General features: G+C 42.0%; 105 protein-coding genes, 2 pseudogenes and 3 riboswitches (1 of these 110 cut by a window edge). Of the genes and pseudogenes, 80 read left to right on the top strand and 27 right to left on the bottom strand.

All coding sequences use genetic code 11. The features are described from left to right. From ribE to B5X77_RS09410, 7 genes are all read left to right on the top strand, one after another. Positions 1-340, top strand: the 3' portion of a protein-coding gene (ribE, locus tag B5X77_RS09380; protein ID WP_079507376.1) for a riboflavin synthase. It extends 317 nt beyond the left edge of the window; the window shows 340 of its 657 coding nt (coding positions 318-657); its start codon lies beyond the left edge, outside the window; its stop codon occupies positions 338-340. A gap of 11 nt (positions 341-351) precedes the next feature. Next, positions 352-1,545 (top strand): bifunctional 3,4-dihydroxy-2-butanone-4-phosphate synthase/GTP cyclohydrolase II, encoded by a 1,194-nt coding sequence (locus B5X77_RS09385; RefSeq protein ID WP_079507378.1) that lies wholly within the window; start codon positions 352-354, stop codon positions 1,543-1,545. A gap of 42 nt (positions 1,546-1,587) precedes the next feature. Then, a complete protein-coding gene (ribH, locus tag B5X77_RS09390; RefSeq protein ID WP_079507380.1) occupies positions 1,588-2,058 on the top strand; it encodes a 6,7-dimethyl-8-ribityllumazine synthase in 471 nt (156 codons plus the stop codon). 159 nt (positions 2,059-2,217) lie between these two features. Further along, complete coding sequence (locus B5X77_RS09395) at positions 2,218-3,420, top strand: S1C family serine protease (RefSeq protein WP_079507382.1); 1,203 nt, start codon at positions 2,218-2,220, stop codon at positions 3,418-3,420. Between the two features lie 9 nt (positions 3,421-3,429). Further along, positions 3,430-4,311, top strand: a complete 882-nt coding sequence (locus B5X77_RS09400) for a peptidylprolyl isomerase (protein WP_257391762.1) — start codon at positions 3,430-3,432, stop codon at positions 4,309-4,311. Positions 4,312-4,639: 328 nt separating this feature from the next. Beyond that, on the top strand, positions 4,640-5,449 hold the full coding sequence (zupT, locus tag B5X77_RS09405; RefSeq protein ID WP_079507384.1) for a zinc transporter ZupT: 810 nt from the start codon (positions 4,640-4,642) through the stop codon (positions 5,447-5,449). Positions 5,450-5,709: 260 nt separating this feature from the next. Continuing rightward, positions 5,710-6,951 carry a S8 family peptidase gene (locus B5X77_RS09410; protein ID WP_079507386.1) on the top strand — a complete coding sequence of 414 codons (1,242 nt, stop codon included), beginning with the start codon at positions 5,710-5,712 and terminating at the stop codon, positions 6,949-6,951. 439 nt (positions 6,952-7,390) lie between these two features. Here the strand turns inward: B5X77_RS09410 and B5X77_RS09415 are convergent, their stop codons facing one another. Continuing rightward, the gene (locus B5X77_RS09415) at positions 7,391-8,515 is read right to left on the bottom strand and encodes a CAP domain-containing protein (RefSeq protein ID WP_257391763.1); all 1,125 of its coding nucleotides are present in this window, start codon (positions 8,513-8,515) and stop codon (positions 7,391-7,393) included. Positions 8,516-8,742: 227 nt separating this feature from the next. Here B5X77_RS09415 and B5X77_RS09420 point away from each other — a divergent pair, with 227 nt between their 5' ends. Next, positions 8,743-9,738: a hypothetical protein gene (locus B5X77_RS09420; protein WP_079507388.1), complete on the top strand. Its 996-nt coding sequence runs from the start codon at positions 8,743-8,745 to the stop codon at positions 9,736-9,738. Positions 9,739-9,846: 108 nt separating this feature from the next. Here B5X77_RS09420 and B5X77_RS09425 read toward each other — a convergent pair whose 3' ends face one another. The 4 genes from B5X77_RS09425 to B5X77_RS09440 all read right to left on the bottom strand — a co-directional run bounded on the left by B5X77_RS09425 (position 9,847) and on the right by B5X77_RS09440 (position 11,435). Next, entirely contained in the window at positions 9,847-10,116 is a 270-nt protein-coding gene (locus B5X77_RS09425) for a hypothetical protein (RefSeq protein ID WP_079507390.1), read from the bottom strand. 33 nt (positions 10,117-10,149) lie between these two features. After that, the gene (locus tag B5X77_RS09430) at positions 10,150-10,587 is read right to left on the bottom strand and encodes a spore coat protein (protein WP_079507392.1); all 438 of its coding nucleotides are present in this window, start codon (positions 10,585-10,587) and stop codon (positions 10,150-10,152) included. Positions 10,588-10,614: 27 nt separating this feature from the next. Further along, positions 10,615-11,085, bottom strand: coding sequence for a spore coat protein (locus B5X77_RS09435; RefSeq protein ID WP_079507394.1), 471 nt, complete (start codon positions 11,083-11,085; stop codon positions 10,615-10,617). A 128-nt stretch (positions 11,086-11,213) separates the two neighbouring features. After that, the gene (locus tag B5X77_RS09440) at positions 11,214-11,435 is read right to left on the bottom strand and encodes a spore coat protein (protein WP_079507396.1); all 222 of its coding nucleotides are present in this window, start codon (positions 11,433-11,435) and stop codon (positions 11,214-11,216) included. 244 nt (positions 11,436-11,679) lie between these two features. Between B5X77_RS09440 and kynU the strand changes: the two genes are divergently transcribed. From kynU to B5X77_RS09485, 9 genes are all read left to right on the top strand, one after another. Then, on the top strand, positions 11,680-12,966 hold the full coding sequence (gene kynU / locus B5X77_RS09445) for a kynureninase (protein ID WP_079507398.1): 1,287 nt from the start codon (positions 11,680-11,682) through the stop codon (positions 12,964-12,966). A gap of 14 nt (positions 12,967-12,980) precedes the next feature. Further along, positions 12,981-13,814, top strand: coding sequence for a tryptophan 2,3-dioxygenase (kynA, locus tag B5X77_RS09450; protein WP_079507400.1), 834 nt, complete (start codon positions 12,981-12,983; stop codon positions 13,812-13,814). Positions 13,815-13,930: 116 nt separating this feature from the next. Beyond that, positions 13,931-14,557, top strand: coding sequence for an arylformamidase (kynB, locus tag B5X77_RS09455; RefSeq protein ID WP_079507402.1), 627 nt, complete (start codon positions 13,931-13,933; stop codon positions 14,555-14,557). 128 nt (positions 14,558-14,685) lie between these two features. Further along, positions 14,686-15,321: a TetR/AcrR family transcriptional regulator gene (locus tag B5X77_RS09460; RefSeq protein ID WP_079507404.1), complete on the top strand. Its 636-nt coding sequence runs from the start codon at positions 14,686-14,688 to the stop codon at positions 15,319-15,321. A gap of 184 nt (positions 15,322-15,505) precedes the next feature. Then, positions 15,506-16,414 (top strand): ABC transporter ATP-binding protein, encoded by a 909-nt coding sequence (locus tag B5X77_RS09465; protein WP_079507406.1) that lies wholly within the window; start codon positions 15,506-15,508, stop codon positions 16,412-16,414. Beyond that, positions 16,395-17,192, top strand: a complete 798-nt coding sequence (locus tag B5X77_RS09470; RefSeq protein ID WP_079507408.1) for an ABC transporter permease subunit — start codon at positions 16,395-16,397, stop codon at positions 17,190-17,192. Before B5X77_RS09465 ends, B5X77_RS09470 begins: the two co-directional genes overlap by 20 nt. 15 nt (positions 17,193-17,207) lie before the next feature. Further along, positions 17,208-18,005 (top strand): ABC transporter permease subunit, encoded by a 798-nt coding sequence (locus B5X77_RS09475; protein ID WP_079507410.1) that lies wholly within the window; start codon positions 17,208-17,210, stop codon positions 18,003-18,005. A gap of 453 nt (positions 18,006-18,458) precedes the next feature. Then, the gene (hemY, locus tag B5X77_RS09480; protein ID WP_079507412.1) at positions 18,459-19,868 is read left to right on the top strand and encodes a protoporphyrinogen oxidase; all 1,410 of its coding nucleotides are present in this window, start codon (positions 18,459-18,461) and stop codon (positions 19,866-19,868) included. A gap of 117 nt (positions 19,869-19,985) precedes the next feature. Continuing rightward, positions 19,986-21,467 (top strand): PAS domain-containing sensor histidine kinase, encoded by a 1,482-nt coding sequence (locus B5X77_RS09485; RefSeq protein ID WP_079507414.1) that lies wholly within the window; start codon positions 19,986-19,988, stop codon positions 21,465-21,467. Between the two features lie 32 nt (positions 21,468-21,499). Here the strand turns inward: B5X77_RS09485 and B5X77_RS09490 are convergent, their stop codons facing one another. Both B5X77_RS09490 and B5X77_RS09495 read right to left on the bottom strand, forming a co-directional pair. Continuing rightward, positions 21,500-21,880, bottom strand: coding sequence for an SET domain-containing protein (locus B5X77_RS09490; protein ID WP_079507416.1), 381 nt, complete (start codon positions 21,878-21,880; stop codon positions 21,500-21,502). A gap of 185 nt (positions 21,881-22,065) precedes the next feature. Further along, the gene (locus tag B5X77_RS09495; protein ID WP_257391764.1) at positions 22,066-22,881 is read right to left on the bottom strand and encodes a hypothetical protein; all 816 of its coding nucleotides are present in this window, start codon (positions 22,879-22,881) and stop codon (positions 22,066-22,068) included. 316 nt (positions 22,882-23,197) lie between these two features. On the opposite strand from B5X77_RS09495, the gene galU reads away from it, so the two are divergent. The 7 genes from galU (at position 23,198) to cydS (ending at position 29,912) form a co-directional block, all read left to right on the top strand. Beyond that, positions 23,198-24,094 carry a UTP--glucose-1-phosphate uridylyltransferase GalU gene (galU, locus tag B5X77_RS09500; RefSeq protein WP_079507418.1) on the top strand — a complete coding sequence of 299 codons (897 nt, stop codon included), beginning with the start codon at positions 23,198-23,200 and terminating at the stop codon, positions 24,092-24,094. 1 nt (position 24,095) lies between these two features. Next, on the top strand, positions 24,096-25,418 hold the full coding sequence (locus B5X77_RS09505; protein ID WP_079507420.1) for a UDP-glucose dehydrogenase family protein: 1,323 nt from the start codon (positions 24,096-24,098) through the stop codon (positions 25,416-25,418). 173 nt (positions 25,419-25,591) lie between these two features. Then, positions 25,592-26,230, top strand: coding sequence for a phosphatase PAP2 family protein (locus B5X77_RS09510; RefSeq protein WP_257391765.1), 639 nt, complete (start codon positions 25,592-25,594; stop codon positions 26,228-26,230). Positions 26,231-26,397: 167 nt separating this feature from the next. After that, positions 26,398-26,748, top strand: coding sequence for a hypothetical protein (locus tag B5X77_RS09515; protein ID WP_139378328.1), 351 nt, complete (start codon positions 26,398-26,400; stop codon positions 26,746-26,748). A gap of 682 nt (positions 26,749-27,430) precedes the next feature. After that, positions 27,431-28,777 carry a cytochrome ubiquinol oxidase subunit I gene (locus B5X77_RS09525; protein WP_079507426.1) on the top strand — a complete coding sequence of 449 codons (1,347 nt, stop codon included), beginning with the start codon at positions 27,431-27,433 and terminating at the stop codon, positions 28,775-28,777. Further along, positions 28,774-29,799, top strand: coding sequence for a cytochrome d ubiquinol oxidase subunit II (locus B5X77_RS09530; protein ID WP_079507428.1), 1,026 nt, complete (start codon positions 28,774-28,776; stop codon positions 29,797-29,799). The genes B5X77_RS09525 and B5X77_RS09530 overlap by 4 nt, the downstream gene beginning before the upstream one ends. Positions 29,800-29,813: 14 nt before the next feature. Beyond that, the gene (gene cydS / locus B5X77_RS23995) at positions 29,814-29,912 is read left to right on the top strand and encodes a cytochrome bd oxidase small subunit CydS family protein (protein WP_373887804.1); all 99 of its coding nucleotides are present in this window, start codon (positions 29,814-29,816) and stop codon (positions 29,910-29,912) included. Between the two features lie 428 nt (positions 29,913-30,340). Here the strand turns inward: cydS and B5X77_RS09535 are convergent, their stop codons facing one another. Continuing rightward, positions 30,341-30,664, bottom strand: coding sequence for a BC1872 family protein (locus tag B5X77_RS09535; RefSeq protein WP_079507430.1), 324 nt, complete (start codon positions 30,662-30,664; stop codon positions 30,341-30,343). Positions 30,665-30,812: 148 nt separating this feature from the next. Here B5X77_RS09535 and B5X77_RS23685 point away from each other — a divergent pair, with 148 nt between their 5' ends. Both B5X77_RS23685 and B5X77_RS23690 read left to right on the top strand, forming a co-directional pair. Then, positions 30,813-30,941 carry a hypothetical protein gene (locus B5X77_RS23685; protein WP_257391766.1) on the top strand — a complete coding sequence of 43 codons (129 nt, stop codon included), beginning with the start codon at positions 30,813-30,815 and terminating at the stop codon, positions 30,939-30,941. A 15-nt stretch (positions 30,942-30,956) separates the two neighbouring features. Continuing rightward, positions 30,957-31,079 carry a hypothetical protein gene (locus B5X77_RS23690; RefSeq protein WP_257391767.1) on the top strand — a complete coding sequence of 41 codons (123 nt, stop codon included), beginning with the start codon at positions 30,957-30,959 and terminating at the stop codon, positions 31,077-31,079. 34 nt (positions 31,080-31,113) lie between these two features. On the opposite strand, the gene B5X77_RS09540 is transcribed toward B5X77_RS23690, so the two are convergent. Beyond that, entirely contained in the window at positions 31,114-32,109 is a 996-nt protein-coding gene (locus B5X77_RS09540) for an LLM class flavin-dependent oxidoreductase (RefSeq protein ID WP_257391768.1), read from the bottom strand. 219 nt (positions 32,110-32,328) lie between these two features. Continuing rightward, complete coding sequence (locus B5X77_RS23280) at positions 32,329-32,499, bottom strand: hypothetical protein (RefSeq protein ID WP_176167278.1); 171 nt, start codon at positions 32,497-32,499, stop codon at positions 32,329-32,331. A 226-nt stretch (positions 32,500-32,725) separates the two neighbouring features. Here B5X77_RS23280 and B5X77_RS09545 point away from each other — a divergent pair, with 226 nt between their 5' ends. The 3 genes and pseudogenes from B5X77_RS09545 to ltrA form a co-directional block, all read left to right on the top strand. Then, positions 32,726-33,526, top strand: a complete 801-nt coding sequence (locus B5X77_RS09545) for a DUF2935 domain-containing protein (RefSeq protein ID WP_079507432.1) — start codon at positions 32,726-32,728, stop codon at positions 33,524-33,526. 34 nt (positions 33,527-33,560) lie between these two features. Beyond that, positions 33,561-33,899 (top strand): YmaF family protein, encoded by a 339-nt coding sequence (locus B5X77_RS09550; RefSeq protein WP_079507434.1) that lies wholly within the window; start codon positions 33,561-33,563, stop codon positions 33,897-33,899. A 576-nt stretch (positions 33,900-34,475) separates the two neighbouring features. Further along, positions 34,476-35,666 (top strand): annotated as a pseudogene (gene ltrA / locus B5X77_RS09555) (group II intron reverse transcriptase/maturase); the annotation flags it as partial. A gap of 291 nt (positions 35,667-35,957) precedes the next feature. Here the strand turns inward: ltrA and B5X77_RS09560 are convergent. After that, positions 35,958-36,509, bottom strand: a complete 552-nt coding sequence (locus tag B5X77_RS09560) for a DUF1259 domain-containing protein (RefSeq protein ID WP_373887805.1) — start codon at positions 36,507-36,509, stop codon at positions 35,958-35,960. Between the two features lie 210 nt (positions 36,510-36,719). Here B5X77_RS09560 and B5X77_RS23695 point away from each other — a divergent pair, with 210 nt between their 5' ends. Next, the gene (locus tag B5X77_RS23695) at positions 36,720-36,842 is read left to right on the top strand and encodes a hypothetical protein (RefSeq protein ID WP_257391769.1); all 123 of its coding nucleotides are present in this window, start codon (positions 36,720-36,722) and stop codon (positions 36,840-36,842) included. 44 nt (positions 36,843-36,886) lie between these two features. Here the strand turns inward: B5X77_RS23695 and brnQ are convergent, their stop codons facing one another. The 6 genes from brnQ to B5X77_RS09590 all read right to left on the bottom strand — a co-directional run bounded on the left by brnQ (position 36,887) and on the right by B5X77_RS09590 (position 43,949). Continuing rightward, positions 36,887-38,251 carry a branched-chain amino acid transport system II carrier protein gene (gene brnQ, locus B5X77_RS09565; RefSeq protein WP_079507436.1) on the bottom strand — a complete coding sequence of 455 codons (1,365 nt, stop codon included), beginning with the start codon at positions 38,249-38,251 and terminating at the stop codon, positions 36,887-36,889. A 378-nt stretch (positions 38,252-38,629) separates the two neighbouring features. Further along, positions 38,630-39,960 (bottom strand): IS3 family transposase gene (locus tag B5X77_RS09570; protein ID WP_257391716.1). Its coding sequence is split into 2 segments (ribosomal slippage): positions 38,630-39,579 and positions 39,579-39,960, totalling 1,332 coding nucleotides; the frame shifts between segments, so codons are not numbered across the junction. Between the two features lie 153 nt (positions 39,961-40,113). Continuing rightward, on the bottom strand, positions 40,114-41,328 hold the full coding sequence (locus B5X77_RS09575; RefSeq protein WP_079507438.1) for a M20 family metallopeptidase: 1,215 nt from the start codon (positions 41,326-41,328) through the stop codon (positions 40,114-40,116). 96 nt (positions 41,329-41,424) lie between these two features. Continuing rightward, on the bottom strand, positions 41,425-42,261 hold the full coding sequence (locus tag B5X77_RS09580; protein ID WP_079507688.1) for a MetQ/NlpA family ABC transporter substrate-binding protein: 837 nt from the start codon (positions 42,259-42,261) through the stop codon (positions 41,425-41,427). Positions 42,262-42,277: 16 nt separating this feature from the next. After that, positions 42,278-42,928 carry a methionine ABC transporter permease gene (locus B5X77_RS09585; protein ID WP_079507440.1) on the bottom strand — a complete coding sequence of 217 codons (651 nt, stop codon included), beginning with the start codon at positions 42,926-42,928 and terminating at the stop codon, positions 42,278-42,280. Next, a complete protein-coding gene (locus B5X77_RS09590; RefSeq protein ID WP_079507442.1) occupies positions 42,918-43,949 on the bottom strand; it encodes a methionine ABC transporter ATP-binding protein in 1,032 nt (343 codons plus the stop codon). The genes B5X77_RS09585 and B5X77_RS09590 overlap by 11 nt, the downstream gene beginning before the upstream one ends. An 88-nt stretch (positions 43,950-44,037) precedes the next feature. Further along, a riboswitch (SAM riboswitch) is annotated at positions 44,038-44,141 on the bottom strand. Between the two features lie 92 nt (positions 44,142-44,233). Further along, positions 44,234-44,337: riboswitch (SAM riboswitch) on the bottom strand. 844 nt (positions 44,338-45,181) lie between these two features. Between B5X77_RS09590 and B5X77_RS23700 the strand changes: the two genes are divergently transcribed. The 9 genes from B5X77_RS23700 to cysI all read left to right on the top strand — a co-directional run bounded on the left by B5X77_RS23700 (position 45,182) and on the right by cysI (position 54,204). Then, the gene (locus tag B5X77_RS23700) at positions 45,182-45,292 is read left to right on the top strand and encodes a YezD family protein (RefSeq protein ID WP_257391780.1); all 111 of its coding nucleotides are present in this window, start codon (positions 45,182-45,184) and stop codon (positions 45,290-45,292) included. 77 nt (positions 45,293-45,369) lie between these two features. Continuing rightward, on the top strand, positions 45,370-46,086 hold the full coding sequence (locus B5X77_RS09600) for a phosphoadenylyl-sulfate reductase (RefSeq protein ID WP_079507446.1): 717 nt from the start codon (positions 45,370-45,372) through the stop codon (positions 46,084-46,086). A 15-nt stretch (positions 46,087-46,101) separates the two neighbouring features. Continuing rightward, positions 46,102-47,172 carry an inorganic phosphate transporter gene (locus tag B5X77_RS09605; protein WP_079507448.1) on the top strand — a complete coding sequence of 357 codons (1,071 nt, stop codon included), beginning with the start codon at positions 46,102-46,104 and terminating at the stop codon, positions 47,170-47,172. 16 nt (positions 47,173-47,188) lie between these two features. Beyond that, positions 47,189-48,337 carry a sulfate adenylyltransferase gene (gene sat / locus B5X77_RS09610; protein ID WP_079507450.1) on the top strand — a complete coding sequence of 383 codons (1,149 nt, stop codon included), beginning with the start codon at positions 47,189-47,191 and terminating at the stop codon, positions 48,335-48,337. A 12-nt stretch (positions 48,338-48,349) separates the two neighbouring features. Next, complete coding sequence (cysC, locus tag B5X77_RS09615) at positions 48,350-48,961, top strand: adenylyl-sulfate kinase (protein WP_079507452.1); 612 nt, start codon at positions 48,350-48,352, stop codon at positions 48,959-48,961. 15 nt (positions 48,962-48,976) lie between these two features. Next, positions 48,977-49,753 (top strand): uroporphyrinogen-III C-methyltransferase, encoded by a 777-nt coding sequence (gene cobA / locus B5X77_RS09620; RefSeq protein ID WP_079507454.1) that lies wholly within the window; start codon positions 48,977-48,979, stop codon positions 49,751-49,753. A 22-nt stretch (positions 49,754-49,775) separates the two neighbouring features. Then, positions 49,776-50,498, top strand: a complete 723-nt coding sequence (locus tag B5X77_RS09625; RefSeq protein WP_079507456.1) for a sirohydrochlorin chelatase — start codon at positions 49,776-49,778, stop codon at positions 50,496-50,498. A 148-nt stretch (positions 50,499-50,646) separates the two neighbouring features. Then, entirely contained in the window at positions 50,647-52,458 is a 1,812-nt protein-coding gene (locus B5X77_RS09630; protein ID WP_079507458.1) for an assimilatory sulfite reductase (NADPH) flavoprotein subunit, read from the top strand. 27 nt (positions 52,459-52,485) lie between these two features. Further along, complete coding sequence (cysI, locus tag B5X77_RS09635; protein WP_079507460.1) at positions 52,486-54,204, top strand: assimilatory sulfite reductase (NADPH) hemoprotein subunit; 1,719 nt, start codon at positions 52,486-52,488, stop codon at positions 54,202-54,204. A 113-nt stretch (positions 54,205-54,317) separates the two neighbouring features. On the opposite strand, the gene map is transcribed toward cysI, so the two are convergent. Continuing rightward, positions 54,318-55,061, bottom strand: coding sequence for a type I methionyl aminopeptidase (gene map, locus B5X77_RS09640; protein WP_079507690.1), 744 nt, complete (start codon positions 55,059-55,061; stop codon positions 54,318-54,320). Between the two features lie 284 nt (positions 55,062-55,345). On the opposite strand from map, the gene B5X77_RS09645 reads away from it, so the two are divergent. From B5X77_RS09645 to B5X77_RS09725, 17 genes and pseudogenes are all read left to right on the top strand, one after another. Beyond that, positions 55,346-56,332, top strand: a complete 987-nt coding sequence (locus B5X77_RS09645) for an ABC transporter permease (RefSeq protein WP_079507462.1) — start codon at positions 55,346-55,348, stop codon at positions 56,330-56,332. Between the two features lie 84 nt (positions 56,333-56,416). Next, complete coding sequence (locus tag B5X77_RS09650; protein WP_079507692.1) at positions 56,417-57,244, top strand: carbohydrate ABC transporter permease; 828 nt, start codon at positions 56,417-56,419, stop codon at positions 57,242-57,244. A 208-nt stretch (positions 57,245-57,452) separates the two neighbouring features. Beyond that, complete coding sequence (locus B5X77_RS09655) at positions 57,453-59,108, top strand: type 2 periplasmic-binding domain-containing protein (protein WP_079507464.1); 1,656 nt, start codon at positions 57,453-57,455, stop codon at positions 59,106-59,108. A gap of 172 nt (positions 59,109-59,280) precedes the next feature. Beyond that, positions 59,281-61,143 carry a sensor histidine kinase gene (locus B5X77_RS09660; RefSeq protein WP_079507466.1) on the top strand — a complete coding sequence of 621 codons (1,863 nt, stop codon included), beginning with the start codon at positions 59,281-59,283 and terminating at the stop codon, positions 61,141-61,143. Next, positions 61,136-62,644 carry a response regulator gene (locus B5X77_RS09665; RefSeq protein WP_079507468.1) on the top strand — a complete coding sequence of 503 codons (1,509 nt, stop codon included), beginning with the start codon at positions 61,136-61,138 and terminating at the stop codon, positions 62,642-62,644. The genes B5X77_RS09660 and B5X77_RS09665 overlap by 8 nt, the downstream gene beginning before the upstream one ends. A 486-nt stretch (positions 62,645-63,130) precedes the next feature. Continuing rightward, the gene (locus B5X77_RS09670; protein ID WP_257391770.1) at positions 63,131-63,934 is read left to right on the top strand and encodes a glycoside hydrolase family 16 protein; all 804 of its coding nucleotides are present in this window, start codon (positions 63,131-63,133) and stop codon (positions 63,932-63,934) included. Between the two features lie 17 nt (positions 63,935-63,951). Then, positions 63,952-65,286 carry a GH1 family beta-glucosidase gene (locus B5X77_RS09675; protein WP_079507470.1) on the top strand — a complete coding sequence of 445 codons (1,335 nt, stop codon included), beginning with the start codon at positions 63,952-63,954 and terminating at the stop codon, positions 65,284-65,286. 26 nt (positions 65,287-65,312) lie between these two features. Next, positions 65,313-68,492, top strand: coding sequence for a cellobiose phosphorylase (locus B5X77_RS09680; protein WP_079507472.1), 3,180 nt, complete (start codon positions 65,313-65,315; stop codon positions 68,490-68,492). A gap of 18 nt (positions 68,493-68,510) precedes the next feature. Next, on the top strand, positions 68,511-69,845 hold the full coding sequence (locus B5X77_RS09685) for a glycoside hydrolase family 30 protein (protein WP_079507474.1): 1,335 nt from the start codon (positions 68,511-68,513) through the stop codon (positions 69,843-69,845). A 118-nt stretch (positions 69,846-69,963) separates the two neighbouring features. Further along, positions 69,964-72,882 (top strand): carbohydrate binding domain-containing protein, encoded by a 2,919-nt coding sequence (locus tag B5X77_RS09690; protein WP_176167279.1) that lies wholly within the window; start codon positions 69,964-69,966, stop codon positions 72,880-72,882. Between the two features lie 149 nt (positions 72,883-73,031). Next, positions 73,032-74,402, top strand: coding sequence for an MATE family efflux transporter (locus B5X77_RS09695; protein WP_079507476.1), 1,371 nt, complete (start codon positions 73,032-73,034; stop codon positions 74,400-74,402). Positions 74,403-74,427: 25 nt separating this feature from the next. Then, the gene (locus tag B5X77_RS09700; RefSeq protein WP_079507478.1) at positions 74,428-75,363 is read left to right on the top strand and encodes an aldo/keto reductase; all 936 of its coding nucleotides are present in this window, start codon (positions 74,428-74,430) and stop codon (positions 75,361-75,363) included. Positions 75,364-75,398: 35 nt separating this feature from the next. Then, positions 75,399-76,388, top strand: a complete 990-nt coding sequence (gene mgrA / locus B5X77_RS09705) for an L-glyceraldehyde 3-phosphate reductase (RefSeq protein WP_079507480.1) — start codon at positions 75,399-75,401, stop codon at positions 76,386-76,388. A gap of 240 nt (positions 76,389-76,628) precedes the next feature. Then, the gene (locus B5X77_RS09710; protein ID WP_079507482.1) at positions 76,629-77,576 is read left to right on the top strand and encodes an ABC transporter ATP-binding protein; all 948 of its coding nucleotides are present in this window, start codon (positions 76,629-76,631) and stop codon (positions 77,574-77,576) included. Further along, the gene (gene opuFB, locus B5X77_RS09715; RefSeq protein WP_079507484.1) at positions 77,573-79,090 is read left to right on the top strand and encodes an osmoprotectant update ABC transporter permease/substrate-binding subunit OpuFB; all 1,518 of its coding nucleotides are present in this window, start codon (positions 77,573-77,575) and stop codon (positions 79,088-79,090) included. Before B5X77_RS09710 ends, opuFB begins: the two co-directional genes overlap by 4 nt. Positions 79,091-79,359: 269 nt before the next feature. Then, positions 79,360-79,767 (top strand): MarR family winged helix-turn-helix transcriptional regulator, encoded by a 408-nt coding sequence (locus tag B5X77_RS09720; protein ID WP_079507486.1) that lies wholly within the window; start codon positions 79,360-79,362, stop codon positions 79,765-79,767. A 56-nt stretch (positions 79,768-79,823) separates the two neighbouring features. Next, positions 79,824-80,523, top strand: a pseudogene (locus tag B5X77_RS09725) (polysaccharide deacetylase family protein). Positions 80,524-80,603: 80 nt separating this feature from the next. Here the strand turns inward: B5X77_RS09725 and B5X77_RS09730 are convergent. Continuing rightward, positions 80,604-81,317 (bottom strand): response regulator, encoded by a 714-nt coding sequence (locus tag B5X77_RS09730; RefSeq protein ID WP_079507488.1) that lies wholly within the window; start codon positions 81,315-81,317, stop codon positions 80,604-80,606. Further along, positions 81,314-82,843, bottom strand: coding sequence for a DcuS/MalK family sensor histidine kinase (gene dcuS / locus B5X77_RS09735; RefSeq protein WP_257391781.1), 1,530 nt, complete (start codon positions 82,841-82,843; stop codon positions 81,314-81,316). The genes B5X77_RS09730 and dcuS overlap by 4 nt, the downstream gene beginning before the upstream one ends. Before the next feature lie 301 nt (positions 82,844-83,144). Between dcuS and B5X77_RS09740 the strand changes: the two genes are divergently transcribed. From B5X77_RS09740 to B5X77_RS09770, 7 genes are all read left to right on the top strand, one after another. Beyond that, positions 83,145-84,395 carry a dicarboxylate/amino acid:cation symporter gene (locus B5X77_RS09740; protein WP_079507493.1) on the top strand — a complete coding sequence of 417 codons (1,251 nt, stop codon included), beginning with the start codon at positions 83,145-83,147 and terminating at the stop codon, positions 84,393-84,395. Positions 84,396-84,508: 113 nt separating this feature from the next. After that, positions 84,509-86,206, top strand: a complete 1,698-nt coding sequence (locus B5X77_RS09745) for an NAD-dependent malic enzyme (RefSeq protein ID WP_079507495.1) — start codon at positions 84,509-84,511, stop codon at positions 86,204-86,206. 124 nt (positions 86,207-86,330) lie between these two features. After that, entirely contained in the window at positions 86,331-87,404 is a 1,074-nt protein-coding gene (locus tag B5X77_RS09750; protein WP_079507497.1) for an NAD(P)H-dependent flavin oxidoreductase, read from the top strand. 181 nt (positions 87,405-87,585) lie between these two features. Beyond that, positions 87,586-87,897 (top strand): hypothetical protein, encoded by a 312-nt coding sequence (locus tag B5X77_RS23285; protein WP_176167280.1) that lies wholly within the window; start codon positions 87,586-87,588, stop codon positions 87,895-87,897. Between the two features lie 440 nt (positions 87,898-88,337). After that, positions 88,338-89,759 carry an MFS transporter gene (locus tag B5X77_RS09760; RefSeq protein ID WP_079507499.1) on the top strand — a complete coding sequence of 474 codons (1,422 nt, stop codon included), beginning with the start codon at positions 88,338-88,340 and terminating at the stop codon, positions 89,757-89,759. Between the two features lie 247 nt (positions 89,760-90,006). Beyond that, positions 90,007-91,194, top strand: coding sequence for an amidohydrolase (locus B5X77_RS09765; RefSeq protein WP_079507501.1), 1,188 nt, complete (start codon positions 90,007-90,009; stop codon positions 91,192-91,194). A 63-nt stretch (positions 91,195-91,257) separates the two neighbouring features. Beyond that, on the top strand, positions 91,258-91,881 hold the full coding sequence (locus B5X77_RS09770; protein WP_079507503.1) for a trimeric intracellular cation channel family protein: 624 nt from the start codon (positions 91,258-91,260) through the stop codon (positions 91,879-91,881). 196 nt (positions 91,882-92,077) lie between these two features. Here the strand turns inward: B5X77_RS09770 and B5X77_RS09775 are convergent, their stop codons facing one another. Beyond that, complete coding sequence (locus tag B5X77_RS09775) at positions 92,078-93,172, bottom strand: carbohydrate kinase (protein WP_079507505.1); 1,095 nt, start codon at positions 93,170-93,172, stop codon at positions 92,078-92,080. 347 nt (positions 93,173-93,519) lie between these two features. On the opposite strand from B5X77_RS09775, the gene B5X77_RS09780 reads away from it, so the two are divergent. The 5 genes from B5X77_RS09780 (at position 93,520) to B5X77_RS09800 (ending at position 97,358) form a co-directional block, all read left to right on the top strand. Continuing rightward, positions 93,520-94,497 (top strand): carbohydrate kinase family protein, encoded by a 978-nt coding sequence (locus tag B5X77_RS09780; RefSeq protein ID WP_139378329.1) that lies wholly within the window; start codon positions 93,520-93,522, stop codon positions 94,495-94,497. Beyond that, entirely contained in the window at positions 94,481-95,398 is a 918-nt protein-coding gene (locus tag B5X77_RS09785) for a pseudouridine-5'-phosphate glycosidase (RefSeq protein WP_079507507.1), read from the top strand. The genes B5X77_RS09780 and B5X77_RS09785 overlap by 17 nt, the downstream gene beginning before the upstream one ends. Before the next feature lie 287 nt (positions 95,399-95,685). Continuing rightward, a complete protein-coding gene (locus B5X77_RS09790; protein ID WP_079507509.1) occupies positions 95,686-96,216 on the top strand; it encodes a hypothetical protein in 531 nt (176 codons plus the stop codon). Beyond that, entirely contained in the window at positions 96,149-96,589 is a 441-nt protein-coding gene (locus B5X77_RS09795) for a GH32 C-terminal domain-containing protein (RefSeq protein WP_257391771.1), read from the top strand. Before B5X77_RS09790 ends, B5X77_RS09795 begins: the two co-directional genes overlap by 68 nt. A 325-nt stretch (positions 96,590-96,914) precedes the next feature. Further along, on the top strand, positions 96,915-97,358 hold the full coding sequence (locus B5X77_RS09800; RefSeq protein ID WP_079507513.1) for a GreA/GreB family elongation factor: 444 nt from the start codon (positions 96,915-96,917) through the stop codon (positions 97,356-97,358). 203 nt (positions 97,359-97,561) lie between these two features. Here B5X77_RS09800 and B5X77_RS09805 read toward each other — a convergent pair whose 3' ends face one another. The 4 genes from B5X77_RS09805 to B5X77_RS09820 form a co-directional block, all read right to left on the bottom strand. Further along, on the bottom strand, positions 97,562-98,452 hold the full coding sequence (locus B5X77_RS09805; RefSeq protein WP_079507515.1) for an EamA family transporter: 891 nt from the start codon (positions 98,450-98,452) through the stop codon (positions 97,562-97,564). 90 nt (positions 98,453-98,542) lie between these two features. After that, entirely contained in the window at positions 98,543-99,598 is a 1,056-nt protein-coding gene (eutH, locus tag B5X77_RS09810; protein WP_079507517.1) for an ethanolamine utilization protein EutH, read from the bottom strand. Positions 99,599-99,666: 68 nt separating this feature from the next. Continuing rightward, positions 99,667-100,770, bottom strand: a complete 1,104-nt coding sequence (locus B5X77_RS09815; protein ID WP_079507519.1) for a M24 family metallopeptidase — start codon at positions 100,768-100,770, stop codon at positions 99,667-99,669. Between the two features lie 202 nt (positions 100,771-100,972). Beyond that, the gene (locus B5X77_RS09820; protein WP_079507521.1) at positions 100,973-102,655 is read right to left on the bottom strand and encodes a sigma-54 interaction domain-containing protein; all 1,683 of its coding nucleotides are present in this window, start codon (positions 102,653-102,655) and stop codon (positions 100,973-100,975) included. Positions 102,656-103,276: 621 nt separating this feature from the next. On the opposite strand from B5X77_RS09820, the gene B5X77_RS09825 reads away from it, so the two are divergent. The 6 genes from B5X77_RS09825 (at position 103,277) to B5X77_RS09850 (ending at position 108,753) form a co-directional block, all read left to right on the top strand. Next, on the top strand, positions 103,277-104,035 hold the full coding sequence (locus tag B5X77_RS09825; protein ID WP_079507523.1) for a transporter substrate-binding domain-containing protein: 759 nt from the start codon (positions 103,277-103,279) through the stop codon (positions 104,033-104,035). A 61-nt stretch (positions 104,036-104,096) separates the two neighbouring features. Then, positions 104,097-104,741 carry an amino acid ABC transporter permease gene (locus tag B5X77_RS09830; protein ID WP_079507525.1) on the top strand — a complete coding sequence of 215 codons (645 nt, stop codon included), beginning with the start codon at positions 104,097-104,099 and terminating at the stop codon, positions 104,739-104,741. Further along, positions 104,738-105,466 (top strand): amino acid ABC transporter ATP-binding protein, encoded by a 729-nt coding sequence (locus B5X77_RS09835; RefSeq protein ID WP_079507527.1) that lies wholly within the window; start codon positions 104,738-104,740, stop codon positions 105,464-105,466. Before B5X77_RS09830 ends, B5X77_RS09835 begins: the two co-directional genes overlap by 4 nt. 368 nt (positions 105,467-105,834) lie before the next feature. Further along, positions 105,835-106,016: riboswitch (Lysine riboswitch) on the top strand. Positions 106,017-106,127: 111 nt separating this feature from the next. Further along, positions 106,128-106,964: a transporter substrate-binding domain-containing protein gene (locus tag B5X77_RS09840; protein ID WP_079507698.1), complete on the top strand. Its 837-nt coding sequence runs from the start codon at positions 106,128-106,130 to the stop codon at positions 106,962-106,964. Positions 106,965-107,027: 63 nt separating this feature from the next. Continuing rightward, the gene (locus B5X77_RS09845; RefSeq protein ID WP_079507529.1) at positions 107,028-107,765 is read left to right on the top strand and encodes an amino acid ABC transporter permease; all 738 of its coding nucleotides are present in this window, start codon (positions 107,028-107,030) and stop codon (positions 107,763-107,765) included. A gap of 244 nt (positions 107,766-108,009) precedes the next feature. Next, positions 108,010-108,753: an amino acid ABC transporter ATP-binding protein gene (locus B5X77_RS09850; protein ID WP_079507531.1), complete on the top strand. Its 744-nt coding sequence runs from the start codon at positions 108,010-108,012 to the stop codon at positions 108,751-108,753. A 204-nt stretch (positions 108,754-108,957) separates the two neighbouring features. Here the strand turns inward: B5X77_RS09850 and B5X77_RS09855 are convergent, their stop codons facing one another. Continuing rightward, positions 108,958-109,443 (bottom strand): DinB family protein, encoded by a 486-nt coding sequence (locus tag B5X77_RS09855; protein ID WP_079507533.1) that lies wholly within the window; start codon positions 109,441-109,443, stop codon positions 108,958-108,960. Positions 109,444-109,937: 494 nt separating this feature from the next. On the opposite strand from B5X77_RS09855, the gene B5X77_RS09860 reads away from it, so the two are divergent. Next, positions 109,938-110,906, top strand: coding sequence for an NAD(P)-dependent alcohol dehydrogenase (locus B5X77_RS09860; protein ID WP_079507535.1), 969 nt, complete (start codon positions 109,938-109,940; stop codon positions 110,904-110,906). A gap of 409 nt (positions 110,907-111,315) precedes the next feature. On the opposite strand, the gene B5X77_RS09865 is transcribed toward B5X77_RS09860, so the two are convergent. Next, positions 111,316-111,855 (bottom strand): helix-turn-helix domain-containing protein, encoded by a 540-nt coding sequence (locus B5X77_RS09865; RefSeq protein WP_079507537.1) that lies wholly within the window; start codon positions 111,853-111,855, stop codon positions 111,316-111,318. Between the two features lie 224 nt (positions 111,856-112,079). Here B5X77_RS09865 and B5X77_RS09870 point away from each other — a divergent pair, with 224 nt between their 5' ends. The 5 genes from B5X77_RS09870 (at position 112,080) to B5X77_RS09890 (ending at position 115,204) form a co-directional block, all read left to right on the top strand. Further along, positions 112,080-112,721, top strand: a complete 642-nt coding sequence (locus B5X77_RS09870; protein WP_079507539.1) for an alpha/beta hydrolase — start codon at positions 112,080-112,082, stop codon at positions 112,719-112,721. Positions 112,722-112,747: 26 nt separating this feature from the next. Further along, complete coding sequence (locus tag B5X77_RS09875) at positions 112,748-113,539, top strand: dioxygenase family protein (RefSeq protein WP_079507541.1); 792 nt, start codon at positions 112,748-112,750, stop codon at positions 113,537-113,539. A 39-nt stretch (positions 113,540-113,578) separates the two neighbouring features. After that, a complete protein-coding gene (locus B5X77_RS09880) occupies positions 113,579-114,007 on the top strand; it encodes a DoxX family protein (RefSeq protein ID WP_079507543.1) in 429 nt (142 codons plus the stop codon). Positions 114,008-114,222: 215 nt separating this feature from the next. Next, positions 114,223-114,414, top strand: a complete 192-nt coding sequence (locus tag B5X77_RS09885; protein ID WP_079507545.1) for a tautomerase family protein — start codon at positions 114,223-114,225, stop codon at positions 114,412-114,414. A 10-nt stretch (positions 114,415-114,424) separates the two neighbouring features. Further along, on the top strand, positions 114,425-115,204 hold the full coding sequence (locus B5X77_RS09890) for a 2-keto-4-pentenoate hydratase (RefSeq protein ID WP_079507547.1): 780 nt from the start codon (positions 114,425-114,427) through the stop codon (positions 115,202-115,204). The last annotated feature ends 139 nt before the right edge of the window (positions 115,205-115,343 follow it).

The following is a 115,343-nucleotide window of genomic DNA, read 5'->3' on the forward strand; positions in this document are numbered from 1 at the left end:
TGTCATTAAAGGAAAAAAGCAGATTGAAAACGCGGTATATTATGAAATTCAAGTAGAACCTGAATTGCTGAAATATGTCATCATGAAGGGCTCTGTCGCCATTGATGGTACAAGCCTGACGGTATTCGGAATATCGGAAGACAGTTTGACCCTGTCACTGATTCCGCTTACCCTTTCGGATACGGTACTTGGTTTCAAGGGTACAGGAGATCTCGTTAACATTGAATGTGACATGATCGGAAAATATGTGGGACATTTTTTGAGTAACCAGGTCCCTTCAGCTCCAAAACGAGGGAACGATATTACAGCCCAATTCCTGCAGGATAACGGGTTTATGTGAGGGTGATGAAGATGTTTGATCCTATTGAAGAAGCGATTTATGAACTTATGCAAGGAAATGTCGTCATAGTTTGTGATGATGAAGACAGGGAGAATGAAGGGGATTTCATCGCGCTTGCTGAGAGGGCAACGCCTGATGTCATCAATTTCATGGCAACACACGGCCGGGGGCTGATCTGTGTTCCAATCGAAACAGAACTGGCACAAAGACTCGACCTCATGCCGATGGTTTCACGCAACACTGATCCCCATGGAACTGCATTTACGGTTAGTATCGACCATAAGTATTCCACAACCGGAATCTCTGCATTCGAGCGCTCGGCCACCGTTCTGAGCATGCTTGATCCGGAATCCAAGGCTGCTGATTTTAAAAGGCCCGGACACATCTTCCCGCTCGTTGCCAAGAAAGGCGGAGTATTAAGAAGGGCCGGCCATACAGAAGCAGCGGTGGACCTGGCTAAAATGTGCGGCGCCCAGCCTGCTGGAGTCATTTGCGAAATCATGAATGAAGACGGCACAATGGCACGTGTACCTCAGCTCCGGAAGATTGCTGATCAGTTCGACCTTAAGATGATCACAATCAAGGACCTTATTCAATATCGGAACCGGAAGGACAAGCTCATTAACAGGGAAGTGGAAATCAACCTTCCCACTGAATTCGGGATGTTCAAAGCCGTTGGATACACGAATCTCGTAGATGACAAAGAGCATATCGCACTCGTTAAAGGAGAAATCAATCCTGATGAACCGGTTCTTGTCAGAGTCCATTCTGAATGCCTGACAGGTGATGTATTCGGTTCCTACCGTTGTGATTGCGGGCCTCAGCTTCATGCTGCTTTAAGCCAGATCAATAAGGAAGGGCGCGGCGTTCTTCTTTATTTGCGCCAGGAAGGAAGAGGCATCGGGCTCATGAACAAGCTGCGTGCCTATAAGCTTCAGGAAGAGGGCTATGACACGGTCGAAGCCAATGAAAAGCTCGGATTTGGTGCCGATTTGCGTGAGTATGGGATCGGTGCTCAAATTTTAAAAGACCTTGGCATCAAGCAAATGAGATTGCTGACCAACAATCCAAGGAAAATCAAAGGGCTGAAAGGATACGATCTTGAGGTAGTAGACCGCGTGCCAATCCAGATGCCAACTAAAGAAGAAAATGAAAATTACTTAAAAACCAAGCACAGCAAATTAGGACATTTACTTAAATTTTAAATCGGAAAAAAGATAAATAATAGCTAAAATGGAGGAATAGTCATGAACAGAACATTTGAAGGTAATTTAGTAGGAACAGGTCTTAAAATCGGGATCGTTGTAGGCCGATTCAATGAGTTCATTACAAGCAAGCTTTTAGGCGGAGCGCAGGATGCACTGAAAAGACATGGTGTGGACGAAAGCAATGTCGATGTTGCCTGGGTCCCAGGTGCATTTGAAATCCCGCTAGTCGCACAGAAAATGGCGAAAAGCAATAAATATGATGCTGTCATCACATTAGGTACAGTGATCCGCGGCTCTACTCCTCACTTTGACTATGTTTGCAATGAAGCTGCCAAAGGTGTATCAGCAGCCGCTATGAACTCAGGCATCCCGGTCATCTTCGGTGTACTGACTACTGATACAATCGAGCAGGCAATCGAACGTGCCGGCACTAAAGCTGGCAACAAAGGCTGGGACGCTGCCGCTTCAGCAATCGAAATGGCGAACTTAATGAAGAGTATTGAAATGTAATCTAATTTTGAAAGCTGCAGGCAACCATGTCTGCAGCTTTTTTATTTTAAGACCGCAAAATTCTTCCCAATCTTTTAAACTCTTCGCCTCAGTTTGTTAATAATTTGTTCATATTTTCTGGTTAAGATGAAGACAAGTTAGAAGCGAGGAGGAAAAATCATGAGTGAATATAACTCGAATTCCCGGTACCAGGAAGTGGAGCCGGTCAAAAAGTCTAATAGATTAAAAAGCATCATGTCTACTGTTTTGGCAGGAGTAGTAGGTTCGGCTATTACGCTTGCTGCAGTGAATTTTACAGAGGAGGATGCTGGGAAACAGGTACAGCCCCAAACTCAAACAGCCACAGAAAGCAAGTCAAATATAGTCACTACACCGACTTCCGCCAAAAATTCCGGGTCGATAGCCGATATCATTGAAACATCTTCTAAATCCATTGTCGGCATCACCAATATCCAGCAGCAAAGCAATCCGTTTTCCCAAAGCCAGGGGAATGTCGAAAGCGGTTCTGGCTCTGGTGTGATTTTTAAAAAGCAAGGAAACAGTGCCTTTATCGTCACGAATAACCATGTAATTGAGGGAGCATCAAAGGTCGAGGTTTCCCTTTACAATGGAGAGAAGGTTCCAGCAGAGGTGGTTGGTGCAGACGCATTAACTGACCTGGCCGTTGTGAAAATCGATGCATCCAAGGCAGCGGATGTCATTGAATTTGGTGATTCTTCAGTGTTGCGGCCAGGCGACCAGGTGCTGGCGATTGGAAACCCGCTTGGCCTTGACTTATCAAGGACTGTGACCCAGGGAATCGTAAGTGCAGTTGACCGTTCTATCTCAGTGCCAACCTCTGCCGGGGAATGGGAAATGAATGTCATCCAGACAGACGCGGCAATCAACCCGGGAAACAGCGGCGGCGCTTTGATAAATACAGATGGAAAAGTGATTGGAATCAACAGCTTGAAGATTTCGCAAAATGGCGTGGAAGGCCTGGGTTTTGCGATTCCCAGCAATGAAGCCATGCCAATTGTTAATCAGCTGATCGAAAAAGGAAAAGTGGAACGTCCATATTTAGGTGTTAGCCTTGCGGACCTGACACAAATCCCTGATATGTATCTCGAGAAATTGCCGGACAATGTGGAATCGGGAACGATGATTACCTATGTCGACCCAAATTCCGCAGCTGCCAAAGCGGGTCTTAAGGAGCAGGATATCATCGTCGGCATCAATGATGAAAAAGTAGAGAATGCCAGTGACTTAAGAAGATACATGTATACTAAAATCAAAAACGGAGACAGTGCCGAGTTAAAAATATTCCGTGACGGCAAGCAGCAAACATTAAAGGTAACTTTGACTGTTTCAAGCGTTGAATAATGGAGGGAAATGATGATTGCTTTTATGAAAAATAACAAATTAATGCTGATATTTGCTGTGATTTCCCTGGGGCTCCTTTTGATCTTTGCGACAGCTTTTACAAAAACAGAGACGGCAGCGAGCATCAATGGCGAAAAAATCACCAAGGAGGAATTGAACACAAAAATGACCGAAATGTACGGCAATGATATGTTGGATTCACTAATCACAACTAAAGTGATCGAAATGGAAGCCGCGAAGAAAAAAGTAAATGTCACAGGCAATGAAATAGATGAAGAGTTAACAAAGCTTCAGGAATCGTATGGCGGTGAAGAAGCCTTTGCAGCTGCATTGGAGCAGAACAAAGTGTCAATGGACAGAATCAGGGAGGACATCGAGATTTATCTGCTCGCGGAAAAAATGATCAAACCATCAATCAAAGTGACCGAAAAAGAAATGAAAACATACTTTGAAGAGAATAAGGATTCGTTAGGGCAAAAGGAACAGGTAAAAGCCCAACATATTTTAGTCGAAGATGAGGCAACAGCCAAGAAAGTAAAGGAAAAGCTGGACAGTGGCAAAGACTTTGCTGAACTGGCGAAGGAATATTCCACGGATTCCAGCAATGCCGATAAGGGAGGAGACCTCGGCTATTTTGGAAAAGGAGAAATGGCAGAGGAATTCGAAAAGGCAGCATTCGCATTGGATGTTGATGGAATAAGTGAGCCGGTAAAAACCGAGTTTGGTTACCATATCATCAAGGTCACCGATAAAAAGGCAGCAAAACCGGCAGTCTACGAAGATAATAAAAAAAAGATCGAAGAAATGCTATATGACCAAAAAATCCAGTCAGAATATGCTGGCTGGCTGGAAGAGAAAAAAGCAGATTACGAAATTAAAAGGTATCTATAGTTGAAATGACACTCCTGCAGTAGCTGCAGGAGTTTTTTGTTGGCTTTTTAAAATTTTTAGAATAATTTAGTTGCAGGTCAAGTTTCCTATGCGATAAAATGTTGACCAAAGGAAACTTTTTAACATACCTGCATATATTGTTTCTAAGCAAAGGGAATCCTGCACCCTAAAAGTTTACCTAAGGAAACAATTTAGAGTAAGTCCATCATTGATAGGTTATAATTTGTACGTGAAACATTTTATATTTATCGCATAAACTAAGGATTATTGTTTTCCTTATTAACAATCTAGGGTCAGGTTAAATATTGATACTCAAAGGAGAATATATATGACTGAGGAAATTTTATTTGCTTTCGGATTGACTCTATTTGCAGGCCTAGCTACCGGAATCGGAAGTGTTCTTGCCTTTTTCACATCGCGGACGAATACAAAATTCCTTTCGCTCGCGCTTGGTTTTTCGGCCGGGGTCATGATCTATGTGTCGATGATTGAGATTTTTGTAAAAGCAAAGGATGCACTAGTCTCAGCGATGGGTGTACAATTAGGGAACTGGGCGACTGTAGGCGGTTTTTTCGCCGGAATCGTATTGATTGCACTAATCGATAAGTTCATACCAAAGCAGAGTAATCCTCATGAGCTGAAAAAAGTCGAAGACATGAGCTCCCCTTCACAAGCTGTCAACGATGCTGCTCTGCTGAAAATGGGCACATTTACAGCGCTGGCGATTGGTATTCACAATTTTCCAGAGGGAATCGCAACCTTTACTTCTGCCATTCAGGATCCCGGCCTGGGTGTGGCCATTGCGATTGCGATCGCCATCCATAACATTCCGGAGGGCATTGCCGTTTCCGTACCAGTGTATTTCGCAACAGGGGATAAGAAGAAAGCTTTCAATCTATCATTCTTGTCAGGGTTGTCTGAGCCGATTGGCGCACTGGCAGCTTATCTTTTCCTGATGCCATTCCTGAATGATATCATGTTTGGAGTCATTTTTGCGGCAGTAGCCGGAATCATGGTATTCATATCACTTGATGAACTGCTGCCCGCTGCGAAGAAATATGATGAATCACATCTTGCCATCTACGGTTTGGTAGCTGGAATGGCCGTTATGGCGGTTAGCTTGCTATTGTTCATATAAATTTGCAAGTGCGAAATTAACTATTATTTTCCAGATAAAAGAGTGACCTGTAACAAAAGGGTCACTCTTTTTGGTTCTTTTGATATTGGGAAAAATTTAAAACAGTCCGATATACATGTGACTTTTATGTAAACGTGTATAATTACCTGATTCGAAAGACTTAAAAATGAACAGATTAGCATATTGATATTATCAGAAAATTTTAAATATAATAGATTTTGTAAAACCAGCAACACCATAAAATGCAGAGGAGTGGTAAGATGAAAAAAAGGAAGGCACTAGGAGCCGCACTACTAAGCATGACAATGGGCTTATCTTTATTCATGGCCGGGGCATTTGGCCAGGCGCCAGAGGCACAGGATTCATACCGGGTATTGGTTCAGGGTCCTGCAGCTGAAAAGGCGAAGGCAAAAGATCTATACGGTAAAAGATGGGATTTTGGAGCAAAAGGTTTTACAACAACGGTTAATGCAAAGCAATACCAGGCACTATTAAAAAATAAGAACCTAAAAGTAGAGACAGTACAACAGGTACAGGTGGAAGCGAAACCAGGTGCCAGTGCCCAGGCGGCGCCATCTGATCGTACGCCTTGGGGAATGGAAGCAATCTATAATGATAGTAATCTTCAGGCTACATCTGGCGGAGGCGGCATCAAGGTAGCAGTTCTTGATACCGGGGTCAATGTTGCCCATGCAGACTTGGCCGGCAGCGATGAACAGTGTAAAGATTTCACTAACCGCAGAACGCCATTAGTTAATGGTTCTTGTTCAGATAAGAATGGTCACGGAACTCATGTTGCAGGTACTGTACTGGCACATGGAGGATCAGGCCAGGGAATTTACGGGGTAGCACCTGAAGCTGACCTGTGGGCTTACAAGGTATTGAATGACCAGGGCTCAGGCTATTCTGACGATATCGCGGGCGCAATCCAGCATGCAGCAGACGAAGCAGTCCGAACAGGTTCAAAGGTCGTCATTTCGATGTCACTTGGATCAAGCAGCAAAAGCACGCTGATTGCTGATGCGGTGGATTATGCATATGGAAAAGGTGTCCTTGTAGTTGCAGCAGCTGGAAACAGCGGACCGAATGCAAATACAATCGGCTATCCAGGTGCACTTGTGAATGCAGTCGCAGTCGCCGCACTTGAAAATGTCCAGGAAAACGGTACATACCGTGTCGCTGACTTCTCATCCCGCGGAAACCCTGCTACAGATGGTGACTATGTCATCCAGGAACTCGATGTAGAAGTTTCTGCTCCAGGAAGAGCAATCGAATCAACATGGTTCGATGGAACATATAACACAATCAGCGGAACATCAATGGCCACACCGCACGTTTCCGGATTGGCTGCGAAAATCTGGGCTGCAAACCCAAGCATGAGCCATACACAGCTTCGTGCCGAACTGCAGAACCGTGCAAAAGCGAATGATATCCTAGGCGGATCAGGTGCCGCATCAGGTGATGACTATGCATCAGGATTTGGATTCCCGCGTGTGAAATAAATATAATGTGAAAAACCGCTTAATCAGTGATGATTGAGCGGTTTTTTGCGCGAACTGGAAGAAAACAATCGAAATTTCCAGTTCACCAATAAAATTCGAATTTCGCCAATAAGTAGGTGGTTTTCGCCAATATTTTTCACGAATAAAATTTTGAAAATCGCCAATAAAGTTGTGAAAATCGCCAATAAAGTTGTGAAAATCGCCAATAAAAGTGATTCCATCACAAAAAAATGGGTGGAAGTTATATTGAAAAGTAGTCTTGATCACGGCTGTTCACAATATTATAGCGAAAATTTTAATTTTATAGCGAATTTCTCATTTTTATAGCGATTTTTTCATTTTTATAGCGAAAAATTCGTTTTTATAGCGAAAAATTGGTTTTTATAGCGACTTGGAAATTACGCGTGATTTTTTCCAGCTATGTTATTGAAAAGTTGTGTTAAAACTTCCTCTTCGTATAAAAATTTTCGGTAAAATAGGGCTCATGCTTTGGTCCGAACGCAACGCCTACACCGAGAAGCTCAAAGTCAGGCTTTAAGATATTTTCGCGGTGTCCCAGTGAATTCATCAAGCCTTCATGGGCAAAGATGCTGCTGAATTGGCCATACGCGAGATTTTCCCCAGCAACAGAAAACGCAATATCATCCTCCGCCATCCTGTCAAAAGGTGACTGTCCTTCTGGATTCGTGTGGCTGAAATACGAGTTTTCCGCCATATCGGCACTGTGCTTGCGGGCAGTTACCCTGACCTGGTCGTCCCAAGTCAGTATCCCTAAACCATGTACAACCCTGGAAGCATTGGTGACGTCAAACAGCTGGTATTCAAATCCTTCCTTCAACGCATCGTTTGCTTCTGTATAAAACCCGGCTTTGCTTTGCTCCAATTTTTCGCTGACAATCTGGATTGCTGTTACTGTATTATTTCTGTGTTTATCATAGAATACCGTGACATAACTGTCGTCCAGATTATAAACGTCATAGTCCTGATCCTCCTGGAACTGGTAATACACTAGCCCTTTCCTGATCTCGCCCAATGGTTCCCCGAGTGTCTGACGAACGGTATCTTTTGGCATTCCGTATTTAATGCCGTTTTTGGCAGCAATTAAATCCTGATTTGTATACAAAGCGCTCACTGCGCCATCTTTGCCGTATGAGACCATTATGAAGTTCTGGAAATTCTGATGATAGGCATGCCACTCCGTACCGTATTCATTTACAGAAACACGCTTCGGGGCGCCGAGCTGTTTTTCTACTTCACCCTTTACATCACCAATCCCGATATTATGGAGCGTGAACGTTTTCTCAGAAGGTGTTTCCAGGTCTGGTTTAGCTACCTTTGGCAAGAGTTTTTCCTCCTGCGTCAATTCCTCTTTCTTCTCATTGACCTGCCAGATCAGCTGATTGATTCCTTCGTTTAACTTCTCTATTGCAGAAGCGAGCTCGGGGTTTTCTTTTAGCTGCTCTAGTTCAGTTTTTATATTTTGAATGTCTTTATTTTCGCTAAGATATGGCCACGAAAAATAAGCCATGGCACCTATGATCAAAAATAAGAATAATTGTCTCAAAGCTGGTCGTCACCTTCCTTTTTTCCATATCCCCAATATACCCATTAATACAGAAATAAAAAGCATAGTGGCTAAGGGATATGTGAAGTCTAATAAAAGAAACTACGTAAGCTAAAATTTGTGAAATGTTTCACATAACGTTCATAACTCGACTGAAAAAAATTTATGATTGAGTTGTATTATTACTATATCGATAGTGTTTATATTGTCGCCGGGAGGTTTTACTAATGAAAAAATTATTACAGATCATCATCGGGTTAGGATTCATTCTAACACCTTTTTATACAAATGCTCACGTAAAATGGTTCACCGAGGTAGCCCCGAAGAAAGAAAGTATTGAAAATATCTTGTCGCCCTTATTCATGGGGCTGGCTTTATTGGCAGCAGTTGTTCTTGCATCATTAACACTCATAATTCCAAAAATGGCACAAAGGCCGCTAATTAAAAAGTGGGATGATTTCCTTTCAGGTTTCAGGAAATATTCAAGGTATTTATTAAAATATGGTACGGCATTAGCATTGATCATTCAGGTCACGAATGGCACCCTATTTGCACCGGAATTTCATGTGGAAAGCACCATGATGACAGTCTTAGCATGGGTGGCGATTGGCCTGCTGCTCGTACCTCACCATATCGCAACGAAGCTAGGAGCAATCATTTTACTCATTCTATTCATCATGGTGACTGTTAAACACGGCATATTTTACATGCTCGATTACGGCTTTTATGTAGCAATCATCGGAGTGCTGCTTGTGGGCAGCACCAGGCTTGAAAATGTCGGGTTCCCGTTTCTGTATCTGGGTACCGGACTTTCCTTATGCTGGGTCGCGGTGGAAAAATGGGTTTACCCAACGATGTCCCTGGATATTGTCGCAAATCATCAGGTGCCTACTTTCGGATTCGAACCAGCAGCCTTCATTGTCATGGCCGCATTTGTGGAATTCGTAGTCGGATATTTGCTGGTGGTCGGCATCTTGAATCGAGTGTTAGGTTTTGTCGTCACCACCATCTTTATCTTAACAACCATGTTATTCGGCTTCACAGAAATCATTGGCCACTTCATGATCCATATCGTTTTGATTATTTTCATCATCGAAGGCGTATCTTTTTACAATCCGCCAATCAAGCTGCATAAGACTAAAGTGGATCAATTTGTTTTTATTTTCTTGAACTTCATTTTCGTTCTATCGACGTTTGTTTTGATTTATTATCGATTTGCTTAAGTTTGAAGCACCCATTCATCGTTTCGAAAAAATCATAAAGGATTCGACCCAGCTTCAATGAAAAAAATAAGGCCTGTAAACTTATAAGTCTACAGGCCTTATTTTAAGTTACTTCATCAATTTACCAAGCATGTCGGATAGAGAAGGGTTTGGCTGGCTGCCTTTTCCAAGCATGTCGGAAAGAGGAGTGTTTGGCTGGTTATTATCCATAGCAAACTGTTTCTTTAACCTTTCCCTCATTTCACTCTGGCTGTTTGATAAATTGTCCTGGAGTTTTTTGTAGTTACGTTTTTGCTGCCGCTGCCTCATCAGGTTGTCCATGAGCTGCTCATTCAATTGGCGCATTTGTTCGACCATTTCTTTATTCTTGTTATCCATCCTGTAGCCTCCTTCTGGTTATTTTCCAATTATTTATAGGACATCCAGTTTAACGACTACAGCAATGAGAATTTGAAGAAGGGCTTGAATGTTTACAGCAATATCAGTATCAGTTGTAGTGACTTTTACACACTTAGAATGTTCAATGATTGTTTTTTGTGAATTTCTTTGCTTATTCTTCATAACCTGCTTGATGTCTTGAACAACTGAATTTCCACGGTCAGTATCCCCGATGGTGATGCTGATGACCGCCGCAATTGCTGCCTGAAGACCTAATTGCAACGAAACTGCTGCTTGAGTATCAGTTGTTTGTACATCGACGCCTTCAGAATCAGTTATGATAATCCATTCATATGAATGTTGTTCGGTTTTCATGAATTGGTCGCCGTCTTGTAAAACTGTATCACCGTCATCTTTACATTTGTCTTTACCTTTATCGCAGTGGTCCAATGCTCTCCACTTTTCACTCATCTTATTTCACCTCTTTTTATTTTTAGATTACAGTACGTCTAACTTCACTACTACAGCCACAAGAACTTGCAGCAAAGCCTGGATATTAACTGCCAAGTCAGTGTCAGTTGTTGTAACATTGACATCCTTGGAGTTGTAAATGATAATCTTCTGCTTGTTTGTTTGCTCGGAATCAAGCTTCTGGAAAATCTCCTGAGCCATTGCACGGCCGCGGTCAGTGTCTCCTACAGTAATGCTTACCACTAACGCAATTGCTAATTGCAAACCTACTTGCAGTGAAACAGCTGCTTGAGTATCAGTTGTCTGGACACAAATATTGCAGGATTTTTTGATCCAAATTAGTTCTTCAGAGTCCTGCTCGATTTCAGAGAACTGAAATCCATCCTGTTCAACGACAGCGCCATCTTCCTTCTTTGAATGGTTACCATGGTCTTTTTTATCACCGTGGTACCCGTATTCTTGAGGTCTGCCATATTCGTTATAATTCTTACTTGCCATTAATCTCACTCCTTTATCTTGGTATGGAATATCATATTAGCGGAGCAGCCGGAAAGATTGTGTATATTCACTAGAAGGCTATTAATTTTTTTTAAAAAAAAACGCCCTTTTTAAGAGCGCCTAGTAATCTACTTATCGTTCCCGGAATTCTTCTTAGTGTTACTTGAATTCAAGAAAGAGTCTACCTGCTGACTTAAATCTTCTACTAAATCCTTTATTGCTTGCTTTTGGTCATTGGATATTTTCCCTTTAACATCTTCAGTATTGATACCATTTTTCTTAAAAATATCACTCACAAGCAAATCAATAATACTATTAGGCACTCCGTTCGGTTTTTTAGGATCAGCCATATCAATCTCTCCTTTACAACATGTATCGTCGTATTAGACTATGCGAACCGGCCTTGGTAAGACACAAAGATTTTTAGGCAGGAATCTAAAATACGAGCCTTTTTTGTGGATCCAAGAATCTGTCAGAAGAGTCGTGCGCTTTACACGAGGTATTCCTTTCTTAGAATTATCAGACCATTTGTTGACGCTTCCTTCTGTTCTTTGTTACGATTTCTCTAGTTGAAATGGGATGGGAGAGATGAAAATGAAGCCTTATTCTTTTGAAACTTCTGCGGACTTTGCTGAGAAGCTTGATCGCGAAGATATACTTGCAGGTTTTCGGGAAGAGTTTTACTTAAAGCCTGATTCAATCTATCTAGACGGGAACTCGCTTGGACTTCTATCCAAGCGGGCTGAGCAGACACTGCTTGAATCTTTGGCTGACTGGCGCGAGCTTGGTATCGATGGCTGGATGGATGGCAAGCATCCCTGGTTCTATTTGTCTGAAAAACTAGGTGAATTGACAGCACCGCTTGTTGGCGCATTACCAGAAGAAGTAATTGTAAGCGGATCCACTACGGTCAATCTGCACCAGCTGGTGGCTACTTTTTATAAGCCAGAGGGGAAGCGGACGAAAATCCTTGCCGATGAATTGAACTTTCCTTCTGATATTTATGCGCTGCAAAGCCAGCTGCGCATCCATGGCTATGACCCCGACTCCCACCTGGTCAGGGTGAAAAGCAAGGACGGAAGGTTTCTGGATGAGGATGACATTATCGAGGCAATGACAGAAGAAATTGCTCTTGTCGTGCTGCCGACTGTTTTATACCGCAGCGGTCAAATCCTTGATATGGAGAGGCTTACTAGAGCGGCTCACGAACGGGGGATCCTGATTGGTTTCGATGGCTGCCATTCCATCGGCGCGATCCCGCATTCCTTCTCAGCTTGGGGAGTCGACTTTGCTTACTGGTGCAATTATAAGCACTTGAATGGCGGTCCAGGTGCTGTAGCAGGACTTTATGTGAATTCGAAGCATTTTGGTGAAAAGCCGGGATTGGCCGGCTGGTTCGGTTCCAGAAAAGACAAGCAATTTGATATGGAGCATATCCTGATGCCTGCTGAGAATGCAGGGGCGTACCAGATTGGGACACCGCATGTGCTTAGTCTGGCGCCTTTACTCGGTTCACTGGAGATGTTCGTTGAGGCTGGTATTCAGAATATCCGTGAAAAATCATTGAGGATTAACCGTTACTTAATGGATTTGATTCTGCATGAGCTTGGCGATGCCGGCTTTAAAATCGGCAGTCCAGTGGAGGATTTCAGGCGAGGCGGACACATTAGTCTGGAGCATGAAGAAGCAGCCAGAATCTGCAAGGCTTTAAAGGAAAAAGGAATCATTCCAGATTTCCGGGCTCCCAACATTGTCCGCCTTGCTCCTGTCGCTCTTTATACTTCGTATACGGATGTGTGGAATGCGGTCCAGATTTTAAAAGAAATCATGAATAATAAATCATACGAGAAGTTTAGCAATGAGCGCGGAGTTGTAGCGTAGGGGGGAGCCAGGCAATGAAGGAAGAACAGATAACTTCACACGAAATCCATACCGATTTTTCAAAAGAACTGTCCTATGGAAGCTACCTGCAATTGGATAAAATCCTGTCCAGTCAGCAACGGCTTTCTGATCATCACGATGAAATGCTGTTCATCATCATTCATCAGGCAAGCGAGTTGTGGATGAAACTGATTTTACATGAAGTGAATGCGGCGATTGACTGTATCCGGAAAAATGATCTGGAACCGTCTTTCAAGATGCTGTCCAGGGTGTCAAGAATCCAGGAGCAGCTGATCCAGTCATGGAGCGTGCTGTCGACATTGACTCCAGCGGAATACATGGAGTTCCGTGACAAGCTTGGCCATTCATCCGGGTTCCAGTCCTATCAGAACCGCTTGATTGAATTTGCTTTAGGGCAAAAACAGGCACATGTTTTATCTGTTTACAAACACGATGCTGAACTATTTAAAACAATGGAAGACGCACTCCAGGAACGCTCGATCTATGACGCTGCCATTCAAGCGCTGTCAATGCGCGGACTTCCCATCGATGATGCAGCCTTGAACCGTGACTGGTCGGAATCGTACGAACCAAACGCTAGTGTCGAGGAAGCGTGGCTGACTGTCTATCGCAACGTTGATCAGTACTGGGATCTTTACGAACTCGCGGAAAAGCTTGTCGATATCGGCAGCAAGCAGCAGCTCTGGCGCTTTAACCATATGAGCACCGTAGAACGGATCATCGGGCATAAGACCGGTACAGGCGGCTCTGCCGGGGTATCTTATTTGAAAAAGGTGGTCGACCACCGATTTTTCCCTGAGCTGTGGAGCTTGAGGACTAAGCTATAATAAGGCAAGGAAAACCCCAGAGCTTTGAGATTGAGAAAGAAGCCATAATAAGAGAAGGAAAATCCCTGAACTATGGATCTTAAGGACGAAGCTATTATAAGAAAGAAGGGAAATGCATGGGAGACTGGATTGATATTTCGCAGGTTTTAAAGAATGACATTCCCGTTTGGCCAGGAGACACACCGTTTCAATATAAAGTGAGCTGGGGAATGGAAGAAAGCGGCTCGGTTAATGTCGGGCAGGTAACGATGAGCACACATACGGGCACACATATTGATGCGCCATTTCATTTTGAAAGCGGTGGCAAAAGGGTTATTGATCTCGATTTTAACCTTTATATCGGTTCTGCGCTCGTCATTCATGTGAAGAGGCCTGCCAGTATAGGAGTGAAAGAGCTGGAGGGCATTGATTTGCAGGGTGTCAAGCGCCTGCTGATCAGAACCGATGCTTGGCAGGATAAAAGCTTGTTCCCGGAATCCATTCCGCCTGTCGAACCGGAATTGGCGGCTTATCTTGCCGGAAAGGGAGTACAGCTCCTGGGGCTGGATTTGCCATCGGTTGATCCTTTGGAAAGCAAGGAACTGAACGCGCACCATGAATTGAACAACCAGGAAATTCATATTCTTGAAGGCCTGGTACTGGATAAAATCGAACCCGGGGAATATGAGCTCGCAGCACTTCCGCTGCCGCTGGAACAAGGCGACGGAAGTCCTGTCAGGGCCATAATCCGCAAAAGAGAATAAGACTGAGGCTGCCATAATTGGCGGCTTTTTTTGTCGAAAAATATACTATGAACTTTGTTGACCCATATGGTCAATGAGGAGTAAGATGGTGTTGACCGAAGTGGTCAATAGGAGCTAAGGAGGGTGTAATGACTTCAAAATTTTTAAGCTTGAACCCTGAAAAACAAGACCGGATTTTAAACGCAGCTTTGAAGGAATTTGCTCAAAAAGGATACGAAAATGCTTCCACGAATGAAATCGTTAAATCAGCAGGAATTTCAAAGGGCCTGCTTTTTCACTATTTTAAAAACAAGAAAGAGCTTTATCTGTACCTTTATCATCATTTTACCGATGTGATGGCAAAAGAATTCTTCAATGAACTGGATTTCAATGAACGTGATATTTTTGAGCGGATGAAAATGCTGATGATCTTAAAAAACAAACTGATGGCAAGACATCCGGAAGTATTCGACTTTATGGTGGCAGCCGCGATGGAAGACGCGGAAGAAGTTAAGGAAATATTGAATAACAAAAATACAGAGCTCATCCAGTCAAGCTACAGCCGATTATTCGAGGATATTGACACGTCCAAATTCAGGGAGGGAGTCGACATTCAGCGGGCCATTAACATCATCATGTGGACACTTGAGGGCTTTAGCAACCAGGAACTAGAAAAAGCAAAGGTAATGAACAAAGGGCTTCACGACTTCGAGGAATCTTTCACAGAAGCGGAAGTATATGTCGATATGCTTAAGAATGCCTTTTATAAAATACCCAGTTACTAAAAGTGATTATAGCTTAAGAAATAACGTCGCTCCAACCGGAAATTAAGCAATGCAACGTAAATCAAGATGATATGACCGTTTAAAAAATGGTTCCATCCGTTCGATTGATTTAATTAATAATTTTTTCAGAATCACCTTTAATCAAGTTGAAGATATATAGAAAAAGTATCCGGGAGGGTCTGGCATGAACGTAATTGAGATTAAGAATCTGACGAAAATGTACGGCAAGGCCAGAGGGATTGAGAATGTTAGTTTTAATGTAAAAGAAGGGGAAATTTTCGGGTTTATCGGGCCGAATGGTGCAGGAAAATCGACGACGATCCGGACACTGCTGTCACTGATTTATCCGACGAGCGGCAGTGCAACCATTTTCGGGAAGGACATTATTACGGCGGCACCGGAAATCAAAAAGGATATCGGCTATTTGCCTTCGGAAGTATTTTATTATGACAATATGAAGGTCGTGGACCTGCTCAAGTACTCGGCAAGCTTTTACAAAAAGGATTGTACCAACCGAATCAAGGAGCTTGCTGGCATTATGGAGCTGGACCTTACGAAGAAAATCGATGATCTTTCGCTAGGAAATAAAAAGAAGGTTGGCATTGTCCAGGGGCTGCTGCACGAACCAAAGCTGATCATTCTCGATGAGCCGACGAGTGGCCTTGATCCGCTCATGCAGCAGAAGTTTTTTGACCTTCTTGAAAAAGAGAATAAGAAAGGCGCCACAATCCTGTTTTCATCCCATATTCTAAGTGAGGTACAGAGGCTGTGTGACAAGGTGGCCATCATAAAGGACGGCCGGATCGTGACTGTAGAAAAAATCAGCACGCTAAAGGAAAATACGTACAAGAAATTCAAAATAGAAACGAACTCAGCTATTAAAAAAGACCTTTTCCGTATCGAAGGTGTGAACCAGCTTGAGCAGGATGGCAGAATAATCAGCTTTCTATTCAGGGGAAACATCAACACCATCATGAAAAAGATCGCGGAAATCGAGATTGCGAACCTCTGGGTTGCGGAGCCTGACCTGGAAGAGATTTTCATGCATTATTATGAAAGGGGAGGAATAGGGCATGAATATGTTCCTTCATGAACTTAAGGCTTATCGCAAGTCGACATTTGTTTGGACCTTGTCCCTGGTGGTCCTGGTTGTTTTGTTCTTATCCATGTTCCCTTCTTTTTCAAAGGATGCAGAAGAGTTCAAGCGGCTGCTTGAAGGCTTCCCAATCGAGTTGAGAAAGGCAATTGGCCTGTCTGTGGACAGCATAGCGACATTGATTGGCTTTTTCTCATACTCGTTCCTGTATCTGAAGCTTGCGGGTGCCATCCAGGCAATGAATCTTGGAACCTCCATTTTATCGAAGGAAACGCGTGAAAAAACCGCAGACTTCCTGCTGACAAAGCCTGTGACCAGGACGCAAGTGGTCACTTCGAAGCTGCTGGCGGCCCTCCTTTCCCTCGTCATCACCAATATCGTTTTTATTGCAGCAACATTTTTGATGGCATCCGTTGTAGCTGGGGACAATTTTAACAAAGAAGCCTTATTCCTGATTTCATTTTCCCTCTTCTTCATCCAGCTAATGTTTTTGGCATTGGGCTTCGTCATTTCCGTTATTTTTCCTAGAATTAAATCGGTCATTTCGGTTTCACTTGGTACCGTTTTTGGATTTTTTATGCTCGGAATGATCAGTTCGACAGCCGATGATGAAGCATTGCGGTATTTAACACCTTTCAATTATTTTGACTCCGCGTATATCATGGAACATGCAAGCTATGAAACTGTTTTTATCATAACCGGGTCACTCTTTTGCATAGCTGCGGTGATTGTCAGCTATTATATTTACACAAAAAAGGATGTTCATTCCGTTTAGGGAGGAGGGAAGGTCATGAATCTTTTTAAAAGGGAATTGAAGGCAAATGGTAAATCGCTGATGATTTGGTGCGTCGGCGTAATCTTCATGGTTGCATCCGGCATGGGGAAGTACTCAAGCCTCGAGGGGACCGGGCAATCGATGAATACGCTCATGGCCGATATGCCTAAATCGATTCAGGCAATCATGGGAACGGGGTCTCTTGATTTGTCGACACCAATCGGGTATTTTGGTGTCTTGTTCTTATACCTGGCAATGATGGCCGCTATCCATGCAGTGATTCTCGGCTCGAACATCATCGCCAAGGAAGAAAGGGACAAAACGGTTGAATTCCTGCTGGTCAAACCGATCTCCAGAACGAGGATGATTACGGAAAAGTTATCTGCCGCACTGGTGAATATCCTTGCTATCAATCTTGTTACTTTTGCTTCATCGGTCGGCATGGTACTGAAATATGCTGAAGGCCAGGATATCGTTGGGGATATTACGATGCTGATGATCGGAATGTTCATCCTGCAATTGATCTTCCTCGCCATTGGGACCGCAACTGCGGCTGCTTTTAAAAATGCCAAAAAAGCTACATCCCTCGCAACGGGAATTTTGCTTCTCCTTTTCATTTCGTCAATTGCAATTGATTTGAATGAAAAGCTGGATAAATTGAAGTTTCTCACTCCATTCAAATATTTTGACGCACGGCTAGTGCTGGAGGAAGGCGGTTTCGAGCCGGTGTACCTAGTATTGTCATTCTCTATGCTGGTTGGATTCACAATCTTTACCTTTGTATTTTACCGAAAAAGAGATATGGATATATAATCCCGGGAAACCGGGATTTTTTGTGAGTTGGTCGATATAATTGCAAACGTAGTTGATATAATTCCAAATGTGGTCGATAAAAACGAAAATCCGCTGATATAATTCCAAAAGTGGTTGATATATTTGAAATTCCGCTATTAAATTCGTAATCAACGAATTTATTTGCTGAAATCATGAGCTCCCAGTTCGTTTAAAGTGAGCAACTCAAAGGAAAATAAATCTCTGCACCATCTTGGGAAAAAAAACAGGTATTCCCCTGACAGGTTTGTTTTCAAAATTGGCAATTATAATGATATTTCCAGGACATCTCGTTCACATTTTAGTAAAAAAACGCTTATGTTCTTCCATAAAACTGGTGCTATACTTTTTGTGTGTTAATTATTTCACATACTTAAGAAGAGAAAATCTATAAGATTATTACAACAAGACATTATTAGAGAATAGGTGAGCGGAATGAATGAAAAGAAAATCATCGTTGTGGGCGGCGGAATTACTGGGCTGGCGACTGCGTATTATCTGCAAAAGGAAGCGAGGGAGAAACAGCTGCCGATCAATGTGAAATTGATTGAAGCGAGTGATCGTCTTGGTGGTGTCATCAGTACCGAGAAGCGTGACGGTTTCATTATCGAAAGAGGGCCGGATTCAATCATAGCCAGAAAAAAGAGTGCTTTGAGATTGATAGAGGAAGTGGGTCTCCAGGATAAGATCATCTCGAACACTGCCGGAAAATCCTATATTTACGCACGGGGCAGGCTTCACACCATGCCGGAGGGGTCTTTCATGGGTATTCCCACCAAAGTAACACCTTTTGCGCTGTCGGGATTATTTTCACCCCTTGGGAAAATCCGGGCAGCGGGAGATTTTATTTTACCAAAAGATGAACCGAAAGCCGATCAGTCGCTTGGAGCTTTTTTCCGCCGCAGGCTTGGGGATGAAGTGGTCGAAAACCTGATAGACCCCTTATTATCAGGGATTTACGCGGGGGATATTGATGAGCTCAGTCTGATGGCTTTGTTCCCCAATTTTTATGAAATCGAACAGAAGCATCGCAGTCTGGTAATCGGGTTGAATAAGTCGATGCCTAAGCTTCCGAAAACTGCAGCCAGGAAGACGGGATCTAAAAAAGGGATGTTCATCTCATTGTCCACGGGGTTGGAGGAATTGGTCCACAGGGTAGAAAGTCGCCTGGATGAAGGGACGGTTATGAAGAGGATGGCTGTAAAAAAGGTAGAGAAGACAGGAGCATCCTATAAAGTTCATCTCGAATCTGGAGAGGTGGAAGCAGCAGACAGTGTTGTCATCACTACAGATCACTTCCATGCTCAGCGAATGCTGTCAGATTATTCATTTATGGAACCGTTTAAGCACATGCCTGCCAATTCTGTTGCAAATGTAGCGATGGCTTTTCCAAAATCGGTTATAGAGAAAGACATCGACGGAACAGGTTTCCTCGTTTCAAGAAACAGTGATTTCCGGATAACTGCCTGTACCTGGACGCACAAAAAGTGGCCCGGAACATCACCAGAGGATATGGCTTTGCTTCGCTGCTATGTTGGCAAACCAGATGACCAGGAGGCCGTCGAGTTATCGGATCACCAAATCGTTGAGCTGGTTTTAAGAGATTTGAATAAGACGATGAACATTACCGCTAAACCGGAATTCACCATTGTCACGAGATGGAGAAACGCGATGCCTCAATATACGGTTGGCCATCTTGAGAGAATCGCAATGGTAAAAACAAAACTTGAACAGGAGCTTCCAGGAATCTGGCTCGCCGGAGGTTCATTTGAAGGCGTTGGGATACCTGGCTGCATAGACCAGGCAGAGGCAGCTGTTAAAAAAGTAATCGACTATCTTGCATAATTGAAATTTAGCCGTTGTCTTTGTGACAGCGGCTCTTTTCGTAAAAATATTTCTTTTGAAAAGTCAAAACCTTCTGTAAAATGAAAGTACAAGGATAAAAAGTTGGGAGAGATCTCTATGCGTAGCAGTTTCCCGATATTTAGGGCAGAGGAAGAAACAGTCTATAATCCTAATGAATTGCTCAGTTTATTTTTGGATTGCACGGCTGATGGGTTTGCTATTGTCGATATGGAGGATCGCTTTGTAAGAATTAATCATATGTATACTGAAATATTCGGGTTTACAGAGGAAGATTTATTAGGAAAAACTTTTCATGACTTTGCAAATCCAGATTTCGTACCGGATATCATTAACCAGGTAAAAGCGGGGCAAGCTTTCACAAATATGATCACCCAGCGATTCCACAAAAATGGCTCAATGCTGGATATTGCCGTCTCCTACTCTCCCTTCCGGAATAAACAGGGTGAAATTATCGCCATCATTGCCATTTACCGTGATATCACCAAATTAGTAAGTATGGAGCAGGAGCTTCACCGGACACGTGAACTGTATGAGCTGATCACCGAGAACACGTCAGACATGATCAAGGTGATAGATAAAAATAAAAGGATTCTATACGCTTCTCCCTCACATGGAAAAGTGATTGGTTTGCAGCCGGACCAAGTGGTTGGCAAAAACCTGAGTGAATTTTTGACAAAAGAAGAAGATGCCATCCTTGATATAAAGCTGGTAGAGATTCTTGAAACGGGTGAACCACAGATTTTACGCAAAAGGTTTACGACTTGTGATCAGCAGTCTGTCTACACCGAATACAATTTCTCGCCAATCTACAACGAGAAAAATGAGATAGAGTCATTTGTGAGTGTTGGCAGGAATATTACAGACCGGGTCAAGCATGAAGCGACCATTCGAAATCTGGACAGGCTTTCTGTCACTGGGCAGCTGGCCGCGGGGGTGGCCCATGAAATCCGCAATCCGCTGACCGCATTGAAGGGTTTTTCTAAATTATTGCAGACATGCCTAGATAAAGAGAAGCAGGAGGATTATCTGGCAATCATTATGAACGAACTCGACAGAATCGATATGATTGTCAATGAGTTCATGTCATTAGCCAAACCGCAGGCAATCGAGTATGTAAATGAAGATTTGAAGAAGATCATGGACAGCACCATTCATATCATCCAGCCGCAAGCCATACTGCATAATGTTCAAATTATCCCATCCTATCCAGACGGGAAGATTAGGCTTTCCTGCAATCCCCATCAGCTTAAACAAGTGTTTTTAAATTTCATGAAAAATGCCATAGAATCTATGTCCGCTGGAGGAAATGTCGTGATCGGCATGCAATTGAAAGAGAAAGGAAAAGTGCTAGTAAGCATCTCTGACGAGGGTACAGGAATTGAATCAGAACGATTGCGCTACCTTGGAACTCCATTTTACACAACGAAAGAAAAAGGCATCGGCCTGGGGCTGACAGTGAGCAATAAAATCATCCAGGAACATAAAGGTTCGATGAAAATTGTCAGTGAAGTAGATAAGGGCACGACTGTCTTTGTAGAACTGGACTGTTTCGAAGGTGACGGCAGCTCTGCAGAATAAAAGATGCGGCTTCCCAATGGGAGCCGCATTTCTTATTTTCCTTCGTTGAACCAGAGAGGGTCAGTATTATCGACCTCGCCATTATAGTTAATGACAATTTCTTCCCCGGCGCGGATGTCGCGATAGGCATAGAAATCAAAAGTATGTTCGTCAAAATTGATTTCATATATTGCGTTAGGCTCATAGGAGTGGTTGAATAGCATTCCATAGCCCAGCAAAATTGCTGAGTGGTTGATCCCGTATTCGAAGGCATAATCCGCCAGTGCTGTTTTCTCGATGTGAACGTGCTGTTCGTTCGGATAAGAAAGAACCGGTGCCTTATGGATCAGCTCACCTTTTTTTATATCAATGGTGGCGAAAACTCCTCTGTTGAATTCACCATCGCTTATTTCTGAGGTCTTAATTTCAATCATTTTTATCACCTGCTCGTTTCATGACGATTTTTATAATTTGTCCTATCAAGCATGACGCTAATCAACCAGAAAAGCAAACTATTTGGAGCTTGTACTAAAAAGTATTAATAATCATCTGTTCCGGCATTAACAATCTAAAAGAGTATGATGAAGGACTGCCCTTAACAAGGCCAGTCCTTGATTCTCTACTTTTTAACAATTTTAGAAGGATTATTGATTTTGTAAGCCACCGAAACATCGAGAAGCATGGCCTCATCTTCAACATCCTTGCCTTTAGGAAGGCTCTTCTTGACGATCTTGCCGTTGAACTCGAGCTCCTGGCCTGGCTCCAGTTCAAGCTTTTTCAATGTTTTGCTGTGTGAGCCCCAGGCAAGACCAACTTCAATTGGTTCCTCCTGTTCAATCCGGACGTCCTCGAAAACAATGACTTCATCATTGTCCTCATTGAAGTGATTCCAGCTCAACGCGAATTGCTTCACTTTCGCGGAAAACTGGACCTTATCCTCTGGCAACACTAATTTAGGGGCTTTTTCTTTTTTAGGTTTAGCTGCTGCAGCCTTCGCTGTTTTTTCAACCTTATCAGTGGCGAGTGACGCTGTATTTTCAGTTTGAGCATCAGCTGGTATAGATATTTCAGCATTTGCTGTAATTTCCGGTGTTCCTTCAGGCACATCCCCCGTCTGTTCAATGATTTCCTTGCCAAAGCTAGATGATTGCATTTCCTTCAAATATGCCGGATGGATGCAAGTCAGGCTGCCATCAGGAAATTCAATGACAAGAGTATTGTATTCAGCTGTTTCTCCGAAAACTTCAAAACCTTTTATCGAAACCAGACAATGCTGGAACCTGTCTTTGTACCAAAAGTCTTTCTTTGTGCTGAGTCCCCACTCTTTGACCTTTTGGAGATAATGAGCTTCATCTTCAAATGTTTCGTACATACCTTTAGGCGGGATATATTGAGATAATTTTGATTGTTTAGAGCCTGCAACAGAATTCGCCATTTGTCCACTTCCTTTCATATCTATTTTACATTTTGCACGCCAGGAAAAAAAGAGACAGTGCCTCTTGTTCATTTTTCATCCTGCAACATTTCTTCCCCAATAGATTCCTGCCCTTCGGTATTCAACACCTTTCCTAATTTCATTAGTTGACTAATTTATACCTATCAAGAAATAAGACTGAAAGAAGCAATTCATCAAAACTTCCCCCTTCATAAAAAACTGAAGGAGTCTATTTTCATATTGATAGGCCTTTAACGTGACCGGAGCTTGGCCCTTTGAATATAAAAAAATATAGAATTCAAAAGGGAGGCAGCATATGAAGATTCGTAAAGCAATCATTCCGGCTGCAGGACTTGGCACGAGATTTTTACCGGCGACTAAGGCACAGCCGAAGGAAATGCTGCCGATCGTTGATAAACCGACCATCCAGTATATTGTAGAGGAAGCAGTTGCCTCCGGGATTGAGGAAATCATTATCATCATCGGCAGAGGAAAGCGATCGATAGAGGACCATTTTGATAAGTCCTATGAACTGGAGGATGCATTGTTAAAAAAGAATAAGCTTGATATTTTGGAAGAAGTCCAGAGTATTTCAAGTCTGGCTAATATTTATTATGTAAGGCAAAAAGAGCCACTTGGCCTGGGACACGCCATCCTTTGCGCAAAAAGCTTTATTGGGAATGAACCTTTTGCCGTATTGCTTGGTGATGACATCGTAATGTCGGAAACACCGTGCTTGAAACAGATCATCAATGTCTTTGAATATTGTAATAGTTCCGTCGTAGCAATCCAGCGTGTGCCCGACCAGGATGTCTGCAAATATGGCATCATCAAACCAAAAGGTGCGAATCTGGAGCCTAACTTGTTTACGATCGATAAATTGGTAGAAAAGCCTGATAAGGAAAAGGCACCCTCTAATTATGCGATTATGGGGCGCTATGTATTGAGACCGGAGATATTTGAGGTGCTGGCACAGCTTCCTGCCGGACATGGAGGAGAATTACAGCTGACAGATGCCATTAATGAACTGAATACCCGGCAGGCCGTGTTGGCCTACAATTTTGAAGGCAAGCGTTACGACATCGGAGATAAAATAGGTTTCATCAAGGCAACCTTGGACTTTGCGCTTCAAAGGGAAGATACCAGGGCAGATGTAATCGAATATTTAAAAGAGGTTTATGAGATGCCGGACATAAAGAGAGAGGATGGCTGACATGAGGATAGCTGTACTTGGAACAGGATATGTCGGGCTGTCCACCGGAGTCTGTCTCGCCGAAATCGGCCACCATGTGATTTGTATTGATGTGGATGAAAGGAAAATAGCTACCCTCAAGCAAGGGAAATCCCCAATCTATGAACCAGGTCTTGAAGAGCTTCTCATTAAAAATTCCTCAGCAGGAAGACTGGCTTTTACCTCATCTCATAAGTATGGTTTGAACGATGCCGATATTATCATCATCGCTGTCGGTACACCGCAGAGTGACGACGGACGTGCCGACCTGAAATACATCGAGCAGGCTTCGAAGGATCTTGCAGAACATATTGTCCGCGATTCGATTGTTGTGATCAAGAGTACCGTACCGATTGGCACAAATGATTATGTGAAACAACTATTATTAGGCCAATTGAAAAATAAAGTGAAAATCAGGATGGTATCCAATCCGGAGTTTTTAAGGCAGGGGTCAGCCATCCAGGATACATTAAAAGCAGACAGGATCATCATTGGCTGTGAAGATATTGAAGCTTCGAATATCATCCAGGAGATGTACCGGCCATTGAATGTCCCGTTTTTATTGACGGATACCAGAAGTGCCGAAATGATTAAATATGCTTCCAATGCTTTTTTGGCCATGAAAATCAGCTTTATCAATGGTATTGCCAATCTGTGTGAAGCAGTGGGAGCAGACGTGGTCGATGTGTCTAAAGGAATGGGCTTAGATAAAAGAATCGGATCAGCCTTCTTAAATGCCGGAATAGGATATGGCGGCTCATGTTTCCCTAAGGATGTAAAAGCACTGCTGCATACATCCAAAGAGCATGGGATGCCTTTATCATTGCTAGAACAAACAATCGCCATCAATGAAAAGCAGCAAGAATTTCTAGTAAAGAAGGCGCTTGATAGGTTCGGAACTTTAACTGGGAAGAAAATCGGCATACTTGGCCTTTCATTCAAGCCTGAAACAGACGACATGAGAGAAGCGCCATCCATTAGAATTTCACGTGCCCTAACCGCCTTAGGAGCAGAAGTCACCGCATATGATCCAGTGGCTATTACAAACGCAAGGCAGGTTATCGGGGATATCATCACATATACTGATGCACCGATAAAAGCGGCAAATGGAGCCGATGCTTTATTCATTGTTACAGAGTGGGAAGAGTTCAGAAAGCTTGAATTCGAGGCTATACTGGGTGTGATGAAAAATCGCATCATTTTTGACGGCAGGAATTGTTTAGATGAGGAGGATCTTCGGGAATGCGGGACAATCGAATATTATTCAGTCGGCAGGCCGAATGTTATTTTAAAAAGGGATGATTAAAATCATGCCTTCTTCTTTTTTTATTAGCAAAATTGTCTGATGAAAAGTTTAACAGGTGCTAACCGAAGAGTTATCGTACCACGAACTCCGCTTTCATTATTCCTTTATGAAAGACTTTTTAAAATAAGGGATCAGGGAATAGTAAAAGGGTTAAAAGGAAGTGGGGGATTAGATTGAAGCAGGTTAACCTAAAGCTTTTTATCGCTTTTTTTGGCTCTTTCTTCGGATTTATTGTAATGTCTTACCTCGTCCAGGCAGAGCATCTGGCAGCATTTGACCAGGAAATCATTCATGTTGTGCAGGGACTTGAAGCAGAGCGGCTGACGGAGATTATGAAGTTCTTTACTTATATCGGTACCATAAGATTTATCGTAATCCTGACGATACTTGTATTCTTATTTCTGTTTTATATTTTAAAACATAGGCTGGAGATCATAGTATTACTGTCTGTTGTTTTTTGTACACCTATTTTGAACCGGTTATTAAAGCTGTATTTCCATCGTGCCCGTCCGGATTTTAACCGGCTGATCGAAATAGGGGGATACAGTTTTCCGAGCGGCCACGCGATGAATGCTTTCTCTTTTTACAGTATCCTTGCCTTCCTCATCTGGCGTCATGTACCAACCACGCTGGGCAGAATCTCAGTCATCATTTTTAGCAGCGTAATGATTCTCGCAATTGGGATGAGCAGGGTTTATTTAGGTGTCCATTATCCTAGTGATATCTTAGGAGGCTTCCTTGCCAGCGGGCTCTGGGTCACAGCTGTTATCTGGTTTTTCCAAAGGTATAAGGAAAGGCCTGAAGCAAACTGAACGTCGAGACACAAGAGGAAAAAAAGAGTATTCTCGCTGAAGTATCGAAATCGCTTTTTATATACAGCTCAAAGATGGAGAAGCAGAAGTTTTCGTTAACAAGTAAGAGGAATATGTGCCCGAAAAATGGAGGAGCAGGAGATTTCGGTCAGAAGCAGGAGGAACATGTGCCCGAAAAATGGAGGAGCAGGAGATTTCGGTCAGAAGCAGGAGGAATATGTGCCCGAAAAATGGAGGAGCAGGAGATTTCGGTAAGAAGCGAGAGGAACATGTGCCCGAAAAATGGAGGAGCAGGAGATTTCGGTCAGAAGCAGGAGGAATATGTGCCCGAAAAATGGAGGAGCAGGAGATTTCGGTCAGAAGCAGGAGGAACATGTGCCCGAAAAATGGAGGAGCAGGAGATTTCGGTCAGAAGCAGGAGGAATATGTGCCCGAAAAATGAGCAGGAGATTTCGGTCAGAAGCAGGAGGAATATGTGCCCGAAAAATGGAGGAGCAGGAGATTTCGGTAACAAGTAAGAGGAATATGTGCCCGAAAAGTGGACAGCAGGAGATTTCGGAAAGAAGCGAGAGGAATATGCGCCCGAAAAATGGAGGAGCAGGAGATTTCGGAAAGAAGCGAGAGGAATATGTGCCCGAAAAGTGGACAGCAGGAGATTTCGGTCAGAAGCAGGAGGAATATGTGCCCGAAAAATGGAGGAGCAGGAGATTTCGGTAAGAAGCGAGAGGAACATGTGCCCGAAAAATGGAGGAGCAGGAGATTTCGGTAACAAGTAAGAGGAATATGCGCCTGAAAACAAGAGAAATATGTGCCTTATCCATTCCCCCCAATCCGTATCTTTAGCTTTATCTTTATCTTTTATCCCCCTTGCTTTCAAATGCCGTTACTGATAAAGAAAACTTAACCTTTCATTTTCCTTCAGCTGCCGTTTATCAGGAGGGAGAATGGGAATAAAATGAAGGATGGCAAAAGAGGATTACATATCATATTTCTCTCACATTTATCTTGTATAAATAAGTGGAATGAAATAATTGTGTTGATAAATATGTGATTTGATGAACAAAATTAGGAGGATTGGGGTGGCCTGATGTATAAGAAGCAAGAAAAAGTACTGATGTGGCTTGCGTTTATCGTTGCTGCAATTATGGGATTGTCTTTTATCGGCCGATTATTTGCCGGATAGAAAAGGGGGATTGAAAAATGGGGAATGAAGAATCGGTGTTTTTCAGCCGCGTTTTAACGGAGCTTACTTTATCTTTCCACATTATCTATGCCACAATAGGCGTCGGCATTCCGCTCATGATCATGATTGCTCAGTGGCTGGGAATTAAAAAGCAGGATGAACATTATATTTTACTGGCCAGGAGATGGACACGCGGCTTTGTGATTACGGTAGCTGTTGGAGTTGTGACAGGGACAGCGATTGGTTTGCAGCTTTCCTTGCTGTGGCCGAATTTCATGGAACTTGCAGGTAATGTAATCGCCCTTCCATTGTTCATGGAGACATTTGCGTTTTTCTTTGAAGCTATTTTTCTAGGAATCTATTTATATACATGGGATCGTTTCGAGAATCAGAAGAAGCACTTGTTATTATTAATTCCAGTAGCGATTGGCGCGTCATTTTCAGCAGTGTTCATTACGATCGTTAATGCATTCATGAATGCGCCGCAAGGCTTCGATCTGGTCGATGGCCAGCTTGTCAATATCAATCCAATCCTGGCGATGTTCAATCCCGCGATGCCGACAAAAGTAGCGCATGTGCTTGCCACTGCATATATGACATCGGCCTTTATACTCGCCTCGATTGGTGCATACAGAATGCTGAAAGGGTCAGATCATATTTATCATAAAAAAGCTGTATTTTTGACAATGAAAATAGGTTTGGTTTTTTCAATTGCCGCAGCGATCATCGGTGACTTTTCAGGTAAGTACTTGGCAGAGTACCAGCCGGAAAAGCTGGCCGCTGCAGAATGGCATTTTGAGACACATGAAGGTGCTCCATTAATGTTATACGGAGTTCTGGAAGATGGTGAGGTAAAATACGCTCTTAAAATTCCGTATGCGCTCAGCATTTTGGCACACAGCAACCCAAATGCAGAAGTGATTGGTCTGAATGATTTTCCAGAAGACGAAATCCCGCCACTCTATATTCACTATTTGTTTGATGGGATGGTTACCATCGGTATATGGATGACGGTGCTTTCACTTGTATATGTGTTTGGTGTCTGGATGAATTGGAGTTTTATCCGAACCAGGTGGTACCGCTGGCTTATTGTCTTTGGCGGTCCATTATCAATGCTGGCCATCGAGCTTGGCTGGTGGTTTGCTGAAGTGGGCAGGCAGCCATGGATTTTAAGGGGAATCATGAAGGTTGACGAAGCAGCGACGACAAGCGGCCAGGTTGATATGATGCTGATTATGTTTGCGGGTTTATATTTGATTCTTGCAATTGGAAGCATTGTGGTATTAACAAGGATGTTCCGGAAAAATCCTGTTGAACAAGAACTGGCAGACAGGCAAGCCGAAAAGGAAGGTGAGGGACGATGACTCTTGAAATAATCGGGATTACCGTTCTATGGCTTTTTCTTTTTGGATATGTCATCGTCGCTTCCATTGATTTTGGAGCAGGATTCTTCAATGCTTACAGCCTTTTCCGGGGAAAACAGCATATCCTGACGCGGATCATCCAGCGCTATTTATCCCCTGTTTGGGAAGTGACGAATGTATTCCTGGTGTTTTTCTTTGTAGGGATGGTCGGTTTTTTTCCTAAAACTGCTTATTACTATGGAACTATCCTTTTGGTTCCTGCCAGCATAGCCGTTGTCCTGCTGGCGATTCGCGGATCATATTACGCTTTTACGACTTATGGCGGCTTGATGCATAAAAGATATACGTATCTTTATGGATTATCTGGATTGTTCATCCCGGCCTCATTGTCGATTGTACTAACAATATCAGAGGGTGGCTTTGTCACCGAAACCGCGTCGGGAATTGATCTGGATTACTGGGTGCTATTCACTAGCCCGCTGACATGGAGCATTGTTGTTCTAAGTCTGGCTGCAGTTCTTTATATATCTGCAGTATTTCTAACGTGGTATGCACATAAGGCACAGGATGAACCGGCAACAGAGCTGCTTCGAAAATATGCCCTGATCTGGTCGGTTCCAGCCATCATTGCCGCAACAGGAATCATAGTCGAGCTGAAGGACCACAACCCGGAACATTACAGCCGGATCATCGATTTATGGTGGATGTTCGCCATCTCCTTCATCCTGTTTGCCGGAACCGTTTATTTACTAGGGAAACGCAAATCATATGGAGCGGCATTCGGACTTTTAACAGGACAGTTTTTAATCGCATTCTTTGCCTATGGCATTTCGCATTACCCATATTTGCTCTATCCTTTTCTCAGCATATACGACAGCTTTACAAACGAAGCCATGGCAGTCGCGCTGATCATAGCCTTTATAGCCGGGCTTGGACTATTGCTCCCGTCATTGTATTTATTGCTTAGGCTGTTTCTGTTCAATAAGGACTATGTACAGGGAAAAAGGAATGACCATGTATAGGAGGTTTTGTGCTAATGGCTGAATTCACAATGTTTTATGCACCCTTCATTGTCATCATCGCATCTATTACCGCCTCATTCTGGCTGGCTGGAAAGGATGGCAAAGTAGAATGAAGAAAGTGAAGAGCTGCCATCCTTAAGAGGAGGCAGCTCTTTTTATACCATTAGTTAGTGAAAGTTTACACGTTCTAGAATTGTTCAGCTAAAAGATCCAAAGGCGCCCTTATGCAGCCATTTCATCGCTCATAAGGTCCCATTTAAGTTCTAAAGACGCCCTTATGCAACCATTTCATCCCTCATAAGGGTCTATTTAAGGCCGAACAGTGCCCTTATGCAGCCTTTCCATCGATCATAAGGTCCCATTTAAGGTCTAAAGACGCCCTTATATAACCATTTCATCGCTCATAAGGGTCTATTTAAGGCCGAACCGCACCCTTATGCAGCCAATCCATCGCTCACAAGGTTCCATTTAGAATCTAAACACACTCTTGTTCCACCTTTTCGCTTCTAATTAAAAGAGGCTGCACTTTTCTGATTTTTAATCAGGATAATTTTCGCCAAAGTGACGCACTCGAGACAACAGAGTCATTCTCAATGATGGCATAGGCTGCATTCGTGATTGCTTCAGGAAGATTTTCTCCTGTCCCTTTGAATTGATTAAAAGCAGCTTCAGAGACCCCGTTTGATGAAAAAGTGTAGCCCAGCTTCTCTAGTCTTTCGACAATCAGCATCGCATGCAAAAGGTTTTGTTCTGGCTGGAATTCGGAGTCATTGATCAATACACCTTTTTCATAATCAAACCAGCGATCCCATCTGTTCAGCTTCCAACCTAAAATCCTCCGTGCAATGGCATCTGTTTTTGTCATGTTTTCATCCTCCTTGATATTGTTATATAACAGTTGTTTATAATCAAATTATATTACATAACAGAGGAGGTGTGCAATGACAAAGATTTAGTTTTGGAAGTTATATTTCTTACTTTTGAGCATCTTAAAAAATGGGGGTGACAAAAACATGAGTGAAAAAGAAATCAGCCAGCCGAATGTAAGACTGGGTGGTAAAATTGCTAAGGAAAAAGGCCGCACTAATGGCGAATTAGGTAATGACAAAGACATTGATTCTGGCAAGAAACAGCAAAAGTAAAAGGGAGGATCTGCCATGACAAATCGTAATGATAACCGCGAACGCAAAAATAAATACCCGAACAATAAAGAAAGAAATATATCCAAAGACGTCAATATTAGAAGCGAAATGACACAAAAGGATTTGAAGAATCAATAAAAGAGGAAGGGGAGTTCCCCTTCCTCAAAACTTTTTAAAGCAGTGCCTCCGCAAGCAAGGTGTATGTCTTTACCTTATCATTGAAGCTGTGCAGATTGTTGATAATCATGAACTCCTCAGTCTTATAGGAATGACTAAGCCTTGAGAGCTCCTTTTTTACCAAATCGGGTGTTCCGATGACCATCCTTTTCCGATTTTCGACTATTTTGCTCCGGTCCGCAGCCGTTAGCGTGGTATTCTTTGCTTCTTCTAATGAGGGTATTCTGGTATCCAACCCCTTTTCAACCCGTAAAAGCCACAAATCCTGGCTCAAAGCCAGTTCTTCGGCCTTCTCCTGAGTTTCAGCACATATAACGAAAATACAAACATTAGCTTTAGGCCTTTTCAGGAATGGTGATGGCTGAAACTCCCTGTAATATTGTTCCATTGCCCTTTTTCCATTAACAGGCGTAATGAAATGACCATATGTAAAAGCTGTCCCATTTTCAGCAGCAAGTCTTGCTCCGCGATGGGTGATTCCTAATAACCAAAGTTCAGGAAGAGTTGTTTGATTTGGAAAAGCCTTAACCCCATAAAAGGGATGGCTGTCAGGGAGCTCATTCATTAAGAACCCTTTTAGATCACTAATTTGCCTCGGGAATTCATTCAAGCTTTTTCGAAGTCCATCTGTCAATGCAAGCCTGGTTGTTGCCGATCCGCCTGGAGAACGACCAAGACCGGCGTCAATCCTGTTTGGAAACAGGGCTTCTAGAACCTTGAAGTTCTCCGCAACTTTATAGGGACTATATTGAGGAAGCAGAACACCTCCAGATCCTACCCTGATTTTTTTGGTCAAAGAAGCTATATGGGATATCAGTATTTCGGGAGAGGATCCAGCAATGCCATTGGTGTTGTGATGCTCGGCAACCCAGAACCTAGTATAACCAAGCTCTTCTGTAATTTGTGCAAGGTCTGCCGTCTTTCTAAAAGCCTGAGCAGCTGTATCTCCCGCGCTGATGACGGATTGGTCAAGTACACTTAATTTCACCATCAAACCCTCCTGTTGCAAGCTGCTTCATCTTATCCAGTATTCCCTCAGGCAGTTTATGCAAACTTGGATCAAGAAGGCGAATTACTTGATTGCAAAATTAGAAATCCACTCCTCTTGCCAACACACTGGTGCTAAAATAAGCTGCCATGAATTGAAAATTAAAATGCTGTTCATTCACTATATGAACAGCATTTCTTCAGTCTGAAGAATCATGGCTGATTAATTTTGATCACCATCAGACTCTTCATTATCCAATTTGTTGTTTTCATCCCCGACATCATTTTCAGTATCCTCAACAGGCGGTTCATTCTCCTTGTCCGTCTCCGCGGAGCACCCGCCAATAAAAATTGCCAGCGCCAATGGAATGCCATAAAAAAGCTTCTTTTTCACAACAAAACTCCTTTCTCTGAATGGTTTGCTTAACCATGATTATTATTATCTAAACCATACCCAGTGATTACCCTTATAAACTTATCAATCCTGCCATGAACTCCACCTCTCCAAGTCTTTCCACAAGAGAACGCGGTTTGCATAGTAATAAAAAAGAAAGTAAAAATGTTTTTGGACAAGGAATCAATACATATATTTTAGGGATGGAATGGTGAGGAGGGAAGCAATGGCGAATCCGATTGTACTTAGGTCATTGGACGAAATAAGATTTTGGTCCAGAATCATGAAGGAGCATGCGCTATTTTTAAGTCTGGGATTTACACATGAGCAGAAACAATTAATTGCCGAGGCTCAACAGTTTATTGTTATGTTTGAACGGATTGAGGAAAAACTGGCCAGGTTTAACGCGAACTCAGATATACGTCAAATCAATGCTTTTAACAATGAGGTTTACCAGGCTGCCGCAGCGATTTGGAGTTACAAGCGAAAAGTGTTAGGTCTCACCCTGCGCTGTGAAATACGGCATAATAACTTTCCTTTACTTATTGACCACGTAAGCAGAGAAGCAGCATATTTTGCCAATCGTTTAAAGGAATTAAATGAAGGGAAACTGGCTCCGGAACCAGAGGCGATAATCGCAGAAAATGTTTTCTTCCTAAAAATCATGGCGGACCATGCAAAATTTATTGGCCATCTCTTGGATCCTTCGGAAAGGAAGCTGGTTGAACAGGCAAGGGAATTCAGCCATGATTTTGATCAATTGGTGTTCCAGGCTGTGGATTTGGATTCAATGAGACCTCAATCGGAAACCAGGCCAATGCTGGATCAATTCCTGGATCAAAACAGGGTTTCGGTTGCTTCACTAAGGGATTTTAAGAAAACAGCTAGAGAATTAATAGAAGCCTGCAGAATAAAGAGCAATATTCACCCGCTTTTAGCCGACCATACATTTAGAGAAGCAGAACGCTTTTTGGAAATCATCGATCTTTTTGAAGCTAATTTAAACGGACAGGGTATAAAAGGGTAAGCATAATTAAGTTATCAAAAGTGAGGGTGAGGGTATGGCGAAGATAGGAAAGGATGATTTTGTAAAAGGTTTTGTACCGCATCATAACCATGGTTCGGTCGATTATACTTCTATGGGTGCAGGACATGTTCATCAATGCCTGGATGTAACTTCACCGCCCATCTTGACAGAGGATCACAACCATATCCACTACACTGAAGGGTATGTAGTCTTTGAAAATGGCCATTCCCACCATTATCAGGCTTATTCAGGACCTGCAATTCCAGTGGGAAATGGAATGCACGTGCATTATTATGATTTCTACACCACTGAAAACGATGGACACCGCCACAGGGTAAAAGGTGTTGATCAGCCAGCACCAGGTGATAAGTAAAAAAATGACTTTCAAAAGAACCGCCGGCCTTGATAGGGCGGCGATTTTTTGTGTGCCAGGCATGTTCATTAACTTGGCGGTGAAAGTCCGCTATGGGCGTTGGGATATGCGAACCATTAGCTGAAGGCAAGGGTGTCCGTGGCGACGCGGAATCTGAAGGAAGCCCTAAGCAAATCCTCGGTCTGAGGTACACGAATCACATTTGAGGTTTTCATTCCTGGATGAGTCTGCAAAACAAGATGAAGTCCAAAATATCCCCGGATGGGATGGGAATAAATGTGGCAGATATATGAGGAGAAAGTGAATGAACTTACCCTGGGAGATCTCTTAACCTCCCCAACCGGAACCTATTTAGCGATAAATAGCTGAGTTAAGAGAAGTCAGCAGAAGTCATAGTATCAACCTCCGGGTTGAGAAGGACTGAACGAAAGGAGAGAACATGTTAGAGCCATTTACAAAGGGGCAATGACACAGTAAACCAAAAGGGCTTCGAAGAAGAAAGATTGGACGGAATCCAGGAGATTTTCTATTGAAGCGTGGAGTCACTTTGTACAAACTTGATGACATGGGACCAATATGGAAACTAATGAAAGTTTAATTCGGAGAATTATAAGTCCAGAAAACCTAAACCTAGCCTTTTTGAAGGTAAAAAGGAATAAAGGAGCAGCTGGTGTCGATGCGAAAGATATAGAAGCTACCCGCCTTCATCTTAAAGAGCAGGGACAGGAAATCATCAGGCTTATACAGGACGGAAAATATAAGCCCCAGCCGGTAAGAAGAGTCGAAATTCCCAAACCAGATGGTGGGAAGAGAAAGTTAGGAATTCCAACAGTAACAGACCGAGTTATCCAACAGGCTATGGTTCAAGTCCTAACCCCTATATTTGATAGACAATTTAGCCATTATAGCTATGGTTTTAGACCGAACAAGAGCGCGCATCAAGCGATTGAACAGGCTAGGTCTTACATTGAAGACGGTTATCAATTTGTGGTAGATATTGACCTGGAGAAATTCTTCGATAAAGTGAACCATGATAAACTCATGTCCTTAATCTCAAAGACAATAAAGGACAAATCCACCTTAAAGCTAACCCGACGGTATTTACAAGCAGGAATTATGGAGAATGGGTTAGTTACGGTAAATAAAGAAGGGACCCCTCAAGGAGGTCCGCTAAGCCCACTCCTTAGTAACATCATGCTAAATGAACTGGATAAGGAACTGGAAAAGCGGGGACATAGATTTGTTCGTTATGCCGATGATTGCAATATATACGTTAAGAGTCAAAAAGCGGGAGATCGGGTTAAAGAGGGTATCACGGACTTTATCGAGAGAAAGTTAAAACTGAAGGTGAACGAGGAGAAAAGTGCAGTGGGAAAGCCATCGGCACGTATATTCTTAGGGATGAGTTTTTACTCTTCGAGCAACAAAACCCGGATATACGTGCCGAAGAAGTCGAAAAAGAGACTCGAGGAAAAGCTTAAAAGGTTAACAAACCGTAACTGGGGAATTGCCATGGAATACCGAATTCTTAAAATCAACCAGCTAATCCAAGGATGGGGAAATTACTTCAAGGTCGCTGATATCAAGAGCTATGCAGGAAAGGTAGACGGTCATATCAGGAGAAGACTGCGTGCCTGTCGTTGGAAAGAGTGGAAGAAAATCAGGACTAAATTCCGTAATCTGATTAGATTAGGAATTAAAAGATATAAAGCCTGGCAATATGCAAACTCCCGAAAGGGATACTGGAGAAATTCAAAGAGTCCTGCCTAAGACCAAGCCATGAATAATAAATACTGGCTTCAACAAGGATTAAAACAATTAACAAACATTATTTCGTAAACTTTCGAACCGCCGTATACCGAACGGTACGTACGGTGGTGTGAGAGGTCGGGGGTTAATCACCCCCTCCTACTCGATTTGCAGGTCATTTATAGGTCAATCTTCAAAAGACTTACTCACTAATTTATAGTGTGGGAAAAATATCGTCACAGCAGAGCTATAATAGTCATCGGTATCAAAAAAAAGCTGCCGTAAAGAACCAGCAGCCTGAAATTATATTTAAAATAATCCAGCATCTTTTGCAGCTTCAATGCTGTCACATGCAAATTTAAACGGATCTCCGACATTTTCCCAATGCATGTACATTAAACGAGGTTCTTCGAATAGCCAGTGATTGTGAAGGGCCGTTACCTTGATTCCTCTTTTCCGTAATTCTGTCAGGAAAGGATTAATTTCTTCCTGCAGGATGACAGTTTCACCTAAATTCAGGGTTTTGCCGCCTTTGCTGTTTTCAAATGATAGTGCAAATGGAAGAGCAAGCGGGGAACGGGTACGTCGTCCGAGGATCGTAGCTTTTATGTTTCTTAAGCGCTGCACAACACATGCTGGGGTAGTTGTTACAACCTCTCCTCCGATAATATCTGCAAGTTCCTCGCATTTTCTTGCGCTGATGCCCCCGACTGTACTGCGTTCAGCATGCCTTCGGTCACGGTCATGCATATGGGAACTTGATTCAAATTCATCTTCCAGCAGGTCCTCCTGCCTATGATGTTTGCCCGAAAAGCGGAAGAATGTTTGATTTCCCATGCTGTCAAATTCTCTTCTTTCCAATTAGTCCAACTCCTTTTCATTCTATCAAGAGCAGTATATTCGAAAGAAATGGACATGACTGGATGGTTTAATTAGGACAAACACACTTTTCACCTTTCTATAAATATTGAGAAAGCATAGCCTCAAAAAAGAAACACAAACTAATGGATGAATGATGAAGGGGCGAGGCATCCTTGATGTATATACAGTGAAAACAAAGGGGGTGAAAAAATGGCGAAAAATAAACCAAAACATAATAAGGCAATGCCAAAAGCAGATGTAGAATTTGCTGAAGAAAGAGGTAATGGATTAGAAAAGGTAGCATTAGAAGCTCAGAAAAAAAATAATAAATGATTTATCGTTATTACAATATGCTAAAAGAAGAACTGCAGAGAAATCTACAGTTCTTTTTCGTATTTTCCTGCATGAAATTCAGCTTTCGGCAAAATAAATCCAATTACTGCTCCGATGAAGGCGGGTATGATCCACCCAAGTCCTATATCGTATAAAGGAAGATAGTTCATGTATATTGTTTTTACCGAATTGAGGATCGAAACATTCATAGATGGAATATTTGCTGCTAATGTACTATATCCGTCAAAAAAACTCACCAGGAATGTCATCGCCATGGAAGCAGAGTAAACGCTCTGTTTATGGCCAAATAGCGGTGATAATAGAGCCAATAGGATCAGGATGATTGCTAAAGGATACAGGAACATTAAAACCGGTACAGCGAATTGAATGATATTGTTTAAACCAAAGTTTGCGATTGCAAAGGAAACAAAGCTTAGAATAAACACAAAACTCCGGTATGATACCTTTGGATACAGATCATGGAAAAACTCGCTGCAAGCTGTGATCAGCCCAATGCTTGTTTTTAAACAAGCAAGCACAATGATGATGGCCAGCAGAATCGCTCCGAAAGATCCAAAGTAGTGCTGCGCAACTGCCGCAAAAATCTGGCCTCCATTCTCGAATGTGCCAATAGCTGCAACGCTTGATGCCCCCATATAGGTTATAAGTCCGTAGATCAGCATCATCAATGACATAGCGAAAACACCTGATTTCATTGTTGCTTTGGCAATATCCTTTTTATCAGTAATGCCTTGCCTTTTAATCGCATTGATGACAACAATTCCAAACGCCAGGGATGCCAGGGCATCCATTGTATTGTAACCCTCTTTAAATCCGGTCATAAATGCTAGGTTTTCATAAACCCCGGCCGGTGCCCCATAATCTCCCATAGGCTTGAAAATCGAGAATCCAATTAGAATAAATAAAAAGACGAGAAAGGCAGGGGTCAAATATTTGCCAATGTAGTCCATGACCTTTGCCGGATGGAGTGAAAAGAAGTAAACAACAGCAAAGAAAACAAAACTGAAGATACCAAGCCATAAGCCAGCCTGTCCGGGATTAATGTAGGGCTCAAAACCAACTACAAAAGGTACAGTTGCCGTTCGCGGTATCGCGAAGAAGGGCCCAATGGTTAAATAAAGAACCGCTGCAAATGCTATTCCAAATATAGGGTGTACTCTGCTGGCCAAATCACGGAGGCCAGAGCTTCCCGAAAGTCCAATTGCCAATATTCCTAAAAATGGAAGACCGATTGCTGTTACCAGGAATCCGATCAATGCTGGCCAGAAGTTTGTGCCTGCCAGCTGTCCCAACTGGATGGGGAAGATTAAGTTTCCTGCACCGAAATACATGCCGAAAAGCATGGTACCAATTAGTGCATAAGTTGAAAATGATGTTTTTTGCTGCATGTAATTGTCTCCTCTTCTAGATGTAATTAAGGAAAAAAAGCTCTTCTAAGTTGGGAAAGGAGGAATTTGAAAGATTAGAAGGATATTCATAACTATTAAAAAGCCAAAATTATGATCAGTCGCTCACAATAGAAATGAAATCTGTCTTCTCATACACCCAAAAGAAGAATAATACACATTACTATATATACTTACTCTTCACAAGTCAACCGAGTTTTTTGTATTTTTAGAATTTGAAAAAACAATGGTAGCCCAGCAAAGCAGTATTACATCTAAAAATTGTAAGTTATGCTTATCAATCAGTAGTTGCCAAAGAGGAAAAAAAGACCCTTGCGTTTATTAAAGTGTACCCTTTGTAAAGGACATTCTAAAAAAACCCTATGCAGTTTTAAGAAGATGATCTCTGTATTGAACAGGGGTCATCTTCTTTAGATTCCACTGATATCTCTGATTATTATAGTAAGTAATATACTTGCTTATCTCACTTCTCAGTTCATCTAAAGTCTTACATGCTTTTATATCAACCTCGTCTTTAAGGTGGCCAAAAAAGGATTCTATAGGGGCGTTGTCCCAACAGTTTCCACGTCTGGACATTGACTGACGCAAGCCCAGCTTCTTGACGAGTTTCTGAAAATCAGGGTGGGTATAGTGAGTCCCCTGATCAGAGTGAATTAACGCATTCTTAGCCTTCTTGAAGTTTCGATTCCTCTTCAGCTTGTCCAGGGTGTTAATGGCGAGTTCCATGGTCATCCGGTCAGATAAATACTCAGCCAGGATTTGACCTGTCGACCCATCCTTTATGACGGATAAGTAAGCTCTTTGTCCATTCCAGTAAGTTAGATAAGTAATATCAGTAAGCAGAACTTTTCCAGGTATCCCTTGCTTAAATTTACGGTTTAACAGGTTTGGCATCACCCGGTGCTCTTGGGTGGCCTTCATCATTCTCCTATAAGGGTTGGCCTTTCTAATGGGGCAGATAATACCGTATTTCTTCATGATTCGGCGAATGCGCTTCAGATTGTAGACAACACTAAATTGACCCGCCAATGTCATTTTGATTTGGCGTGCGCCTTTCTTACGCTTTTTGAATTGGAAGGCTTTTAGAATGATTTCTTTAACCAGCTGATCATTCTCCTCTTTTCGCTTTCTTCGTTTTTGTGAGTCCACTGAAAAGTAATTATAATAACCACTTTTTGAAACACCTGATACCGCACATAGATAGCTGACCATATTCTTCAGCTTATATTTCTCAATGACTGAACGAATAAGGATATACTTTTGGCAAGGGGGGAGGGCTACTTCTTCATCCCCCTTTCCGCGAACCGGATCTTTTTTAGCAGCTCGTTCTCCGCCTTTAGTAAGTTGATTTGTGCCTCCAGGCGGGCATTTTTCTCTTCTAATGACAGTTCTCTGTCTTTCGGACGCCCTGAATTTCCAGGCCTGGTATCACGCAGTCCAGCCACACCATTCTCCATGTATGCTTTCTTCCATCTTTTACTGGCTGACCTAATTCTATCCGTCCCCAAGATTTCTACATCAAACCCACACTCTTCAAATATTTCTCTCGCCAATTTGCCTGATTCTTTTTTTGCGATAAATAAACTCTTAAAATCATCTGTATAGGTGATTCCTTTTGAAGATACAGATTTAACATATTTGTTAGCTGAAAGCTTTTTGATCTCTTTCTCTGTAAATGTCTTTTTACTCATAACCCTTCTCCAGTCCCTCATGTTGTATTGCTTAATTATACAAAAAAGTACCCTATAGGTAGACTTTTTTTAGGTGTCTACTCTATAGGGTACACTTTATATTTATGCCAGGGTCTTTTTAATAGAGATAACAGGTAATAGAGTAAATGTGTATTAATTGTTTTCCGCTGCTTTTCTAAGTTCGAATTCAACCTTAATATCTTTCAATAAATCTATGTCTGTGATGAGTTTTACAGCTGTTAAGGCAAGGGCTTTAGCCCCTTTAAGCAAGGCGTCGTCACCCAGTGGGGAAGCGGCGGCTTCCCTGAAAGGAACGGTATGGGCAACGAGGTCATCAGGGCCGATTTTGATATAAGGGTGAATGGTTGGCACCACCTGGCTGATATTGCCTGCATCGGTTGAACCGATTCCGCCTTTTTCACCTGTTGCAATTGTTTCTCCAAGATCTTCTATAACATTTTTAAAAACTTCATTAAATCGATCGTTCAAAAGAATATTATCAACTTCGTTCTGGAAGGCAATAATGTTCAGCTTCGCTCCAGTGGCAAGGGCTGCTCCTTCAGCTACAGCTTTTACGCGTCGTGTTACTTCATTTAATCCGCTTCGGGTAGCAGCCCGGATGAAGAACCTTGCTTTGGCGTACTCAGGAATGATGTTTGGTGCATCACCTCCGTGGGTGATGATTCCATGGATTCGTACATCATCAGTCAACTGCTGTCTTAGTGCATTGATTCCATTGAAAAGCTGGATTACCGCATCCAAAGCATTTATCCCTTCATGCGGCGATGCGGCGGCGTGAGCTGGCTTCCCAATGTATTCAAAGTCCAGCGGGTCAACAGCAAGGGAGCTAGTTGTCAACCTTGTTTGTCCGGAAGGGTGCAGCATGAGCGCTGCTTCGATTCCTTCAACAAGACCGTGCTTGACGAAGCTTCCTTTCGCGCTTCCGTTTGGGCCCCCCTCTTCAGCGGGTGTTCCAAAAACGACCGCTTCACCGCCGGTTTCTTCCAATACCTTACTAAGAGCAATGGCAGCTGCGACACTTGTTGTGCCTATGATATTATGCCCGCATGCGTGGCCAATCCCCGGAAGGGCATCATATTCTGCCAAAAAGGCAATGGCTGGTCCGGGTTTACTTGACTTTTTACGTGCAACAAAGCTGGTTTCATGTCCGGCAACCGCCTTTTCCACTGTAAAACCTTCGTTTTCTAAAATCGTTGTGAGCCGGGCAGCAGCGAAAAATTCTTCATTCCCAATCTCCGGGCGTTCATGGATTTCGTGGCTGGTTTTCAAATAAAGGTCTTTATTAAGCTCCACATTCTGAGTAATAATATCCTTTAATTCATTTTGCAAATTTAATGATGTTGACATCCTTATTCCTCCTTAGATCAATTTTGAATTAGACGAAAGGGGCAGGGATAATAGGCCTGCCTTCCTCACTTCAGCAACTTAAAATTTAATTATGCCTTACCATCCAATTTCACTAAGAGGCACAAATGTAGGAATTGTATTTCCTTTATATTCTTTCTCGATGAATTCTTTGGTGTCATCCTGTTGATAAAGTTCCGCTAACTTTTTCAACGTTTTATTGTCCTTATCTTCTTCGCGGACTGCGATGATGTTGATATACGGTGTGGCTGTCGCACTCTCAAGGAAGATTGCATCCTTCTTTGGTGTGAGTCCCGCGTCAACCGCGATTCCATTGTTGATGATGGAAGCTGCTACATCCGGCATTACCCTTGGAGTCTGGCCAGCTACCAGCGTTACAAGTTCAAGGTTCTTTGGATTTTCAACGACTTTATCTAAAGAACCAACTCCGTCAAAGCCTTCTTCAAGTTTGATCAATCCCGCTTCCTGCAGTAAAAGAAGTCCTCTTCCCATGTTCGTAGCTTCATTTGCAAGGGCGATCTTGCCGCCTTCTGGGATGTCTTTCACGTCTTTGTATTTATCTGAATAAATACCCATTGGTGCAATTTGTGTTGTTGCGATTGGTACAAGGTCAAGATTATGTTCCTTGATAAATGCGTCAAAATAGGAAACGGTCTGGAATGAGTTTGCATCCAATTCACCTTCTGCAAGGGCAAGGTTCGGTTGGACATAATCAGAGAAAGTGACGATTTCGACTTCAATTCCTTCTTTTTCTGCCTTTTTGGCGACAAAATCCCAGACTCGGTGATCTGTTCCGCTGACACCAAGTTTCACTTTGACGGTTTCTCCGCTTTTAGCTGATGATGAAGAGCTTGAGCATGCTGTGCTGATTACTGCGAGACTAAGTACGATTAATGCTAATAGGATTTTTTTCATTTTGGTTTCCTCCTGGTTATCTTCTTCTGATTTTTTTTGCTGATATATTTCCAAGTGATTGAAGTCCCTGTACCATTACAATCAAGATGCCGACAGTGATGAACATTGTCTGGGTATCAAACCGCTGATACCCATATGTAATGGCCAGGTCGCCCAGGCCGCCGCCGCCGATTGCCCCGGCCATTGCAGATGCACCAATCAATCCAACAGTCGCGATTGTAAAAGCAAGGATCAGTGAGCTCATCGCTTCTGGCAGAATGAATTTGAAAACAATCTGCCAGGGAGTGGCTCCCATTGATTCCGCTGCCTCTATAACTCCGGGATCAACTTCCAGCAAAGAATTCTCTACCAATCTGGCAATATACGGTCCAGCATAGAAGACAAGCGGAACGACTGCCGCTGCCGTTCCAATCGATGTGCCGACAATCAGCCGGGTCAGCGGGATGATTGCCACCAGCAGAATAATAAAGGGTACCGAGCGGAATATATTGATGACACTGTTAAGTACATTGAAGACAGGTGCGTTTTCAAGCAGGTGGCCTTTTCTGGTGACAACAAGCGCAATTCCCAGCGGAACTCCCAGGACGGCTGAAAATATCAGGGAGAACGCAACCATTTGCAGTGTTTCAATTAATGCTTGAATGATTTGTTCCGAATTAACTAGCATGTGCGGTCACTTCCTTTATGTTGACTTTTTGCTGCTGAATAAAATTAAGAGCCTTTATAATTTCTTTATCACTGCCCTGGAACTCCACAATCAAATTCCCGAATGGAATTCCCTGAAGCTCGGTAATATTGCCGAACAGAACGTTGACATGGATATCAAACTTCTTTGACAGCTGTGAAAGCAGCGGTTCGCCTGCTGATTTACCGACGAAGTTGATACGGAATACCTTTTGCAGTCCTGAATGTCCCTCAATGATTCTTCTGACGGAATCCGGAATATTGTCATTCATGATGGTACTGACAAAATTCCTTGCTGTTACTGTTTTAGGAGCAGAGAAGACTTCAAAGACAGTGCCTTCCTCGATGATTCTTCCATCCTCGATGACAGCAACCTTGTCACAAATCTCCCTGATGACCGACATTTCATGTGTGATAATCAAAATCGTAATGTTGTACTCTTTGTTGATCTTTTTCAGAAGCTGAAGAATCGAACTTGTCGTCTGCGGGTCAAGGGCAGAAGTCGCTTCATCACAAAGCAGGATCTTCGGCTGTGTTGCCAGTGCCCTGGCAATGCCGATCCGCTGCTTCTGGCCGCCTGAAAGCTGGTCTGGATAATTATCTGCCTTATCAGCAAGACCGACAAAGTCGAGAAGCTGATGGACGCGTTCTTTTATTTTCGGCTTCGGAACCTTTCCAAGAATGAGAGGCATTGCGACATTTTCAAATACTGTCTTAGAGTTTAAGAGATTGAAATGCTGGAATACCATCCCGATATTCCTTTTAATCTCCCGGACCTCTTTTACTGAAAGGGAAGTCATGTCACAGCCATCCACAATCACCCGCCCGGATGTTGGCTTTTCCAATAGATTCACACAGCGGATCAGGGAACTTTTTCCTGCGCCGCTAAAACCAATCACTCCAAATATCTCTCCTTCTTTGATTTCCAGATCAATCCCATTTAGTGCCGCTACCTTGTTCCCGCGGCTTTCATAAACCTTTTCTACTTTCTCAAACGTAATCAACTGTTTTCCTCCTTTATAGATGCATAAAAAAAACCTCTTCCCGGAAACAGGAAGAGGTCATGCCACAATGAATACTGGACAACATCTCTTCTTATCTCCCAAGCTATTGCTTGCTGGATTTGGCACAGTCCTCCATGTGAGTCCGCTGCCGAGGCTTCATAGGGCCAGTCCCTCCGCCTCTCTTGATAAGAAAGTATCGATATGGAATTGTAGGTGGAGATATTTTTGAAAAACAAAAAGTCCCCTTCAGAAAGAAGAGGACATTAAATAAAAAGGTCAGCCTCTTCTTATCTGTCAAGCTATTGCTTGCTGGATTTGGCACAGTCCTCCAAAGGAGTCCGCTGCCGAGGTGTCATAGGGCCAGTCCCTCAACCTCTCTTGATAAGAAAGTAACGAATATTGAGTTGTAAATCTTGTTTATTACTTTACTGTGTCGCAGAGAGTGTGTCAATCATTTTATGGAATTAATTTTGAGAAAATGGAAAATGGGAAAATTGGATTAGATGATAAATTAATAGGTAGGCCGTTGCGGAAAGTTTGCAAAGTTATCTGAACTACAGACAAGAAAGGCGAATAAATTACTCTTAAAGTCCGTTCATATATGTAGGAAATTTACGATTAGAAATGGAACATGCCGGTTACAGGGATGCCTCTTTGATTATTGCAGCCGCGTGCCTTGCCCGCCGAAAACTGCTTATCAGTGCTTCCGCAGAGGGGGGTAGCCCGGCTGGCTAAATAAATACGTGATATTGAAAGACGTTTTTAATGACATATACGAGGAGTATTTAGAGTTCTTACATGAAAAAAGGCACATGTGACAAAGTAACAAAAATGGTTTATACAAGGAACTACTGAAAGATCAAATATATTAAAATTCGCTGATGGAAAGAAACCTATTCTTAAATACTATTATGCAGCTAGTATCAGATTGAAGGAGCCCAAAATAATTAGCTAGTCTTCATTTATTTTCCTATTAAGCACCTAACATAGAACTAAAGTAAGGATTTTAAAAAATTGAAAAATTTAATTTGCATTAATCCTATCTGCATGGTAGGATTTAATCCAACGAAAGCCAACTGCCCAAATAAAAAATTCCTTTTAACGTTTTCTTGCCATCAAGAAATCCATTAATTCGCATAATAGCAATGCATTCCTGGGCAGATTTTCATTTAGGGGGGCGGAGCCGCTTGAAAACAGAGGAGAAGGAAGAACTCTATAAAGTTCTCGAAAACATGTTGGAAACATTAAAGTTTGGATCAATCACATTGGTTGTCCAGGATGGCAGGATTGTCCAAATTGAGAAAAATGAAAAGGTTCGTCTCCAATCAAATAAAAATCGCTGACTAGAAAACTAGAGGCGGTCTCCATCAATTCCTGATGGGAGACTGCCTTTTTTTATTGAAATGGGAGGATTGAAGTGATGACATCTGCTGTGACTTTTGAAAAGTGGAATCAAATTTCCGGGGATTTTACTTACGATGATGAGATTAAAGGGGCTCGTTCTGTACTGGAATGGGCGTATAACAGTTATCCAGAAGAGGAGATTGTCTATGCTTCCAGCTTCGGAGCAGAAGCAATTGTCTTGATAGATATCATCCGGAAAATTAAAAAAGATGCTCATATAGTCTTTTTGGATACAGGGCTGCACTTTCCAGAGACCTATGAGGTCATAAACCAAATCCAGGCGCGCTATCCGGATTTGAGGATTGAGAAAAAGGAACCAGAGATGAGTCTTGATGAACAGGCAGCGCAATATGGTTCTGCACTTTGGCTCAGGGACCCCAACCAATGCTGCAATATCCGCAAGGTCATTCCTTTGCAAAGAACGTTGACAGCAAAACAAGCATGGATATCTGGCCTGCGCCGGGAACAGTCACCTACAAGGGCGAATACTGAATTTATCAACAAGGATGAGAAGTTCAAGAATATCAAAATTTGTCCATTGATTCATTGGAGTTGGGATGATGTCTGGAAATATATCCGCGACAATGATCTCCCATACAATGTCTTACATGATCAACAGTACCCAAGCATTGGCTGTTTTCCATGTACCAAGCCTGTCAATTCTGCAGGAGATTCACGTGCTGGCCGTTGGTCAGGGAGTGGAAAAACGGAGTGCGGGCTGCATGTCCGCTAAAGGAGGCATAGTACATTGCTTACTACCATAGCCATTCTTCTTGGACTATTTTTTGCCATGAACATAGGTGGGAGCGGAGCAGCCGCTTCCATGGGGATTTCTTACGGTTCAGGGGTCGTCAAAAAAGGATTGGGATTGCTGCTGTGCAGTATCGCTGTCTTTTTGGGGGCCTGGCTTGGCGGCGGCGAGGTAGTTAAAACGATTGGGAGCGGGATTGTTCCAGAGAGCACTTTTACTGCACAAATAGCCTTGATCGTTATCGCGTCTGCAGCTTTGTCGTTATTTTTGGCAAATATTTTCGGCATCCCCCTGTCAACTAGTGAAGTAGCTGTTGGGTCCGTCGTGGGTGCAGGGCTTGTCTACCAATCTGTATTCGCAGGCAAGCTTTTCTGGATTATGTCTTTCTGGCTCGTCACACCAATAATTGCCTTTGTACTAGCGATTATCGCTTCCAATTTTCTAAAACAAAAACGCGTTAAAAACTGGGTAGAGGCACCGAAAGCTGCCCCAATCCTATCAATCCTGGTCGTGTTTATGGGACTTTTCGAAGCCTTTTCTGCCGGAATGAACAATGTGGCTAATGCGGTTGGCCCGCTGGTCGGTGCAGGCATTTTATCAACCGGCAATGGGATTTTCTGGGGAGGCCTGTTCGTCGGATTTGGTGTTCTCCTGTTCGGAAGGCGTGTCCTCGAAACAAATGGAAAGAAAATTACGAAGCTCCGCCTGGAAGAGGGCTGTATTATCTCCGGTACCGGTGCCACCATCGTAGTCCTGGCATCGTTGTTTGGGATCCCTGTCCCGCTTACGCAAATTACCACTTCTTCTATTATCGGGATTGGATTTACGAAGGAAGGACTAAAGGTTTTAAAAAAGGATATTGTTGTCCGTATGCTGACGATTTGGATTGTTTCACCCGTCCTGTCGATGATCCTGACTTATACGCTTATCCAATTAATCATTGAGCATAATGGTTACCCGATCGTCGCCATGGCAGGAGTGGTCATTTCCGTTTTCGGAGTTCTCTCTTTGATGAAGGGGCAGAATCGGCAGATCAAAGTACAGCAGGAGACATTAAAAATAAAGTAAAGAAAGGTTGATTATCTTGTCATCTTTGCCAAAACCACATGGGGGAAAGCTGATTCAGGCCTTTGACCCATCCTATGAGCTGACTCATATCAAAAAAGAACTTGAAATCGATGCGATTGCCTTAAGTGACCTTGAATTGATCGGTATTGGGCTGTTCAGCCCGCTGACAGGGTTCCTGGGAAAGGAAGACTATCAATCTGTAGTTGAAAGAATGCGTCTGTCAGATGGCACTGTGTGGTCAATTCCCGTGACACTTCCTGTGTCCAGGGAAACTGCTGAAACACTTGTTGCCGGAGAAGAAATCAAGCTTGTATTTGACAATGAGGTTTACGGGGTCATTGAAGTCTCTGAATGGTTTGAGCCAGATTTGGACAGAGAGGCTCTTGAGGTGTATAAAACGCAGGAGATTGCCCATCCGGGAGTGAGAAGGCTTTACGAAAGAGGGCAGGTCTACGTTGCCGGAAAGGTCATTCTTGTGAAGAAGTCTGAGAAAGGCGTATTCGGAGATGTGTGGCTGGAGCCTAAGGAAACACGAGCATTGTTTGAAGAGAAAGGCTGGAAAACAGTCGTTGGGTTCCAAACAAGAAATCCAATTCACAGGGCACATGAATACATTCAAAAGGCAGCCCTGGAAACAGTCGATGGCCTTTTCGTCAACCCTCTAGTCGGCGAAACGAAGTCTGATGATATACCTGCAGATATCCGTCTGAAAAGCTATAAAGTTTTGCTGGATAACTATTATCCGGAAAAGCGTGTCCACCTCGGTGTTTATCCTGCTGCCATGCGCTATGCAGGGCCAAGGGAAGCAATTTTTCATGCCATCGCCCGTAAAAACTTTGGCTGCACTCACTTCATTGTCGGACGTGACCATGCCGGTGTGGGGAATTATTACGGAACCTATGATGCACAGCTTATTTTCAGTGAATTCAAGGAAGAGGAGCTTGGCATAAAGCCTCTTTTCTTCGAACATAGCTTTTACTGCAATAAATGCGAAGGGATGGCTTCTGATAAAACATGCCCGCACAGCAAGGAGGACCGGGTCATTCTCTCTGGTACAAAAGTGAGGGAATTGCTCCGCTCCGGAACACTGCCGCCATCCACTTTCAGCCGGAAAGAGGTAGTCGAAGTGCTGATTGAAGGGATGAAGGAAAAAAGCCATGCATAAGGAGGATACACAATGACGAAGGCAACGAATATTACTTGGCATACTGCCACTGTAAATAAACAAGACCGGCGTGCCAAAAACGGACATGGAAGCTGTGTATTATGGTTTACCGGGCTGTCCGGATCAGGAAAATCTTCGATTGCCAATGCTGTATCAGGTGAATTGTTCCGAAGGGGTTTCAATGAATATGTCCTCGATGGCGATAATATCCGCCATGGCCTTAATCGCGACCTGGGCTTTTCGGATCATGACCGGACAGAGAACATCAGGCGGATCGGAGAGGTAGCAAAATTGTTTATTGATAGCGGGGCTATTGTGACGACTGCGTTCATTTCCCCCTTCAAGACAGACCGTGATCAGGTTCGCGCCCTGTTTGAAGAAGGAGAGTTTATCGAAGTTTTCGTCAGCTGTCCTCTGGAGGAGTGTGAACGGCGTGACCCCAAGCAGCTTTATGCGAAAGCAAGAAGGGGTGAAATCAAGGATTTTACAGGCATCAATTCTCCATATGAGGAACCGGCAGATCCGGAAATTACGATTCGCTCTGACCTTCTGTCTGTAGATGAAGCCGTCACAGAAATACTTGGGTACCTCCAATCGAAAAACATACTAAACCCACAGCAGTAGAAAGGATGTGAAGCTATGGATGGCAAGGTTTATTTAGTAGGTGCGGGTCCCGGTGATCCCGATTTGATAACGGTAAAAGGATTAAGGTGTCTGCAAAAAGCTGATGTCATCCTTTATGACCGGCTTATCAATCCCGAATTATTGAAGCATGCAAAAGAAGGCGCTAAATTGGTTTATTGCGGGAAATTGCCAAACTATCACACTATGAAACAGGAAACCATCAATCACTTCCTCGTAAAATATGCCAAAAAAGGGCTACAGGTTGTCCGCTTGAAAGGCGGCGATCCATTTGTCTTCGGACGAGGTGGGGAAGAAGCCGAGGAATGCCGGAAGAACGATGTCCAATTTGAGGTTGTCCCGGGCATAACATCCGGCATTGCCGCTTCAGCCTATGCAGGCATTCCAGTCACACATCGCACCTTGAGCAAAAGCTTCGCCTTTATTACCGGCCATCAGGCAGGTGACGTTGCTGCTGAACACCAATGGTCCCATCTGGCAAAGGCAGTTGATACTATTTGTGTCTATATGGGTGTGTCGCATCTTTCAACCATTGTGAAGCAATTAATCGAGTTCGGAAAATCCCCGCAAACTCCAATTGCTCTTATTCATTGGGGTACTTTAAGTGACCAGAAAAGCGTCGTGGGAACTCTTGAGACTATTGAAGAAAAGGTGAGAGAGTCAGAGATTTCAAACCCAAGCATGATCGTAATCGGGGAAGTTGTACGCCTGCACGATAAATTGAACTGGGTTCAGGAAGAAATTGCCCCCAATCTGCCGGTTGTCCACGGGTAAGCACTTAAAGGAGGACATATCCATGAAGGCTATTCTTTATATTGGGCATGGCACCCGTTCCAAAAAGGGAGCATGCGAAGCAAAAGCCTTCATACAGAGAGTCATGGACCGGATTGATGTTCCCATTCAGGAGATCAGCTTCCTGGAACTCACCGATCCATTGATTGCGGAAGGCTTCGCGCGCTGTGTGGAAAGAGGAGCGACAGAAATCACAGTTGTTCCTCTGTTTCTGCTGGCAGCAGGGCATATCAAAAAAGATATCCCTATGGTGCTGGGTTCCTTACAGGAAAAATATCCGCAAATTAACATAGCTGTGAAGGATCCATTTGGCGTACAGGGGAGCATCCTTGACGGAGTTGCGGAGCTAGTATCTGCCATCGCAGACGGAGTGGACCCTATGGATCGATTATTGATAGTCGGAAGGGGGAGCAGTGATCCGGCAATCCAAGCTGACTTTTCGGCAATTGCTGAAGGACTTAAGGCACGGCTTGGTATTGGCCATGCAGCAGTATGCTATCTTGCGGCAGCTAAACCGGCTTTGGATGATGGGCTGGAAGCAATTACCGAGGAAGACGGAGGCAGAGTGATCGTCGTACCTTATCTATTATTCTCCGGGCTTCTTATGGCAGAAATAGATCGAAAGGTTTCACGGCTTAAAAGGCAGGGACGGGAAATTATACATACCTCCCCTTTAAGCAGCCACCAGATTATTGAAGATATGGTCATTGCCCGGGCGTTCGAATGAACATTGCTTATGAGGGGAACAAACCCAGCATTTCATTAAAGAGGGGAATCCTATTGGGTTCGCAGAACGAGATTTCCCTTTTTCAACAGGCTCTAATTACGCATTATGAACTGCACGCTATAATTTTAAATTTTCCGAGGTGATTTTTTTGCAGCTTAAGGTTACAAACAGCCCGTTCAATCAGGAGCAGACCGAACTGCTAAACAGGCTGTTGCCGACATTGTCAGAAGCACAAAAACTATGGCTTAGCGGATACTTCGCAGCCGTACAATCTGCCGCAGCAGACGGGGCCGCTGAAGGCCAGGAAAATCCGACAGCGGCTGCGCCTGCTCGTTCCAGGGAAGTGACGATTCTTTATGGGTCACAGACTGGCAACACACAGTCTCTTGCAAAAAAGGCAGGCAAAGCGCTTGAAGGAAACGGTTTTAAAGTTGTGGTTTCTTCGATGAGCGATTTTAAAACTAATGCTTTAAAGAAGGTCGAAAACCTGCTTATTTTAGTCAGTACCCATGGGGAAGGAGATCCCCCTGATAATGCCCTGTCTTTCCACGAATTTCTCAATGGAAGGCGTGCACCCAAGCTCGAGGGAGTCAACTATTCGGTACTTTCCCTGGGTGACAGCTCGTATGAATTCTTTTGCCAGACAGGGAAAGAATTTGATGTCAGGCTGGAAGAATTGGGCGCCACCCGAATATACCCGCGTGTTGACTGCGATGTTGATTTTGATGAGCCGGCAGCGGAGTGGATTGATGGGATTCTTAATTCTTTGAATGAATTGGGTGGAGAAAGTGTCCGCGGGCAAGCAGCTGCCACGCTAGAAGTGGCCGAATCGGCATACTCCCGGACAAACCCGTTCAAAGCTGAAGTACTGGAAAATATCAATTTAAATGGACGCGGCTCCAATAAAGAAACACGCCATATTGAGTTATCGCTTGAGGACTCTGGCCTCACATACAAGCCGGGTGACAGCCTCGGGATTTATCCTGATAACGATCCAGCGCTTGTCGCTGAACTTCTTGACACTCTGACATGGGATCCTGAAATAAAGGTGACAGTCAATAAACAAGGAGAGTCTCTTACTTTAAAAGAGGCATTAACCACTTATTTTGAAATAACGGTTTTGACCAAGCCGCTGTTGGAAAAAGCAGCAAAACTGACCGCAAACCAGGAATTGCATGATCTTGCAGCCCCAGACAATAAAGAAAAACTGAACTCCTATTTATATGGGCGGGATCTGCTTGATTTGGTCCGTGATTTTGGCGTCTGGGGAAATTCTGCCGAGGAATTTGTTTCAGTTTTACGGAAAATTCCACCCCGTCTATATTCGATTGCGAGCAGCCTTGCTGCCAATCCAGATGAAGTGCATCTGACAATCGGTACAGTCAGGTATGAGACACATGAACGGGAAAGGAAAGGTGTCTGCTCCACTTTATGCGCTGAGCGAATTAACGCTGGAGATACTTTATCCGTTTTTATTCAGCAAAATGACAATTTCAAGTTGCCGGAAGATCCTGAAACACCAATTATCATGGTTGGCCCGGGGACGGGAGTTGCTCCGTTTCGCGCCTTCATGCAAGAGCGTGAAGAATCGGGAACTCAGGGGAAATCATGGCTTTTCTTCGGTGACCAGCATTTTGTGACTGATTTCCTTTATCAAACCGAATGGCAGAGATGGATGAAACAGGGAGTCCTGACCAAAATGGATGTGGCATTTTCTCGAGATACAACAGAAAAGGTATATGTCCAGCACCGTATGCTTGAAAACAGCAAAGAGCTGTTTAGATGGCTTGAAGAAGGAGCGGTGGTTTACATTTGCGGTGATGAGAAAAACATGGCCCATGATGTCCAGAAGACTTTTATAAAAATCATCCAAACAGAGGGAAGCATGCCTCTTGAGCAAGCAGAAGCCTACCTGGCTGACTTGCAGCAGCAGAAACGATATCAAAGAGATGTTTATTGATCTTTGCCAAGAAAGGAGAAGTACAACATGGAAAAACAAACCTTAAAAGCCCCTTCCGGCCCGCCCAGTGATGTGGAGCGAATAAAGGAAGAAAGCAATTATCTGCGGGGAACGCTTGCGGAATCGATGATTGAACCGATTAGTGCAGGGATTAATGAGGATGATAACCGCCTGATGAAGTTCCATGGCAGCTATCTGCAGGATGACAGGGATCTTCGCAATGAGCGGCAAAAGCAGAAGCTGGAGCCTGCTTACCAGTTCATGCTTCGGGTCCGGCTGCCTGGCGGGGTTGCGTCGCCTGCACAATGGCTTACATTGGATGATCTCTCCGAGAGATATGGTAACGGTACTTTAAAACTGACAACCCGGCAAACGTTCCAGATGCATGGGATTTTAAAATGGAATATGAAAAGCACAGTCCAGGAAATCCATGCCTCCCTTTTGGATACAATTGCTGCATGCGGTGATGTAAATCGTAACGTAATGTGCAACTCGAACCCTTACCAGTCGGACATTCATGCAGAAGTATTTGAATGGTCAAAACGGCTGAGCGATGATTTGCTGCCGAAAACCACTGCGTACCATGAATTATGGCTCGACGGTGAAAAGGTCGCGTTTACACCAGACACGGAAGCAGTTGAACCGATGTACGGCCCCACTTACCTGCCACGGAAGTTCAAAATTGGAATTGCAGTTCCTCCATCAAATGATGTGGATGTTTTTTCGCAGGACCTGGGCTTCATTGCAATCGTGGAAGACGGCAAGCTGACGGGCTTCAATGTAACAATCGGCGGAGGTATGGGCATGACGCACGGGGATAAAGCAACATATCCCCAACTTGGAAAGATCATCGGCTTTTGCACACCTGAGCAAATTTATTCTGTGGCGGAAAAAGTGATTACAATACAGCGGGACTATGGAAACCGTTCGGAACGCAAAAACGCCCGCTTTAAATATACGGTGGATCGACTCGGTCTGGAAACAGTCAAGACCGAACTCGAAAACCGGCTGGGATATTCCCTGGAGGCAGCAAAACCGTATAAATTCGACAATAATGGCGACCGATATGGCTGGGTGGAAGGCGTTCAAGGGAACTGGCATTTTACCTTGTTTGTTGAGGGCGGCCGGGTAGCTGATTATGAGGGATACCAACTTAAAACAGGTTTGCGTGAAATTGCTAAAGTACACACAGGTGAATTCCGATTGACGCCTAACCAGAACCTCATCATCGCCAATGTATCCAGCAGGAAAAAGAAAGAAATTGAAAATCTGATTGAACAATTCGGCCTTACAGATGGAAAGTATGTTTCGGCCCTGCGGAGGAATTCAATGGCATGCGTTGCCCTGCCGACATGTGGACTGGCGATGGCCGAAGCAGAGCGCTATTTGCCCCGTCTCATCGATAAAATTGATGAGATTGTCGATCAAAATGGACTGAGGGATGAAGAGATTACCATCCGGATGACCGGATGCCCGAATGGCTGTGCCCGCCATACCCTTGGAGAGATTGCCTTTATCGGCAAAGCACCCGGCAAATACAATATGTATCTCGGCGCAGCCTTTGATGGCAGCAGGCTAAGCAAAATGTACCGTGAAAATATAGGTGAAGAGGAAATTCTCCGTGAATTACAGATTCTTTTAACACGCTATGCGAAGGAGCGGTTCGCAGGTGAGCACTTCGGTGACTTTACCGTCCGTGCAGGCATCGTGGAAGCAGTCACAGACGGAACGAATTTTCATGACTGAAAGCGCAGGACTGGAACAGGAATTTTTGATGTGCATAACAAAGTATTGAAATAGGAAAAGCCGCGGCTATATGCCGCGGCTTTTTCATGATATCTTACTGGACGTGTTTTTAACTATAAAGTAATGACAATCGGACCGTTTTTGGTAAGGATGATGGTATGCTCACATTGTGCAACAAAGCTGTTTTCTGTTACATAAGTCCACTCGTCATTTTCATTTTGGAAAACTTCTTCCTCCCGAGTTGAAATGAATGGTTCAAAAGCGATGACCATTCCTTCTTTTAAAAGCTCGTCATCCCATGGTTCATGGTAATTGTAGATATGGTCAGGCGCCTCATGAATCGTACGGCCAATCCCATGTCCTGTGAGGTTTTTGATCACTGTCAGTCCGTTTTTCCTGGCAGTCGCGATAACGGCCTTTCCAAGTCCGCTTTTCTTTGAACCAGGCTTTGCTTTTTTCAGTCCTGCTTCAAAGGCCTCTACAGCTGTTTCACATACCTTGGTTAAAATCGGATCGCCTTCGCCAACGACAATGGATATGCCTGTATCGGCAAAATAACCATTCTTCGAACCCGAAACGTCGATATTAACGATATCGCCTTCTTTGATTACACGGGTCCCTGGAATGCCATGGGCCACTTCCTCATTAACACTTATGCAAGTATATCCCGGAAAATTATATTCACCCTTAGGAGCGGAAATCGCGCCATGCTGCTCAAATAAAGCGCCAGCTATTTCATCAAGTTCCTTAGTTGTAATGCCTGGAACGGTCTTTTGCACCAATTCCTCACGTATCAAGGCAACGATTCTGCCAATTTCCTTCAATCCGTTAAAATCTTCTTCTGTTTTTGCAATCATGATATGTTCCTTTCCAAACATCGAATTAAAAACTCTACGATTAGATTATCCTTTTTGAATATGAAAATCCATCCTTTAGGTTTGAGGATAGGGTGGATTGATTAAATCATACACCTATTCCAATTCTTGAAAACGATAACAACATGACAATATCAATATTCTCAGCCGTAAAACAAAATCTAAAAAATTGGTACCATAAGCAAAATTCCATGGCTTATAAATGTAAGCCCTTTTTTTTATGATTAAGGTACAAGAAAGACAAAGCAACTGAAGGTGGTGAAGAAATGGAAGTCAAGATCCAGCAGCCAGTCGAACAACAAGTCAGTGACACCATAATTGTTAAGGCTACAAAAAAAGAAAAATACAAGAAAATTAAAAAGACAATCATTTCTCAAAAGTATTTACAAACGATGGCTCTTCTCGGTGTAGTTTGGATGTTCATCTTTAACTATATCCCAATGTATGGGTTGATTATCGCCTTTAAGGAATACAGCATCATTAATACAATCTCAGAAGCACCTTGGGTAGGTTTGATGCAGTTCAAGGAATTCATTCAGGATGAAAATTTTTGGATTGTTTTGAAAAATACATTAGGTATCAGCCTGATTAAATTGATCATTGGTTTCCCGCTTCCAATTATTTTTGCTCTTTTGCTAAATGAGCTAACTTCTATGAAACTCAAGAAAGCAGTCCAGACAATATCTTACTTGCCGCACTTTATTTCATGGGTGGTACTTGGAGGGATTTTGACTACTTGGCTAGCTGATATCGGTGTTATAAATGATATCTTGCTGGGTTTGGGGTTGATCAGTGAACGCACGAACTTCCTTGCAGAACCAGATAACTTCTGGGCAATCGTCATTCTTTCTGATATCTGGAAAGAACTTGGATGGTCGGCGATCATATATCTTGCAGCTATTGCTGGTGTATCGCCAGAACTGTACGAATCGTCAACGATTGACGGAGCAAATCGCTTTCAAAAAATGTGGCATGTTACCTTGCCGTCGATTCGCCCGACGATCACAATCCTGTTCATCCTTGCTGTAAGCGGTGTCTTGAATTCAAACTTCGACCAAATCTTGATTTTGAGAAACTCGTTGAATGAGAGCGCCAGCAATGTAATTGACATTTACGTCTATCAGATGGGACTTCAGAACGCCCGCTACTCCTACGCAACAGCAGTCGGGTTATTGAAAGCGATCATTGCCTTCATCCTGCTCCTGTCTGCCAACAAGATTACGAAGAAACTGAATGGAACATCTTTATTCTAAGGGGGTGGGGTTGTGTTTAAGCTTTTTAAACGGAACCGGCGAACAACGAGCGAATACATTTTTGACAACGTTAACATTCTAATCATGCTTTTTATCTGTGCCATCACCATTTATCCGATTTGGTACGTTCTCGTTAATTCACTGAATGACGGGGTTGATGCTATGAAGGGCGGGATATACTGGTGGCCGCGAGAGTTCACATTTGAGAATTATAAAGCTGTGTTTAATACCCCTGGTATCGTTACTTCTTTTGGGGTAACAGTAGCAAAAACAGTTATCGGCACATTCACTCATGTATTCTTTACAGCCATGGTTGCTTATGCCATTTCAAGACGAGACCTTTACGGCAGGAACTTCTACATGCTCGTAGGTGTCATCACCATGTTTTTCAGCGGTGGATTGATTCCTTACTTCCTATTAATCAGGGATCTTGGTTTGTTTGATAACTTCCTAGTATATATCATTCCAACGATGTTCAACTTCTTCCATCTGATCATCTTTGTATCCTTCTTTAGGGAATTGCCAACTTCTCTGGAGGAAGCAGCAAAAATAGATGGAGCAAATGACTTTATGATTTTTATAAAAGTAATCATTCCTCTGTCAATGCCGGTTATTGCAACCATTGCATTGTTCCAGGGAGTCTATCAGTGGAACGACTATTTTGCCGGGGTCATCTTTGTGAATAATCCAGATCTGCAGCCAATCCAGACCTATTTATACAAGGTTGTTGCTGAATCCAGTTCCAACCAGATGATGACGAATGCAGCAGGGTCGATTGCAACCAAGACAGTAACATCCCAGTCTATCAAACTGGCAACGATGGTCGTAACAACACTGCCAATTATGTTAGTCTATCCATTCCTGCAGAAGTACTTTGTAAAAGGAATGCTGATTGGTTCAGTAAAAGGTTGATCTCTTATATTTCGATTTAAATTTTTCTTCAACTGAAGAAATTTAAATATCAGGCTTCATTATCGAATGTCTTGCTTTATGTGTGAAGGATACCCCCTTCTGATCTTGGGAAAGGCTGGCACTTAGGAAAAAAGCCTTTCCCGCTCTTTCAAAGCAGTGTACATTTAATAATGTGGCCCAAAATAACGCAAAAGAGAGAGGGTCAAAAATGAGGAGAAAATTCATTACCAAAGGCTTTTCACTATTGCTTGTTCTATCATTGGTTTTAGCACTTTTTTCTGGCTGTTCCAGTAAGACAAATGAAAACGCTTCCGATGAAAAGGAAACAGACAAACCAAAAGCTTCAGCTGATGCACCTGGCTGGCAGTCCAACAAAGAGCCAATTACTTTTGACTGGTATGTTAACTTTTCCTGGTTCGCACATAAATGGGGCGACGATGTGGTTTCCAAATATGTAACAGATAAAACTGGTGTCTCTGTCAACTTCATCTCACCAGCAGGAAACGAAGCGGAAAAAATGAATACGATGATTGCGTCTGGAAAGCTTCCGGATTTCATTACAATTGGCTGGTGGGAAGATGCAGTCAAGAAGATGGTTGAAGGTGAACTTGTCCTCCCGCTAAATGAACTTGCCGACCAGTATGATCCATATTTCTTCAAAGTAGCAGATAATGCGAAAATCGAATGGTATAAGCAAGAAGATGGCAACACTTACGGTTATCCAAATGCATCATCTTCTCCAAAAGATTTCGATAAGTATAAAGACCTTAAGCCATCCAACCAGACATTCCTGGTGAGAAAAGATATGTATGAAGCAATCGGCAGCCCTGATATGAGCACTCCTGAAGGGTTCCTTAAGGCACTTGAAGCTGCAAAGGAAAAATTCCCTGAAGTGAACGGCGCACCGCTGATTCCATTCGGACTGAATGAGTTTACTGATGTAGGAAACACTTCCCTTGAAGCATACCTGCAAAACTTCCTTAATATTCCGATGGAAAAAGACGGAAAGGTTTACGACCGCAGCCAGGACCCTGAATATCTTGCATGGTTAAAAACTTTCAGAGAAGCAAATGACAAAGGGCTTCTTGCAAAGGACATCTTCATCGATAAGCGTCCGCAAATGGAAGAAAAGATTTCACAAGGCAGATACTTCGCAATGCTTTACCAGCGCAGTGACCTTGCAGCGCAACAACACGCACTATATGCAAAAGATCCGAACTCAGTATATATTGCAGTTGACGGACCAGCTAACTCAAAAGGAGACGCACCTGCCCTTGCTGGCGACAGCATCTCAGGCTGGACAGTAACATTGATTTCAAAAGATGTAAAAGATAAAGAAAGAGCAATTCAGTTCCTGACTTACCTTATCAGTGAAGAGGGACAAAAGGACCTTTACATGGGTAAAGAGGGCGAAACGTACGATATGGTGAGTGGAAAACCTGAATTCAAGCCAGAAGTATTAGACTTACTGAACAAGGACCGTGCAGCATTTGACCAGCAGTATGGAGCTTCATTCAAATACTGGATGCTGATGGATACAAACATGAGCCTTGAGTGGGCACCGCCTGCTTCTGAGCCATTCAAGCAAATGGAAGACTGGACAAAAGGAAAGACAGTCAGCTATGCGGAATTTGACGGCATCAGCCCGACTGGAACTTCTGCAGAAGGTGTAGCAGCAAGCAAAATCGCACAGGAATGGGGCAAGACACTTCCTAAGCTTCTGCTGGCTAAATCTGATAAAGAGTTCGATAAAATCTTCGAAGGATTCCTTAAGAAACGTGATTCTTTCGGCTATGAAAAAGTAGAAAAATATCAGCAAGGAATTTATGAAAAGAACAAAGAAAAACTGGATTCAGCAAAATAAATAAAGACTTAAAAGACTGTTCCCTTTAGAATGAAAATTCTTGAAGGGGCAGTCTATTCCTGCTTTTAGATTGGCAGTCTGATAATCTTCAATATATTGAAACACTTTAGCACGCTAAGTATATAACTAAGAGATATAATTTCTGTATGGAGAAAATGATAGGTGTGATTATATGGGTTTTTTAAAAAAATTGAAAGATGCCGCTAATTGGCTGGATCGACTCTCCCTGCAGCAAAAGCTGATTGCCTTATATATTATCATTATCATTATTCCTATCATCATTTTCATCTCTATCTATTCAAGTAATGTGTATGACAGGGCAATGAATGAAATCAGGGTCAAAAACGAAAATGCTCTGGAAATCGAGAAAATCCATATAAAAAACAATATTGAATCAATGAGGCGGACGGCCCAGATGGTCGTTTCGGACATAGAATTCATTGACTTTGTCAAAAGCAGGAACGAAGCAAATATTGATCAGCTAATTGATTTCAGAATGAACGAGCTTTCAAATGTCACCAGGCTTCAGGCTAATAACCCAGCCATTGAAAATATCAGATTGTATACCACCAATCCATATATAACCGAGATGTGGCCGATTCTCTTTAAAGAGGAGCGAATCATGAAAAAGCCATGGAGAGAAGAAGTGATCAACAGGAATGGTATGGAGGTGTGGTGGTTCGACCAGCAGACAGATGATGTACTTGAAAGACTTCCATCGCAAAATACAGCGAAAATTTCCTTGTTGCGTGAACTGGATTACCCAAAGGATGAGCATTTAGGCATTATCGAAATAAATATGTTCCTTAAAAACTTTTTCCCTAAAATGTTCGGCACTATGCAGGACCCTGATTCGGTCTATATCGTCATTGATAAAGATAACAACCTGATCAGGAATTTCCAACACACGTTTTTTGAAGATGAGGGAATTGATACTGAAGATCTTAAACGGAAATTCAGCCAGTCAAAACATGAGGGCACGGGCAGTTTTCAATTTGAAAACAAAGAAACTCCCTATCTTGTCATCACTGCCTATATTGATGATTTAGATGCATATTTGCTAAATGTCATTTCCCTTGAAGGCCTTTATGCTGAAACAGCCAAAACTAGGAATGTTATTTTTAGCGGAATTATCTTTCTTGTTATTATTCTTTCTTTTGTCACCTATGTTTTGGTTTTGCTGCTCTTGAAGAAAATGTACAAATTAAAAGATTCAATGAAGAGGGTAGAGCAAGGCGACTTTTCGGTAGATGTGGATGTTGATGGACAAGATGAGATTTCGGAGCTGGCATTTCATTTTAAAAGCCTCCTTGGCAAAATGAATGGATTGATCGCCGAAGCTGTCAATAAACAGGCAACTGCCAAGGAAACAGAATTAAGGGCTCTGAAAACCCAAATTGATTCACATTTCCTTTATAACACTTTGGAAAACATCAAGATGATGGCAGAAATAGAAGGAGAGTATGCTATATCTGATGCAGTGACCTCCCTTGGGGAAATGATGCGCTATAATCTTAAATGGAAAAATGATTTTGTGATTCTTGAAGAAGAACTGAATTATATAAAAAATTACGTGGACATTATGAATCTCCGTTTGGATGGACTGCTAACCTTGAATATTGATGTGCCCCATGAACTGCTTGACCAGGAAGTACTGAAAATGTCACTGCAGCCAATCATTGAGAATGCCATTAAGCATGGAATCATCCCTAACGACAAGAAAGCACAGGGAATACTGCAGGTGAGTGCGAGGTACTCCGCTGATTATGTCATTATTGAAATAAAGGATAATGGAGTAGGGATGACAGCTGAAGAGTATGAAATCCTAAATAAATCCATCCAGGCAGGACAGGGAGGTCAAAGTCCTGGTTCTAAAGGTGGAAATGGCATTGGAGTCCATAATGTGAATGAGAGAATCCAGCTTTACTATGGGACAGAGTACGGAGTATTGGTTTCTAGTGTTAAAGGCGAATTCACGATGGTGACTGTAACATTGCCTTGCAAAATTATGAAAGGGGGCAGCCAAAGTGTATAAAGTCCTTATAGCTGATGATGAGAAAAATATTAGATTGGGCATACAGGCGATGATCAATAGAGAATATCCTGAGTTTGCAACCTCTATTGCAGGTGATGGCCAGGAAGCCCTTGAAACCATAATGGAAAATGAACCCGATATAGTCATCACTGATATTAAAATGCCGAGGCTGGATGGTATCCAGTTAATCAAGGAACTTCAACAACGGAAAATCCAATCGTCAATAGTAATCCTTAGCGGATATGATGACTTTACGTATGCCAAGGAAGCGATCAAACATAAGGTAAAGGATTACTTGCTTAAGCCTGTCAACAGAATAGAGTTATTCAAAACCTTGAATATGATCATAGAAGAAATGGAACATAGGCAGAAAATGACCTACCAGCACATGGATGAATACCGTGCCAGTCAACTGAATTACATTTTGCTAAATCCTAATATTCAACAAGAAGTTGTGGAAGATCTTTATAGGAAAATGAAAATTGAATCCTATCCTCATGGTTATTATGTAGGGATCATTGAGGCGGATGGGGATGTAGAAGGAGAGGATTTTCTCGGTAAAATTAATCAGCTGATTCTGCCAAATAACTCCACTATCCCATTTCTTGATAAAGATGGTCGAGTAACAATTATTTCAGCAGACATTGAATTATTTACCCGATTGAAAGAACACCTTGGCAGAGACAGGCATCTGGTTTTTAGCATAGGAATCAGTGAAAAGGAACAGGACTTAAGGGAATTGAAAAAGACATATGGTCAGGCAGCCACGGCCTTAAAGTATCATTTCCTTTATCCGCGCAGACAGATTATTTTATTTGAAAATGTTAAGGGAAAACCGGATGTCCCATTACTGCCGGTCGACTTGATCAATAGGATTTCTAATATGCTGGGAACTGAACGGGAAAATGAAATCAAGACCAACCTGAGACAAGTCATGGACTTCGATATCATCGCGCATAGCAATATCAGTTATCTTGAAAACCTTAACAGGGAAATAAATGATACGATTTTCAAAGGCTTCTTTAAACGCTTGGGAGACGAATCGCTTGTGACGTTTGAGCTGTTGAATAAAATAGATAATATATATAACTTTGATAGCTTCCATGAATATTTCCATGCCCTTGAAGATCTGCTGATGAGAATCCACGAATATAATAAGCAAATGAAGTCCGTCTATTCAGAGCAAAAATATATGGACCGGGCCATAGCTTATATTAGGGAGAATTACCATAAGGATTTGAATTTAGCAGTCGTCGCCAACTACATTTCTTTGAATTATTCCTATTTCAGTCATATGTTCAAGGAGTATATCGGACAAAACTTCGTGGACTATTTGAAAATGGTCAGAGTGGAGAATGCAAAAAAGCTGCTGAAGGAAAGCGATTTTAAGATACTGGAAATCAGTGAGATGGTAGGCTACAAAAACCCTAAGCAATTTGCCAGGGTGTTCCGCGAAGTAGAAGGAATATCGCCAAAAGAATATCGGGAAATGAATGGATGAAGAGGGCTTAATAGGCTCTCTTTTTTGTTTTTTTAAGTTATTGCTGAATGTCTAGATGCAGATGGCAAGATCGCAACAAAAGAATGATTTGGCACTGAAGCACTCCTAAGCAGCATCTGTAAAGTCCCATTTTGTCCGAAGCAGCTCCGTGTTCGGGCAATAGATTATCAGTGTGGCTTCACATTGTCGGAAGTCACTCCAAGTTCGGACAAGAGATCGCTGGTGGCACTTCATTTTGTCCGAAGTCATCCCAAGTTCGGACAAAAGATCGTCAGTGTGGCTTCACTTTGTCCGAAGCAGCCCTGTGTTCGGACGCAGCAAAGGACAGTTTAATAGGAGGTGTTACTACACGGATAAACACTCTTCTAAAATATTGACACCCTAAACAAAATTCTCTATCTCAAGATACATTGCTGGCAAAGGTAGAATAGGAGTTGAGATATGTTTTGTCGGGGCAATCAGTTTTTTCAGAAAGGGGCAGTTTAGGTGGAGCAAAAAAATCAGAGCGAATTAAATAAAGAAATGATGGCGCTTTCAAAAACTGATGCAAAGTGGAGCCTTGTCTGGGAAGAGACCTTTGATCTTCCTGATATAGATGAAAGTAAGTGGAATTTCGTTGAAGCTGGAACGGGGTTTGGGAATGAAGAGTCCCAGTTCTATACAAGACGGAAAGAAAATGCTCGGATTGAAAATGGCATGCTGGTCATTGAGGCGAGGAAGGAAAAGTATAACGGGATGGATTATACATCCGCCAAATTGACGACCAGAGGCAAGGGAGCCTGGACATACGGGCGATTTTCAATTCGGGCGAAGTTGCCGGAAGGTCAGGGTATCTGGCCTGCCATCTGGATGATGCCAGAGGATATGGAATTGTATACGGGATGGCCTGCCTGCGGGGAAATCGACATAATGGAGCAGATTGGCCACCAGCCAGGTACGGTCTATGGAACTCTTCACTATGGAATGCCTCACACATATACAGGAGAAAACTATACGCTTCCAGGAAACAGGAAGTTCTCGGATGATTTCCATGTTTTCACCCTTGATTGGGAACCTGGAGAGTTCAGATGGTATGTGGACGATGTCCTATATGCAAGGCAAACTGAATGGTTCAGCAAGGCCAGGGAATCAGAGAAACAGCAGCCTGGATTTGCCCCGTTTGACCGCGATTTCTACATGCAGCTTAACCTTGCTGTTGGGGGAAAGTGGCCTGGATATCCTGATGGAACAACACAGTTTCCTCAGCAAATGACAGTTGATTGCATCAAAGTATACAAAAGAGAAGAATAAACAGAGGTGAACAAATGATGATCAATTTTTCTAAGGATTTTATTTTTGGTACAGCAACATCCTCCTATCAAATTGAAGGAGCCTATCAGGAAGATGGCAGAAGCCTTTCTATATGGGACACGTTTTCCAGGACACCAGGAAAGGTCTTCAATATGGATAACGGAGATGTCGCCTGTGACCATTATCACTTATATGAAAAGGATATAGAGATTTTAAAGACACTTGGTGTGGATTCCTACCGCTTCTCGATTGCCTGGCCAAGGATTTTCCCGGAGCAGGGCAAATATAACGAAGCTGGAATGGACTTTTACAAAAAGCTTATTACACTCTTGAATGAAAATGGCATTAAGCCTGCTGTTACGCTTTACCACTGGGATTTGCCAATGTGGGCCCATGAAAAAGGCGGCTGGACAAACAGGGAATCCGTCAATTGGTTCCTAGAGTATGCTGAGAAATGTTTTGAAGAACTTGATGAGCATGTAGAAATGTGGATTACCCATAATGAACCGTGGTGCGCAGGTTTCCTTGGTTACCATCAGGGAGTCCATGCTCCAGGACATACCAATATGGAAGAGGCGGTGAAGGCAGTCCATCATATGCTTCTGTCCCATGGAGAAGCTGTTTCCCTGCTCAAAGGAAAGTTTGCTTCGAAAACTCCAATCGGGATTACGCTGAACCTGTCACCGATGTACCCGGCAAGCAATTCTGCCAATGATCAGCTCGCTGCCAATAATGCCGATGGCTACACGAACAGATGGTTCCTGGATCCAGTGCTAAAAGGATCATACCCACCGGATATGATGAACCTTTTCTCCAAATATGTTCACTCCTTCGACTTCATTCAGGAGGGCGACTTGGAGAAGATTTCGGTGGAATGTGATTTCTTTGGAATCAACTATTATAATCGCAGTCTTGTTGAATTTAACTCAGCTTCGGACTTCCTGTTCAAGAGTGCATACTCGGATTATCCAAAGACCGGAATGGGATGGGATATATCGCCTGCAGAGTTTAAAGAACTGATTCACCGCTTGCGAAAGGAGTATACGAATCTGCCCATCTATATAACTGAAAATGGCTCGGCTTTCGATGACCATGTGTCAGAGGACCACCGTGTCCATGATTCCGAGAGACAGGACTATGTTGAAAAGCATATTCGTGCGGTTGCCGAGCTTAATGAAGAGGGCATGAACATCGCCGGATATTATCTTTGGTCATTACTCGATAATTTTGAATGGGCATTTGGCTACGACAAACGTTTTGGGATTACTTATGTCGATTTCGAAACGCAGGAAAGAATCCTTAAAGATAGCGGTCACCGTTATGCAGAAATTATCAGGAACCGTTCAATTTAAATCCAATGACTTCGGAGTGATCAAAAATGGAAAGATACCGCTTTGATGAAAATCAATATTTTGTAATACAGGAATTCGAACAGGCAAAAACATTCTCAAGCTTCCTTCCTGGCCTGGCAGGGTTATACGGTATACCAATGTGGGCGTTCTATGTCAATCGCGGGCAGGGAATCGTCAGCTTTGGTGTGCAGGATAAAAATCATGCTATAACTGAATTTTTTCCCGCAAACCAGGCGTATCAAAGGGTAGCAGCTAATGGTTTCCGCACATTCATCAAGCTGAATGGAAATACCGTTTTCGAGCCATTCTCTTCGTACGGCAGCAAAAAAGACCGGAACAGAACGATGTATATAAAAGAAAATGAAATGAAGCTGGAAGAAATCAACCATCAATATGGAGTAAAAACAGTTGTAACGTACTATACGCTTCCAAATGAGAACTTTGGCGCTCTGGCAAGGAAGGTGGAAGTCGAGAACCTTTCAGAGGAACCGACTGAAATGGAGCTGCTTGATGGGCTTCCTGGGATCATCCCGTTCGGAATTGATGACGCTGCCTATAAAGCAGTCGGGAATACGCTTAAAAGCTGGATGGATGTATTCAATCTTGAAAATGGAATTCCATACTACCGAGTCCGCTCATCAACGAATGATTCGGCTGAAGTGGAAGAGGTCTCAAAGGGACATTTTTATTTAAGCTTTGATAATGAAGGTCAGCTGATCAAACCAATCGTGGATGCGGACTTGATTTTTGGTTCGAACAGTTCCTTGTCTTATCCTGATGAGTTTGAAAAAATGTCTATCCCAGAGTTATTAGCAGCTGAACCTGTAACTTCGAATAAGGTTCCTTGCGGTTTTTCCGGAATAGGCAGTGTGCTTGAACCGGGTCGGAAACTAAGCTTACATACACTGATCGGCCATACGAAGGATATTCAAATCATCAATGAAAAAGCAGCTGACATTAGAGCTGTCGGATATTTCGAAAGGAAATACGAAGAAGCGCAGAGCCTTGTTACGGAGATTACGAAGGATGTTGCAACAAAGACAGCGTCACCGCTGTTCGATGCCTATGTAAACCAGAGCTATCTTGACAATGTGCTGCGCGGCGGCTTTCCAATTGAATTGGAGACGGATGATTCAGCCTTTACTTATTATGTTTTTTCCCGAAAGCACGGAGACCTTGAGCGGGATTACAACTTTTTCTCCCTTGCTCCTGAATACTTCTCGCAGGGGAACGGCAACTTCCGTGATGTGAACCAGAACCGCAGGAATGATGTGTTTTTCCATCCTGAGACAGGAGACTACAATATCAAGCTGTTCATGAGCCTGATCCAGGCGGACGGCTATAACCCGCTCGTTGTAAAGGGAGCAAGCTTTGAACTAAAAGATCACTCTGATTGGAGATGGCTGGATGAGTTGGTCCCGGTCCAAAAGGATGCGGATTTCATTAAAAAGAAACTGAGTGGAACCTATACACCCGGCGATTTGCTTCAAACGATATCGGACAGTGACATTCAGCTTTCCTCATCACTTCCGGATTTCCTGAAAAAAGTTCTTTCACGGAGCTCCCAGAACATTGAAGCGGAGTTTGGAGAAGGTTACTGGATGGACCACTGGACTTACAATCTCGACCTGATCGAAAACTATTTGAAGGTATATCCGGAAAATAAAGCGCAGCTATTATTTAATGATTTTGGCTACAAATACTTCCACAGTCCTGTGTTTGTGAATCCGCGTTCTGAAAAATATGTCCTGGCTAATGGCAAGGTCCGCCAATACGATGCGATCACTGAATTTGGTCACCAGCAAGGTTCAGATTGGGTGAGGAGACAGGACGGTGAGTTCTTTACATCCAATCTTTACAGCAAACTGTTTTCACTGGCATTGCTGAAATTTTCTACATTGGATCCTTATGGTATGGGTGTGGAAATGGAAGCAAATAAGCCAGGCTGGAATGATTCCATGAATGGCCTGCCGGGAATATTCGGTTCAGCTATGAGTGAGACATTAGAGCTGAAGCGCCTGCTTGAATTCGTCATTGCTTCAGGAGAGGCTGCTGAACTGGATATTACTCTTCCTGCAGAAGTCGCCGATCTGGCTGAGACAGTTGTGGAGTTCCTGAATCAATTTGAAAATGGCGAACTCGATGATTACAGCTACTGGAACCATACAGCGGCTGCCCGTGAAAAATACCGCGAGTTAGTGAAAAACGGCTTTGAAGGTACGGAAAAGAATATTGAGTTACAAAAGCTTACTGCCTATGCTAAGCAAATGCTTCTTAAAACCAAAGCGGGAATTGACAAGGCAACAGAGCTTGGCAATGGGCTGATTCCAACTTATTTCTCTTTCGAAGCAGTTGACTGGGAAAAAATCGTCGATGACAGCGGAAATGAAAAACTGAATAAAAAGGGCTTGCCTTTAGTCAAGGTCAATAGCTTTGAAGTTTCTGTTCTTCCGCATTTCCTTGAAGGTCCGGCAAGGGCATTGAAGACTGCTGATCCAGAAACAGCTAGGTCGACATATCAGCATGTAAGAAACTCGGAAATTTACGACAGCAAGCTGAAAATGTACAAAACTTCCGGATCTCTTGAAGACCAAACCTTTGATATCGGCCGAGCGAGGGCATTCACTCCAGGATGGCTTGAGCGGGAATCCATCTTCATGCATATGGAATTCAAGTATTTGCTCAGTGTTCTGAAGTCGGGATTGTATGAAGAGTTCTATGAAGATATCAACTATGCAATGCCGCCATTCATGGATGCAGAAGTGTACGGAAGAAGTGTACTGGAGAATTCATCCTTCATTGCAAGCAGCGTGAACCCTGATTCCAGCCTCCATGGACAAGGTTTTGTCGCGAGGCTGAGTGGAACAACGGCAGAATTCTTAAGCATCTGGCAGTTGATGATGATGGGGAAAAAGCTTTTTGACGTAAATAAAGAAGGGTTGATACTGAAGCTTGAGCCGATTCTTCCTTCATGGCTTTTCGATTCTGAGGGAAAGGTGCATTTTACAATGCTGGGCAAGATACAGGTAACCTATCATAATCCATCAAGGAGAAATACTTTTGGAGACGATGGGGCAAAGACATCAAGGTATGTGCTCCATATGAATGGCGAAGAGGTTGAGATTCATGGCGGGCATCTGCAAGAATCCTATGCACAAGCTGTCAGGGATGGAAAAGTATCAAGGATGGATGTTTACCTAGATTAATAGATGAGGTGCTGACACATGGAATTAAAGATGATCCAGAGTGCTAAAAATACCGGAGAGCGCTTTGCTGACAAGGGTAATATTTCTGTTATAGATGAGCCTGTCCAAGATTTTGTGCTGAAGCTTGATCCAGAAAAGAGATATCAAAGCTTCATGGGATTCGGCGGTGCTTTTACAGAAGCAGCTGCTTACACTCTGGCACAAATCCCCAGGGAAGAACGGGCAAAAGTAATCAACAGCTATTTTAACCAGGAGACAGGTCTTGGTTACAGCCTGGGCAGGACCCATATCCATAGCTGCGATTTTGCTTTGGAGAATTACACCTATGTAGAAGAGAATGACACGGAACTTAAAACCTTTTCAATAGAGCGTGAAAATAAATATGTACTGCCGCTTATCAAGGATGCTGTAAAGGCCAGGGGGGAGGGGCTGACAATCCTTTCTTCTCCCTGGAGCCCTCCAGCCTGGATGAAGACGAATAATGAAATGAACAATGGCGGGAAGCTGAAGCCTGAATTTTACGATACATGGGCTTTGTATTACACGAAATACATCAAGGCCATGGAATCAGAAGGAATCCCGATTTGGGGAATCACTGTTCAAAATGAGCCGGAGGCAACTCAAGTGTGGGATTCCTGCAGATATAGTGCAGAAGAAGAACGCGACTTCGTAAAAAAACATTTGGGACCTTTGATGGAGCGTGAAGGCCTGGATGATAAGAAAATCATCATCTGGGATCATAACAGGGATATCGCTTATGAAAGGGCAAAGACTATTTTGGAAGATTCCGAGGCTGCAAAGTATATTTGGGGCACAGGTCTGCACTGGTATGTTTCGGAAGAATTCGAGAATCTGAGCAGAATTCATGATGACTTCCCTGAGAAGCACCTGATTTTCACAGAAGGCTGCATTGAAGGAGGAGTCCAGCTTGGTGCCTGGCATACAGGAGAACGGTACGCACGGAACATCATGGGCGATATCAATAATTGGCTTGAAGGCTGGATTGACTGGAATATCGTCCTTAACGCACAGGGCGGGCCGAACCATGTCGGCAATTATTGCGATGCACCGGTCATCGTCGATACCAAAACCGGAGAGGTTCACTATAACAGCTCCTTTTATTATATTGGACACTTCAGCAAATACATTAAGCCGAACGCTGTTAGAATCGGACATGAACTAAACCATGAATCTTTAAAAGCAGTATCCTTCCAAAATGAGGATGGCTCCATTGTCGCGGTCGTCATGAATGATGCAGACACCACAGAGTCATTCTCACTTTCGGTCGTAGGCAAGACTGCCAAAGCTGATCTGCCCGATCATTCGATTACAACATTCATTATAGAAAATTAAAGCCTGCTGCCTCCTTGTCATGACAAAATATGCATTACGCAAAGTGATTAACATGAAAAGGAGGTGGTTTTACTTTTGGAAAGCTGAACGCTTGTAAAACAATGAAGGAGGAATTGGTATGAAGAAGACCCTGGCTCTTTTGTTAAGTGTCATGACGATTTTGCCGGCAGCCAGTTTCGCGGCGCCTAAAGAAAACCCGGGAAATGAAGAAGTGAAAAACAAACGGAATAAATCCGAGTGGTCTCTTGTCTGGTCAGATGAGTTCAATGGCACGCAAATTGATCGCAGCAAATGGACCTATGACATTGGCAACTGGATCGTGGACGAGGCTGGAAACGGTGTAACTTCAGGCTGGGGAAACAATGAAAAAGAGTATTATACGGATGCAAGTGAAAACGCTTTTATCGAAGATGGCAAGCTAGTGATAAAAGCGAAAAAAGAGCAGGTTTCTGATCAATTCGGCACGTATGATTATACTTCTGCAAAATTAAAGACCAAGGGCCTGTTCAGCAAAAAATACGGCCGATACGAAATCAAGGCGAAACTGCCAACAGGCAAAGGGCTTTGGCCTGCGATCTGGATGCTTCCTGAAGAAGACAAATATGGTTCATGGGCAGCATCCGGTGAAATCGATATTATGGAAGCGTGGGGGAGCAGTCCGCATAAAGTGGCAGGTACAATCCATTATGGTGAAGGCTGGCCAAATAACAAGTATACCGGCAAGGAATTCGAACTTCCGAAAAACAGGGGAATCGATAAGTGGCATACATATGCGCTTGAGTGGGAACCTGGAGAGCTGCGCTGGTATGTAGACGGTGAACTCTATCAAACTCAGAATAAATGGTATTCAAAAGGAAAGGATAATGCTGCGAATTTTTCCTATCCTGCACCTTTTGACCAGGAATTCTATTTAGTTATGAACCTCGCAGTTGGCGGCTGGTTTGACGGGGAAGTTGATGAGACGACGAAGTTCCCGAGCCAGATGGAAGTCGACTTTGTCAGGGTATACGATTTGAAAAAACGCGATTACCGCGAGCCGGTTGAACCTCAAGCAGAACCAGTGGAATTGCCGGGAGATGCCAAGCAGCCACTTGAAGATGGCAACCTGGTTTATGACAATAAATTTGAAAAACCTATTACCGTTGTGGATCAGCCTGGAAAAGAACTGGATCCGATTTATTGGAACTTTGTCAAGTTGCCAGAGTTTGGCGGAAACGGCAGCCTGACAGTGGAAGACAATTTTGCGAGAATAGATAGTACAAATCCTGGTTCTCAGCTATATTCCTTGCAAATGATCCAGAATATCTCTCTTGGTAATGGCGGGAAGTACAAAGTAAGATTTGATGCAAAGTCGACTGCTGCCAGAAGCATGATGGTAAAAGTAGGTGGGGGCGCTGAACGAGGCTGGGCGAAATATTCAAATGAAGAGTCATTCAACCTGACGAGCGAGCTTGAATCCTATGAATTCTCTTTTGATATGCTGAATGAAACAGATATCGCATCAAGGCTTGAATTCAATCTTGGCGGGAACGGCACTAACCCAGTCTGGATTGGCAATGTAAGAGTTGAGGATATCACTGGAGCTCCTGTTGACGAAGATGCGCCAAAACAGCCGCTTGCAAATGGGAACCATGTTTATAATGGTACATTCGATCAGGGCGGCATGGACCGGCTGATGTTCTGGAATTTCTCAGTCGGCGATGCAATTGCAGCAGCAGCTGTTTCTGAAAAAACCAGAGAGCTCCATGTAGAAATTAAAGATGGTGGCAGTTATCCAGAAGCAGTCCAGCTTGATCAAAAAGGGATGAATCTGTCTGCGGGAAATGATTATAAGCTTTCCTTTAAAGCAAGAGCAGACGAACCAAGAACGATACAAGCCAGCCTTTTGGATAAGAATGGTTCGGTGAATTATTCAGGAATGCACACAGTTGAGCTCACTTCGAATATGGAAGAGAATACATTTGAATTTACAATGCCAGAAGATGTTTCTGACTCAGAAGCTCAAATTGTCTTTAACTTTGGAGGCGGTAATGGCGATGTCTATCTGGATGATGTAGTCCTGCTGAAGACTTCAAACATTCCGGATTATGGAAACATTGACTTATTCCCTTTGAAGAATGGTGATTTTAACGATGGGCTATCATCATGGACAAATTACTTCCATTATGATTCTAGCGCACAAATTGCTTCGGAGGATGGTGAAGCGAAATTGGCGATCGCCAATGAGGGAAATGAAGCATGGAGTGTCCTTTTAGAACAGCCGAATTTAAGTCTTGCCAAGGGAGTAGTCTATGAACTTAGCTTTGCCGCTCGCTCTACAAAGGAGAGAGAGGCTGAGGTTACGGTTGAAAATGTCCAGTATACAAGATTTTTCAGTGAAGTGCTTTCACTTAGTGACCAAATGCAGCAATACACATATGAATTCACAATGCCTGTCGATGACATTGCTTCCTTCAAAATGCTGCTTGGCAAAAACGCTATGTCACCAGTTGGGACACATGAGGTATTCATAGATGATGTGGTCTTGAAAGTTAAAAACGCACCTTCTCAGCAGGAGCCAGATTCCACCCCCGGAATTGATAATGGAACATTTTCAGATGGTACAACTGGCTGGTCCTCATGGTGGGGTGATCAATGGAGCGGCTACGGTAAAGGTATAATGACTGCTGAAGCAGGAGAAATGAAAGTTTCGATTTCACAGGTTGGCGGCGCATCCTATGCTCCGCAAGTGTTCCAGAAAGGCCTGCTTTTTGAAAATGGTGCCAGCTATACAGTAACGTTTGATGCAAGAGCGGACCTTCCTAGGAAAATGAATATCAATATAGGAAAAGAGCTTACAATTGAACCTTGGTTCATTGGCTATGTGCCGACACAAAAAGTTGATTTAACGACTGAAATGAATCGGTACAGCTTCACCTTTTTTATGAATGAAGAAACGTATGCAGATGGAAAGATTGTTTTCGAGCTTGGCAATATTTTAGACGGCAATGCGGCAACAAATGTCTATATTGATAATGTAAGCATTACAAAAAATTAAGTTCTCAAGGGGGCAGAATAGTATTTACATTCTGCCTCTTTTCCTTCAATGTATAAAAAGGAAAAAGTATTACAAAAACCGCTGTTGATTATGAAGCGGCCAGCGTAATCCAAACTATTAAAGTGAACTTTTAAAGGTGGAAATGCAAGATGACTTTACAGAAAAACAACAGTCTGCCTAAACAGATTGGCTTATTAGCACTTACCTGGCCGATTTTTATAGAATTATTTTTGCATATGTTAATGGGCAGCACGGATACTTTCATGCTTTCCCATATTTCAGATAATGCTGTTGCAGCAGTAGGCGTAGCCAATCAGCTCGTATTTTTCATGATTCTCGTTTTTGGTTTCGTTGCAACGGGGACAGCAGTGCTGGTTTCACAGAACCTTGGAGCTGGACTTCAAGTGGATGCAAGGAAGATTTCTGGTCTCTCACTATCTCTTAATTTTATTTTCGGAGTATTGATCAGTGTAATTGTTGTCGGTTTCAATGATTTATTTTTACAAATGTTCAATCTCACTCCCGAAATCCACCGCTTGGCTCAGCAGTATTTGACCATTGTCGGGGGAACACTTTTTACACAGGCCCTCCTTGTCACTGCTTCAGCAGTCCTAAGGGCAAATGGGTTAACAAAAGAGGCGATGGTAATTTCGATTGTCATGAATATTATCCACCTTGCCGGAAACAGTTTATTTATTTACGGCCTATTCGGTGTTCCGGAACTGGGTGTTCAGGGTGTGGCGATTTCGACAGCGATATCACGTGCCATCGCAGTGATTCTAATATTCAGATTGCTATACCGCAGGCTGCCTATGAGAATTGCAATAGAGGATTACCTAAACTTCAATAAGGTCTTTATTAAAAAAATCTTGAAGATTGGCGTTCCCTCGGCCGGAGAAAATGTGGTTTACAACACCAGCCAGATGGCGATCACCGTCATTATTGGTTTGCTCGGGGCTATGGCACTGACAACAAGGGTATACACATTTAACATCATGTCCTTCATGATGCTTTTCGGAATAGCGATTGGACAGGGCACGCAAATACTGATTGGATACAAGGTAGGGGCCAGAGAGTTTGATAAAGCTTACCATCAGCTATTGAAAAGCTTGAAACTTAGCATCATCATCACGATGGCGATCACTGTGGTTATCGTTGCATTCAGAGAACCTATACTAGGGATCTTTACCGCTAATAAGGAGATCATCAGGGAAGGAAGCAAGGTTCTGCTCCTTTGCTTGATCCTTGAACCAGGCCGAACCTTCAATATAGTCGTAATCAGTTCTCTCCGTGCAGCAGGAGATGCAGTATTCCCCGTGAAAATGGCCTTTGTCTCGATGTGGGGAATCAGTATCCCGCTTGCTTATATTCTGGGAATTAAAATGGGCTTTGGACTGTCAGGCATCTGGATTGCCTTTATCGTTGATGAATGGTTCAGAGGAATCATCATGTATATCAGATGGAAAAGCAGAGTTTGGGAGAAAAAGGTCCTGGTTGATGATAGGGTTCAAACAGTATGATAGTTGATTTCGGGAGGCAAAGTGAATGAATTACAGGCAGCTTGGGAGCACAGGAATAAAGGTGTCGGAAGTTGGATTTGGTGCCTGGCAGCTCGGAAACACAAGGGACTGGGAAGGCATGGAGGAAAACCAGGCAATCACGCTGGTGCATGAAGCGCTGGAACAGGGCTGCAATTTCTTTGATACCGCCCCGAATTATGGTGGTGGAAATAGTGAGTCATTGCTTGGGAAAGCTCTAACAGGAAGAAGGGGCCAGGCGGTGATTAACAGCAAGTTTGGACATCACCCGGATAACACCCTTAATTTCGATTCACAGAAAATCCGCAGTTCAATAGAAGGCAGCTTACGCCGGCTTAAAACGGATTATCTGGATTCAATCTTATTGCATAATCCTCCTTTTGAAATTCTGACTGGCAGCACAGGTCATTTTGAGGTATTGGAATCCCTTAAACAAGAAGGTAAGATCCGGGCTTACGGAGCTTCAATCGACTCCGCGAGAGAGATGGATGAGCTGATACAGAATACCGGAAGCCAGGTTATTGAGGTAATGTTCAACATTTTTCATCAGGAGCCAAGAAAAGCCTTCAAGAATGCAGCAGAAAAAAATGTCGGACTGATTGTAAAAGTCCCGCTTGATTCTGGGTGGCTATCAGGCAAATATGATGAAAGCAGTGTGTTTACAGATATCAGGAGCCGTTGGGACCCGAATCAGCTCAGGAAAAGATCAGAGCTCCTGCCTGTTCTTAAAGAAATGCTTGACCCTGGTGAATCGTTGGTACAGTTGGCCTTAAGGTATATTCTTCATTATCCGGAGGTTTCTACAGTCATTCCTGGAAATAAGAATCTCGAGCAGCTGATCGAGAATTTATCTGCTGCAGAAAAAAGAATTTCAGCGGTAAAAGTGAAGAAGTTGGAGGAGATATGGGAAGAAAAGCTGAAAGCCCATCCGATGGGATGGTAGAAAAAACATTGAGAATTCTTTGGAGGTTATAAATAATGGCTTATCAACCAGACAGAAATCGCTATGAAACAATGACATATAACCGGTGCGGCAATTCAGGTCTTAAGCTGCCGGCAATTTCCCTGGGCCTTTGGCACAATTTCGGCGGCCAGGATACTTTTGAGAATGGCCGAGCATTAATCAGAAGAGCTTTTGATCTTGGCATCACACATTTCGATCTTGCGAATAATTATGGTCCCCCACCAGGATCAGCAGAGGAGAACTTTGGCAATATTCTTAGGAAGGATTTTTCAGGATACCGAGATGAAATGGTCATTTCAACAAAAGCAGGATATGGCATGTGGGCGGGTCCGTATGGTGACTGGGGTTCAAGAAAGTACCTCGTATCCAGCCTGGATCAGAGCCTGAAAAGGATGGGACTTGATTATGTGGATATCTTCTACCATCACAGGCCTGACCCGGAAACTCCATTAGCAGAAACCATGATGGCACTTGACCATGTTGTCAGACAAGGAAAGGCCTTATATGTAGGACTGTCTAATTATGGCGTAGAGGAAACAAAGCAGGCAATCAGTATTTTAAAAGAGCTGGGGACTCCATTGCTCATCCACCAGCCTGCTTACTCTATGTTTAATAGATGGGTAGAAGAGGGCCTTACGGATTTGCTTCAAGAAGAAGGCGTCGGATCCATCGCATTTGTTCCATTGGCACAAGGGTTGCTGACCAATAGATACTTAAATGGAATTCCGGAAGATTCGAGAGCTTTGAAGCCAAACAGCTTCTTGAACGAAGGGGATGTATCTGAGGAGGTCCTTAGAAAGGTAAGAGAGTTAAATGAGATTGCCCGGGAACGAGGGCAGTCACTAGCCCAGATGGCACTTGCCTGGGTACTCAGGGAACAGAAAATCACCTCAGCACTCATCGGTGCAAGCAAAGTGATCCAAATTGAAGAAAACGTCGCTGCGCTGAACCGTCTTGATTTTAGTGAGACCGAATTGGAAATGATTGATGAAATTCTAAAATAGCGTATCAAACAAAGCTGTAAAGCCTATTGGTTTTACGGCTTTCTTTTATGTTGGAATGAATTTCTTGGAAATAGGGTAAAGGTAATCTGGTTTTATTTCAGGTTATGTACTCTTCTTTTTTTAACAAAGGGGTCTGCTTTGCTAGTATTAATCAGCACTCCTTGTAGCTTAAAATAAGAATTCCTCAAAGTGCTAACAATATCTATAAGTAAAAATACGTGAGAATTTAGGGGTGAAAAAGTGATCAGTTTTGAAAGTGTGTCAAAGAAATATGATGATGGAACTTTTGCTGTGAAGAATTTTAATTTACATATCAACGAAGGGGAGTTGCTTGTCCTGATTGGTCCAAGCGGCTCCGGCAAAACGACAACTTTAAAAATGATCAATCGGCTGATTCCGCTTACGGAAGGCTACATTAAGATCAAGGATAAGATGATCAGTGACTATGATATTCACGAGTTGCGCTGGGATATTGGATACGTGCTTCAGCAAATCGCCCTTTTTCCTCATATGACGATTGAAGAGAATATTGCTGTTGTCCCGGAAATGAAGAAATGGGAGCAGAAAAAAATCAATCATCGTATCGATGAATTGCTTCATATGGTCGGACTTGAACCGGAAACTTACCGCAAAAGGATGCCCCATGAATTATCGGGAGGCCAGCAGCAGAGGATCGGAGTGGCCAGGGCGCTGGCTGCCAATCCGCCGATTATTTTAATGGATGAACCCTTTAGTGCCCTGGATCCCATCAGCAGGGAAAAGCTTCAGGATGATTTGATTGAATTGCAAAACACTATCAAGAAAACGATTGTATTTGTCACACATGATATGAAGGAAGCAATGAAACTAGGAGACAGGATTTGCCTGATGAGGAATGGGGAAATCGTCCAGACAGGAACCCGGGAAGAGCTGTTGCAACAGCCTGCGAATGAATTCGTGCGTGATTTTGTCGGGAGTAATCATGTTCAGGCGAAGATGGTCGATATCAGTAAAGGCATCAAGCCCGTAATCCCAGACGAACCGTATAATCTTCCTGTGATTGCCTCACGTGTGTCTGTAAATGAAATTCTGGCTTTATTAAGTGATCATGAGCAGATTGCAGTGAAAGAGATGGACGAAATAATTGGCACGATAGACCGGCAGGGAATAATCAGGTTGTTATCTGGTCAGATGGAGGGAATAAAATGAATAGCTGGACTTCCACTTTTACAGATAGAAAAGATGAGCTGTTAAGTGCCCTTCTTGAACATATCCAGATTTCCTTCATTGCACTGTTCTTTGCTGTCTTAATCGCTATTCCTCTCGGGATTTTCCTGACAAGGAGGAGGCAGATATCAGAAGGGATCATCGGAATCACCGCCGTTCTCCAGACCATACCATCACTTGCGTTGCTCGGATTGCTGATCCCGTTATTCGGCATTGGAAAAGTACCGGCCATCATAGCCCTTGTGGCTTATGCGCTGCTGCCGATATTAAGAAATACATATACAGGAATCAATGAGGTAGATTCAACTTTAATCGAGGCCGCCCGTGGCATGGGTATGAACAGCACGCGGCGTTTAATGAAAGTTGAACTTCCTTTGGCGATGCCAGTCATTATGGCTGGAATCAGGACGGCAATGGTCTTGATAGTCGGGACGGCAACGATTGCTGCCCTGATTGGGGCGGGTGGATTGGGGGATCTTATCCTTCTTGGAATCGACCGGAATAATACAGCGTTAATTGTTCTTGGTGCAATCCCAGCTGCCTTGCTGGCCATCTTGTTCGACCTTGTGCTTAGAAGATTCGAAACGGTTTCCTTTAAAAAATCTCTCATTACTATGGGAACGATTTTATTGGCGGTACTTGTCATGATGGCTGTTCCTTTCATAGGAGGGAAAGATGAAGAGGAGCTTGTCATAGCAGGAAAGCTGGGATCCGAGCCGGAAATATTAATCAATATGTACAAGCTTCTGATAGAGGAAGAAACGGATCATTCCGTGGTGCTAAAACCCGGATTGGGAAAAACATCTTTTGTTTTCACAGCATTGAAGAACGGTGATATTGATATATATCCTGAATTCACAGGCACGGCCATCTCTGAATTTTTAAAAGAAACGGCAAGCAGCACAAATAGGGAAGAAGTATACCTGCAGGCAAAAGAAGGAATGAGAAGAGAGTTTGGCATGGAAATGCTTCAGCCAATGGACTATAACAACACATATGCGCTGGCAGTTCCAGAACAGCTTGCTAATGAAAATGCCTTGAAAACCATCTCTGACTTAAAGCCGATAGAATCCTCTCTAAAAGCAGGATTCACCCTGGAGTTTTCAGACCGGGAAGATGGCTACAAAGGAATCCAAAAACTCTATGGCCTGAACCTGCCAAGTTTGATTACCATGGAGCCAAAGCTAAGGTACCGAGCGATCAAGAATGGTGAAATAAACCTTGTCGATGCCTACTCGACAGATAGCGAGCTTCAGAGATATGGCCTGGTCGTGCTCGAAGACGATATGAACTTATTTCCGCCATATCAGGGGGCCCCTCTGTTAAGAGCAGAAACAGCAGAAAAATATCCCGAAATCGCTGATGCCCTCAACAAGCTTGCCGGTAAAATCACGGACGATGAAATGAGGAAAATGAATTACCAGGTGAATGTAGAAGGAAAATCTCCTGAAGAAACAGCCAGGGAGTATTTAAGGAAAGCGGGATTGATTGAATAAGCATGAATATATAATTACAAAAAAGCCCCCTGCCGTTGCAGGGGGCTTCAATATCCTGAAAAACTAAAGTTTGTAAACCTTTATGTTCAAATAAATAGTCAATAAACTGCCGGCAAGGAACAAGATGACTCCTGAAACCGAATTTGGAGAAAGGTAGTGTAAATACTCCATTTGAAAAGCTCCCCTTTTTATAAAATATATCGTAATACGATATTCTTTGTTGAATTAATTATATCGTGTTAAGATATATTTATCAACCAGAAAGTAAGGTGGATTTTTTGTTAAGTAAAGATGTGTATGAATACCTCGCAGAGTTCCGTTACCAGTTGAGAAAGTTCCAGAAGTTCAGTGAAACCGCGGCACAAAATATGGGTATTACTGGCCAGCAGCATCAGTTAATGCTGGCCATAAAGGGTTTCCCAGGCAGGGACTATGCAACCCCGAGGGAGCTGGCAGAGCGCCTGCAGGTTACCCACCATTCATGCGTAGGCCTGATCGACCGATGTGAAGAATCGGGGCTTGTCTCACGCAGGAAGAACCCTGAAGACGGCAGGAGTATATTTGTTGAAGTCACTGAAAAAGGAGTGGGAATTCTTGAGGGCTTGTCTGAAATCCATCTTGATGAAATAAAACGGATAGGATTATTTAAGGAACAGCTTTTGAATAAAAATAGATAACGGAACGAATAAATTAAGAAGTAATCATAATACTGAATAATCCAGAGGTAAACTATATGAAAAAAAGATTCTTATTTTGGGGTCTTGTAATTGTGTTCATTATTCTGCTGCTAGCTGGATCTTATAAAATAATGAATGCAAGGACCTTTCAATTTTTCGGGGGCTTAACATCCCAGGTCAGCACAGGGGACAAAGTGGTTGCCATAACCTTTGATGATGGTCCTACAAAAAATGTAGAGGATATATTGCCCATACTGGAAAAGTACAATGCAAAAGCAACGTTCTTTCTGATTGGAAATGAAATGGAAAAGAATCCGGAAGAAGCTAAAAAAATCGCAATGGCAGGACATCAAATCGGGAATCACACCTATTCCCATCAGCGTATGGTGCTAAAATTCCCTTCTTTTATCAAAAAGGAAATTGACCAAACGAATGAATTGATCGAGGAAGCAGGCTATAAAGGAGAAATCGACTTTCGGCCTCCAAACGGAAAAAAACTAATTGGGCTGCCCTATTACTTACATAGACAAAAAAATCGACACCATCACCTGGAATCTAGAACCCGATTCATTCTATACCGGTTCGGCGGAGAAAATAAATTACGTAAAGAAAAATATAAGACCTGGTTCGATTATTTTGTTGCATCCGATGTACGATAAGACCGGTAAAGAGCTAAGGACCCTGGAAGGAATTTTGAAATCATTATCCCAAGAAGGATATGAATTTATCACTGTAAACGAACTTCAGGAAAACTAATTGATCCCGGCAGGCAGAAGGGACGATTCCTGATGTAAAGAGGAATAGAAGTTATTAAAAAAGTGGCTGCTGCCACTTTTTTAAACGAATCTATTCAACTGACCCAGCTTGTCTTCCCTTAATCTGTACAAATAGCCAGGCCGGCCAACACCATATGTTAAAGACTCTTCAAGAATGCCGAGATCCGTTAAAAATTTCAGGTATTTACGGACAGATACTCTTGAAATAAGGGTGATTTCAGATATATCATCGGTTGAAAACTGAAGGTTCTTTTTTGTTTGAATGACTTTGATGATGGATTCCAAAGTGCTGCTCGTTAACCCTTTTGGCAGGTGTTCAATAAATGCACCTGCCGATTTTGGTTCAGTACTTAAAATACGGACATCAATGTCTTCCTGTCTAAGCATGTGATGATTCTCAAAGAAATGATATTTTTCTTTATATTGCAATAGGGCCTGATTAAATCTTTCAAACTCAAAAGGCTTGATTAAGTAGTCCAAAGCCCCGTACCGGAGTGCTGTTTGAATGTTTTCTTTGTCTGCCGCGGCTGTAATCAGTATGACATCGGCTGAGATGTTCTTCTCCCTGATAAAACGGAGCAAATCGAGCCCTGTAGCGCCAGGCATATAGACATCCAGCAGGATGAGGTCTATCTTTTCGGATTCAAGAAATTCCCTGGCATCCTTCACGTTATGGACAATGCCAGCAAGAGTGAAACCATTCACTTCTTGCAGATAACGCCTGTTAAATTCTGCGACCATTGGATCATCATCGACGATCAATACCCTGATCATTTCCCCACCTCTTTTGCTTCGTATGGAATCTTTATATAGAAATTTGTCCCCAGTAATAATTTTGAGTCAATGACTAACTCTCCGCCCAGATCCATTATACTTTTTTGAACTAAGTATAACCCATAACCGCGGTTTTTCCCTTTTGTTGAAAATCCTTTTCTAAAAATCTCTTTTTGCTGCTCACTTGATATTCCGGGACCAGAATCAAAGACTTCAATCGTCAACCATTCATCTTTGTATGAAAAATTCACCTCAACAGTTTTATCTTCGCTGTCTTCTATGGCCTCAATGGCATTATCAATCAGGTTGCCGAGAATCGTAATCAGTTCATGGGTTGTCTTATTTTCTGCAGGCTCAGGTATGATGCTGGTGCATTCTATTGAAAGGTCAACCTTTGCTTCCCGGGCATAGCTCAACTTTCCCATGATAAAGCCAGCCAGGGCAGGATCCTTGATATGTTGAGTAATGCTGCCGAATTCCTGATTACGGTAATCAACCAATGTACGGATAAACGCTGTCAGCTGGTCGTATGACTTCAATTGGACCATACCAGATATAACATGGAGGCGGTTCATGAATTCATGCGATTGTGCCCGAAGTGCTTCCGCATATGTCCTGACTCCCGTGAGCTGTTCAGCAAGCTGGTTCACTTCGGTTTTATCACGGAAAGTTGAAATGGCCCCGACAACCTCACCATTTACGATAAGAGGAACCCTGTTGACAAGAATCGAAACACCATTGATTGTTTGTTCCTCATCCAGTTCAGGCTGACCCGTTTTCAATACATGATCTAATCTTGTTGATGGCATATAGTCATAAATTTTCATCCCGACAGGCTTTTGTGAGAGACCGGCCTTTTTAAAAATTTGCAAAGCAGATTTGTTCACTAAAGTAATCGTTGAGGTATGGTCTACTGCAATAATGCCTTCATGCACAGACTGAAGCATCGTACTTCTTTCCTCGAGAATCCTCGAAATGGCAAAGGGCTCAAGACCCAGGAGAATTTTCTTTATATATCTGGCCAGCATGATTGCGCCGATAGTCCCTATAAGCAAACCAAGAAAAGTAACAATGATGATGTTCTTATGGCTGCGTCCAAGAGCTGTCTCCAGGCTTTTAAGCGATATGCCAACTGCCGCTGCGCCGATTTGTTCATTTTTGTCATTGTAAATCGGTGTAAAACCGCGCACTGATTTTCCAAGTGTCCCACGTGAGGTGGAGACATATTCCTTTCCTTTCAGTGCAGCCTTTTCATCTCCTCCTACAAATGCCTTGCCAATCAGCTCCTGATTTGGGTGGGACAGGCGGATTCCGTTCATATCCATAACAACTATAAACAAAACATTCGTTGCCGTTTGGATTTCCTTTGTATAATCCTGGATGGCAGCTGAGCTTTCCCTATCCTCCAATGCATTAATGACGATATGAGATTTGGAGACGGTCCTTGCAACAATTAAAGCCTTCTCTTCCTGACTTTTTCTTATGTTTTCGCTAACAGAATTGCTAATTAACAAATCTGTAATCATCAGGGAAATCAAAACGACTAAACAAACGAAGAAAATGATGATTGTACTTAATTTAAATCGGAACCGCTGTTTTTGCACGCGATAGCCCCCATAGCTCAATTATTAATCAATATAAGTTTAATTGTATAAAAATTAAGGGTTTGACGAAAGTCAACTCCAGCTATTATTTTTTCTCTTTCTTTAATTACAAAACAGTTTTTAAAGTTTATTAAACTATATTTCATGTTCACAAAATTGTAACATGTGGATATTCCAAGGGGATGTAATCGTTTTCAAACTTACTCAAAGGGGAGGAAATTGCGTGAGAATTAACTTTAAAAGTCTTACTACACAGGTTATCATTGGTATTTTTCTCGGTATCACAGTCGGTTTTATTTTTCCTGAATTTGGTTCACAGCTGAAAGTACTTGCAGACATATTTATTAAACTAGTAAAAATGGTCATCGCACCAATCATTTTCCTGACAATTGTCATCGGGATTGCAGGTATGGGAGACTTAAAGAAAGTCGGTAAAATTGGCGGAAAGGCACTGCTATATTTTGAAATTGTTTCGACTATTGCCCTGGCAATCGGAATCATCGTCGCGAATGTGATCAAGGCAGGACATGGAATTGATGCCAAAGCAGGTAAAGGCGATGTTTCTCAGTATACAAAGGCTGCGGAGGAAACAAGCCACGGTTTTATGGATTTTGTTCTTTCAATCGTACCTGATAGCTTCATAGGCGCATTTACAGGCGGCCAGCTTCTGCCGGTATTGTTGCTTGCTATACTATTTGGTGCTTCACTCGCACATTTAGGCAAAACGGGTAAACCAGTCCTTGAATTCTTTGAAAAAATTGCTGATGTTTTCTTCGGAATCGTCAACATCATCATGAAGGTGTCTCCATTTGCGGCTTTCGGAGCAATGGCCTATACAATTGGCGAATTTGGAATCAGCTCTCTAGTGTATCTTGGCAAATTGATGGGCTCTGTCTACCTGACAATGGCACTCTTTATTGTTCTTGTACTTGGAGGCATTGCGAAGCTTTACGGTTTCAGCATCTTTAAATTCATTGCTTATATAAAAGAAGAAATCCTTCTTGTAATTGGAACATCATCTTCTGAAGCTGCTCTTCCTAAAATGATGGAAAAGCTTGAGAAATACGGCTGTTCAAAGCCTGTTGTAGGACTTGTGCTTCCAACTGGATATTCCTTTAACCTTGACGGGACATCGATTTATCTTTCGATGGCGGCACTATTCATTGCCCAGGCCTATGGTGTTGACCTTAGCATCTGGCAGCAGATTACACTCCTCGGAGTATTGATGCTGACTTCAAAAGGCGCAGCAGGCGTAACAGGGTCTGGCTTCGTGACACTTGCAGCAACACTTGCGGTGTTCCCATCCATACCTGTTGAAGGAATGGCGCTCATCCTCGGAGTTGACCGCTTTATGTCAGAGGCGCGTGCCATTACGAACCTTATCGGCAACGGTGTTGCAACAGTTGTAATCTCTAAGACTGAGGGGGAATTTAACCCTGTAAAAGAGGCAGTCCAGAACAAGGTATCTGCGTAAGCTCTAATCATGTCTCCATAAACTAAAGCAGGCAGCCTGACTCGCTGCCTGCTTTAACCATTCCAGAAGTAAAAAATTTCAATCCAGCAGCATGAAAGAAGGAAGGAAGACTCATGGCAACTACAGATAATACAAATATGATTCAGACTAATTTAAAAGGGAAAGAGATTCTTTCCAACCCATTCTTGAATAAAGGAGTAGCTTTTACAAAAAAAGAAAGAGAAGAACTCGGATTGGAGGGTTTATTGCCTCCACATGTACTCACTCTCGAAGAACAGACGAAAAGGGTTTATGAACAGTACTCTGCCCGTACGACTAATCTGTTTAAAAATGGCCTTTTATATGATCTATATAACCGGAATGTTGTTCTTTTCTACAGTTTGCTGAGGGAACATTTAAGTGAAATGCTGCCGATTATCTACACTCCTACGGTAGGGGAAGCGATTGAGAAATACTCCCATGTATATCGCCGCCCGGGAGGCATGTATTTATCGATTGAAGATCCTCAGGGAATCGAAACAGCTTTTGTGAATCTTGGACAGCCCAAGAACGGAATTGACCTGATTGTCGTCACTGATTCTGAGAGTATCCTGGGCATTGGTGACCAGGGAGTCGGCGGGATCAATATTGCCATTGGTAAATTGGCAGTTTATACAGCGGCTGCAGGAATAGATCCTAGTCGGGTCCTCCCAGTTGTATTGGATACAGGGACGAACAACCAGGCTTTAATCGAAGATCCTTTTTATATTGGAAACAAGTTTCCGCGTGTCCGAGGGGAACGCTACGACGAGTTTATTGATTCATTTGTTTCAGCGGCAAAAAAGTTCTTCCCTGATGTACTCATTCACTGGGAGGACCTTGGCAATGTGAATGCCCGTACTATCCTGGAGAGATATGGTGAAAAAATCCTCACTTTCAATGACGATATACAGGGCACTGGAGCAGTCACGCTTGCAGCGGTTATGTCCGCACTCAGGGTAACCGGTGAATCTCTGAAGGATCAGAGAATAGTAGTTTTTGGCCCAGGAGCTGCAGGGATTGGCAATGCCGATCAAATAGCTGAGGCAATGATGATGGAAGGGTTGTCGAGGGAAGAGGCGTACGATCGTTTTTGGGCAGTTGACTACCGGGGGTTGTTAACTGACAATGTAACGGATGTCCTTAAGTTCCAAAAACCATACACACGGAAAAATGAAGAAGTGTTGGACTGGGAACGTACTGAAGACGGCATTATTACATTGATGGAAGTGGTTAGAAAAGTAAAGCCTACAATCCTGATTGGTACATCTGGACAAGCTGGGGCTTTTTCAGAGGAGATTGTAAAAGAGATGGCGAAGCATACAGAACGTCCTATCATAATGCCGATGTCTAATCCGACTGCATTAGCAGAGGCAGTACCAGCGGATTTGATTCAATGGACAGAAGGCAGGGTCCTAATTGCAACTGGCAGCCCTTTTGAAAATGTTGAATACAATGGTGTCAGCTATGAAATCGGCCAGTCGAATAATGCCTTTGTATTCCCAGGGTTAGGTCTAGGAGCAATCGTGGCCAAAGCGAAAATCATTTCCAGGGGAATGCTGGCCGCGGCTGCAAATGCTGTTGCCGAGATGTCATATAACCATAGACCCGGTGCACCGCTGCTGCCATCAATCAACAAATTAGGCGAGGTATCAGAATACGTTGCAATCGAAGTAGCCAGGGCAGCAATCTCAGAAGGCCTTTCAGGAGCAGAAATCAGTGATGTTGAGAAGACTGTTTCAGATGCAATGTGGAAACCGGAGTATAAAGAAGTAACAAGTGTGGCTATTTAAATGCTTAAAAAGGGCTGCTCAGGCAGCCTTTTTCTATAACTGGAAAACCTGAAAAAAGGGGATTTTCTAATTTTATAGAATTGAGTTAATAGTTAGAGTTCACAAGAATTGAGGTGGAAGTTCAGTGCTGAAAAATGAATTGACCGAACTTTTGAATATTGAATACCCGATTGTACAGGCACCAATGGCAGGAGGCATTACGACTTCACAACTGGTTTCAGGAGTCTCCAATTCAGGAGGATTGGGAATGGTGGGGGCAGGCTATCTGGCGCCGGATGCAATGCAGGAACAAATAAGGGAAGTTAAACTTCTGACAACCAAAAATTTCGGGATCAATCTATTTGTGCCGAATGAATTTCAGGTTACACAGGATGAAATTGATTCAGCTGAAAAAAAACTGAAACCGATTCGAGAACAGTTGAATTTACACAAAGAACAACAGCTGAAAATCCCAGACTACAGGCAGCATGCAGAAACATTCAATGATCTGATCAAGATTGTGATTGAAGAGGAAATCCCGGTTTGTTCCTTTACCTTTGGGCTGCCATCAAAGGAAGTTATTAGCGAGCTAAAAGCGAACAATATTATCTTATTGGGAACGGCAACGACAGTCAGGGAGGCAATTGAAGCTGAAAACAGCGGTATGGATGCTGTGGTTGTCCAAGGCAGTGAAGCGGGCGGCCACCGGGGGAACTTTATCAGCCGAGACAAAGATAGCTTAATTGGCCTGATGTCGCTCATCCCCCAGGTTGCTGACAATGTAAGAATCCCTGTGATAGCAGCAGGCGGCATCATGGATGGCAGGGGATTATTGGCATCCCTTTGCTTAGGTGCAAAAGCTGTCCAAATGGGCACCGCTTTTTTAACGTGCACGGAAAGCGGAGCCCATCAACTTTATAAACAAGCGATTTTGAGTGCCGGCGAAGATGAAATGGTATTAACCAATGCTTTCTCCGGCAAATGGGCAAGAGGCATAAAAAACCGGTTTATAGAAGAGATGCAGGAAGAAGGTGTGTCATTCCCTGAATTCCCAGTCCAAAATGCACTTACCCAACCAATCAGGAAAGCATCATCTGCCCAAAACAACCCGGAATATATGTCACTATGGTCCGGACAAAGCCCGAGACTTGCCAGAAATCAATCGGTTGAAGAGTTGATTAATAATATTATTCATGACGCAGAAAGGATTAATAGATAGGTTCAACTTGTGCAAAAAGGGTGAATTTATTAATAAGTCTTGACCTAGACTGCAGCCTGCCTGCAGTCTTTTTTTGATTGTTATGTATTAAAATTCATCAAAGATTAAATATAAAAGAATTCGTATTGAAGGATTAGAATTCTTTCACCATTTCAGCGGGAAACGACCGGCTTATTTTGCCATGATGTTTGCTAATCGACTGGAGGGTGAAGTCATCTCCCGGGGACCGGATCATTTTATGACACAAAATGACCGAGGCTATCAGCTGGTTCTAATGAATTGTAAAACGATAAATCCATACTACTCCATTGAGGAAGCATTTTTGCAAAAGCTGAATAAAGAAATCCTTGTTAAAATCACCGGGCTTGAAGCAGGGGAATATCAAATTCGGAAGCATATTTTTGACAAAGATCACGGGGCTTTATATACGAAATGGTGGAATTTAAACAGCAGATATGGAATCGATAGTGAAATAAATCGATTACATCAATAGGACAAGCCATCCAGACATTGAACTCTATGATGAAACCATCAAACAAGAATGGTCCTTTTATTCCTATTTAACCATTAATGCAATTCATTTTTTTGAAATAAGAAAAGCGATTTAATGCAGAAGGTCATTGCCGCGGAGGCAATGGCTTTTTGTATTTCAGCTTGGTCTTTTGGGAGTTTGTATTAGGGGGGTCAAATTTTGACCCCCTATTTTTGATGCGCAGAATCCATGGTGAAATATTTAACGATTTATAAAAAGTAATACAACAAATAATGACTCTTTATTTTGTTGGATCTGGCCTACAATTTTCTTATAGAAGCCAAGATGATTTTCAAATCCAGAAGGAAGGTGAACGCAGAACGAAAACTTACTTAATTGAATTAATTCAAATAGGAACAATACTATTAGTTGCCATTCTTGTGAATTAGGAGGTTATATTCATGGAGACAAGTTATAAAGGTACAAATAAAATGATCACAGGCATCGTGTTTGGTGTTATTACCTTCTGGCTGTTTGCTCAAGCGATTGTCAATGTCGTTCCAGCTGTTCAGCAGGATTTGGGTATATCAATTGGAACGGTGAACATTGCCATTAGTTTAACGGCATTGTTTTCTGGAATGTTTATCGTTGCCGCTGGGGGTCTTGCCGATAAAATTGGCAGAAAGAAAATTGCGTACATTGGTTTTATTTTAAGTATTGTCGGTTCTTTTTTCCTTGTTTTAGCTCAAGGGTCAGTAATGCTAATCGCTGGACGTATTATTCAAGGGATTTCAGCTGCATGTATCATGCCCTCAACGATTGCCTTGATGAAAGCTTACTTTGAAGGAAAAGATCGTCAGCGTGCATTAAGTTTTTGGTCCATTGGTTCATGGGGCGGATCAGGGATTGCCTCTTTTGCTGGCGGCGCCATTGCAACCTCAATGGGCTGGAGATGGATATTCATTTTTTCTATCATCTTTGCAGTGATTGGAATGTTCCTGCTGAAAGATACTCCAGAAAGTAAACAAGAATCTGAAGGCGATTTTAAATTCGATTACACAGGTTTATCACTTTTTATCATCACGATGATTGCCCTGAATGTCTTTATAAATTACGGATCAGATTTAGGATGGGCCAGCCCGCTTACATTTGGCCTTTTGGCAGTGACAATCATTGGTTTCATTTTGTTCATCAAAGTGGAAAGAAGTAAAGAGGTCGTACTGATTGATTTCGATGTCTTTAAAAATAAGCCTTATACGGGTGCGACAATTTCGAATTTCTTGCTTAACGCCATAGCAGGTACCCTGGTTGTTGCCAATACGTATGTACAAGTAGGCCGGGGATTTAGTTCCTTCCAGTCCGGTATGCTATCACTTGGTTATCTAGTCGCAGTGCTGGCGATGATTCGTGTGGGTGAAAAAATTCTCCAGAAGGTTGGTGCAAAATTACCTATGATTTGGGGAGCCTTCATTACAACAGTCGGTGTGGCAATGATGGGACTGACATTTTTGCCAGACCTTGCTTATACCATCACCGTGTTCATTGGATTTGCCTTATTCGGTCTTGGATTAGGGATCTATGCAACTCCATCAACAGATACTTCTGTATCCAATGCCCCGGCAGACAAGGTCGGTGAAGCAGCCGGGGTGTATAAGATGGCGAGCTCACTTGGCAGTGCATTCGGCGTTGCTATATCTGCAGCCGTCTACGGCGCAATCGCAGGAAATGGGAATCTAGAAACAGCAGCTTCCATTGGTATTACCGTAAACGTCATTTTCGGGATACTTTCGATTTTATCAATCATCTTCCTCGTACCTGGAGATGCTGGTAAGACTGCTCCTGCCAAAGGCTCCCGAACCAGCCAGAAACCAGTGGCAGAGTAAGGCTTATTAAACGCCACATTCAGTGGCATTTTTAAAAATTAGCCTCTATTAAAGCCCAATGTTGTTTTGCACCTGTTGATTGTAGTGGAAGGCGCGAAGACTCCTGCGGGCGCAGCTGGCCAGGTGAGACCCCGCAGGAGCAAAGCGGCGAGGAGGCTCAGCGCCAGCCCCGCGGAAAGCGAAGCGCCTGGAACGAAAATCAACAGTCTTGAACAGAGTCAAAAATTAAAGAAGGGATGATCGGATCATGAGAAAAAGATTAATGGAAATGCTTGAATCGCGTAAGGGTGAAATCATTGAAATACGCAGGCATCTCCACGAAAATCCTGAACTTTCTTTTGAAGAAGAAAAAACGGCTCAATATATATTAGATTTTTACAAAGGAAAAGATGTTGAAGTCCAATCGAATGTAGGGAACGGATACGGGATTATCGTCACTATAAAAGGTGGGAAACCCGGCAAAAACATTGGGTTGCGAGCAGATTTTGACGCTCTCCCAATCGTCGAGGAAGCGGATGTACCATTTAAATCGAAAAATGAGGGAATCATGCATGCGTGCGGACATGATGGTCATACGGCCTATTTGATGGTTTTAGCAGATTGCCTTATTCAATTAAAAGAGGAAATACCAGGCACAATTAAAATTATCCACCAGCATGCGGAAGAAGTGCCGCCAGGCGGGGCAAAAAGCATAGTAGATTCAGGCGTACTGGACGATTTAGATAATATCTTTGGCATCCATCTTCTGCCGATGGGTCCAGCAGGTGTTGTCGGATATCACTCTGGATATTCCTTTAACGGCAGGGCATACATGAAATTAAAGATTAATGGGAGAGGAGGGCATGGTTCTTCGCCTCATTTGGCGAACGATGCCATCGTCGCTGGTGCCCATTTTGTAACAGCCGTTCAGACAATCATCAGCCGCAGGTTAAGTCCCTTTGATATTGGGGTGATTACCATTGGGTCATTTGATGGAAAAGGAACTTTTAATGTCATTAAAGACAGTATTGAACTTGAAGGCGATATCCGATACATGACTGTTGAAACGAAAACTACTATTGAAAAAGAAGTGAAAAGGCTTGTTAAAGGAATCGAAGAAGAATTTGGCGTAAGCTGTGAACTGACTTATATAAATGATTATCCGCCATTATATAATGATCCAGCCGTAACAGCACAGGTTGCTGAGATTCTTAAGACTGCAAATGATAAAGATATAAAAGAAGTAAAGGAATTTCCAGCAATGGCGCCATCCGAAGACTTTGCTTACTATGCTGAAAAATTCCCTTCCTGTTTCTTTTACATCGCTTGTACGCCTAAAGGAGTAGACAATCCATATTTCAACCATCATCCGAAATTTGATATCGATGAAGATGCACTTCTTGTTGCAGCCAAAGCTGTAGGACATGTTGTTTGCGGTTATTATGAATTAGATTAGTGTGTGTTGGAAATGTCGTATTTTTTAGCAAAAAGAAAAAATCAGGAATAGGAGTGGGTGCTTATGACGTGGGAGATTCTTAACATCATTGGCACCCTTGCCTTTGCTATAAGTGGTGCCCTTGTCGCAAGGGAAGAAGATTATGATTTAATAGGAGTATACGTCCTGGGATTCACGACTGCCTTTGGCGGGGGGATGATTCGTAATCTGTTAATCGGACTGCCAATTGAACATATATGGAAACAGGAGTATTTATTTGAATTTGCCTTTTTGGCTATGACGATCGCGTTTGGCCTTCCAAATAAATGGATCGATCCTTTTAAAAAATCAGTGGTATTCTTTGATGCTATCGGTTTGGCCGCATTTGCCATTCAAGGGGCAAAGTATGCAGTGTCCATAGACGCCCCTTTAATAGCGGTCATTATTGCAGCTGTAATGACAGGAACCGGTGGCGGGATGATTCGTGATGTCTTTGCAGGACGGAAGCCAATGATTTTCCACTCGGAAATCTATGCTTTATGGGCTGCAATGGCGGGAATCACCATAGGATCAGGATTGGTTGAAGGACCGTATGCCACGCCTCTCCTCTTTATCGCCATCGTTCTCTTCCGAATCATCTCAGTCTACTTTAACTGGAATCTGCCACAGAACATCCAAAATAGAAATAGGAGTTTCGATAAATCATAGTTTGGATTTGAAAATAGTCCTTTCCCATTTGATGTTGGCATTTGGAAAGCTCACGAATGTGAGCTTTTTTTAATAGAATTCGTTCTTGCGCAGGAAAGTTTTTAGCCAATGCTGTAATGCTTCTAGTCATGCATGAAAGGCATTTAGTTATAGCACAAATCGGAAACAATGCAGATTACTTTATTTCTTCCTGAATCTACTCAGAAAATTCCTTTACAATTTCATGAAGTTTCTCAGGTCTTAAAAGTGATGATATGGATTCCTCAGTTTGAATGGTTAGGGCAGCACCGGCAAGACCTAATTGGCAACAGCCGATTAGAGGTTCTTTCATCATCATTCCGTAGATGGCACATGAAGCAAATGCATCATCAGCACCAGTGACATCAATAATCTCAGTTGTATATGGCGGCAAATGTCCGGATTCTTCAGCAGATGAGTAATACACACCTTGTTTGCCGAGTGTCACAATGATTTGTTTGACGCCACGCTGTCTAATCTTTTCACAGGCTATCTGGCATTCCTCGATGGAGTCTATCTTCATATTTGATAGTGTTTCGGCTTCTTCCCGGGTCGGAAGCAGCAGTTCTACTCCGTCAAGACTCATAGGGAGTTTTTGTGCCTTCGTTGAAGAAACTGGGTCAATATATAAAGGAATATTTTCATCCCTGCAACGTTTAATGATATAACTAATACTATCCTCAGGAATATTCGTATCCAGAAAAACAGCTTGTGAGGCAGCGATCTGGGACCATTTTTCCTCAAACATTGTTGCTGTTATTTTTTCATAAATAGTCATGTCAGCCATTGCCACAATACTTGCACCATCCACATCTATCAAGGTTGTGTAAGTGCCTGTTCGTTCCATTGGCAGAACCCATACTTGACTGATATCGACGCCGACACTTTTCGTCTCCTTCAATAACCAGTTTCCTTCTTTGTCCTCTCCAACACATGCAATAAGAGATGTGCTGACGCCGAGCCTGCTTAAATTTTCGGCAAAATTGCGTGCTACGCCACCACATGTTTCGGTAATTCTCACTGGATTTGACGAATATAAACGTACCTTTTGATTCGTCCGTGCTTTCCGGTCAGTGTTTGCCCCTCCGATGCACACAATTGACGATTCATCTCCAAGGATATAACCTCGCCCTTTGATCTCTCCGCGTCTTGTCAGGTTGGCGATATAATTAGCAACAGCAGGTCGAGATAACCCTACTTTGCTTGATAATTCCTGCTGTGAAATAAAAGGATTCATTCTTATGTGATGTAATATTTGCTTCTCTTTATCCATGAAACAACCCCGCTTCCCGATATAATCTCTTTAGACGCTCCAAGCTTATCCGGATTTTTCAAAGTATTGATTAATCAATATGCCGCCAACAACCTTTTTTGCTCTGACAAAAAAGTCCGAGCAGGTTGCATATTAGGATAGTTGTCTTAATCCTTCCATTATAACTAAAAAACAAACTGCAAAAAAGCCCATGAAAAACGGGGCTGGAAATCATGTTTTTACAGAAAAGAGGATAGATTAATAGAATTCTATTCTTTCAAACTCATTGACAAATGAAAAAGAAAGCGTATACTAAACATATGTTTATAAAATAAACAAAAGTTTTGAATGTGGGAAGGGGGGATAACATGACGAAGGAACTGGCAGATATGGTAAATGAAAAAAATCCTATTATTTGCGTTGGCGGAGCTAATATTGATCGAAAGTTTTATGCCCAATTTGACATCACTAACGAAACTTCCAATCCAGTTAAATCTTCTACATCGGTAGGTGGAGTAGCTAGGAATATTGCAGAAAACCTTGGAAGATTAGGTGAGGAAGTCATCCTGTTAACAGCAAGAGGAAACGATGCAGAATGGCACACAATCTATGATTCATCATCCCCGTTCATGAATCTTGAACATGTCACCCCTTTTGAAGACTATTCAACGGGAACCTATACCGCTGTTTTGGACAGGAGTGGCCATTTATCAGTCGCTTTAGCGGATATGGATATTTACGATAAAATCACACCTGAACTGTTAAGAAGTAATATCGACATTCTCAAAAGAGCTAAATGTATCGTTGCCGATTTGAATTGTCCCAGTGAAACGATTGATTTTCTCTGTTCTTTTACTTCTCAGCATCAAATTCCATTTGTGATCATCCCTGTTTCATCCCCAAAAATGAATAGGCTTACAAAATCGCTGCATGGTGTCAGCTGGCTGATCGTAAACAAAGATGAAACCGAAACATTCATGAACATGAAAATCCTGGATGATCAAGACTGGGAAAATGCTGTGAAGAACTGGTTAGAATTAGGAGTAAAAAATGTGATTGTCACAAATGGCTCAAAAGGCGTAATGGCGGGATTCGAAAGCGGAGAGCTATCTTACTTTCCGGCGATTGAAACGCCAAAGGTTGTTGATGTAACAGGTGCAGGAGATTCTTTTTGTTCAGGTGTCATTTACTCCTGGCTACAAAAGAAAGAAATGGACTACATCATCAAATCTGGTCTGGTAAATGCCCACAAAACCATTATGTCAAAATATACTGTTAGACAAGAGTTATCTAAAAAACAATTTATTTCAGATATGGAGGAATTATATAATGAAACAATATATTGAATTATCTGCAGAGGTACAACAAGCAAAAAAGGAAGGGAAAGCCATCGTAGCATTGGAATCCACGATTATTTCCCATGGTATGCCTTATCCGCAAAACGTTAAAATGGCCCGTGAGGTTGAGCAAATTGTTAGGGAAAACGGTGCTGTCCCAGCAACGATCGCCATCATTGATGGAAAAATAAAAATTGGTTTAACAGATGATGAATTAGAGTTATTTGGAAAAAGTTCTGGTGTTGCGAAGGTATCAAGACGTGATCTAGCACAAATCGTTGCCACAAAACAACTGGGTGCTACCACTGTTGCTTCCACAATGATTTGTGCTGACTTAGCAGATATCAAAATCTTCGTGACTGGCGGAATTGGCGGGGTCCATAAAGGGGCAGAAAGAACCATGGATATCTCGGCTGACCTCGAAGAACTGGCTCAAACAGATGTAGCTGTTATCTGTGCAGGTGCTAAATCAATCCTTGACCTGGCGCTTACTATGGAATACCTCGAAACAAAAGGTGTACCGGTAATTGGTTATGAAACTGAATATCTTCCAGCATTCTATACAAGAAAAAGCGAACATAAATTAAACTTCTCCACCGATTCGGTCGATGTTATTGCCGAATCATTAAAAACAAAATGGGAACTAAACCTTAAAGGCGGGGCAGTAATCGCAAACCCAATTCCAGAAGAATTTGCCATGGATGAAGACTATATCAATTCAATTATCGATCAAGCAGTAAAAGAAGCAGAAGAAAAACATATCATCGGGAAAGACAGCACACCATTCCTGCTCGGTAAAATCAAAGAATTAACAAACGGTAAAAGCCTTGATGCCAATATCGAATTAGTAAAACACAATGCGAAAGTAGGAACACAAATTGCTGTAAGCTTTAACAACCAGACGAAATAATTTGAAAGAGAGACGCAGCTTCTATAAAGTGGAATCTATTAATCTTGTTTTCTGCTTTATAGAAGTGTGCGCTTTTTTTTATTCGCTGGCAGATTACTTGGTCATAAATTAACTAGATAATTTAAATACGTTTTAAATAATTGAAATATTCCCAATAGTTTAATATAATACAATTAAATATTTTGGGTTTCTATCGGGAAGGCTCTTCAAAGTCTTGTCAATTAGTAAAAACTCAGTTCCATACCCGTGGACTGAGTTTTTTTATTTTTGGTGGAGAGGAGAATATAGTGAATACATCTATTGAGAAGGAATTCTCAACTGTGGAAGCAAGGCAGGGGCTTATTATCAGTTTTCTAGCTGTTGGTTATGTCCTCCTGGAGATATTTCCAGCGGGCTTTATCAAACTGCTTGTTTCTATTGTTATCATAGGAGTCATTTTTTGGATCCTGCCGCGGACAAAAGGATCTCTAATGATTATAAGCATTACACTTTTAATTTTAGGGATAATTTTTATGGTTATTTACGGAGCATCACTAGATGAGTGGATGAATGCAGCGAGGGTTAATCTTACACTGGTTGCCATCTTTCTATTTACACCGCTTCTTGGAATTCCTGTCAGGACAGGGGGTTATGTCGAAAGTTTGAAGCTGGTCCTTTCCAGAAGAATGAACAACCCAAATTATCTGTTTGCGGGCAGCAGTTTTTTAAGCCACTTTCTAGGCATTGTCTTAAACATCGGTGCAGTATCGATTGAATACCGGGGAATTGACCATCTCGGAAACTGGCGGAGAAATTGGGAACCATTCAGACCAGTATGAACTTGATCTTAATTTTAACAGAATCCAAAGTAATAAATTCGGCATTGAATTGTTTGCTTCTGAAACAGAAGGGCTTGTACTGGAATTTGACCGAGAACAGCAGATAGTGAGCTTGAATCGTGAGAATTTCGAAGCTGAGTTTGGCAGAGAATACGGTTATGTAAGAAGCGCTGAGTTTAGAATGGAGGATTTTGTAAAGGTACAGGTTTTTGTTGACCACAGCATCGCGGAGATTTTTATCAATGACGGGGAAGTCGTATTTACTGCCCGTGTTTTCCCTAAAGCCGTATCAAAGGGAATCAGGATCTTTAGCGAGGGTAATCTAAGCTGCAGCTACACTCTGTATGAGCTTGCACAAGGGATTCCGATTTAAAGGTGACAAAACTGCAATCAATCGGAGCTTATATTGATTTGTTAGATCGCGCAGCAGAAAGATTGCGTAAAACATAATGATGAAGATTTGGAATCATAGAGTCTGAAAGAAAGATACCTGTAATTAATGGAATATGAAAAAGAAATTATGACTTTATTATTCTGGCTTTATCGGAATATATATGATATGGTCGTGGCAGATGGCAGATCCTTCAATAAATTAAAGGATCTGCCATCTATTTATATATTTTTTTAGGAGGAATGGGATATGAAAGTGGAAATGAAGTTTTGCACGGTGTTTAGTTTCAGCAAGGAGGCGAACTACTATGAGCCTTAGCCAGATATCACACATTGAATCGACAAAAGAAACTTTCCTAAAGCAGCTCGTCTTTATAGAAGAGAACTTTAATGAGTTAAATAACATGTACCTGTATTCAACTCCAATACAGGAAAGAGTCAAGAATTTTCTAAGTCTCTATATTAGTGAATTGGAGAGCTATATAAAAGATGGTGGCTGGAATGGTCCTTTGTCAAAGGTGTTCATTGGCACAAAAGTAACAGTCCAGTTTAAAGATGAAAGTGAAACTGAAACTGAAGACTATATTATAAGCCTGCCCGATCAATCAGACCCGGATGCTAACCGTATCTCATTTTTATCACCGGTTGGAAGGCAGCTTTTGTTGAAAAATGTGGGAGATGAGATTTCTTTGGTTGTTCCAAATGGTACAGTTTCTTTATCAATCAAAAGAATATCCTTTTCTGGAAACTGAACATAGATTGGATTTGATTATAAGGGATACTGGCAAAAAGCTTTTTTTCTCAATAAGTTTCGCCTCTCTACTGGTTATTTTTGAGAAGGGCTTCTTAACAGCCAGTCCTGTTAAACGGAATATCATTTCTTGAAACATAGGGGTAACGAAATGAACCCCTATGTTCTTTTCTTTAACATAAGACTCTTAATCCTCTTTACAATTCAGCTTCTTCTCAGATAAATGCGGGTACCTGCTTCATTTAAAACGATAGAAAGTAGGATGATGCATACTCCCAGCCACTGAAGCGGAGTGACCGTTTCTGATAAAATCAGCCTGGCTGAAATGAGTGCGATAGGCAGCTCAATCGAGGTAATGATATTAGCCACTCCCCCCGATATCAATGGAGCACCGACCGCAAAGAACAAAGGCGGCAGAATTGCCCCAAACAGCGACACTCCAAAACCAGTGAATAGAAGATTTTGAGACAATGGCAGAACAGATGGGAAATCTCGTATGAATAGAACTGTGACTAAAATTGCCGAACCTGTAACCATTAAAGAGCTGCGGATCCAGGGATCGACCTCGACAGCGACTTTTCCGCTGAAATATATGAATCCAGCATATGTGAATGCTGACAAGATACCAAATATGATTCCAACAAAATGAAGGCTATGTATGCTTCCTGTAGACAAGTTTGATGCAAGAAATACGCCTATCAATATCAAAATAATAGATAGGACGGTAACTGGGGCCGGCTTAACTTTTTGGAAAATCCACTCCAAGATAATGCCGATCCAGATGAATTGGAACATTAATATAATTGCTATTGATGCCGGAAGATACTGCATGGCACCATAGTAAAAAATACTTGTTAATCCAACAAAACAACCTGTCATCATAATTTGCAGGGTATTTTGCTTATTTAATCCTCTTAAACTTGATCTCTTCACAAGTGTAAAAGTCCATAATAAAAGAAACGAAATAGACATTTGAACAATGTTGATTTGACCAAGTGTATAGCCGTTGCTAAACCCCGATTTAACAAATATTGGAGTAAACCCATAGAAACTAGCACCTGCGAAAACAAAAAAAATACCCTTGTTTTTTTTCATAGTTGGACCTCCTGGATGACAAAACTAGTAAGTTATAAAAATAAATCCAAAAGACGTGCGGATGCACGTCTTTTATAGTTTAAAAACCACTTATTCTCTGACAGAGAAATAGGCGATTATAGCTGCCAGAATTCCTGCTGTCAGCTTTCCGGCAATCATTGGGGCAATAAAGCTTTTATCAATCGACCCTACAAATCCGAGGTGACTGCCAAATACAAAAGCACCACTGACTGCAAAAGCGGTGTTCACTACTTTTCCTCGGACGTTTAAATCATTGAACCTGGTAAACATCGGAATATGGTGAGCTAATGATGATAGCAAACCAATTAATGAATGATCATTTAATCCCGTTTTTTCGCTTAATTTTAAAATCGGCTTTTTAAGTATCCATTTCAGGAAATAAACAAAAGGAAACGCCCCAGCAAGTATGATGGTAATATTTCCTACCGTTTTAAAACTCTCCTCGATTGGAACCAGATTTTGTATTAGAATCACTCCTGTCAGAGTTTGAAATGCCACGATCACCAATCCAATGATCAATACGCTTTCAATAACTTTTGAAAACCATATAAACATTTTTGTGGTAGCGGCTGGAAACTTCAAGAGAGATACCATTATGATGATTGAAAGTAAAATAGTAGGCAGCAGGTTTTTAGCCATCCACATGATGTCAAATCCATAGAGCATCCCACCGATGATGCTGCCAATCGGGATTGTCATTAAGCCAATCAGAATGCCTCTGGAAAAGTGAGGATAGTCCTTCTTGTCGATTAGATTCAAAGCAACCGGGATTGTAAATACCAACGTAGGTCCCATCATGGTACCTAAAAACACCCATGAAAAATTAGCAGCGTCTTGATCAATGGCCATTTCAACTGCAAGTTTATAACCGCCCATATCAAGGGCAAGCAAGGTAGAGGCAAACATCGATGGATCAGCCCCCATCTTGGCATAAATGGGGGACACAAGCGGGATAAAAAAATCAGCCAGTACAGGAGCTAACGATATAATGCCGATCATGGATAACGATAGTGCCCCCATGCTATAAAAGGCTTTTGAAAATTCTTCCCCTATTTTAAGTTTGTTTCCTAAAACCTTATCAATCCCTGCAATGACAATAAAAATCGCAATTAAGTTAATGATCATTTATTCCCACTCTTATTCCTCAGCTGATTAGTTTCCATTGAACTTGCTTCTTTGCTTGATAAGCGCATTCAGAAAGTGCCCTTAACCACTTGTAAATCTTTAGGGAATTTGGTTAACACTTCACAACCGTTATCAGTTATGACTACATCATCCTCGATTCTGATGCCGCCCAATCCCGGTATGTAAATGCCAGGTTCTACTGTAAGAACCATTCCTGTTTTTAAGCTGTTTTCATTTTCTGAATGCAACGATGGCTCTTCATGAATATTTATTCCCAAACCATGCCCGATTCTATGAGGGAAATATGGTCCATAGCCATTGGCTGAAATCTCATGTCTTGCAGCTGAATCAATGTTCCTGATTCGGTTGCCAGGCTTGCACTCTTTCAGTGCCGATGCATTTGCCTTCAGGACGGTTTCATACATCTTTTTCACTTCATCCTTCAGCTCCTTGAATATCACCGTTCTCGTAATATCTGAGCAGTAACCCTCGTATTTAACACCGAGATCGAATATGACAGTATCTCCTGACTTCAATTGGTTTTCGCCAGTTTCGCCATGCGGCTTGCTTGAATTATTGCCAAACAGCACCATAGGTGAGAAAGACAACTCTCTAATACCAGCTTTTTTTAATTTATATTCGATTTCTGCGAGTACTTCTAATTCTGTTACTCCTTCTTTTAAGGCATCTATCCCGATATTTATGGCATAGTCAGCATAGGTGGCCGCTGTTTTTAATTTTTTAATTTCCTCAGGACGCTTAATCATCCTCATGCCAGTAAGTTTGGGGTCCAGGTTCTTAATCCTGGTGTTAGGGAACATCTGCTTCAAGTGGCGAACATTTTTAAGAGAAAGGCAGCTCACTTCTACCGCAAGCTCCTTAATAGTTCCTGTTGCATCTCCATAAAATCTGGAGATTTTTTCCCAGACATTTTCAGAATCAGTATAAGTGAGCGAATCATAATCCCATCCAGATTCCAACAACATTTCCATCTCCATCTCCGGCAGTACAAACAAAGGTTTATGGCCAATTAAAAAAATACCTACGAAACGTTCATGAGGTTCATAATCAAAACCAGACAAGTAATAAATATTTTCCTTCGATGTAATTAATCCAGCCATCCAATCCTGATTTCTTAAATATTCATTTAAAACGACAATTTTTTCATTCATATAGATTCCCCTTTCAGTTATCTATATGCAAGTTTTGTGCCAATCCTATTGATAGCGGAATTCACTAATCACAGCCTAAATGATATGTAAATGTTTTTATACACTTTATTAACGAAGTGTAAAGGTTTTAATACACCAAATATCCTGAAAATAAAAAAAGGGAAGAAAGATATCCAGGGCTGGACATCTTTCTTCCCTTTTTTTAAAGGTTTATATTTAGTTTTTTCATTTTATTATATAGCGTGGCTCTCGTTATACCCAATCGTTTAGCCGCTTCCGTTTTGTTTCCTTTTTCTTTTGTCAATGCCTCTACTATCTTTTGTTTTTCAAAGATATCAACATCATTTTGCAAATCCTTATCAGAAACATAGACTGGGATACTTTCCACCTTTGCTATCTTCTCTGGCAGTGAATCTGGCACTAAATGTCCATCTTCTGAGAACAGGACCATTCGATCGACAACACTTTTCAGCTCTCTAATATTCCCTTTCCATTCGTACTCAAGTAACATTTGAGTTATTTGAGGTGCTATATAGATGATTTGCCGTCCGTATTTGAGGGATGATTCGTAAAGGAATAGATGAAAAAGCTCTAGGATATCTTGTCTTCGCATCCGTAACGGTGGAATTTGTATAGTAAAAGTATTTAATCTATAGTACAGGTCTTCTCTAAATTTACCCTGTTCTGCCAGTTTCTCCAGATTCTTATTCGTTGCTGCAATGATTCGGCACTTTACCGACCTTGCCTTTAATCCTCCGACCGGAAAATACATCTTATTTTCCAGTACTCTTAACAATTTGACTTGTTGCTCTAGTGGTAAATCTCCAACTTCATCTAAAAATAAGGTTCCTTCACCTGTAAGGTCTATTTTTCCGATTTTACCCTTAGGATCCCCCCCTGAAAAGGACCCTTTTTCATAGCCAAACAATTCACTTTCAAACAAGGTTGGAGAAATCGCGCCACAATTTAAAGCGATAAAAGGTTTTTCAGAACGGCTTTCATTGTGAATCGCCTTTGCGAACACTTCTTTGCCAACCCCCGTTTCACCCAGCAATAATATGTTTTCCGAGGTTTTTGCCATTTTTCTTGCCAGGGAGACAGCGTTATTGATTTCCCTGCTTGAGCCTTTAATCTTCTGGAACGGATCAATCGAATTACTTAGTTTTGACACCTTGCTTTGCAACTTTTGTATTTTAGAGGAAGCGTTAAATAACTCCTGATTCATCAAAACTTGACTGGTTACATCCGTTTCAGCTGCTACTGCACCAATGATCTCACCATTCGAAATAACTGGGTTAACATTGATAAGTACAAAAAGATCTTCTCTCGGTTTATGAAGCTGGTTCTTAAATGACTTTCCAGACAACATTGTTTCTTCATTTAAGAGCATTTCCTTAGGAAAGAAGTGTTTCATATCTTTTCCCAGAATCTCTTCTTTCGGAATAGAGAAAATCTTCTCTGCGCCTTTTGTCCAAACAATCGTTTTACTTTCTTTATCCACCACAGAAACTGAGTTCTCGATTGTATCGACCAATGTATGGAAAAAAGCTTCTAATTCCTGATAGCCTGAACTGACATGCCTGAAAAGATCCTCCCATTCCACATAGCCCATTATGTCATCATTACTGCTAGTAAAGACAACTAAATTAGATATTGTTTTTTGCGGAATTTTGTTCATATCAAAATCATCGATTTTAATCATTAAACACTTTTTCCAGTTTAACTTTTTTGAAGCCATCTGCTTGTAAAAAGAATAGTCATCCGCGGATAAGAAATATAATTGGTCTTTATCGATTTTTAATATGATGGAGAAGCTGCTCAGATCCTCGGTTCCATCGAAACAATAGTCTGTTCGTATTATTTTCTTTATATCAAGCTTTTCCAAAGAGTTTCCACCTCGAATTCAACCTGTTTTACGGGATTACATATATAATTCTTTAGCCTTCTGTTACAACACAATAAGACAGAGGGAAGGTCCACTGTCTCAAGAAATTGATTATAAATGCCATCTTTTTTGCATTCGGATTTGTTTTCCTAATGAATTGTTTCACTGATCCGATTCTTCAATGATCATGAATAATTAATTTCAAAATTTTTATTAAATCCACTAATTGAATATAAGTATGATACTTTCCATCTTTATAATCAATACCGATGGCCGTTGCATAAAATCACTCTTGAGTTTCTTTTATATCAATACATACCGTCTGCACTTAGACAAAGAGACAAACAGCGGGAAGTTCAAATAATATGCTTGAATTCATTATATCTAGCAGTCAAAGATTGTTTGCAGTTATGATGCTCTCTTTTTCTGGCTAACACCTTACTATTTTATCAAAAACAGTTTTTTCTCTCGCCATTTTCAAGGGAAGTAATCTTTACATATAAGACAATACAAATCTGGATATTTTTGAAAGTTTAGTCGATTTAATAACGGGTATTAATTGCTAAGTACTTAAGTTGGTGCTATCTATTTTTATTTACAGAGAAAAGGGGAGGAATTGGATTGAGGAAGTTTGGTGTACTAATTGTTACTTTTATTATGATGCTGGCATTAGCCGCATGCGGTAATGAAGAGGAGAATGTAGAGGGCAAGACATTCAAGGTCGGAATTGATACTACTTACCCTCCTTTTGAATTCGAAGAAGGTGGCAAATATAAAGGCATCGACATCGAATTGATGGATGCGATTGCGAAAGACCAGGGCTTTAAAATCGAATATTCACCAATGGACTTTAACGGGATCATCCCGGCCATGCAGGCTGGCGAAATGGATGTAGCAATTGCTGGTATGAGTATTACAGATGAGAGAAAAAAGGTAGTTGATTTTTCCGATCCTTATTTCGATGCAGGGCTTACACTGGTTGTAAAAAAGGATAACACAGACATCAAAACGATTGAAGACTTAAAAGGGAAGACTGTTGCCGTTAAAAAGGGTACAACTGGAGCAAAGTTTGCAGAAGAAAAGGCTGATAAAGGCGGATTCAAGGTCGTCCAGTTTAATGACAGCCCATCCATGTTCCAGGAAGTATCGAACGGGAATGCAGATGTACTAATTGAAGATTATCCTGTTATTGCCTATGCAATTGCCCAGAAAGACCTCGGACTGAAAATTACGGGTGACCGTTTAAATGGTGACCAGTACGGAATTGCTGTCATAAAGGGTGAAAATCAGGAATTGTTAAAGAAAATCAATACAGGTTTGAAAGAACTTAAGAAAAACGGCAAGTATGAGGAAATTGTAAACAAGTACCTTGGCGAATAATGGGCCATAAACGATAAATGCGCGCAGACTGCGCGCATTATTTTTGAAAGGAGTTTAATAGATGGATATAATTATGGATTCTTTGCCTTACTTATTAAAAGGGCTAAAGACTACCCTTTATATTTTTTTAATAGCAATCATTCTTGGTTTTATCATTGGTCTTGTTGTGGCATTGTTTCGACTGGGGCCTATTAAAGCATTAAATTGGATTGGCCGCATTTTTGTTGATGCAATCCGGGGGACACCGTTCCTCGTGCAATTATTCTTTATCTATTTTGGAGTGAACTCACTGTCCTTTATTTCCTTTGACAGAACAACTGCAGGGATCATTACAGTTGCGATCAATGCAGGGGCGTACTTTGCTGAAATAATCAGGGCAGGTATTCAATCAATCGATAAGGGCCAGACAGAGGCTGCCAGGTCTATAGGGCTTTCAGCAGCACAAACAATGAGGTACATTGTTCTTCCCCAGGCGTTCAGAAGAATGCTTCCAACAATTACAAATCAATCGATCATAAGTTTGAAGGACACCTCGCTGCTTTCGATTATTGGGATAGCAGACCTCACCCAGCAAGGAGAAATTCGAGCTTCTGCTACATTTGAAGCTTTTAATATCTGGCTGACAGTAGGTATCATCTACTTTGTTATTATTTATTTACTGTCCTTACTTGGCCATTTCCTCGAAAGGAGATTTGAACTGCGATGAGCATGATCCAAGTCACCAACTTAAAAAAGTCTTTCGGGCAACTGGAAGTCTTAAAAGATATAAATGCAATTATTGAAGAATCAGAGGTTGTCTGTGTGATTGGTCCTTCTGGCTCAGGTAAAAGTACCTTTTTACGCTGCCTAAATAGACTTGAGGACATCTCCGGCGGGCATGTTATTGTCAACGGAGAGGACATAACGGACCCTAAAATCGATATAAATAAAGTCAGACAGAATGTTGGAATGGTTTTTCAGCAATTTAACCTATTTCCACATAAAACTGTATTAGAAAACATTACTCTTGGGCCTGTTAAGGTTCGGTCAATTGACAATGCGTCTGCAGAAAAGAGAGCCCTTGAGCTGCTTGCCAAAGTAGGCTTGGAGGAAAAGGCAAACAGTTATCCAGGTGAATTATCCGGAGGTCAAAAGCAGCGTGTGGCAATTGCGAGGGCACTCGCTATGGATCCAAAAATCATGCTGTTTGATGAACCTACTTCAGCCCTGGATCCAGAAATGGTAGGAGACGTATTAGATGTAATGAAGCAGCTGGCTGTAGAGGGAATGACGATGGTAGTCGTAACCCATGAAATGGGCTTTGCCCGAGAGATGGGAGACCGGGTGATTTTTATGGACGGAGGATATATTGTCGAAGAAAATGTCCCTGAGGAATTATTCTCAAATCCACAGCATGAGAGGACGAAGGCTTTTTTGAGCAAGGTTTTGTAGAGCAGGGTCAACTGGAACATTATTCTTTGGAGAGAACCAATTCACATTAACAAAATCAATAGTAAATATTAATAAGCACCTGAGAGTGCTTATTTTTTTATGTGTAAATACTTTTAAACAACTATTGAAGATTCATGAAAATGGCCAGTCTTATAGAAGCGGCATTGGTAATAACCAGAGTTGAATTCTAAAAAATCCTGCTGTAATTTACCCTTCATTTCCCCTCAGGCCTAAACAGCGAGTGCAGGGTATTTCAATTTCATGAATACAGTGACAAATTTTCGGTTTTCCAAAAAAAACTAGATTGACAGAACTGAGAGGTTATTGTAGCCTATTAACTATAATTTAATATTTAACCTCACTTTTGCTAGTGAGGTAGAGGCGCGATATTTAACAGTCCTTGGCGGAGTTTGAGAAGCTTTGATGCCATGGAGAAGGAAATGTCGCCGAAGTGGGCAATATTCTCGGTATTGCTTGCTGGGTCTGCAGTTAAGAGCTGCAGGACTGTCTCAATAGACTCCCCAGTTTATTGAGTTGTGCTATCTCATTTTGGGAAAAGAGAGGACTTTAGGGCATCTGTCAATAATGCGACCTGAGTTTATCTCAGGTCGCTTTTTGTTTGTGTAAAACGCTCTATAAAACCAAGGAGGAGAAAATGGACATGGGAAAAAAGGGGTCATTATTTTTGGTATTGCTGCTTTCAGCAATGGTTTTACTTGCAGGGTGTGGAGCTGGTAACGATTCAGCATCAGGCTCATCTGATGACAATACATTTAAGGTAGGCCTGGAGGCTGGTTATGCTCCATTCAACTGGACTCAGAAGGATGATTCAAATGGCGGAGTGAAGATATCTGGCACTTCTGAATATGCAGGCGGATATGATGTAGAAATCGCAAAGAAAATCGCTGATGGTTTAGGAAAAGAATTAGTAATCGTTAAAACAGAATGGGATGGACTGGTTCCTGCATTGACATCAGGCAAGATTGACGCCATTATCGCAGGAATGTCCCCAACTGCAGAACGTAAAGAGACAATCGATTTTTCGGATAACTATTATAAATCTAATCTAGTAATGGTCGTTAAAAAAGGCGGAAAATACGAAGGAGCTGCTTCAATCCAGGATTTCAAAGGAGCAAAAGTGACAGCTCAGTTGAATACTTTCCATTACTCAGTAATCGATCAAATCGAAGGTGTGTCCAAAGAGACAGCGATGGACAACTTCCCGGCAATGAGGGTAGCACTTGAATCCGGAATCATCGATGGGTATGTTTCAGAGCGTCCGGAGGCAGTAAGTGCTTCGACTGCAAATGATAAATTTGCGATGGTTGAATTTAAAGAAGGATTCAAGACTTCAGAAGATGATACTGCTATCGCAGTTGGACTTAAAAAAGGCAGCAAATTAACAGATAAAATCAATGAAATATTAAAGGGCATTCCAGAGGAAGAGCGTACAGAAATAATGGATGCGGCAATTAAAAATCAACCTGCAGCAGAATAACATTCCGTAAAACCGGCTGTACTTATATACAGTCGGTTTTATGATGATAAAAGGAGAAGGAAAATGAGTTTAGAGTGGATCGTTAAGATCGTTTCGGAAAACTGGCAAATGTTCCTTCGAGGAGCTGGTATTACACTTTATGTATCTCTGATAGGTACAGTTTTAGGAGCTATTATTGGTTTAATCGCAGGAGTTATCCGCACAATTCCCGTTCCGGAACATGGAGTAAAAAAATGGTTTCTTACTATCATAAACTTTATACTATCAGTTTATATTGAGTTCTTCCGGGGTACCCCGATGATAGTTCAGGCTATGGTCATATATTATGGCTCTGCGTTAGCATTCGGTGTGAATATAGATGTAATGGCAGCGGCTCTTATTGTGGTTTCCATTAATACAGGAGCTTACATGGCAGAAATTGTCCGCGGAGGCATTGTGTCTGTTGATAAGGGTCAATTTGAAGCTGCGCAGGCAATTGGCATGAACCATTTCCAAACAATGATGAATGTTGTCCTGCCACAAGTGGTTCGCAATATCCTGCCGGCAACTGGCAACCAGTTCGTGATCAATATTAAAGACACTTCAGTTTTAAACGTAATCTCAGTTTCGGAATTATATTTCTTAACAAAATCAGTCGCAGGTAACAACTTCAGATATTTTGAATCATTTTTTGTTGCGTGTGTGATCTATTTTGTCATGACCTTCGCGGTAACTAGAATTTTACTTTATTTTGAAAGAAGACTTGAAGGACCTGACAACTACACAATGGTCCATGGCGAAGAAATACAGCCAGCTAAATAATTTGCCGAAAGCGCCGTTTTTTAGGAAGGCTCTTTTCTCAAACTTTGTTGCTATTGACTACAAAATAGGATGGAATTACTTAAGTTTCTTCACAAATTAACGCTTAATAAGAGAAAAGAGCTTGCCAACTTAGTACCGACCTGCAAAAAAGCTTTTATCACGTTAAAATCGGCTTTAGGATTTTAACAACAATCTTTACGAAAACAGCCTTTAGGAAAGAGCCTTAAAAGAAGGAGGAGAGAACATGAATACAGTAATTGATATACAGCATCTTAACAAGTCGTTTGGAACCCATGAAGTTTTAAAAGACATCAACTTCTCGGTCAATAAAGGGGAAGTCGTGACAATCATTGGCTCCTCTGGATCTGGTAAATCCACTCTTCTTCGCTGCATTAACCTATTGGAAAAACCAAGCGGCGGGGAAATTATTTATAACGGAGAGAACATCCTGGACGATAAGCATGATATTCCAACGTATCGCAGACATTTAGGGATGGTATTCCAGCAATTCAACTTATTTAATAACCATAATGTCCTGAAAAATTGTACAGTAGGCCAAATCAAAGTATTAGGCCGTTCAAAGGATGAAGCTGAAAAGGTAGCAATGAAGTATCTTAAGGTTGTTGGGATGGATAAGTATATTAATGCCAAGCCAAAGCAGCTATCCGGAGGACAAAAGCAACGTGTGGCAATTGCCAGGGCACTGTCTATGGAGCCGGATGTTCTGCTGTTTGACGAACCAACTTCTGCTCTAGATCCAGAAATGGTTGGCGAAGTTCTTAAGGTAATGAAGGAGCTTGCTGTATCTGGCCTTACGATGCTGATCGTAACGCATGAGATGGAATTCGCTAAGGAAGTATCTGATCGTGTTGTTTTTATGGACAAAGGGGTTATTGCAGAGGAAGGAACTCCTGAGCAAATCTTCAATGATCCGCAGCAAGATAGGACTAGAGAGTTTTTGAAACGTACTTTGAGTGTGGCTTATTAATTAAAGTACTATAAAGTTGTGTTTGAGTACCGATAGGAAAAAGACTATATAAAAACAAGTATAAAAGCAGTGGATTTCATAATTGAAATCCACTGCTTTTGGCATTTTTATGTTTTTTTGACTGAACTTTTGAACGGTAAGTTTACTGTCACAAGAAAAAAGGTAAAGCTTTGGGCATAACGATGATGTCGAAAGCGTTATAAATTATAATGTTTTTACTTGCTCAATCTTTAATCCGAATATTTGAGGAGGGTCAATTTTGTTCATTTGTAAATACGCAGAGATTTGTCCACGATGATGGATTTCATGTTCTGGAATTGCCATAAGTATTCTCCATCCACTAACTTCATGACCCTGTAGAGTTAAAACCTTTTTTGCCAACACATCATTGCCGATTTTTAACAGACCCTCTTTAAGTTTAATATGAGAGGCCTCTAAATAATATGAAATATCTTCAAGAAATGCTCCCTTACCAATATCATGCCCTGTATATGTCCACGTTCCATGTTCAAATATACCAAGAAACATCAATCGTGATGATGCTATATGCCGCAATAAATCACCTATAGAAAATTTATCTTCAGAAGGTTTCCATTCTAAAAAATCATTTGGTATTACTTTCACATATTGCATCGTTCGTTTATGAATACCATCTAAATATTTTACATATTCTTTTATATCATGAATCATGATCAACTCTCCAATTCTTAGAATTATATATATATATTCTTGATTCAGGAAAAGTAATCCTTTAGATTGTTGAACCCAAATGTTATAGCATTTTTACTAGTCAATATTGGTTAGATCACCAAAAACCTATATTGGGTTATGACAAGAAGGGACGAATACCGTAAAAGGAATGGGGGACATATCAAATGAATTAAATCATACTCTTCTTTTTTCAACTAATATACGAAAAGAGGGCTAATAAAATTCTATACATTGAAATCGAATCAATTAGAAAGGAAGGTTCATGAAGAATATTCTCTTGTATATATGTCCGATTTTACTTCACTCAGTAAAGATGAACAGCGTGAAGATAAAAAAGGAAAATACCTTCTTAGCCAAGGAGAACTTTTCCGCTATTAAATGTGTCATTTCGTATAAATGCTTTAAACCCCTAGTTAAAATTAAATAAAATTAATACAAAGCCTTTCATTCTAAAGAAAACTGGAGGGGTATTTATGAAAGCGATAGTTTGTGATAAATATGGTTCACCCGATGTACTTGAATTAAAAGAGATTGAAAAACCTTTACCCACCGAGAATCAAGTATTGGTAAAGATTCATTCATCATCTATGAACTTTGGTAACTTGGTTCTTTTGAAGGGCAAACCCTTCTTGGCCCGCTTTGTCTTCGGACTAACGAAACCAAAATACTCTATTCCAGGGGGTGACATAGCTGGTACAGTTGAGGCTGTCGGCAAAGACGTTAAGCTATTTCAGGCAGGTGATGAAGTATTCGGCGACCTTTCTGGCTGTGGCTGGGGTGGTTTTGCTGAATATGTAACTGTCCCTGAATGCGCTTTAGCCCTAAAACCAACCAATATCTCCTTCGAGGAAGCAGCTGCGACACCTATGGCAGGTGTGACTGCCTTACAGGGACTACGTGATAAAGGTAAGATTAAAGCGGGACAGAAAGTATTGATTTATGGGGCATCAGGTGGTGTCGGCACTTTCGCGGTACAAATTGCCAAATCATTTGGGGCTGAAATAACAGGTGTATGTAGTACACGAAATCTAGAAATATTGCGTTCAATAGGAGCCGACTATATCATTGATTATAAAAAAGAGGATTTCACACAAGAAGAGGGGGTTTATGATTTGATTCTTGGTGTGAACGGTTCTAATTCCATTTTTGCTTATAAACGTGTATTAAAACAAAATGGGAATTTCGTTCACGTAGGAGGTTCCGAGTCCCAGTATTTTCAAACGTTATTTCTTGGACCTTTTATTTCAATGACTGGAGGCAAGAAAATAAGTAATTTGTTACAGAGAGCAAACCCAAAAGACTTAAATTATGTAAAAGAATTACTTGAGACTGGCAAAGTAAAGCCAATAATTGATAAACGCTATAAGTTAAGTGAAGTAACTGAAGCATTCAAATATTTTCAGGAAGGTCATGCTCAAGGTAAAGTGGTAATTACTATATAATTCAAAGCTGACTTTAATAACCCCCCTAACCATTTCTGCTCATGTAAAATTCGCTTTCCGTCCTTCGGAACACTCTTGATTGTATTTAACCAGTTATTCGGATATCATCCAATCCCAAATTTTAAGTTCCGGTTTGCGGATTTTAAAAAATCACCTACTATCAACACCTTAACCAAAACTACATTAATATATCTAAACGCACTCAGCATACAGCATGTGCCATATTTTTATCATGGTCAGCTTATTAAACTTTTGAATTTATGCTTAAGAATTGGCAACAATATAGATTTATCAATAAGAAAGCAATGCGATTTCATATTCGAAATGCATTGCTTTTATTTATGTTTTTATAGTTGTGGACTAGTGTCAACTCGATCGCCAAGGAAAACAATAAAAATTGAATGGATATCTATAATACATCTTTCAACTCAGTATCAGCATAAATTGAGATAAAGACCACGGCTTTTTCCTCTCCGATATTTTTAACGTAGTGGGGAACACTGGCATTCCAGCTAAAAGAATCTCCTTCTTCTATAATAAACGAATCCTCTCCTTGTTCTGCCAGGATTTTCCCTTTCAGTACTAAATGACTTTCTTCCCCTTCATGTGAATGTGGTTCTCCGATAGAAGCCCCTGGAGGAAATTCTACGATCATTGTTCTTAGTCCGCCCTTTGAAGCCAGGTGTTCAATCTTCAAATTGTGAAAAGAAGAATTGGTTCTTGCCTCTTTGCGAATGACACGCATATGCTGTTTCTTTTCTAATAATAAATAGGGGAGTGGAACCCCAAGAAACTCAGCAATGGTACTTAATGTACTAATTGAAGGGGATGTATTGTTATTTTCAACATTGCTTATAAAGCCTTTGGATAGACCTGTACCTTCACACATTTGGGCAATCGTGATCTTTTTTCTGTTTCGTATGGCTCGGATCTTTGTTCCAATATCCAACTTAACCACCTCTGATGTTTTCTTTTAAGAAACTTATTTATATATTAGCAAAAATGCTGTTGACAGACCACCCTATTTATTGTTATCTTTTAAACAACAAATATTCTTATTACAAAACAAACGAATAGTTACTTTTTTGATTTGAGGTTTCTAAATAAGAATATTAAATTTCTATCAGTAAAATCCAAGTGGGTAGGATCATCATATAGAAGGGGTGCTGTAACTTGAATTCATCTATGCTTTATGAACTTCGAACACCATCAAAGGTTGAGCCCGATAAAACCTATCCTGCACTTTTTGTCATGCATGGAATGGGGAGTAATGAACAAAATATGCTTTCGTTAGTAGCTGGGTTAGAAGAAAAGTTTTATATTTTTAGTATTCGCGGGCCACTGTCTCAACCGCCAGGTTTCGCCTATTTTACGATACAAGGCTATGGAAAACCGCACCGGGAAGTTTTTGATCAAGGAATCTCACAGCTGACTAATTTTATTGATCATGCAGCCGGACGATATCCGATTGATCAAGAACGCTTATATTTGCTTGGATTTAGCCAGGGAGCTATTGTATCCATGACACTTGGCTTAGCACTTGGCAAACGCATCAAGGGGATAGTTGCTTTGAGCGGATATATACCAGGATTTGTAAAAGAAGAATACACGATTCAACCTGTTGATCATCTTTCCTTGTTTATTTCTCACGGAGAATTTGACAATGTTTTGCCCTATGAATGGGGAGTAGAAAGTAAAGAGTTTTTTGAAGGGTTAAAATCACAAGTAACTTTTAAAGCCTACCAAGAAGGTCATACTGTTTCAATTAAGAACCAACAGGATTTTACCAAGTGGTTACTTGAAGATGTAGATTGATAAAACCATTAAGGAGGAATTTTATAATGATGCCAGCTTTATTTGTTGCCCATGGAGCACCTCTATTGGCAATTCAAAATAATGAATATACTCAATTCCTGAATTCGTTCGGCAAGGAACTGCCCAGGCCTAAAGCAATCATTTTGTTTTCAGCACACTGGGAATCATCTCTGCAGCAAGTTAGTAATGTAGAAGACTATAGAACGATTTACGATTTTGGAGGATTTCCAGAAGAATTGTATCGTATTCAGTATCCGGCTAAAGGTAATGGAACCATTGCAAAGGAAATTACAGAGTTGTTAACTGAACAGGGAGTGCCTTTTGAAGTGGATAGCACACGCGGCTTAGATCATGGGGCATGGGTAGTTCTTAGGTTAATGTATCCTGATGCTGATATCCCTGTCATTTCAATGTCTGTAAACCCCAGCCTTACACCTGAGGAACAATATCAAATTGGACGTTCTTTGTCAACATTAAGAGAAAAAGACGTTTTAATCATTGCAAGCGGAGGAACGGTCCATAATCTTGGAGCCTTAAGGATGGTCAGCAATAATCAAACAGTTGATCAATGGGCAATTGACTTCGACAGGTGGCTTGAGCAGCATATTACTAATTGGGATTTAGAATCCTTATTCAAATATGATTCATTAGCTCCGAATGCGAAAATGGCTGTTCCGCCATATGGAAATGAACACTTCATACCAATTTTTTATGCAATGGGTGCCGCAGATCAAGTAAAAAGTGCAAAGCTGCTTCACCGCAGTTATCAATATGGAAACCTCAGCCACAGTGTATGGCAATTTGGGGAGTCCAAGTAACTGCAATTATATTATTGACAAGACATGGAGGAAGAAAAAATGGAAAATAAATACGAAGTAAGTATATTGATTTTGCGAATAGTCTTAGGTATTAGTTTCTTCGTTCACGGATTAGCAAAATTCCAGGGTGGGATTGAAAATACAGTTGGATGGTTTGGCAGTATTGGTTTACCAGGATTCCTTGCTTATGGCGTTGCTTTTATAGAAATAGTTGGTGGTATTGCCCTAGTACTTGGCTTGTTTACAAGAATTGTTTCAATCATATTTATACTATTGATGGTTGGGGCAATTATAAAAGTGAAATTAGCTGCAGGATTCTTAGGGAACGGACAAATGGCTGGATATGAATTGGATTTGGCATACTTGGCAATGGCAGTTTCTATTGCGATCACTGGTTCAAAGGCTTATGCACTAGATTCATTTATTGGTAAGGGACAAAAGGCAGAAAAGGCAATACATGTCCTTTAATTTACCATGAATGCAGTTTTCTTGAAGGCATTACTTCATTAATAGAGGTAATGCTTTCTTTTATATTATATTGACATTCACTCTCTGAGATTATCCTGCGCCGGAGAATTGTCTCTTAGAATTGTGTTGGTTCCGCTCCTGCGGCCCCCTATTGATTGTGGAGGCTGATAAAGGTAAGCATTTTTTAAATAGTAAAATAGAAAGGGAGATGCGGTATGCCGATTATTCAAATAACCATGCTGGAAGGCAGAGATCAAAAAACCATTGAAACATGTATGAAGAATATTGCCCGTACTGTGCAAAAATCACTTGGAGTCCCATTAACAAGCATTCGCATTGTAGTGAATGAGGTTCCAAAAAATCGTTTTGCAGTGGGAGATACACTAAAAAGTGAGATGCAGGAATAGGGGGATATCGATGCTGGACTATAGAGTTCTTGCTGAATATTTACTTAAAGCAGAGAAACAAAAACAAGCCGTTTCTTGTATATCAGATAAGGTGGAACATTTTAATCTGGAAATGGGATATAGGGTGCAACAGGAGCTTGTAAAAAGTAAAGTTGAGTCTGGTAACAGGGTGACGGCTTACAAGATGGGTCTTACCAGTCAAGCAAAAATGAAGCAAATGAAAGTTGATACCCCTATATACGGGTATATTTTTGATTACATGGACGTTCCCGACAAGGGCCAGATCCGAATGGAAGATTTTATCCATCCAAAAGTGGAGGCGGAGCTTGCCTTTATTTTAGGGGAAGACATTGAAGGGACAAATGTTACAGGTGAGCAAGTATTGGAAAGAACCCAGTGGATACTGCCTGCCCTTGAGATCATTGACAGCCGGTATGAGAATTTTCGGTTTAAGCTGCCCGATGTGGTTGCGGATAACACATCTGCATCACGGGTCATTTTCGGGAATCGTTTATTCCAGCCCCAGGACTTTGCCGTTGATTCAATTGGTGTATCTATGTCATTAAACGGTGAGATAAGAGCAAGCGGAGTAAGTTCAGCAGTTTTGGGAAATCCGGCTAATTCTGTAGCGTTATTAGCCAAAATGTTATATGAAGAAAAAAAGGAGAAAATGAAAAAGGGCTCTGTCATTTTGACAGGGGGAATTACGGAGGCTGTGCTATTAAAAAAAGGGGACCATGTTATAACGGAATATGAAGGAATGGGTGAAGTCTCATTTCAAGTTCTATAAGTAATTATCTGATTGAAAAAAATGTTAAAAACTAAGCGATATAAAACCCCAGGTTGTTGTATTTATTGAAAACCTTTTTCGAAAGAAATATAGAAATAATAATTTACAGTCGATTTATCAAAGAACCCCGCCTGACAAT

Origin of the sequence: Mesobacillus jeotgali, assembly GCF_900166585.1 — a bacterium.
Classification (GTDB): Bacteria; Bacillota; Bacilli; order Bacillales; family Cytobacillaceae; genus Mesobacillus; species Mesobacillus jeotgali_A.

Bases quoted from the DNA above. Each gene is read 5' to 3' on its own strand.
- B5X77_RS09385 (WP_079507378.1), top strand. From the start codon at position 352: ATGTTTGATCCTATTGAAGAAGCGATTTATGAACTTATGCAAGGAAAT.
- ribH (WP_079507380.1), top strand. From the start codon at position 1,588: ATGAACAGAACATTTGAAGGTAATTTAGTAGGAACAGGTCTTAAAATC.
- B5X77_RS09395 (WP_079507382.1), top strand. From the start codon at position 2,218: ATGAGTGAATATAACTCGAATTCCCGGTACCAGGAAGTGGAGCCGGTC.
- B5X77_RS09400 (WP_257391762.1), top strand. From the start codon at position 3,430: ATGATGATTGCTTTTATGAAAAATAACAAATTAATGCTGATATTTGCT.
- zupT (WP_079507384.1), top strand. From the start codon at position 4,640: ATGACTGAGGAAATTTTATTTGCTTTCGGATTGACTCTATTTGCAGGC.
- B5X77_RS09410 (WP_079507386.1), top strand. From the start codon at position 5,710: ATGAAAAAAAGGAAGGCACTAGGAGCCGCACTACTAAGCATGACAATG.
- B5X77_RS09420 (WP_079507388.1), top strand. From the start codon at position 8,743: ATGAAAAAATTATTACAGATCATCATCGGGTTAGGATTCATTCTAACA.
- B5X77_RS09425 (WP_079507390.1), bottom strand. From the start codon at position 10,116: ATGGATAACAAGAATAAAGAAATGGTCGAACAAATGCGCCAATTGAAT.
- B5X77_RS09430 (WP_079507392.1), bottom strand. From the start codon at position 10,587: ATGAGTGAAAAGTGGAGAGCATTGGACCACTGCGATAAAGGTAAAGAC.
- B5X77_RS09435 (WP_079507394.1), bottom strand. From the start codon at position 11,085: ATGGCAAGTAAGAATTATAACGAATATGGCAGACCTCAAGAATACGGG.
- B5X77_RS09440 (WP_079507396.1), bottom strand. From the start codon at position 11,435: ATGGCTGATCCTAAAAAACCGAACGGAGTGCCTAATAGTATTATTGAT.
- kynU (WP_079507398.1), top strand. From the start codon at position 11,680: ATGAAGCCTTATTCTTTTGAAACTTCTGCGGACTTTGCTGAGAAGCTT.
- kynA (WP_079507400.1), top strand. From the start codon at position 12,981: ATGAAGGAAGAACAGATAACTTCACACGAAATCCATACCGATTTTTCA.
- kynB (WP_079507402.1), top strand. From the start codon at position 13,931: ATGGGAGACTGGATTGATATTTCGCAGGTTTTAAAGAATGACATTCCC.
- B5X77_RS09460 (WP_079507404.1), top strand. From the start codon at position 14,686: ATGACTTCAAAATTTTTAAGCTTGAACCCTGAAAAACAAGACCGGATT.
- B5X77_RS09465 (WP_079507406.1), top strand. From the start codon at position 15,506: ATGAACGTAATTGAGATTAAGAATCTGACGAAAATGTACGGCAAGGCC.
- B5X77_RS09470 (WP_079507408.1), top strand. From the start codon at position 16,395: ATGAATATGTTCCTTCATGAACTTAAGGCTTATCGCAAGTCGACATTT.
- B5X77_RS09475 (WP_079507410.1), top strand. From the start codon at position 17,208: ATGAATCTTTTTAAAAGGGAATTGAAGGCAAATGGTAAATCGCTGATG.
- hemY (WP_079507412.1), top strand. From the start codon at position 18,459: ATGAATGAAAAGAAAATCATCGTTGTGGGCGGCGGAATTACTGGGCTG.
- B5X77_RS09485 (WP_079507414.1), top strand. From the start codon at position 19,986: ATGCGTAGCAGTTTCCCGATATTTAGGGCAGAGGAAGAAACAGTCTAT.
- B5X77_RS09490 (WP_079507416.1), bottom strand. From the start codon at position 21,880: ATGATTGAAATTAAGACCTCAGAAATAAGCGATGGTGAATTCAACAGA.
- B5X77_RS09495 (WP_257391764.1), bottom strand. From the start codon at position 22,881: ATGGCGAATTCTGTTGCAGGCTCTAAACAATCAAAATTATCTCAATAT.
- galU (WP_079507418.1), top strand. From the start codon at position 23,198: ATGAAGATTCGTAAAGCAATCATTCCGGCTGCAGGACTTGGCACGAGA.
- B5X77_RS09505 (WP_079507420.1), top strand. From the start codon at position 24,096: ATGAGGATAGCTGTACTTGGAACAGGATATGTCGGGCTGTCCACCGGA.
- B5X77_RS09525 (WP_079507426.1), top strand. From the start codon at position 27,431: ATGGGGAATGAAGAATCGGTGTTTTTCAGCCGCGTTTTAACGGAGCTT.
- B5X77_RS09530 (WP_079507428.1), top strand. From the start codon at position 28,774: ATGACTCTTGAAATAATCGGGATTACCGTTCTATGGCTTTTTCTTTTT.
- cydS (WP_373887804.1), top strand. From the start codon at position 29,814: ATGGCTGAATTCACAATGTTTTATGCACCCTTCATTGTCATCATCGCA.
- B5X77_RS09535 (WP_079507430.1), bottom strand. From the start codon at position 30,664: ATGACAAAAACAGATGCCATTGCACGGAGGATTTTAGGTTGGAAGCTG.
- B5X77_RS23685 (WP_257391766.1), top strand. From the start codon at position 30,813: ATGAGTGAAAAAGAAATCAGCCAGCCGAATGTAAGACTGGGTGGTAAA.
- B5X77_RS23690 (WP_257391767.1), top strand. From the start codon at position 30,957: ATGACAAATCGTAATGATAACCGCGAACGCAAAAATAAATACCCGAAC.
- B5X77_RS09540 (WP_257391768.1), bottom strand. From the start codon at position 32,109: ATGGTGAAATTAAGTGTACTTGACCAATCCGTCATCAGCGCGGGAGAT.
- B5X77_RS09545 (WP_079507432.1), top strand. From the start codon at position 32,726: ATGGCGAATCCGATTGTACTTAGGTCATTGGACGAAATAAGATTTTGG.
- B5X77_RS09550 (WP_079507434.1), top strand. From the start codon at position 33,561: ATGGCGAAGATAGGAAAGGATGATTTTGTAAAAGGTTTTGTACCGCAT.
- B5X77_RS23695 (WP_257391769.1), top strand. From the start codon at position 36,720: ATGGCGAAAAATAAACCAAAACATAATAAGGCAATGCCAAAAGCAGAT.
- brnQ (WP_079507436.1), bottom strand. From the start codon at position 38,251: ATGCAGCAAAAAACATCATTTTCAACTTATGCACTAATTGGTACCATG.
- B5X77_RS09575 (WP_079507438.1), bottom strand. From the start codon at position 41,328: ATGTCAACATCATTAAATTTGCAAAATGAATTAAAGGATATTATTACT.
- B5X77_RS09580 (WP_079507688.1), bottom strand. From the start codon at position 42,261: ATGAAAAAAATCCTATTAGCATTAATCGTACTTAGTCTCGCAGTAATC.
- B5X77_RS09585 (WP_079507440.1), bottom strand. From the start codon at position 42,928: ATGCTAGTTAATTCGGAACAAATCATTCAAGCATTAATTGAAACACTG.
- B5X77_RS23700 (WP_257391780.1), top strand. From the start codon at position 45,182: ATGTTGGAAACATTAAAGTTTGGATCAATCACATTGGTTGTCCAGGAT.
- B5X77_RS09600 (WP_079507446.1), top strand. From the start codon at position 45,370: ATGACATCTGCTGTGACTTTTGAAAAGTGGAATCAAATTTCCGGGGAT.
- cysC (WP_079507452.1), top strand. From the start codon at position 48,350: ATGACGAAGGCAACGAATATTACTTGGCATACTGCCACTGTAAATAAA.
- cobA (WP_079507454.1), top strand. From the start codon at position 48,977: ATGGATGGCAAGGTTTATTTAGTAGGTGCGGGTCCCGGTGATCCCGAT.
- B5X77_RS09625 (WP_079507456.1), top strand. From the start codon at position 49,776: ATGAAGGCTATTCTTTATATTGGGCATGGCACCCGTTCCAAAAAGGGA.
- cysI (WP_079507460.1), top strand. From the start codon at position 52,486: ATGGAAAAACAAACCTTAAAAGCCCCTTCCGGCCCGCCCAGTGATGTG.
- map (WP_079507690.1), bottom strand. From the start codon at position 55,061: ATGATTGCAAAAACAGAAGAAGATTTTAACGGATTGAAGGAAATTGGC.
- B5X77_RS09645 (WP_079507462.1), top strand. From the start codon at position 55,346: ATGGAAGTCAAGATCCAGCAGCCAGTCGAACAACAAGTCAGTGACACC.
- B5X77_RS09650 (WP_079507692.1), top strand. From the start codon at position 56,417: ATGCTTTTTATCTGTGCCATCACCATTTATCCGATTTGGTACGTTCTC.
- B5X77_RS09655 (WP_079507464.1), top strand. From the start codon at position 57,453: ATGAGGAGAAAATTCATTACCAAAGGCTTTTCACTATTGCTTGTTCTA.
- B5X77_RS09660 (WP_079507466.1), top strand. From the start codon at position 59,281: ATGGGTTTTTTAAAAAAATTGAAAGATGCCGCTAATTGGCTGGATCGA.
- B5X77_RS09675 (WP_079507470.1), top strand. From the start codon at position 63,952: ATGATCAATTTTTCTAAGGATTTTATTTTTGGTACAGCAACATCCTCC.
- B5X77_RS09680 (WP_079507472.1), top strand. From the start codon at position 65,313: ATGGAAAGATACCGCTTTGATGAAAATCAATATTTTGTAATACAGGAA.
- B5X77_RS09685 (WP_079507474.1), top strand. From the start codon at position 68,511: ATGGAATTAAAGATGATCCAGAGTGCTAAAAATACCGGAGAGCGCTTT.
- B5X77_RS09690 (WP_176167279.1), top strand. From the start codon at position 69,964: ATGAAGAAGACCCTGGCTCTTTTGTTAAGTGTCATGACGATTTTGCCG.
- B5X77_RS09695 (WP_079507476.1), top strand. From the start codon at position 73,032: ATGACTTTACAGAAAAACAACAGTCTGCCTAAACAGATTGGCTTATTA.
- B5X77_RS09700 (WP_079507478.1), top strand. From the start codon at position 74,428: ATGAATTACAGGCAGCTTGGGAGCACAGGAATAAAGGTGTCGGAAGTT.
- mgrA (WP_079507480.1), top strand. From the start codon at position 75,399: ATGGCTTATCAACCAGACAGAAATCGCTATGAAACAATGACATATAAC.
- opuFB (WP_079507484.1), top strand. From the start codon at position 77,573: ATGAATAGCTGGACTTCCACTTTTACAGATAGAAAAGATGAGCTGTTA.
- B5X77_RS09730 (WP_079507488.1), bottom strand. From the start codon at position 81,317: ATGATCAGGGTATTGATCGTCGATGATGATCCAATGGTCGCAGAATTT.
- dcuS (WP_257391781.1), bottom strand. From the start codon at position 82,843: ATGATTACAGATTTGTTAATTAGCAATTCTGTTAGCGAAAACATAAGA.
- B5X77_RS09745 (WP_079507495.1), top strand. From the start codon at position 84,509: ATGGCAACTACAGATAATACAAATATGATTCAGACTAATTTAAAAGGG.
- B5X77_RS23285 (WP_176167280.1), top strand. From the start codon at position 87,586: ATGATGTTTGCTAATCGACTGGAGGGTGAAGTCATCTCCCGGGGACCG.
- B5X77_RS09760 (WP_079507499.1), top strand. From the start codon at position 88,338: ATGGAGACAAGTTATAAAGGTACAAATAAAATGATCACAGGCATCGTG.
- B5X77_RS09765 (WP_079507501.1), top strand. From the start codon at position 90,007: ATGAGAAAAAGATTAATGGAAATGCTTGAATCGCGTAAGGGTGAAATC.
- B5X77_RS09770 (WP_079507503.1), top strand. From the start codon at position 91,258: ATGACGTGGGAGATTCTTAACATCATTGGCACCCTTGCCTTTGCTATA.
- B5X77_RS09775 (WP_079507505.1), bottom strand. From the start codon at position 93,172: ATGGATAAAGAGAAGCAAATATTACATCACATAAGAATGAATCCTTTT.
- B5X77_RS09780 (WP_139378329.1), top strand. From the start codon at position 93,520: ATGACGAAGGAACTGGCAGATATGGTAAATGAAAAAAATCCTATTATT.
- B5X77_RS09785 (WP_079507507.1), top strand. From the start codon at position 94,481: ATGAAACAATATATTGAATTATCTGCAGAGGTACAACAAGCAAAAAAG.
- B5X77_RS09800 (WP_079507513.1), top strand. From the start codon at position 96,915: ATGAGCCTTAGCCAGATATCACACATTGAATCGACAAAAGAAACTTTC.
- B5X77_RS09805 (WP_079507515.1), bottom strand. From the start codon at position 98,452: ATGAAAAAAAACAAGGGTATTTTTTTTGTTTTCGCAGGTGCTAGTTTC.
- eutH (WP_079507517.1), bottom strand. From the start codon at position 99,598: ATGATCATTAACTTAATTGCGATTTTTATTGTCATTGCAGGGATTGAT.
- B5X77_RS09815 (WP_079507519.1), bottom strand. From the start codon at position 100,770: ATGAATGAAAAAATTGTCGTTTTAAATGAATATTTAAGAAATCAGGAT.
- B5X77_RS09830 (WP_079507525.1), top strand. From the start codon at position 104,097: ATGGATATAATTATGGATTCTTTGCCTTACTTATTAAAAGGGCTAAAG.
- B5X77_RS09835 (WP_079507527.1), top strand. From the start codon at position 104,738: ATGAGCATGATCCAAGTCACCAACTTAAAAAAGTCTTTCGGGCAACTG.
- B5X77_RS09840 (WP_079507698.1), top strand. From the start codon at position 106,128: ATGGGAAAAAAGGGGTCATTATTTTTGGTATTGCTGCTTTCAGCAATG.
- B5X77_RS09845 (WP_079507529.1), top strand. From the start codon at position 107,028: ATGAGTTTAGAGTGGATCGTTAAGATCGTTTCGGAAAACTGGCAAATG.
- B5X77_RS09850 (WP_079507531.1), top strand. From the start codon at position 108,010: ATGAATACAGTAATTGATATACAGCATCTTAACAAGTCGTTTGGAACC.
- B5X77_RS09855 (WP_079507533.1), bottom strand. From the start codon at position 109,443: ATGATTCATGATATAAAAGAATATGTAAAATATTTAGATGGTATTCAT.
- B5X77_RS09860 (WP_079507535.1), top strand. From the start codon at position 109,938: ATGAAAGCGATAGTTTGTGATAAATATGGTTCACCCGATGTACTTGAA.
- B5X77_RS09875 (WP_079507541.1), top strand. From the start codon at position 112,748: ATGATGCCAGCTTTATTTGTTGCCCATGGAGCACCTCTATTGGCAATT.
- B5X77_RS09880 (WP_079507543.1), top strand. From the start codon at position 113,579: ATGGAAAATAAATACGAAGTAAGTATATTGATTTTGCGAATAGTCTTA.
- B5X77_RS09885 (WP_079507545.1), top strand. From the start codon at position 114,223: ATGCCGATTATTCAAATAACCATGCTGGAAGGCAGAGATCAAAAAACC.
- B5X77_RS09890 (WP_079507547.1), top strand. From the start codon at position 114,425: ATGCTGGACTATAGAGTTCTTGCTGAATATTTACTTAAAGCAGAGAAA.